The sequence below is a fragment of the Capnocytophaga sp. oral taxon 335 str. F0486 genome (assembly GCF_000277665.1).
Classification (GTDB): domain Bacteria; phylum Bacteroidota; class Bacteroidia; order Flavobacteriales; family Flavobacteriaceae; genus Capnocytophaga; species Capnocytophaga ochracea.
In genome coordinates this window covers 1-115343 of sequence record NZ_AKFR01000031.1, presented here as the reverse complement: position 1 = coordinate 115343, position 115343 = coordinate 1, and the positions used below count along the sequence as shown (strand labels likewise).

Annotated in this window: 101 protein-coding genes, 1 tRNA gene and 1 pseudogene (1 of these 103 running past the window's edge); 43 read left to right on the top strand and 60 right to left on the bottom strand. The window is 40.0% G+C overall.

The window, feature by feature from the left end; translation table 11 throughout:
• The 3 genes in view from HMPREF1320_RS06735 to HMPREF1320_RS06725 are tightly spaced (at most 37 nt apart) and all read right to left on the bottom strand, a layout consistent with a single transcriptional unit that may run on beyond the window.
• Positions 1-943: the 5' portion of a DUF4960 domain-containing protein gene (locus tag HMPREF1320_RS06735; RefSeq protein WP_034554318.1), read on the bottom strand. Its footprint begins 437 nt before the window's first position; only the first 943 of its 1380 coding nucleotides appear in the window; it begins with the start codon at positions 941-943; its stop codon lies beyond the left edge, outside the window.
• Complete coding sequence (locus tag HMPREF1320_RS06730) at positions 930-2600, bottom strand: RagB/SusD family nutrient uptake outer membrane protein (RefSeq protein ID WP_009417939.1); 1671 nt, start codon at positions 2598-2600, stop codon at positions 930-932. Before HMPREF1320_RS06730 ends, HMPREF1320_RS06735 begins: the two co-directional genes overlap by 14 nt.
• Before the next feature lie 37 nt (positions 2601-2637).
• Positions 2638-5781: a SusC/RagA family TonB-linked outer membrane protein gene (locus tag HMPREF1320_RS06725; RefSeq protein WP_009418067.1), complete on the bottom strand. Its 3144-nt coding sequence runs from the start codon at positions 5779-5781 to the stop codon at positions 2638-2640.
• A 381-nt stretch (positions 5782-6162) separates the two neighbouring features.
• Here HMPREF1320_RS06725 and HMPREF1320_RS11550 point away from each other — a divergent pair, with 381 nt between their 5' ends.
• From HMPREF1320_RS11550 to HMPREF1320_RS06710, 3 genes are all read left to right on the top strand, one after another.
• Positions 6163-6429: a dihydrolipoyllysine-residue succinyltransferase gene (locus HMPREF1320_RS11550; protein ID WP_232207534.1), complete on the top strand. Its 267-nt coding sequence runs from the start codon at positions 6163-6165 to the stop codon at positions 6427-6429.
• A 427-nt stretch (positions 6430-6856) separates the two neighbouring features.
• A complete protein-coding gene (locus tag HMPREF1320_RS06715; RefSeq protein ID WP_009418023.1) occupies positions 6857-7945 on the top strand; it encodes a bifunctional 3-deoxy-7-phosphoheptulonate synthase/chorismate mutase type II in 1089 nt (362 codons plus the stop codon).
• 229 nt (positions 7946-8174) lie between these two features.
• Positions 8175-9533 (top strand): suppressor of fused domain protein, encoded by a 1359-nt coding sequence (locus tag HMPREF1320_RS06710; RefSeq protein ID WP_009418099.1) that lies wholly within the window; start codon positions 8175-8177, stop codon positions 9531-9533.
• A gap of 35 nt (positions 9534-9568) precedes the next feature.
• Here HMPREF1320_RS06710 and HMPREF1320_RS06705 read toward each other — a convergent pair whose 3' ends face one another.
• The 5 genes from HMPREF1320_RS06705 to HMPREF1320_RS06685 are packed head-to-tail and all read right to left on the bottom strand — an operon-like array spanning position 9569 to position 12535.
• Positions 9569-10120 (bottom strand): RNA polymerase sigma factor, encoded by a 552-nt coding sequence (locus tag HMPREF1320_RS06705; RefSeq protein WP_002673201.1) that lies wholly within the window; start codon positions 10118-10120, stop codon positions 9569-9571.
• Complete coding sequence (locus HMPREF1320_RS06700) at positions 10120-10311, bottom strand: hypothetical protein (RefSeq protein ID WP_002673203.1); 192 nt, start codon at positions 10309-10311, stop codon at positions 10120-10122. Before HMPREF1320_RS06700 ends, HMPREF1320_RS06705 begins: the two co-directional genes overlap by 1 nt.
• 7 nt (positions 10312-10318) lie before the next feature.
• Complete coding sequence (gene bshB1, locus HMPREF1320_RS06695) at positions 10319-11035, bottom strand: bacillithiol biosynthesis deacetylase BshB1 (protein WP_009418036.1); 717 nt, start codon at positions 11033-11035, stop codon at positions 10319-10321.
• Positions 11036-11039: 4 nt separating this feature from the next.
• Positions 11040-11960, bottom strand: coding sequence for a VirK/YbjX family protein (locus tag HMPREF1320_RS06690; protein ID WP_009418118.1), 921 nt, complete (start codon positions 11958-11960; stop codon positions 11040-11042).
• A 20-nt stretch (positions 11961-11980) separates the two neighbouring features.
• Entirely contained in the window at positions 11981-12535 is a 555-nt protein-coding gene (locus HMPREF1320_RS06685) for a glutathione peroxidase (protein ID WP_009417956.1), read from the bottom strand.
• Positions 12536-12621: 86 nt separating this feature from the next.
• On the opposite strand from HMPREF1320_RS06685, the gene HMPREF1320_RS06680 reads away from it, so the two are divergent.
• The gene (locus tag HMPREF1320_RS06680; RefSeq protein ID WP_009418025.1) at positions 12622-13227 is read left to right on the top strand and encodes a DUF4254 domain-containing protein; all 606 of its coding nucleotides are present in this window, start codon (positions 12622-12624) and stop codon (positions 13225-13227) included.
• Between the two features lie 67 nt (positions 13228-13294).
• Here the strand turns inward: HMPREF1320_RS06680 and HMPREF1320_RS06675 are convergent, their stop codons facing one another.
• From HMPREF1320_RS06675 to HMPREF1320_RS06645, 7 genes are all read right to left on the bottom strand, one after another.
• On the bottom strand, positions 13295-14047 hold the full coding sequence (locus HMPREF1320_RS06675) for a succinate dehydrogenase/fumarate reductase iron-sulfur subunit (protein ID WP_002673219.1): 753 nt from the start codon (positions 14045-14047) through the stop codon (positions 13295-13297).
• Between the two features lie 6 nt (positions 14048-14053).
• Positions 14054-16081, bottom strand: a complete 2028-nt coding sequence (locus HMPREF1320_RS06670) for a fumarate reductase/succinate dehydrogenase flavoprotein subunit (protein WP_009418022.1) — start codon at positions 16079-16081, stop codon at positions 14054-14056.
• A 4-nt stretch (positions 16082-16085) separates the two neighbouring features.
• On the bottom strand, positions 16086-16760 hold the full coding sequence (locus HMPREF1320_RS06665) for a succinate dehydrogenase cytochrome b subunit (protein WP_034554313.1): 675 nt from the start codon (positions 16758-16760) through the stop codon (positions 16086-16088).
• A 195-nt stretch (positions 16761-16955) separates the two neighbouring features.
• Positions 16956-19691, bottom strand: a complete 2736-nt coding sequence (locus tag HMPREF1320_RS06660) for a heavy metal translocating P-type ATPase (protein ID WP_009418105.1) — start codon at positions 19689-19691, stop codon at positions 16956-16958.
• A 97-nt stretch (positions 19692-19788) separates the two neighbouring features.
• Positions 19789-20352 carry a helix-turn-helix domain-containing protein gene (locus HMPREF1320_RS06655; RefSeq protein ID WP_009418002.1) on the bottom strand — a complete coding sequence of 188 codons (564 nt, stop codon included), beginning with the start codon at positions 20350-20352 and terminating at the stop codon, positions 19789-19791.
• Between the two features lie 35 nt (positions 20353-20387).
• The gene (locus HMPREF1320_RS06650; protein ID WP_034554312.1) at positions 20388-21170 is read right to left on the bottom strand and encodes a porin family protein; all 783 of its coding nucleotides are present in this window, start codon (positions 21168-21170) and stop codon (positions 20388-20390) included.
• Entirely contained in the window at positions 21163-22236 is a 1074-nt protein-coding gene (locus HMPREF1320_RS06645; protein ID WP_009418139.1) for a PCMD domain-containing protein, read from the bottom strand. Before HMPREF1320_RS06645 ends, HMPREF1320_RS06650 begins: the two co-directional genes overlap by 8 nt.
• Before the next feature lie 671 nt (positions 22237-22907).
• Between HMPREF1320_RS06645 and HMPREF1320_RS06635 the strand changes: the two genes are divergently transcribed.
• From HMPREF1320_RS06635 to HMPREF1320_RS06600, 8 genes are all read left to right on the top strand, one after another.
• On the top strand, positions 22908-23405 hold the full coding sequence (locus tag HMPREF1320_RS06635) for a Fur family transcriptional regulator (protein WP_009417991.1): 498 nt from the start codon (positions 22908-22910) through the stop codon (positions 23403-23405).
• Positions 23406-23416: 11 nt separating this feature from the next.
• Positions 23417-24688, top strand: coding sequence for an adenylosuccinate synthase (locus tag HMPREF1320_RS06630; protein ID WP_009418074.1), 1272 nt, complete (start codon positions 23417-23419; stop codon positions 24686-24688).
• 32 nt (positions 24689-24720) lie between these two features.
• Positions 24721-24945 (top strand): hypothetical protein, encoded by a 225-nt coding sequence (locus HMPREF1320_RS06625; protein WP_009418061.1) that lies wholly within the window; start codon positions 24721-24723, stop codon positions 24943-24945.
• Positions 24946-24959: 14 nt separating this feature from the next.
• Positions 24960-25886, top strand: coding sequence for a Dyp-type peroxidase (locus HMPREF1320_RS06620; protein ID WP_009418119.1), 927 nt, complete (start codon positions 24960-24962; stop codon positions 25884-25886).
• Positions 25887-25889: 3 nt separating this feature from the next.
• The gene (locus HMPREF1320_RS06615) at positions 25890-27968 is read left to right on the top strand and encodes an outer membrane beta-barrel protein (RefSeq protein ID WP_009417934.1); all 2079 of its coding nucleotides are present in this window, start codon (positions 25890-25892) and stop codon (positions 27966-27968) included.
• Between the two features lie 15 nt (positions 27969-27983).
• Positions 27984-31166 (top strand): UvrD-helicase domain-containing protein, encoded by a 3183-nt coding sequence (locus HMPREF1320_RS06610; protein ID WP_009418009.1) that lies wholly within the window; start codon positions 27984-27986, stop codon positions 31164-31166.
• Positions 31167-31346: 180 nt separating this feature from the next.
• On the top strand, positions 31347-32393 hold the full coding sequence (locus HMPREF1320_RS06605; protein WP_009417915.1) for a WD40/YVTN/BNR-like repeat-containing protein: 1047 nt from the start codon (positions 31347-31349) through the stop codon (positions 32391-32393).
• The gene (locus tag HMPREF1320_RS06600; protein ID WP_034554306.1) at positions 32390-33058 is read left to right on the top strand and encodes a hypothetical protein; all 669 of its coding nucleotides are present in this window, start codon (positions 32390-32392) and stop codon (positions 33056-33058) included. The genes HMPREF1320_RS06605 and HMPREF1320_RS06600 overlap by 4 nt, the downstream gene beginning before the upstream one ends.
• 6 nt (positions 33059-33064) lie before the next feature.
• Here HMPREF1320_RS06600 and HMPREF1320_RS06595 read toward each other — a convergent pair whose 3' ends face one another.
• Both HMPREF1320_RS06595 and HMPREF1320_RS06590 read right to left on the bottom strand, forming a co-directional pair.
• Positions 33065-34150, bottom strand: a complete 1086-nt coding sequence (locus HMPREF1320_RS06595) for an ATP-binding protein (protein WP_009418080.1) — start codon at positions 34148-34150, stop codon at positions 33065-33067.
• 114 nt (positions 34151-34264) lie between these two features.
• Positions 34265-35689, bottom strand: coding sequence for a Gfo/Idh/MocA family protein (locus HMPREF1320_RS06590; RefSeq protein WP_009418137.1), 1425 nt, complete (start codon positions 35687-35689; stop codon positions 34265-34267).
• A gap of 350 nt (positions 35690-36039) precedes the next feature.
• On the opposite strand from HMPREF1320_RS06590, the pseudogene HMPREF1320_RS06585 reads away from it, so the two are divergent.
• Positions 36040-38292 (top strand): annotated as a pseudogene (locus HMPREF1320_RS06585) (helix-turn-helix domain-containing protein); the annotation flags it as partial.
• Between the two features lie 47 nt (positions 38293-38339).
• On the opposite strand, the gene HMPREF1320_RS06580 reads toward HMPREF1320_RS06585, so the two are convergent.
• The 12 genes from HMPREF1320_RS06580 to HMPREF1320_RS06525 form a co-directional block, all read right to left on the bottom strand.
• Positions 38340-38846, bottom strand: a complete 507-nt coding sequence (locus tag HMPREF1320_RS06580; RefSeq protein WP_009410900.1) for an outer membrane beta-barrel protein — start codon at positions 38844-38846, stop codon at positions 38340-38342.
• Positions 38847-38964: 118 nt separating this feature from the next.
• Positions 38965-39444, bottom strand: coding sequence for an ExbD/TolR family protein (locus HMPREF1320_RS06575; protein WP_002673265.1), 480 nt, complete (start codon positions 39442-39444; stop codon positions 38965-38967).
• 12 nt (positions 39445-39456) lie between these two features.
• Positions 39457-40071, bottom strand: a complete 615-nt coding sequence (locus HMPREF1320_RS06570) for an ExbD/TolR family protein (RefSeq protein WP_002673266.1) — start codon at positions 40069-40071, stop codon at positions 39457-39459.
• 6 nt (positions 40072-40077) lie between these two features.
• Positions 40078-40509, bottom strand: coding sequence for a hypothetical protein (locus HMPREF1320_RS06565; protein ID WP_009418031.1), 432 nt, complete (start codon positions 40507-40509; stop codon positions 40078-40080).
• Between the two features lie 28 nt (positions 40510-40537).
• A complete protein-coding gene (locus HMPREF1320_RS06560; protein WP_009418843.1) occupies positions 40538-41269 on the bottom strand; it encodes a MotA/TolQ/ExbB proton channel family protein in 732 nt (243 codons plus the stop codon).
• A 73-nt stretch (positions 41270-41342) separates the two neighbouring features.
• Positions 41343-41430: transfer RNA gene (locus tag HMPREF1320_RS06555), tRNA-Ser, on the bottom strand.
• Positions 41431-41499: 69 nt separating this feature from the next.
• Positions 41500-42528, bottom strand: a complete 1029-nt coding sequence (locus HMPREF1320_RS06550; protein ID WP_009417928.1) for an asparaginase — start codon at positions 42526-42528, stop codon at positions 41500-41502.
• Complete coding sequence (locus HMPREF1320_RS06545) at positions 42515-43648, bottom strand: 1-acyl-sn-glycerol-3-phosphate acyltransferase (RefSeq protein WP_009417912.1); 1134 nt, start codon at positions 43646-43648, stop codon at positions 42515-42517. The genes HMPREF1320_RS06550 and HMPREF1320_RS06545 overlap by 14 nt, the downstream gene beginning before the upstream one ends.
• Before the next feature lie 72 nt (positions 43649-43720).
• The gene (locus HMPREF1320_RS06540) at positions 43721-44482 is read right to left on the bottom strand and encodes a TatD family hydrolase (protein WP_009417962.1); all 762 of its coding nucleotides are present in this window, start codon (positions 44480-44482) and stop codon (positions 43721-43723) included.
• 289 nt (positions 44483-44771) lie between these two features.
• On the bottom strand, positions 44772-45992 hold the full coding sequence (locus tag HMPREF1320_RS06535) for a DUF6051 family protein (RefSeq protein ID WP_009417907.1): 1221 nt from the start codon (positions 45990-45992) through the stop codon (positions 44772-44774).
• 67 nt (positions 45993-46059) lie between these two features.
• Positions 46060-47568: a RagB/SusD family nutrient uptake outer membrane protein gene (locus HMPREF1320_RS06530; protein ID WP_009418104.1), complete on the bottom strand. Its 1509-nt coding sequence runs from the start codon at positions 47566-47568 to the stop codon at positions 46060-46062.
• A 9-nt stretch (positions 47569-47577) separates the two neighbouring features.
• Positions 47578-50634, bottom strand: coding sequence for a SusC/RagA family TonB-linked outer membrane protein (locus HMPREF1320_RS06525; RefSeq protein WP_009418077.1), 3057 nt, complete (start codon positions 50632-50634; stop codon positions 47578-47580).
• A gap of 407 nt (positions 50635-51041) precedes the next feature.
• Between HMPREF1320_RS06525 and HMPREF1320_RS06520 the strand changes: the two genes are divergently transcribed.
• Together HMPREF1320_RS06520 and metK are read left to right on the top strand one after the other, a co-directional pair.
• Entirely contained in the window at positions 51042-51656 is a 615-nt protein-coding gene (locus HMPREF1320_RS06520; RefSeq protein ID WP_009417930.1) for a hypothetical protein, read from the top strand.
• A 277-nt stretch (positions 51657-51933) separates the two neighbouring features.
• Positions 51934-53187, top strand: a complete 1254-nt coding sequence (gene metK, locus HMPREF1320_RS06515; RefSeq protein WP_009418001.1) for a methionine adenosyltransferase — start codon at positions 51934-51936, stop codon at positions 53185-53187.
• Positions 53188-53347: 160 nt separating this feature from the next.
• On the opposite strand, the gene HMPREF1320_RS06510 is transcribed toward metK, so the two are convergent.
• Positions 53348-54604 carry a hypothetical protein gene (locus HMPREF1320_RS06510; RefSeq protein ID WP_009418071.1) on the bottom strand — a complete coding sequence of 419 codons (1257 nt, stop codon included), beginning with the start codon at positions 54602-54604 and terminating at the stop codon, positions 53348-53350.
• Between the two features lie 48 nt (positions 54605-54652).
• Positions 54653-55792 (bottom strand): TlpA family protein disulfide reductase, encoded by a 1140-nt coding sequence (locus HMPREF1320_RS06505; protein ID WP_009418107.1) that lies wholly within the window; start codon positions 55790-55792, stop codon positions 54653-54655.
• A 365-nt stretch (positions 55793-56157) separates the two neighbouring features.
• Between HMPREF1320_RS06505 and HMPREF1320_RS11545 the strand changes: the two genes are divergently transcribed.
• The 11 genes from HMPREF1320_RS11545 (at position 56158) to HMPREF1320_RS06465 (ending at position 64483) form a co-directional block, all read left to right on the top strand.
• Positions 56158-56304 carry a hypothetical protein gene (locus HMPREF1320_RS11545; RefSeq protein WP_198006264.1) on the top strand — a complete coding sequence of 49 codons (147 nt, stop codon included), beginning with the start codon at positions 56158-56160 and terminating at the stop codon, positions 56302-56304.
• Positions 56301-56447, top strand: a complete 147-nt coding sequence (locus tag HMPREF1320_RS11540) for a hypothetical protein (RefSeq protein WP_198006263.1) — start codon at positions 56301-56303, stop codon at positions 56445-56447. The genes HMPREF1320_RS11545 and HMPREF1320_RS11540 overlap by 4 nt, the downstream gene beginning before the upstream one ends.
• Positions 56448-56632: 185 nt before the next feature.
• Positions 56633-57733, top strand: coding sequence for a glutamine-hydrolyzing carbamoyl-phosphate synthase small subunit (gene carA / locus HMPREF1320_RS06500; RefSeq protein ID WP_009417999.1), 1101 nt, complete (start codon positions 56633-56635; stop codon positions 57731-57733).
• Between the two features lie 116 nt (positions 57734-57849).
• The gene (locus tag HMPREF1320_RS06495; RefSeq protein ID WP_009418058.1) at positions 57850-58320 is read left to right on the top strand and encodes a DinB family protein; all 471 of its coding nucleotides are present in this window, start codon (positions 57850-57852) and stop codon (positions 58318-58320) included.
• A 121-nt stretch (positions 58321-58441) separates the two neighbouring features.
• Entirely contained in the window at positions 58442-59734 is a 1293-nt protein-coding gene (gene eno, locus HMPREF1320_RS06490) for a phosphopyruvate hydratase (RefSeq protein ID WP_009417947.1), read from the top strand.
• A 75-nt stretch (positions 59735-59809) separates the two neighbouring features.
• Positions 59810-60568 carry a carboxypeptidase-like regulatory domain-containing protein gene (locus HMPREF1320_RS06485; protein WP_009418141.1) on the top strand — a complete coding sequence of 253 codons (759 nt, stop codon included), beginning with the start codon at positions 59810-59812 and terminating at the stop codon, positions 60566-60568.
• Positions 60569-60672: 104 nt separating this feature from the next.
• Positions 60673-60831, top strand: coding sequence for a 50S ribosomal protein L34 (rpmH, locus tag HMPREF1320_RS11215; protein ID WP_002669412.1), 159 nt, complete (start codon positions 60673-60675; stop codon positions 60829-60831).
• A gap of 83 nt (positions 60832-60914) precedes the next feature.
• On the top strand, positions 60915-61676 hold the full coding sequence (locus tag HMPREF1320_RS06480) for an MBL fold metallo-hydrolase (RefSeq protein ID WP_009418142.1): 762 nt from the start codon (positions 60915-60917) through the stop codon (positions 61674-61676).
• Between the two features lie 72 nt (positions 61677-61748).
• Entirely contained in the window at positions 61749-62243 is a 495-nt protein-coding gene (locus HMPREF1320_RS06475) for a lipocalin family protein (RefSeq protein ID WP_002673313.1), read from the top strand.
• Between the two features lie 23 nt (positions 62244-62266).
• Complete coding sequence (locus HMPREF1320_RS06470) at positions 62267-62959, top strand: OmpA family protein (protein WP_009410919.1); 693 nt, start codon at positions 62267-62269, stop codon at positions 62957-62959.
• 273 nt (positions 62960-63232) lie between these two features.
• Positions 63233-64483: an aspartate kinase gene (locus tag HMPREF1320_RS06465; protein WP_009418127.1), complete on the top strand. Its 1251-nt coding sequence runs from the start codon at positions 63233-63235 to the stop codon at positions 64481-64483.
• A gap of 109 nt (positions 64484-64592) precedes the next feature.
• Here the strand turns inward: HMPREF1320_RS06465 and hisS are convergent, their stop codons facing one another.
• The 9 genes from hisS to HMPREF1320_RS06415 form a co-directional block, all read right to left on the bottom strand.
• Positions 64593-65969 (bottom strand): histidine--tRNA ligase, encoded by a 1377-nt coding sequence (gene hisS, locus HMPREF1320_RS06460; protein WP_009418054.1) that lies wholly within the window; start codon positions 65967-65969, stop codon positions 64593-64595.
• Positions 65941-66753: a nucleoside triphosphate pyrophosphohydrolase gene (gene mazG, locus HMPREF1320_RS06455; RefSeq protein ID WP_009417981.1), complete on the bottom strand. Its 813-nt coding sequence runs from the start codon at positions 66751-66753 to the stop codon at positions 65941-65943. The genes hisS and mazG overlap by 29 nt, the downstream gene beginning before the upstream one ends.
• Positions 66750-67958, bottom strand: coding sequence for an ROK family transcriptional regulator (locus HMPREF1320_RS06450; RefSeq protein ID WP_009417925.1), 1209 nt, complete (start codon positions 67956-67958; stop codon positions 66750-66752). The genes mazG and HMPREF1320_RS06450 overlap by 4 nt, the downstream gene beginning before the upstream one ends.
• Before the next feature lie 117 nt (positions 67959-68075).
• Positions 68076-68228 (bottom strand): hypothetical protein, encoded by a 153-nt coding sequence (locus HMPREF1320_RS11535; protein WP_009417927.1) that lies wholly within the window; start codon positions 68226-68228, stop codon positions 68076-68078.
• A 48-nt stretch (positions 68229-68276) separates the two neighbouring features.
• Entirely contained in the window at positions 68277-68912 is a 636-nt protein-coding gene (locus HMPREF1320_RS06440; protein ID WP_009417982.1) for a peptidase E, read from the bottom strand.
• A 135-nt stretch (positions 68913-69047) separates the two neighbouring features.
• On the bottom strand, positions 69048-69863 hold the full coding sequence (locus HMPREF1320_RS06435; RefSeq protein WP_009417936.1) for a DNA alkylation repair protein: 816 nt from the start codon (positions 69861-69863) through the stop codon (positions 69048-69050).
• 161 nt (positions 69864-70024) lie between these two features.
• A complete protein-coding gene (locus HMPREF1320_RS06430; protein WP_009418116.1) occupies positions 70025-71422 on the bottom strand; it encodes an efflux transporter outer membrane subunit in 1398 nt (465 codons plus the stop codon).
• 116 nt (positions 71423-71538) lie between these two features.
• Positions 71539-72639 carry an efflux RND transporter periplasmic adaptor subunit gene (locus HMPREF1320_RS06425; protein ID WP_009418072.1) on the bottom strand — a complete coding sequence of 367 codons (1101 nt, stop codon included), beginning with the start codon at positions 72637-72639 and terminating at the stop codon, positions 71539-71541.
• A gap of 242 nt (positions 72640-72881) precedes the next feature.
• On the bottom strand, positions 72882-73214 hold the full coding sequence (locus tag HMPREF1320_RS06415) for a hypothetical protein (protein WP_009418016.1): 333 nt from the start codon (positions 73212-73214) through the stop codon (positions 72882-72884).
• Positions 73215-73639: 425 nt separating this feature from the next.
• Between HMPREF1320_RS06415 and HMPREF1320_RS06410 the strand changes: the two genes are divergently transcribed.
• Entirely contained in the window at positions 73640-75034 is a 1395-nt protein-coding gene (locus HMPREF1320_RS06410) for a DUF5723 family protein (protein WP_034554298.1), read from the top strand.
• Positions 75035-75124: 90 nt separating this feature from the next.
• Here HMPREF1320_RS06410 and HMPREF1320_RS06405 read toward each other — a convergent pair whose 3' ends face one another.
• The 6 genes from HMPREF1320_RS06405 to HMPREF1320_RS06380 all read right to left on the bottom strand — a co-directional run bounded on the left by HMPREF1320_RS06405 (position 75125) and on the right by HMPREF1320_RS06380 (position 83271).
• Positions 75125-78112 (bottom strand): VIT domain-containing protein, encoded by a 2988-nt coding sequence (locus HMPREF1320_RS06405; protein WP_034554296.1) that lies wholly within the window; start codon positions 78110-78112, stop codon positions 75125-75127.
• A gap of 63 nt (positions 78113-78175) precedes the next feature.
• On the bottom strand, positions 78176-78556 hold the full coding sequence (locus HMPREF1320_RS06400) for a type II toxin-antitoxin system HicB family antitoxin (protein WP_009410105.1): 381 nt from the start codon (positions 78554-78556) through the stop codon (positions 78176-78178).
• Between the two features lie 14 nt (positions 78557-78570).
• Positions 78571-78750, bottom strand: coding sequence for a type II toxin-antitoxin system HicA family toxin (locus HMPREF1320_RS06395; RefSeq protein ID WP_009410104.1), 180 nt, complete (start codon positions 78748-78750; stop codon positions 78571-78573).
• A gap of 117 nt (positions 78751-78867) precedes the next feature.
• On the bottom strand, positions 78868-81150 hold the full coding sequence (locus HMPREF1320_RS06390) for a GH92 family glycosyl hydrolase (RefSeq protein WP_009418053.1): 2283 nt from the start codon (positions 81148-81150) through the stop codon (positions 78868-78870).
• Positions 81151-81664: 514 nt separating this feature from the next.
• Positions 81665-82531: a lysophospholipid acyltransferase family protein gene (locus HMPREF1320_RS06385; RefSeq protein WP_009417961.1), complete on the bottom strand. Its 867-nt coding sequence runs from the start codon at positions 82529-82531 to the stop codon at positions 81665-81667.
• A 296-nt stretch (positions 82532-82827) separates the two neighbouring features.
• Positions 82828-83271 carry a lipocalin family protein gene (locus HMPREF1320_RS06380; RefSeq protein WP_009413403.1) on the bottom strand — a complete coding sequence of 148 codons (444 nt, stop codon included), beginning with the start codon at positions 83269-83271 and terminating at the stop codon, positions 82828-82830.
• A 206-nt stretch (positions 83272-83477) separates the two neighbouring features.
• Between HMPREF1320_RS06380 and HMPREF1320_RS06375 the strand changes: the two genes are divergently transcribed.
• A complete protein-coding gene (locus HMPREF1320_RS06375) occupies positions 83478-84278 on the top strand; it encodes a DUF4476 domain-containing protein (protein WP_009417940.1) in 801 nt (266 codons plus the stop codon).
• Positions 84279-84385: 107 nt separating this feature from the next.
• Positions 84386-84706 carry a thioredoxin gene (trxA, locus tag HMPREF1320_RS06370; RefSeq protein ID WP_009418004.1) on the top strand — a complete coding sequence of 107 codons (321 nt, stop codon included), beginning with the start codon at positions 84386-84388 and terminating at the stop codon, positions 84704-84706.
• 83 nt (positions 84707-84789) lie between these two features.
• Here the strand turns inward: trxA and HMPREF1320_RS06365 are convergent, their stop codons facing one another.
• Entirely contained in the window at positions 84790-85176 is a 387-nt protein-coding gene (locus tag HMPREF1320_RS06365; protein WP_009418029.1) for an HIT family protein, read from the bottom strand.
• Positions 85177-85202: 26 nt separating this feature from the next.
• Positions 85203-85676 (bottom strand): transcription elongation factor GreA, encoded by a 474-nt coding sequence (gene greA / locus HMPREF1320_RS06360; RefSeq protein WP_002673366.1) that lies wholly within the window; start codon positions 85674-85676, stop codon positions 85203-85205.
• Positions 85677-86038: 362 nt separating this feature from the next.
• Between greA and HMPREF1320_RS06355 the strand changes: the two genes are divergently transcribed.
• Together HMPREF1320_RS06355 and HMPREF1320_RS06350 are read left to right on the top strand one after the other, a co-directional pair.
• Positions 86039-87361: a lytic transglycosylase domain-containing protein gene (locus HMPREF1320_RS06355; protein WP_009417954.1), complete on the top strand. Its 1323-nt coding sequence runs from the start codon at positions 86039-86041 to the stop codon at positions 87359-87361.
• Positions 87362-87389: 28 nt separating this feature from the next.
• On the top strand, positions 87390-88256 hold the full coding sequence (locus HMPREF1320_RS06350; RefSeq protein WP_034554291.1) for a geranylgeranylglycerol-phosphate geranylgeranyltransferase: 867 nt from the start codon (positions 87390-87392) through the stop codon (positions 88254-88256).
• A 177-nt stretch (positions 88257-88433) separates the two neighbouring features.
• Here the strand turns inward: HMPREF1320_RS06350 and HMPREF1320_RS06345 are convergent, their stop codons facing one another.
• A complete protein-coding gene (locus HMPREF1320_RS06345) occupies positions 88434-90869 on the bottom strand; it encodes a tetratricopeptide repeat protein (RefSeq protein WP_009418110.1) in 2436 nt (811 codons plus the stop codon).
• A gap of 76 nt (positions 90870-90945) precedes the next feature.
• Positions 90946-91737 carry a DUF3108 domain-containing protein gene (locus HMPREF1320_RS06340; RefSeq protein WP_002673370.1) on the bottom strand — a complete coding sequence of 264 codons (792 nt, stop codon included), beginning with the start codon at positions 91735-91737 and terminating at the stop codon, positions 90946-90948.
• 293 nt (positions 91738-92030) lie between these two features.
• Here HMPREF1320_RS06340 and pbpC point away from each other — a divergent pair, with 293 nt between their 5' ends.
• The 12 genes from pbpC to HMPREF1320_RS06275 all read left to right on the top strand — a co-directional run bounded on the left by pbpC (position 92031) and on the right by HMPREF1320_RS06275 (position 103355).
• Positions 92031-94409 carry a penicillin-binding protein 1C gene (gene pbpC / locus HMPREF1320_RS06335; RefSeq protein WP_009418055.1) on the top strand — a complete coding sequence of 793 codons (2379 nt, stop codon included), beginning with the start codon at positions 92031-92033 and terminating at the stop codon, positions 94407-94409.
• Positions 94410-95091: 682 nt separating this feature from the next.
• Complete coding sequence (locus tag HMPREF1320_RS06325) at positions 95092-95676, top strand: Crp/Fnr family transcriptional regulator (RefSeq protein ID WP_002673382.1); 585 nt, start codon at positions 95092-95094, stop codon at positions 95674-95676.
• A 66-nt stretch (positions 95677-95742) separates the two neighbouring features.
• Positions 95743-96438: a hypothetical protein gene (locus HMPREF1320_RS06320; protein WP_009417968.1), complete on the top strand. Its 696-nt coding sequence runs from the start codon at positions 95743-95745 to the stop codon at positions 96436-96438.
• A 207-nt stretch (positions 96439-96645) separates the two neighbouring features.
• On the top strand, positions 96646-97230 hold the full coding sequence (gene ruvA, locus HMPREF1320_RS06315; protein WP_009418087.1) for a Holliday junction branch migration protein RuvA: 585 nt from the start codon (positions 96646-96648) through the stop codon (positions 97228-97230).
• Between the two features lie 17 nt (positions 97231-97247).
• Positions 97248-97514 (top strand): hypothetical protein, encoded by a 267-nt coding sequence (locus tag HMPREF1320_RS06310; RefSeq protein ID WP_009410085.1) that lies wholly within the window; start codon positions 97248-97250, stop codon positions 97512-97514.
• Positions 97511-97951 (top strand): PIN domain-containing protein, encoded by a 441-nt coding sequence (locus HMPREF1320_RS06305; protein ID WP_009417973.1) that lies wholly within the window; start codon positions 97511-97513, stop codon positions 97949-97951. The genes HMPREF1320_RS06310 and HMPREF1320_RS06305 overlap by 4 nt, the downstream gene beginning before the upstream one ends.
• Positions 97952-98032: 81 nt before the next feature.
• Positions 98033-98524, top strand: a complete 492-nt coding sequence (locus HMPREF1320_RS06300; protein ID WP_009419020.1) for an LptE family protein — start codon at positions 98033-98035, stop codon at positions 98522-98524.
• Positions 98525-98551: 27 nt separating this feature from the next.
• A complete protein-coding gene (locus HMPREF1320_RS06295; protein ID WP_002673420.1) occupies positions 98552-99388 on the top strand; it encodes a hypothetical protein in 837 nt (278 codons plus the stop codon).
• 11 nt (positions 99389-99399) lie between these two features.
• On the top strand, positions 99400-99777 hold the full coding sequence (gene secG / locus HMPREF1320_RS06290; RefSeq protein ID WP_009417952.1) for a preprotein translocase subunit SecG: 378 nt from the start codon (positions 99400-99402) through the stop codon (positions 99775-99777).
• 203 nt (positions 99778-99980) lie between these two features.
• Positions 99981-100259, top strand: a complete 279-nt coding sequence (gene groES / locus HMPREF1320_RS06285; RefSeq protein WP_009418065.1) for a co-chaperone GroES — start codon at positions 99981-99983, stop codon at positions 100257-100259.
• Between the two features lie 24 nt (positions 100260-100283).
• Positions 100284-101918, top strand: coding sequence for a chaperonin GroEL (gene groL / locus HMPREF1320_RS06280; RefSeq protein ID WP_009418123.1), 1635 nt, complete (start codon positions 100284-100286; stop codon positions 101916-101918).
• A gap of 267 nt (positions 101919-102185) precedes the next feature.
• Entirely contained in the window at positions 102186-103355 is a 1170-nt protein-coding gene (locus HMPREF1320_RS06275; protein ID WP_009417959.1) for an OmpA family protein, read from the top strand.
• Between the two features lie 724 nt (positions 103356-104079).
• Here the strand turns inward: HMPREF1320_RS06275 and HMPREF1320_RS06270 are convergent.
• The 10 genes from HMPREF1320_RS06270 to HMPREF1320_RS11670 all read right to left on the bottom strand — a co-directional run bounded on the left by HMPREF1320_RS06270 (position 104080) and on the right by HMPREF1320_RS11670 (position 115265).
• On the bottom strand, positions 104080-107238 hold the full coding sequence (locus HMPREF1320_RS06270) for an efflux RND transporter permease subunit (RefSeq protein ID WP_009417997.1): 3159 nt from the start codon (positions 107236-107238) through the stop codon (positions 104080-104082).
• A 21-nt stretch (positions 107239-107259) separates the two neighbouring features.
• Entirely contained in the window at positions 107260-108009 is a 750-nt protein-coding gene (locus tag HMPREF1320_RS06265) for an SDR family oxidoreductase (protein WP_009418125.1), read from the bottom strand.
• Between the two features lie 181 nt (positions 108010-108190).
• Positions 108191-108625 carry a DUF4268 domain-containing protein gene (locus tag HMPREF1320_RS06260; RefSeq protein WP_009417960.1) on the bottom strand — a complete coding sequence of 145 codons (435 nt, stop codon included), beginning with the start codon at positions 108623-108625 and terminating at the stop codon, positions 108191-108193.
• A gap of 4 nt (positions 108626-108629) precedes the next feature.
• The gene (locus HMPREF1320_RS06255; protein WP_009418059.1) at positions 108630-109376 is read right to left on the bottom strand and encodes a hypothetical protein; all 747 of its coding nucleotides are present in this window, start codon (positions 109374-109376) and stop codon (positions 108630-108632) included.
• A 13-nt stretch (positions 109377-109389) separates the two neighbouring features.
• A complete protein-coding gene (locus tag HMPREF1320_RS06250) occupies positions 109390-111225 on the bottom strand; it encodes a GNAT family N-acyltransferase (protein ID WP_009418144.1) in 1836 nt (611 codons plus the stop codon).
• Positions 111226-111239: 14 nt separating this feature from the next.
• Positions 111240-112544 (bottom strand): cation:proton antiporter, encoded by a 1305-nt coding sequence (locus tag HMPREF1320_RS06245; RefSeq protein ID WP_009417926.1) that lies wholly within the window; start codon positions 112542-112544, stop codon positions 111240-111242.
• 55 nt (positions 112545-112599) lie between these two features.
• Positions 112600-113313 (bottom strand): DUF4294 domain-containing protein, encoded by a 714-nt coding sequence (locus HMPREF1320_RS06240; protein WP_009417905.1) that lies wholly within the window; start codon positions 113311-113313, stop codon positions 112600-112602.
• Between the two features lie 95 nt (positions 113314-113408).
• A complete protein-coding gene (gene ribH, locus HMPREF1320_RS06235; protein WP_009417964.1) occupies positions 113409-113894 on the bottom strand; it encodes a 6,7-dimethyl-8-ribityllumazine synthase in 486 nt (161 codons plus the stop codon).
• A 3-nt stretch (positions 113895-113897) separates the two neighbouring features.
• Complete coding sequence (locus HMPREF1320_RS06230; protein ID WP_009418131.1) at positions 113898-114686, bottom strand: tetratricopeptide repeat protein; 789 nt, start codon at positions 114684-114686, stop codon at positions 113898-113900.
• A 423-nt stretch (positions 114687-115109) separates the two neighbouring features.
• Positions 115110-115265 (bottom strand): hypothetical protein, encoded by a 156-nt coding sequence (locus tag HMPREF1320_RS11670; RefSeq protein WP_002673486.1) that lies wholly within the window; start codon positions 115263-115265, stop codon positions 115110-115112.
• Between the last annotated feature and the right edge of the window lie 78 nt (positions 115266-115343).

Here is a 115343-nt window from a genome sequence, read left to right as displayed (position 1 = left end):
TATTGTTTACTACCTTGCCGTCTAAGGCGATACCTAAATCGACTACGTATTGTACTGCCCAAGAAGACAATAAGAACGAGCCACCAGCAGCGTAGAATTGTTTCATCTTGTTCACAACGGCATCTGCTTTGGCTTCAGCAGGCAACTCTTTGTTGTTATCCCAATGCCACCAAATCACTTTATAGTCGTTGAGATTAACTTTACCGTCCTTGATGTCACTAAACGAAATGTACTTAGCTGTATCGTAGTTTTCGGCAAGCCAAGTATAAGCGGCTTTCTCATCTTCATTGGCGATAGCAGAAGCACTGTTAGCTGTACCTACAAAGGCAATAGGCGCAAAGTTAGTAGGGATAATCTCTACGCTATACACAAAGCTCTCTCCACGGTAACTCATAGTGTAAGTAACGCTTTGGGTAAAGTTTTGGGTAACTCCCGAAGCAGGGCTCACAGTAGCATTAGGTGTTGTGCTGAAGGTGGGAGTAAGCGCAGTAAGGCTTTCACCCTTAGGGTATTTCACACTTATCTTACCCGTACTGTGGTCAATCGTAGCTTTGTATTTGCCAATAGCAAAGTTCTCTAACTGTGGATATTGAGCGGTAACAGTGTAATCCCAATAGAGGTTACCATTAAAAATGCGGTATTTGGCACCTTTGCTCAAATCGACATTCGTTCCTGCAGTAGGCACTGAGGTAGCTCCCTCGGGCAATGAGAGGGAAGTGGTCATTTTGGTAAGATCGGTATTCCAAGGAGCATACACCGTGATAGTTTGTTTCTCCTCGTCTATAATCCCATCGATACCATCGGCTTGAAAGGCATTAATTTTTGCCTCTTTGTCGTTAATAAGTTCGCCTTCATGCTTTTCGTCACAGCTGAGTAAGCCGAGCAAAGCTACTACACTGAGGGCGAGTTTGTGTACTATTGTTTTCATATTAGAATCCTGCATTTTGTTTGTAAATACCTTTTACATACCCTATTTGGTTTTGTGGAATAGGGATATACTCATTTTTATTTTTAGTGAAATAAGCACTGCTGAATATCGCTGGACGACGTGTTTTCTCTTTAGTGAAATAGTCGTTGAGTACTTGGTCGGCGATACCCCAGCGCACAAGGTCGAAGAAACGAGAGCCTTCCATAGCAAACTCTAAACGGCGTTCCCAACGGAGTGCTTTGCGAGCAAATTCTTGATTCCAAGTACAGTTTACACCATTTTGATATACAGCTATATCAGTATTGGTAGCGTAAGGAATCATAGAAGTACTTTGTTTAGCGCGTTGGCGCACTTGGTTAATAAGTGACAAGGCTTCGTTGCTACGATTGAGTTCGATAAGAGCTTCGGCACGCATTAGGAGTACATCGGCGTAACGGATAAGAATACGATTCTTAGAGTTACCGCGGAAAGGGTTGATATTGCGGAAACAAGAGCAAGAAGGGTCTACGTTCTCTTTGAGTGAAGCATAGAAGCCATACACGTTGCTATTGCGGTTCCAGTCGTTCTTGTAAATCAATTCGGCATTGTACTTATAAGGCAAACCAGGTAAGGCAACGGTGTGGAACAAACGAGGGTCGGCTTTATCACTAGTAGCGTTGTAATCGTTGTTGTTGAAGTTATCGAAATCGGGCAAGCCATTCACTGTTTTGAAGGCATTTACCAAATTCTGACTTGGTTTATGGAAATCACAGCAACCTAACTTTTGTGGAGCAGAGAGCTGGTCACCCCAGTTGAGGCGTCCGTACTGAGTACCATCGTCCACTGAGTATTGTACCGCAAACATAGATTCTTTACCATTTTCATAGCCACCGGGGAGGAAGTTAAACGCAAAGTCATCTTCCAAACCATAAGAAGAACCTAATGCAAAACTTGTATAAGTAAGTACCTCTTGCAAATCTTGACTATTGATACTTGTTACACTATTGTTTTCTGATTGGCGATACGCTTTGTACAAATAGGCTTTAGCTAAATAAGCTGCTGCTGCATATTTATCAGCTCTACCTTTTTGAGGTTGGGTATTAGGCAATAAGTCGTAAGCTTTTTTGAAATCGGCTACTATTTTTTGCCATTGTTCATCATTAGGCAAAGTGTTAGGGGTGGTTTCGTAAGCACTATCAGGTGTATTCTCATCTACAAAAGGAATATGCCCAAAGATAGTTTTCAACACGAAATAGAAATGACCTCGTAAGAAATACATTTCGCCCATACGCGATTGACGATTTGCTACTTCAGCATCGGAAGCCTGTTGCAAGGCTTTCAGAGCAGTATTGGTACGCGAAATAGCCATATAACACATAAACCAAAAGCGGTCAGCTTCACCAAAAGTAGGGTCGATATTCTGAGCGATTTCATAGAAATGGAAATGCTGGATATCGCTCACGTCTTGACCTCCTTTATAAGCGTCATCGGCACGTACGTTACCGTAAATCCAAAGACTAAAAGGTACATCGTAGTGGTCGTTACCCAAAGACGAATAAGCGGTAGTTACCAACTCATCGGCTTTAGAGATAGCTTCTTTCTCGGTCATAATCCCTTGTGGATTATCGTCTAAGAAGTTGCAACCTGTAAGTAGAGTTGCAAATATTGTGGTGGTATATATTATCTTTTTCATTTTATTATTATTTATCAGACGTCAGACTATTGATAATTTAAAAGCTAGCATTCAATCCCATAGTGAATGTTATTGGGATAGGATAACCATAATTAGGGTTTTCAGGGTCTTTACCTGTAAACGATTTGCTCTTGATAGTAAAGAGATTCTGACCGCTTACATACAAGCGCAACTTGCTGAGCTTAATTTTTTCGGATACTTCTTTAGGTAAAGTATAGCCTAACTGTACGTTACGAAGTTTTAGGTAAGAGCCATTCTCTACATAGTAAGTAGACATACGCCCTTCGTTATTATCATCGGTATAAGCTACACTTGGAATATCGGAATCAGGATTGGTAACGGGGTCGAAAGCATCGAGCAAACGGCGACCTTTATTGGAGTAGGTATCCACCACACTCCAAAAGTCAGTATGCTTTTTCACATCGTTGATAATATCGACATTCTGTACGCCTTGCAAGAAGAGGGTAAAATCGAAGTTTTTGTACTCTAAGTTGAGATTGAGACCGTAGATAAAATCAGGGTAAGGAGTCCCAATCCAAGTGCGGTCGTCTTCGTTTACTACTCCATCGTTATTCAAATCGCGGTAGCGGATACGACCAATACCTTTACCGTTTTGTATAGGGTGCTGATCGAGTTCTTCTTGGGTTTTGAAGATACCATCAGCTACATAACCGTAATAAGATTGATAAGGACGACCTAAGATATTATCCCATTTACCATTTCCGCCGTAAGCATTGACTACAGATTCTGGTAATTCAGTAACTTTATTTTTATTGGTTGAAACGTTGGCATTGATATCGTATTTGAGTCCGCCTTTGGTCTCGTTACGATAACCTACTGATACTTCCCAACCTTTGTTTTCCATACCAGCACCATTTACCCATTGGGTAGCACCTTCACCCTTGATACCTGCATAAGGAGGTTCTACCAAGATGTCTTTGGTCTTTTTGATATAGTATTCTACTGAACCGTAGAGATTGTTATTAAAGAAACCGAAGTCTAACCCGAAGTTGGTTTGTGTGGTGGTTTCCCATTTGAGATCTTTGTTACCGAGACGACTGCGACGGAAACCAGAAGCTAACTGACCAGAGCCTTTTCCTTCGATATCGTAAGAGGTATTCCAAATACCTGTTCCAGACCAAATATAGTCGCCTGTTACCCCATAATAAGGATCGTAAATATCGTAAATAGAGTAGTTGCCGATTTCTTGGTTACCGTTTTGCCCCCAACCGAAGCGCAATTTGATTTCAGAAACGGTATTGCGAATATTCTCCATAAAGGCTTCTTGAGAAAGACGCCAACCCAAGTTGAAAGCAGGGAAAGTACCCCAGCGGTTCTCTTTGGCAAAGCGAGAAGAACCATCGTGACGAAGGGTAGCTGAAGCGAGGTATTTGTTATCATAAGCATAGTTGATTTTTCCGAAGAAAGAAAGCAACTTATAACCGGTAGCTCCACCACCTCCTGTAATACCTCCTGTAGCGAGATTAGGCCACATATATTCAGGAGTTTCTAAGGCAAGAGTAGTACCTTTTACAGAGAAGTTTATATCATCTTGTGAGAACATTTCCATACCTGCTAAGGTTTCAAAGCGGCTCTTGCCAAGCTCGAAGTCGTAGGTAGCTGTATTTGCCCAGTTCCATTTCGTCCAGTGAGATTGTTCGAGTTGAGAGAAGGTTTTTTCTTTGCCTTCTTCCATAAAACCAGAAATATACGAATGGTTGAGTGTACGTTTATAGAAATTACCGTAATCTACCCCAAAATTAGAACGGATATTGAGCTTATCAATAGGTTTAATGTTTACAAAAGCATTCCCGAACATACGCCAGTAGTTATAACGATTATTCTTATTGTCGTTTACTAAGCGAGCAGGGTTCTGACGGTCGGGCAAACCATTTACAGGACCTCCCCAATGCTTACCATCTTGAGTGCGTACCGGAATGAAAGGTACGGCTATCATTGCTGCTTCGGTAATTTGGTAAGGTTGCTCTACCTCGCTGGTACGGTTTACAGTGAAGTTTTCACCTATGGTTACTACATCGCCAAAGAGTTTGTAATCGGTATTGATACGCGCAGAGAGGCGAGAGAAATCGGTATTCTTTACCAAACCATCGTTGTTATAATAGCCTAACGAAAGGAAGTAGTTACCTTTATCAGTACCATTGGTAACCGAAAGGTTATAAGATTCAGTTACCCCCATACGAGTGATTTCCTTGAACCAATCGGTATTAGAAGGGAGCATAGGGCTTCCTGTTTTATCAAAATACTGACGTGGATAGTACAAATTATTAAGGGTGCTGTGACCATTGGCATCGGTAGTATAATCGTAGTGAATACCTAAAGCGTTTTGGTTAGGGTCGTTGCCACGGTTTACGGCTGCTTTCCAAAGCACTTGTGCATACTCGTTAGCATTGAGCATCTTCATACGAGAGTGAAACATCGAAACGGTAGTATAATGGTCGAAATCTACCTTTAACACTCCGTTTCTACCTTTTTTGGTAGTAATAACGATGACTCCATTGGCAGCACGTGACCCATAAATACTTGCTGCCGAAGCGTCACGCAACACTTGTATACTCTCGATATCGTTAGAGTTCAGCTCGTGCATACCGCCCTGAGTAGGTACTCCATCGATGATATAAAGAGGGTCGTTGTTATTAAGTGTACCGATACCGCGAATGCGAATGGTAGCTTTACCAGCAGGACCACCGTTATCGGTTACTTGCATACCTGCTACACGACCTTGGAGGGCTTTCATAGGGTTGTTTTCGGCAGTAGACATCATCTCGTTTACCTTTACTACTGATACTGCACCGGTAAGGTCGGTTTTACGTTCGGTACGATACCCTACAGAAACGGTAACTCCTTCGAGAGTAGTTACCTCTTCTTCTAAACTTACGTTTATTTCCTTGCGTCCTTTCACGGCTACGGTTTGAGATTTGTAGCCTATATAAGAAAAGACCAAACTATCGGTGGCTGCAACGGGTTGAAGGGTATAATTCCCGTCGAAATCAGTAGAAGCACCTACTGTTTTGTGCTTTACCACCACACTTACACCCATCATAGGGCTGTTGTCGGATTTTGCTTTCACCACCCCTTTTACTTGTTGGGCGAAAAGAGCACCCGAACAATTGCAGAGCAAAAGCGATAGTAAAATGCGCTTGTTTATTTTTCTACTCATCATATTGGTATTTGTTTTTTAACAATTGGTTTAATTTTCTTCGCATTGATGAAAATGCGATGTTTTTTCGGAGGCAAAGGTAAGGCAAAAGAAAGCATAGCACTATCAAAAATCGGTCAAACACTATCAAAATTGTGGCTAATTTTTGATAATGAAGAAAAATATATAAAATTTAATTGCTTAACTATTAAACATTTAAATATTTTTGATAGCAGATGAATGAAAAGTGATAGGAGGAAATTTCTATTATTTTCGTTTGTGTATTTAAAAATTATAGTAATCTTAAAGAAAATAATTAATGAATAAAGGGAACCTATCCTCCTTATCACCTCTCGCTAAGGAGAAACTACAACGACGGTAATACGAACAAAGGGTGGTTTTATAGTGGCTCTACAGTGGGTCTACAGTGGCTCTACAGTGGGTCTACAGTGGCTCTACAGTGGCTCTACAGTGGGTCTACAGTGGCTCTACAGTGGCTCTACAGTGGCTTTACAGTGGCTCTACAGTGGCTCTACAACGAATAAAAGACGAACGATGAACGAAGGAATAACGAACCTAAGGCAAAGGAAAGTTGAAGCTAAGGTAGAGATAAAAAGAAGGTTATTAGTGAATTTCAACTTTGCCAAAGGTGCGAGCCGCACGGGCAGGTAGAAAAAAGGTAAGTGAGAAGCCCCCGAACCCCCGAAGGGGGACAAGCCTTAAAGAGAAAATGGTGAAGGCTATCAGTCTGAAAAACAAAACTTATTTGAAGATAGAAAAAAGCTGAATAAAGCCTAAGAAAAACAAAAGAGGGTGCGAGCCGCACGGGCGGGTAGAAAAATTAGCAAATTAGTGAATTTGGGAATTAGTAAATGAGAGTGCGGGTGGAACTGGCAAATTAAGAGTGAACGAAGGTAAGAAAAAACTAAGGCAAAGGCAAGAGATTATAAAGATTATTGTTAAAGATTTGAAAATGGGTATGTTTTACTTTTTCGCTGATTTATCAGTTGATAATGTAGAGTTTTTTGGTTTTTCATTACTTATTCTTTAGTTTTTTGTATCTTTGCCCTTTGACAACTAAAAGAATAAGACCCATAGAATGGAAATAACCAAAGAAAATAGACAGTGGCTTGATGACTTACAACTTAACCACCCCGTAGTAATTGCTGGACCTTGCAGTGCTGAGACTGAAGAACAAGTGCTGAAAATAGCACATAGCCTAAAAGATACTGATGTATCTTTCTTCCGTGCAGGTATTTGGAAACCTCGTACCCGCCCTGGTATGTTTGAAGGTGTAGGAGCGTTAGGTCTCAAATGGCTACAACGGGTAAAAGAAGAAACGGGACTCAAAACGGCTACCGAAGTAGCCAATAAAGACCACGTGAAGCTTGCTTTGGAGCACGATATTGATATGTTGTGGATAGGAGCGCGCTCTACTGTGAGTCCCTTTATTATTCAAGAAATAGCCGATGAGTTAGAAGGCACTGATAAGATTATCTTGGTAAAAAATCCTGTAAACCCCGATCTTCCGTTATGGATAGGAGCTTTGGAACGATTACAACGCGCAGGCATCAGAAACTTGGGGGTGATACATCGCGGGTTTTCTACTTACGAAAAGACCAAATACCGCAATATTCCTGAATGGCAATTGGTAATTGAACTGCAAAACAAGTTCCCTGACTTGCCACTTATTTGCGACCCTTCGCATATCACCGGCAAACGCGATATGATTTTTGATGTATCGCAAACGGCTCTCGACTTAAACTTCGACGGCTTGATGATTGAAACGCACTGTACCCCTGATGCTGCGTGGAGTGATGCAGCACAACAGATTACCCCTGAACGCCTCATACAAATAATGAGAGATTTGCGCATTCGCGAGGCTTCGGTATCTGAGGAAGACTATGTGAGTAAGTTAAGTAATTTGCGTTCGCGCATTGATATACTGGACAACAAATTATTGGATTTACTCAAAAGACGTATGGAGGTAGCCGATGAGATAGGAATGCTGAAAAAAGCGAATAATGTAGCGATTTTGCAAAACCAACGTTGGCACGAAATTCTTGGCAAAATGATATCAGAAGGCGAACAACGCAACCTAAGTGAGGATTTAGTGATTCAGGTATTTAAGGCTATTCACCAAGAATCTATCAACCGCCAGGAGAGAGTGGTAAAGAGTGAAAAGTGATTGATAGACTTTTCTGACCTTTCTTACCGAAAAAAAGACAGTAAGCCAAAATAGCTCAAAACCGATGTAACTCCAGTGTCCATACGTCTTTTGTTTAATTAAAATATGACATAAAGATATGCCATATTTTTAATATTTAGAAAGAGAAACAAAAAAATATAAAATGATATTTGTTTTTTAATAGAAAAGTCGTACATTTGTTGCGAAAAACTAATTGTATAAAATGACTATGGAAAAAACTGTCAAACGTTTTTTAGATGTAATACTTGAACAAGCAACTCCTCTTATTGCAAGTCTCAACAAAGGTGTTTCGGATACCCAAATAGCGGTATTTGAGGGGGAAATGGGTATTACTTTGCCTTCTGAGGTGAGAAAGCTATACCAGACTTTCAACGGACAAAAAGAAGGCGAAAACGATGTATTCTTCCTTAACGGTTTGCGCTTTATCCCTTTAGAAGAAATCAAACGCACCCAAGAACACTGGCTTGAGCAATTGGAGAGTATGCCTAATTGGCAGTCACTCCGCTTTGATGAAGAAGAGGCTATTGATATGTGCTGGGATAAGGTAATAAAAAACCAATTTTATAATCCTAAATGGATTCCATTCCTCTCCAATGGGGCGCGCTTTATGTTCATAGACCTCGACCCCGATGAAGAAGGTGTAATAGGTCAGATAGGAGAAATAGATTTGGTGTTGGATTCTATAGAAGACTCTTTTATGGATTTGCACCACGACTCTATGGAAGATTGGCTCGAATTCCTTACTGATGATATTGAAAAGGGAATTGTGTACTACGACAACGAGATGCACTCGCTCATTGAAGCCGTTTCTTATGACGAAGAAAACGATTTGCCTAATATCTTCGCTCCTACCCCCGATTATGTATCGGAAGGAGGCTCTAACGTTTATAACTATTCCGAAAAAGACAGAAGCGATTTTGTATTGCCTGACCGCACTTGTGTGTATATGGACGAAATTTGCGACCATTTTGAAAAATATATCGGCAAAATAGACAGCGTATTCCACGAAATCGTCTCAGAATATGTGCATATAGATGTACATTGGATTAAACCTACCCCCGAAACGCCTTACAATGTACTCTTTACTACCGGTATGAGCGATTACCCTATGTACTTACCCGAAGGCTTAGATGACCCGAACGACTACAGCCACGCTGAGCTAATGGTGTACCTCCCCGCCGATTGGCCTATCAGCGATGAGGCTTTTAAAGACGACGATAACTATTGGCCTGTGTACTTCCTGAAGATGATAGCGCGTTTCCCTCACCAATACAAAACGTGGATGGCTGAAGGACACACTATTCCCAACGGTCCTGATGCTGAACCTATTGCCAATACCGATTTCGGTTGTATCCTGCTGATGCCCCCTTACTTATCGGCACCACAGGAGTTTTTAAAGTTACATACCAAAGACGGTACAATTATCAATTTCTATTGTATTTTGCCTATTTATCCAGAAGAAATGGATTTAAAATTAGAAGAAGGGGTTGACGAGCTTCTCAGTCTTTTTGATGAATACCAAATCTCCGAAGTCATAGATATCCACCGCAAGAACGTAGCTTTATAAAACAAGCATAAAAAAACAGATGAAACATAAAGGTCTCATCTGTTTTTCTTTAATATCTCTGCCAGCATTTTCTTAGCTCTTAGCAGGGTAATCTTCACACTGCTCATCGGCGATTGCATCTCTTCGGCAATCTCTTTATAGCTTTTCTCGTGCAGATAGCGCAGTTGTATTGCCGTTCGGTAAGGTTCTTTTAGTTGTTTTATACTCTTTAACAAGTAGTCGAACTGCTGTTCCATAATGAGGCTATCCTCTATGATGGGGGTCTCATCTATCAGCGTTTTAGATTGCTTTTCCTCTCGATCTAAGTGCAATAGCGACTCATTTTGCTTTCTCAGGTTATCTATGTGAATATTTTTAGAAATAGCAATTAACCAAGTGCGGAAAGAGTATCGCTCGTCGTAAGTATGGAGCTTGTCGAATGCTTTAGCAAATGTTTGTATGCTAATATCCTCTGCTTCAACTTCATCATTCACACGCTTGAGCTGAAAGTTGTATACGTCAGTCCAAAACTCGTCTAACAACCAACTAAAAGCTCGTTGTTTACCTGCTTTTGCAGCGACTATATTTTCAGCAAGTGCTTCTGCCATTATTTATTTCTGCACTCTTGCTCGTCGGGTAAGCGACCGCAGAAACTGCAAGGTTCCCCTTCAGGGTTTAAATGTGGATTTTGGCTCGCACAAGTACCAGCAAATTTACCGCCTTTTTTACCCCAAATCTTAATTGCCATACCTGCTACACATAGCAGTAATATACCAATAGTTAATAATATTAATTTCATTTTTCAGTTATTTAAGATTAAAAAGAGATTCCACGGCGGGAACTCTCTCGCACGTAAAACCTTCCGCAAAATCTGTACCAATTAGCCTACCCAAATCGCGTGCTCTGTAAGTAACGCTATCTAAAAAGTTCTTGTCAGAAATTGGAGTAGTGGGCTCATTGCTATTGCTGTCATAAAACTGAGAGCTGTAAGCCAACACAGCATTCACTTTGGCTTCCATAAATCCTGTAATATCTACCACAAAATCAGGAACTATGTTCTTCCACTGAATATAGTGATACACTACTTTAGGACGCCAAGCCGTTTGTGCTACACCGTCGAGAGTAGTTTCGATGCGTCGCAAACCGCTGAGAAAACAAGCATCGCTCACGAGTTTGCTACCTTTGCCGTGGTCGATATGGCGGTCGTCTACAGCATTGCAAAGCACTATCTTGGGCTGATATTGACGTATTTTTTTAATAATCTCCATTTGGTGAGCTTCGTTATTTATGAAAAAACCATCACGGAACTTCAAATTCTCGCGTATGGTTACCCCTAATAGCTCTTTAGCTTTGGTTGCCTCTTGGTGGCGTATTTCAGCACTGCCACGTGTGCCCAATTCCCCTTGAGTCAGGTCGATAATGCCCACACTTCTGCCTAAGCTAATCTCTTTGGCAATAGTGCCTGCAGCCCCTAATTCTACATCATCGGGGTGTGCCCCAAAAGCTAATATATCTAATTTCATCTTGTTATTTGTTAATTGTCTCTTTTATTTCTGTTGCAATTTTGTCTAACATCTCATACCTATAGCGATAGAGCGACCGCTTGCTCGATTTGATTTCTTCCATTGGTTTGCGGTGCATTTCAATAGGGAGCTTGAACCACCCATCTTTATCGGGAATACCATCGGCTTCTTTCCACAATGTGTCATAACTAAAACTGAGTTTATGTAACCATTCTATATGAATAAAGTGTTTTTTGTTATGTGCCTGTATCTTACTGCCTACCCCATACAAAGCGGTACAGCCTAATTGCCTGCTAAGTTCCTGAATGATAAATATCATCAGGGCTTTAGGACGAAGAGCATACATCTGTTTTTGTAGTTCTTTGATAGCATTCTCAGTTTCGGCACTTTTGTTACCTTGCACACAGCCTATACGACATACCCATCCCTCATTTTCTTTATCAATCACAAAGGAAGCTTCACAGATAGCCTCCTGATAACTATCACAATGCAACGAGATCACTAATTCCCCCTCTTTGCGGAAACGTTCATTGTATCCGAGGTATATTTGTCCCTTTTCGCCGTTGTATTTCATTGTGAACTCTGCCAATTTGATAGGTTTTTCTTCTTGGATAACACGCGTCAAAAAAGGCTGTTGCTTGATAAAAGCATAACAACTCAGCAAGGCTTTAGTTCGTTCTTTCTTGCCCCATTTGGTAGACATATACACCCTAAAAGGCTTAAAATAAATACGAGGACGGTGTGAAAGCACCCATTTATACTCTTCTGATTGTATCAAACTGAACCATTTTTTAGCAAATGGGATGTTTAACAAAGTGTGGAAGAGTATCTTGTTCTTTTGTTTTTTGATGTATTTAGGATTTTCGTTGGCAAAACTATGTTCTGTCAAAGCTAAAGCATCGTGTAGTAGTTCTCTTGTCGTCATTAATTCTCGATTCTATATGATTATTTTTCAATCCATTGTTTCACTTCATCGCTAGATGGTAAAGTTTTAGGGTCGATTACCTTTTCTAATCTGCCGTCTCGCCCGATGAGGTATTTTTGAAAATTCCATTTTACTTTAGAATCTTCTACACCGTTTTTTGCTTTCTGGGTAAGAAACTGATATAGAGGGTGCATATTCTTTCCTTTTACCGATATTTTGCTCATCATCGGGAATGTTACTCCATAGTTGATACTGCAAAATGAAGCAATTTGTTCATTACTACCTGGTTCTTGTCCTAAGAAATTATTAGCGGGGAATCCTATAATGATAAAATCTCTGTCCTTATACTGCTGATAAAGCGCTTCGAGTTCTTTGTATTGAGGGGTGAGACCGCATTTTGAGGCAGTGTTTACAATCATTACTTTCTTGCCTTTGAGGTCGGCAAGGGCAAAGGGTTTGCCGTTGATATCTTCTACAGTAAACTGATAAATAGTTTGATTATCAGCGTTGTTTTGTGCTTGTAGATTTTCCATAGTGAGGGTGAATAAAGTGATAATAAAAATGAAGTGTTTCATAGAAAAATTGAAATTTGTGGCAAAGTTACGCAAAAGGTTTGATTTATTAAAGAAAAACTTTATATTTGCCCAAAAAATTAATGACTATGTTTTCAGAAAAAGCCTTTAAAATATTTGAAGAAAGTATCGCGCAATACCACATTGCGGACGATGTATATCAGTCTTTTGTAAACCCTTATCCATCAACCGACTTGCTTAATCACTTGCTCTATCGCAAAAATTGGATTGACACCGTGCAATGGCATTATGAGGATATTATTCGCGACCCACATATCGACCCAGTGGCTGCCCTTGACCTCAAGCGCAAAATCGACGCTTCTAACCAAGATCGCACCGATATGGTAGAGTATATAGATAGTTATTTTTTAGACTTGTATAAGGAGGTGAAACCGCTTCCTGAGGCTACTATCAACACCGAGAGCCCTGCGTGGGCAGTGGATAGGCTTTCAATTTTAGCACTGAAAATTTACCATATGGAGGAAGAAGTAAACCGCCCCGATGCCACCCCTGAGCATCGCACTAAATGCCAAGAAAAACTCAATGTACTGCTCGAACAGAAAAAAGACCTTTCAACGGCTCTCAACCAACTTTTAGACGATATCGCTGCCGGTCGCAAGTATATGAAAGTCTATAAACAAATGAAGATGTACAATGATGAGGAGTTAAACCCTGTACTTAGAGGAAGTAAATAAGAGATAATAAAAACTGCCCCAAACAATTTGAGGCAGTTTTTTATTTGCTAATTTTCAAATTTGCTAATTAACGAATACTTGCTTTGAGGTATTCTCTATTGAGGCGTGCAATATTTTCAAGTGAAATACCTTTAGGGCATTCTACTTCGCAGGCACCAGTGTTGGTACAGTTACCAAAACCTTCGTGTTCCATTTGGTTTACCATATTGAGTACGCGCTCAGTAGCCTCTACACGACCTTGAGGAAGGAGGGCAAATTGCGATACTTTGGCAGCTACAAACAGCATAGCTGAAGAGTTTTTACAAGTAGCTACACAAGCTCCACAACCTATACAAGCCGCAGCATCCATAGAGCGGTCGGCATCGCGTTTAGGGATAGGAATAGCGTTGGCATCTTGGGTATTACCAGAAGTGTTTACAGAGATATATCCCCCTGCTTGTTGAATGCGTTCAAAAGCGGTTCTATCTACCATCAAGTCTTTGATAACTGGGAAGGCAGTAGCGCGCCAAGGTTCAATAGTAATGGTGTCACCATCTTTGAACATACGCATATGCAACTGACAAGTAGTTACCCCACGGTCAGGTCCGTGAGCTTCCCCATTGATGAAGAGAGAGCACATACCACAAATACCTTCACGGCAATCGTGGTCGAATGCTACAGGTTCTTCTCCTTTTTCAATGAGTTGTTCGTTGAGTACATCCAACATTTCCAAAAAAGACATATGGTCTGAAATGTTGGTTACTTTATAATCTACCATACGACCTTTCTCTTGCGAGTTTTTTTGTCGCCACACTTTGAGTGTTAGGTTCATCGTTGCCATATCTTTCTATTTATAACTACGTTGTTTCAATTCAATATCTTTAAATACAAGAGGTTCTTTATGCATTACCTCTTCACTAGGGTTGTAGGTATTCACTACTTCTTTAGGATTACCAGTGTATTGCCAAGCGGCTACATAAGCATAGTTTTTGTCGTCGCGGAGGGCTTCCCCATCAGGAGTTTGATACTCTTCGCGGAAGTGACCACCACAAGACTCATTACGTTCTAAAGCATCTTTAGCAAATAACTCACCAAGTTCAAGGAAGTCGGCTACACGACCTGCTTTTTCAAGCTCTACGTTCATACCCGTGAGTTCACCAGGTACTTTTACGTTTTTCCAGAAATCTTCGCGTATTTCGCGTATTTCTTTGATAGCTTCTTTCAAGCCTTCAGCATTACGCGCCATACCTACTTTATCCCACATCACTTTACCAAGTTTTTTGTGGAAGTAATCTACAGAGTGGGTACCCTTATTGTTGATGAAGTAAGCCAAACGTTCTTTTACGATGCGTTCTGCTTCGTCAAACTCAGGGGTATCAGTAGGGATTTTACCGGTACGGATATCAGCGGATAAGTAATCGCCAATAGTGTAAGGTAATACAAAGTAACCATCAGCTAAACCTTGCATCAAGGCAGAAGCTCCTAAGCGGTTTGCCCCGTGGTCGGAGAAGTTTGCCTCACCGATAGCATAACAACCAGGGATAGTGGTCATCAAGTTGTAATCTACCCAAATACCACCCATAGTGTAGTGAGTAGCAGGATAAATCATCATTGGTGTTTTATAAGGGTTTTCGGCTACAATCTTTTCGTACATTTGGAAAAGGTTGCCGTATTTAGCTTCTACGATTTTTTCACCGCGTTTTGTAACTTCTTCTTTAGTAGGTTCTACACCGTGGATTTTACATTGTTCTTTCCCGTAACGTTCGATAGCAGAAGAGAAATCCAAATAAACAGCTTCACCTGTTTCGTTTACTCCATAGCCTGCATCGCAACGCTCTTTAGCAGCACGTGAAGCCACGTCACGAGGCACGAGGTTACCGAAAGCAGGATAACGGCGTTCCAAGTAGTAATCGCGGTCTTCTTCAGGGATTTCAGTAGGTTTTTTGCGTTTTTCGCGTATCGCTACTGCATCTTCCATTTTCTTAGGCACCCAAATACGTCCGTCGTTACGCAAAGATTCAGACATCAAAGTCAATTTAGACTGATAGTCGCCTGAACGAGGGATACAAGTAGGGTGGATTTGAGTGAAACAAGGGTTAGCAAAGTAAGCACCTTTTTTGTGGATTTTCCAAGCTGCGGTAGCGTTAGAGCCCATCGCATTGGTTGAAAGGAAGTATACGTTACCATAACCACCAGAGGCGATAACTACAGCGTGAGCAGAGTGGCGTTCAATTTCACCAGTAACAAGGTTACGAGCGATGATACCACGAGCTTTGCCGTCTACGATTACCACATCGAGCATTTCGTGGCGGTTGTACATATCTATTTTACCACGAGCAATTTGGCGGTTCATTGCGGCATAGCAACCGAGCAAAAGCTGTTGTCCTGTTTGACCTTTGGCATAGAAAGTACGAGAAACCAATACCCCACCGAAAGAGCGGTTATCAAGTAGCCCACCATAATCACGAGCGAAAGGTACGCCTTGCGCCACACATTGGTCGATGATATTGCCAGATACTTCAGCAAGGCGATATACGTTAGCCTCACGAGCGCGGTAGTCGCCCCCTTTTACAGTATCGTAGAACAAGCGATAGTTAGAGTCGCCATCGCCCATATAGTTTTTAGCGGCATTGATACCCCCCTGAGCAGCGATAGAGTGCGCGCGTCGAGGAGAATCTTGGTAAGCGAATGCTTTTACGTTGTAGCCTAATTCAGCGAGGGTAGCTGCAGCCGAACCTCCTGCCAAGCCAGTACCTACCACAATCACATCGATATTACGCTTGTTAGCAGGGTTTACGAGGTTGATATGGTCTTTATATTTCGTCCATTTGTCCGCTATAGGACCTTCAGGAATTTTAGAATCTAATGTACTCATAAGATTAAGCTGTTAAAAATTTAATGTAATGGAAGAGGGCGATGAAGATAAAGCCTCCACAGATAATGTAAGAATACCAATTGCCAACGCAGCTGATAAACTTTTTGCGTTCATCGTCTTTCCAGCCCATAGATTGGAAAGATGATTGAAAGCCGTGTAGCAAGTGCAAAGCCAAAGCAATAAAGGCTAACACATAAATACCCACACGTACAGGGTTGTGGAATTTCTCTACTAATTCTTCGTAGTAGCGGTCGGGGTTTGGAGGTAATTGCTCGATGTACTTGTAGTTCATTTCGCCTACCCAAAAATCATAGAGGTGCAACCCTAAGAAGAGAAGAATCACCACTCCTGTGATAATCATATTACGAGACATCCAAGTGGAGTTAGCCCCCCCATTATAGCTGTAATATGCCTCACTACCACGAGCTTTTTTGTTTTGGATTTCCAAGACAAATCCCATAATGAAGTGGAACAACACCCCAGCGAGCAATACAGGTTGCATAGCAAACTGAATAAGAGGATTGGTGCCCATAAAATGAGATAGCTCGTTGAAAGTACTCTCGCTAATCACAGAGGTGAAGTTTACCGCAAAGTGAATGATTAGAAAGAGAATGAGAAAGAGTGCCGAAAGAGCCATCGTCACCTTTCTTGCAACAGATGTTTTAAATAATCCTGCCATTCGTTTTATAGTTTTATATATGTATATATTACGTTAAACAATTTCGCTACAAAAGTACGGCATTTTTATCAGTTGTACAATAAAAAATGTACAAAAACCTTAATTTATATTCGGTTTAAAGAAGGAAATAAGAGTTAGTAGCTGAAATTGATTTATTAAGAGGAGATTAACATTCTGTATCACTTTTTTTATTCTTTATAATTTCGTTCTTCTCAATCTTAAAGCATTACTTATAACACTTACAGAGCTAAAGCTCATTGCTAAGGCACCCAACATAGGAGAAAGCAAGATACCAAAGATAGGGTATAGCACCCCTGCTGCAACGGGAATACCTACGCTGTTATACACTAACGCAAAGAAAAGGTTTTCGCGTATGTTTTTCACCACCGCTTTGCTGAGTTTTTTGGCTTTTACAATTCCACTCAAATCGCCTTTTACCAAAGTGATTTTAGCACTTTCTATCGCAATATCAGTTCCGTTACCCATTGCGATACCCACATTGGCTTGTGCCAAAGCAGGAGCATCGTTGATACCATCGCCTGCCATTGCTACGATTTTGCCTTCCGCTTGCAAACGCACTACTTCCTCTTGCTTGTTTTGAGGAAGCATTCCCGCTTTATACTGAGTGACACCTATTTCTTTGGCTACAGCTTCAGCTGTAAGCGGATTATCACCGGTGAGCATCACGATTTCTACCCCTAAGTCTTGCAACTCTTGTATCGCTTCAGCAGTAGAAGCTTTTACTTTATCGGTTATGGCGACTGCCCCTATCACTTGTTTTCCTACGACTACGAGCGAAACGGTCTTTCCTTGCGCTTGTTCCGCTTTTACAGCAGTGCTTACTTCTTCGGGCAAAGCAATATCGAGTTCTTTTATCAGACGTTCGTTGCCAAAGAAATAATCTTTTCCTTCAAAAGTAGCTTTTACTCCTCTGCCCGCTATGGCTTCAAAGTGGGTGAAAGGTAAGGAAGTAATACCTTGTGCTTGAGCATATGTATTGGTAGCTTTGGCAAGCGGATGTTCGCTTTGCTTGTTAAGACTGTAAAGCGTTTGTAGCAAGTCTTTTTCGGTAGTATCGCCAAAAGTAAGCACACGACTCACACTGGGTTTACCTTCGGTGAGGGTACCCGTTTTATCTACAACCAAAGTATTGACGTGGTTCATCACTTCTAAGGCTTCGGCATTGCGTATCAAGATACCGTTTTGAGCCCCTTTGCCTACGCCTACCATTACTGACATAGGGGTGGCTAAACCGAGTGCACAAGGACAAGCGATAATCAATACTGCTACGGCATTGAGTAGGGCGTATACGTAAGCATTTTCACCTCCAAAAACTGACCATATCACAAAGGTAAGCACTGAAATACCTATCACAATAGGTACAAAGTAAGAGGCTATCTTGTCGGCTAAATTTTGAATAGGAGCGCGACTACTGCTGGCTTGTTGTACCAACTGTACGATTTGAGAAAGCAGAGTATCGCTACCTACCTTTTCGGCTTGCATCACAAAGGACTGCATACCGTTGAGCGTACCTGCCGATACCTTATTGCCCACTTCTTTTTCCGCAGGAATAGGTTCGCCCGTAATCATACTCTCGTCTATGCTCGCACTACCTTCGGTAATTACACCATCAACAGGGATTTTCTCCCCAGGTTTTACCCGAAGCAAATCGCCTTTTTTCACTTCTTCTACAGAGACGGTTACTTCTTTGCCGTGAATAATTTTAGTAGCTTCATTAGGCGCTAAGTTCAATAGTTTTTTGATAGCGCTTTGGGTACGACTGTGGGCATCGGCTTCGAGCACTTGTCCTAAGAGTACCAAAGTGAGAATGACGGTAGCAGCTTCGAAATACAAGTGTACTGAGCCGTGTTCTTTGAATTGTTCAGGGAACATATCAGGAACTAACAGTCCTACTACACTGAAAAGCCAGGCTACGCCAGCACCTATCCCTATGAGGGTAAACATATTGAAGCGCAAGGTCTTGATACTGCGCCAAGCCCTTTCGAAGAATATCCAGCAGAAATAGAAAACTACTGGTAAAGAAAGCGCAAACTGCACCCAGTTCCAAGCACTTACGGGCATTAGCTCATACAGCGGATTGTTGTGCCACATTCCGCTCATTGCGATGATAAAGATAGGGAGAGTAAAGGCTACAGCACCCCAAAAATGACGACGTAACTTTTTGCGTTTTTGGTCTTCTGCACTTTCACCTTCAGGAGCCTCTGTACTTACTTGCTCTACTAAATCCATACCACATACGGGACAATCACCGGGGTGATCGTAGGTTTTATCACCCTCGCAGTGCATAGGACAATAGAAAACACCATTGCCTTTAACTTTTTTGGGAGACTCTTGGTGGTGATGATGTTGTTGAGCTCCTCCTACTTGCTCTACTAAATCCATACCACATATAGGACAATCACCAGGGTGATCGTAGGTTTTATCGCCCTCGCAGTGCATAGGACAATAGAAAACACCATTTCCTTTAACTTTTTTTGGGGTTTCTTCGTGGTGATGATGTTGTTGTTGAGCTCCTCCTACTTGCTCTACCAAGTGCATACCACATACGGGACAATCACCAGGGTGGTCGTAAGTTTTATCGCCCTCGCAGTGCATAGGACAATAGAAAATATGCCCCCTAACCCCCGAAGGGGGAAAATCTATAACAGAGTCTTTAGTTTTTTTGGAAGACTCTTCGTGGTGATGGTGCTCTGATACGCTTTGAGAAAGAGTATTTTGGTGAATGCTATAATGAGTACCTTCTAAGGCTTTTTCAAGAGCTTCAAAAGGGATTTCTCTATCGGTTTCGACAATAGCTTTTTTAGTAGCGAAATCTACGGTAACAGCTGTTACGCCTGCTACTTCAGAGAGTTTTTTTTGTACGGTATTGGCGCAACCTGTGCACCCCATACCTTCTATATTGTATTCCATAAATTGTAAATGTTAAAAAGTTATTTGTTTTACACTGCAAAGATACAGCAAAACATCTACTTGGATATTACACAATTTTGTATTTAATTTGTAAGATTTAAACCTCATCTAAAGACTTACGTTTGTTATCTTTTATCTGCTTGAAAAAGCTAGGGGTGAGTCCTGTAACTTTTTTAAACTGATTGCTTAAGTGCGCTACACTTGAATAGTTGAGTTGATAAGCTATTTCACTAAGCGTCAGTTCGTCATATACTAAGAGTTCTTTTACTCTCTCAATCTTCTGAGCAATAAAGAATTTTTCAATTGTTCTGCCTTCTACCTCAGAAAACAAACGCGATAAAGCCCCGTAATCTCGACCTAATTCACTGCTGAGTATTTCAGAAAGGTTAAACGATAGTTTGTTGTCTTGCTGATGTACCAAATTGATAATGATAGATTTTATTTTTTCAATAACAACACTTTTCTTATCGTTCATCACCTCAAATCCTAAGGGTAAGAGAGCTTGTTTGATAGCTTGTATCTCATCAGACGAAAGTTCCTGTGTAAAAGTAATTTCACCCAAATTGATGCTTTGTGGTGTTAAGCCTAATGCTTTTAACTGTTCATCGAGTACTATTATACAACGATGGCAGACCATATTTTTTACAAATAACTTTGTCATATATTTCCTTTAAGGATTAAGATATTATAAAGTGCTTAAAAGTGGTACCCAAAACCTATATTCATATAGATAGGATACATATCAAAAGTAATTGTTTTAAAGTCCTTTTTAAAGATATTATTTATTCCACAGGTGAGTTCAGCATTGATATTGAAATGCTTGAACGCTTGCCAAGAGCCTCCTATCAGTGTGCCCCAATGCCAATGACGGAGATGACTGCTAAAATCATAAGAGGCTATCTGTCCGTTAGTGAAACTCACTTTCTCACCAATAGGACTACCTTCTCGTAAATAACCTTCGGTTACATAGCCTGAGAAATTGCCGTCCATACGGTAAGAAACGAATGTACCTAAGCGCAATTTCCAACGATTGGCAAGGCGATAGTTCAGTGATATGGGCAGGGTAACAAATGAACTTTTGTAGGTAGTATGTACATCACCCGTCCAATAACCCGCCACGTGGTTACCTTGTTCTATAATCTCCATTCCGTAGTTCTTTACATTCGCATCGGTTTCCATACCCTTTTCTTCCAATCGTAAGCTAGCTGAAATACCCCATTTAGGAGTAAGCCATTTGGTTACAGTCCCTTCGAATGAACCATTAAACCTTGGGCTATATCCCTTTATCTTCCGTATTTCATTAGGGAGTGGTATTGGGCTTGCACCTCCTATATTTACGCCAGCTTTTAGCTCGTATTCCCAACCTTTAGCTTCTGATTGTACAAGCGTTTCAGTACGTTCGTTTTGCGCGTATGAAAAATAGCTCAATAGCATTAAGCATACAATAACGATATTCTTTTTCATAACTTCATTATTCATAAGACAATTGCATTTCATCTACATAAAGAGTACTACCTACGGCTGCTGTAAAATCAGCGCCTTTTTCACTGGAACTAAGTACTATAGCGAGACTATACTTTCCTTCTTTTAGTTTTTTAGTATCGATAGAGCGACCTTTTATTGTTTTAAAAGAAATAGAGAACTGTACCCAATTATCGGTTTCTCTCTTGTCGGTTAGTTGTGCCATTAACACTATATTATTGTGTGTTTTGATGTTAGTGCCATCTAAATGAGGCACTTGAGAAGTTACCTCGTAGAGCACTGCATAAATATCACATTTGTCTTTTTGGTTAGGTATTACATTGCCGTTTTTATCGGTAAGTTTTTCACCTGCTTTGTATTTGTAGTAACCTGAAAGATTAGTAGGTTTTCTTTTGAAAGGAATCCCGAAATGTGTAGATTTTGCAGGGGTGAACAAATCTATTTCAAAACTTCCTGTGAAGAGATTACCAGCTGCGATAGGAGCACCAAAAGTTTTTCCTAAAACCCCTGTGCTTTGCGTTACGAGTTTCACGCATTTCCCTCTGTATCCACTCTCACTCTGACTTGTGGGGAACTCATCGGGTTTAGCACTACTGTTGGTAAATTTAAACCCTGCATTTCCGCTACTCCAAGCGATTTCCTGTCCGCTTACTGAGGTATCGTAAAAAGTGTAGTAGCCATCAGTAACACGAGCGTTTTCGAAGTGATAGTGAGCGATAATTTCATTAGTAAGACAACTCACTTTATAAGTTTTCTGCCAATTACCGTCCTCAGAGGTTACCACATAAGTTTGAGGGGTAGAAAAATTGCGTGCTGTACCACTGGTAGGACTGATAGTTGCCCCTTGTGTAAGAGTGAAGCGAGGGGCGAGGTTTTTTACTTTATCTAAATCGGTTACGTAGAGTTTTACCTCAGTGTTTTGGATTATGGGCTCACGAATGAGCAGATTGCCGTCGACCTCACAGGTTAGGATATCGGCTTCGGCATTTGGGGCTTCGCTTTTGATACAGCTTTGCAATGTGAATAGCGAGGCTATGGTAATGATGATGTTTTGAAGTTTCATATATGCTGTTCAATGAATTTAGACTGCAAAGGTAGGAAATATTTTTTTAATACCAATAATGCCAATAATACCAGAAATTAGGAAATGAGAGAATTAGAAAATTAGAAAATTAGAAAATGAGTAGTGATAGAAATTGTTTTTTGACAGGTAAGACTTGTCGGACAAATCGGATAGGTTAGAGAGAACGAAAAGAAACGGAGGAGTTCGGAAGAGGGTCGGGAGAGATTTTGATGAAAGAAGGCTATAAGCAGGGTGGGGTTAGCTTATAGAGAGCTTATAGGAAGCTTATACGAATCTTGGACGATTGGTATAGGAAGGGTATATAAGTGGTTGATTTATAGTATTATATAACAAGGCAAAAAATGGTAAAAAGAGGGTTTCGAGGCGAAAGAAAAGGAATCCTCACCCCAATCACATACTCTCCTATTCGGAGACTTCTCCCAAGGAGAGGGGGAATGTGGAGACGAGAAAGGGAAGAAATGATGAGTGAACAAATGACGAATGACGAAGGTAATGTGATAAAAATATCTTCAAAAGGGAAATTGAAACAAGGCAAAGAGGGCAAATATAGCCACGCTGAAATATGTTTGCTTTGAAAAATAATGGTGGTGTTTTGTTTTCTGAAAAATAAATAGTACTTTTGCCCTTTATTGAAAAAACATATTTAATATATGAAAAATATAGCTGAGAAAGATAAAAAAAACACCTCCGAAGAGAACTTGGAGATTGTAAAAAAGGTGCTTACCAAATATTTGGAAGACAATGGACACCGTAAGACCCCTGAGCGCTATGCGATTGTGAAGGAGATTTACGAATACAACGACCATTTTGACATAGAGACCCTCTATGAAAATATGAAAGAGAAAAAGTATCGGGTGAGTAGAGCGACCCTCTACAACACGATTGAGCTCTTGCTGGAATGTGGTTTGGTGCGCAAACATCAGTTTGGACAAAACCAAGCGTATTACGAGAAATCGTATTTTGACCGTCAGCACGACCACGTAATCCTCACCGATACGGGTGAGATTGTGGAGTTTTGTGACCCTCGTATTCAAGCAATACAGAAAACCATAGAAGAGGTTTTTAACATTAATATTAGCAATCACTCTCTTTATTTTTACGGTACACGCAAAGCAGATGCCCCAAAAGAAAAGAGAGCAACCAAATAAAAGAAACAAAAATGGCAGTAGATTTATTATTAGGTCTTCAGTGGGGAGACGAAGGAAAAGGGAAAATAGTAGATGTCCTTACGCAGAACTACGACATTATCGCACGCTTTCAAGGAGGCCCTAACGCAGGACATACTCTTGAATTTAACGGTATTAAACACGTATTACACACTATTCCGTCGGGAATCTTCCACAAAGGTGCTGTAAATATTATCGGTAATGGGGTGGTGATAGACCCTATCATTTTCAAAAAAGAAATAGAGGCGCTCGCTCCTTACGAGGTAAATTTGAAACAGAATTTGCTCGTCTCGCGCAAAGCACACCTTATCTTGCCTACCCACCGCCTCTTAGATGCTGCTTCGGAAGCTTCCAAAGGTAAAGCTAAAATAGGTTCTACTCTTAAAGGTATAGGACCTACTTATATGGATAAGACAGGTCGTAACGGCTTGCGCGTGGGCGATATAGAGCTCAGTGACTTTAACGAGCGTTACCGTAACCTCACCGATAAACACGAAGAAATGCTCGCTAACTACAAGGTGGATATTCAGTATAACCTACAAGAGTTGGAAGCCGAGTTTTTTGAAGCGATAAAAGTGCTGAAAGAGTTTCAGCTTATCGACAGTGAAGAATACCTATACCAAGCCCTCAAAAAGGGTAAAAAAATACTTGCCGAAGGAGCACAAGGTTCTATGTTGGACATTGATTTTGGTACCTATCCGTTTGTAACCTCTTCGAACACAACGGCTGCCGGAGCTTGTACAGGCTTAGGTGTAGCTCCTCGCAGTATTGGTGAGGTAATAGGTATCTTTAAGGCTTATACAACCCGTGTGGGCAGTGGGCCTTTCCCTACCGAACTATTCGACGAAGTGGGCGAAACAATGACCCAAGTAGGTCGCGAATTTGGAGCCACTACCGGTAGGCGTCGCCGTTGTGGTTGGCTTGATTTGGTAGCCCTTAAATACGCTGTACAGGTAAACGGAGTTACCGAACTTACAATGATGAAAGCCGATGTGCTCAGCGGTTTTGAGACTTTAAAAGTATGTACGTCATATCTTTATAAAGGAAAAGAAATCAAGCACTTGCCTTACAATATAGAAGAACAGAACGTAACGCCCATATATACGGAACTCAAAGGCTGGCAACAAGACCTTACCAAACTCACCAATTACCAGCAACTACCCAAAGAACTTTTGGATTATATCAGTTTCTTAGAGAAAGAACTCGAAGTGCCCATCAAAGTAGTATCGGTGGGACCTGATAGAACTCAAACGATTATTCGGTAGAACATTAGATGATTTAGGAAGTTATAAAATGAATGAACTATGAACATCATAGTACACAACCTTTACATACCGAAGAGCAATTATTAGTAGAAGAATGGTGCAAGGAAAAACAGATTTCTTTTGACAGAAGAAAAACTTATTTCACAAAAGGGCAATTAGCTTCCACAGAAAGAGGTATTGAGCAAGCTAATAACGGATTGTTGAGACCTTATACTGAAGTTAAGAAAAGAGCACGTGAAATATCCCTAAAAAATTAAAAATACTTAATATAATGAATTATCAGAATGTAACAGACTTGCCTAATAACAATACCATATTTTTGGTATGGGCATTTAAAAAAGATATAGACAAGACATTGCTTAATAATACTTTTGCAAAAGTATGTGGTTTGGTAGGAAACCTCAACAACTCGGTAGCCGACCGCTTTCCTGAAGGTCGTGCCAGTGTAACCATAGGCATTAGCCATAGGGCGTGGCTTACTTTAGGGTTACCTAAACCGCTCCCCAAAGAACTCAAAGATTTTGAGCCCATCAGAGGTAGTAAACACACTGCTGTAGCCACCGAAGGAGACTTACACTTTCATATCCGCGCTCATAACCCCAGCTTGGCTTACGATATGGCAGCTGCCATTAGTGAGGTAATGCAACCCATCGCCAATGGTATTGTAAACGTACAAGGTTTTAGATATTGGGACGGACGCGCTATCATCGGTTTTGTAGACGGTACCGAAAACCCGCGTGGCGCAGAACGCGAACAGTTTGCCGTAGTGGGTGATGAAGACCCCGATTACCAAGGAGGAAGCTACCTATTCGTACAAAAATACGTACACGATATGAACACTTGGCGTGCGCTCCCCGTTAGCGAACAAGAAAAAGTAATAGGGCGTAGCAAAGAAATGGACATAGAAATGGACGAGGAAACCAAGCCATCGAACGCGCACTCGGCACTTGCCAATGTAGGCGATGATTTGAAAGTAGTGAGAGACAATATGCCTTTCCACGACCCCGTAAGTCACCAAATGGGCACTTACTTCATCTGCTATGCCAATACGTTCAGTACGGTAGAAAAGATGCTCACTAATATGTTTATAGGCAATCCCGCTGGCAATTACGACCGCCTATTAGATTTCAGCACTGCCGAAACAGGAACACTTTTCTTTGTACCATCTTTGGATATGTTAGACGAGTTTGCAGGATAAAATATGAAACACCTTTTAACCACCTTACTATTAGTTTATTTTATGACCACTACAGCGCAAGAAGTAGTGCCTGAAACACCTTTGGATACGATTGTGCTCAATGAGGTAATTGTAAAAGCACAGCGCAAAACACAATATACCGATAAGGCGAGCTTTACCTTTGAGAAGAAAGCTGTGGAACAAGCACGCTATGCCAAAGACCTCTTGCGCAGTTTGCCTAACCTGCACCTCAATCCTGTAACCAACCAGATTGCCACTCTTAAAAGGGGTACGCTCTTGGTATTAGTGAACGGTATAGAGGCAACTGACTTGCAAATACGCGGTATCGCCCCTCAAAACGTGGCACGCATAGACTATTACGATATTCCGCCTGCGCGCTGGAGCAATAGGGCTGACACAGTGGTGGACATCATCACACGTTCGGCTGAAGAGGGGTATTCGGTAGGGGTGGATGCGCTTTCGGCACTTACTACGGGCTTTGTAGATGCTTCGGCTTATAGCAACTACACCAAAGGCAAGCATACGTTGGGAGTGGAATACAAATTGGAGTTTCGGAATTACAACGATAGATACTATGAAAAACACTCCGATTACGAACTATCGGGTGTGCGTTATGCAAACGACCAACTGTCAAAATCGGGGTTTAGCTATAATGCACACAACGCTTCGGTGCGTTATAGCACAGTAGTACCACAAAACTATAGTTTCCAAGCTAAAGCCGGAATGGAACTTTTGAATCGCTCTGCACATAGCAATGGCATAAATCTATTTACACAAGGTACAACGGTTATCCATCACACATTATCAGGTAAAAGTCACGACCACTGGTTGCGCCCCAAAGTAGACCTATACTTCTCTAAAAAATTAGGCAAACGTGATGAATTGAGCGTGAACGTCGTGGGGAGTTATTACAACACTACCAAAGAGAACCTCTCAAAAGAATGGGAGACCGCAACCCAGCAGAATGTGTACGACGATGATATGGATTTGAAAGTAAAACAACGCGGTTGGGTAGGTGAAGTAGCACATACTCATCAGTTTACTATAGGCAAACTCAATTCGGGCTACCGCATTAGCAGTACTTTTATCGACAACGATTTACGTAACTTGGCAGGTACTTCGGCTTACGATGTTACCTATACCAATCAGTATTTGTACACCGAGTTTGTAGGTAAAAAGGCTAATTTTATGTACAGAGCCAGTGCTGGGCTCACCCACACCCACAACCGTAGTGCCGAAAATACTTTTACCGAATGGGTGTTTACGCCAAAAGTAGTGTTGGGTTATGAATTAGCTAATAACCAGAGTTTGCGCCTCACAAGTTACTATGTACCCCGCAGTCCGCGTAGTGCAGAACTCAGTAGCAATATAGCACAACAAGCGCCGAACATCTTGGAGACAGGAAATCCTTACCTAAAATCACAACATATATTTTGGACTGGACTCTCTTATACTTTCAACAATGAGTACACCGATTTTAGCCTTCAACCCTTCTACAAAAACACCCAACGAGTAATTACTGATATTTATATCAAAGACCCCGTACGCAATGGAATACTCAGCACTTATGAAAACAGTAAATATCACGAGGAGTTTGGTTTTTCATTAGATGGTACTTTTAAACCATTAAGGAATGATTTATTTGTATTTTCAGCTAATATAGCCCCTACACGTGAGACTTTGGTTACTGATGTTGGACTACGCGCTCGCAATGATTATATCGACAACAACCTATCACTTACTTTTACCTATAAAGATTTGAGGGTAGATTACAGTTTCAACTTCCCTATTTATTACATAGACGGCAACACTATGAGCACTTATGAAAATAACAATGATATTTTTATAGAATACCAGTTAGGTAGTTGGACACTTAAAGGTGGTGTGTTTTGGTTAGGAATGCCTTCGGAATACAAGATGAAGAGTAGTTACGAAGGTTTGGTAAACCAGCATAGTTATACCTACATAGAGAACAACCGCAATATGTTTGTATTAGGGGTTAGTTACGATTTCTCCAAAGGAAAGAACAATTCGGTAGACAAGAAGCTCAACAACGATACCGCTCCTGCAGCGCAATTTTAAGGTAAGAGGTAAAAAATGAATACACCTTCAGCAAATTATACTATATACAACGCTTCGGCAGGGTCTGGAAAGACCTACAGTCTGGTGAAAGCTTATCTGAGAATTATTCTCGGCAGTAAGCAACCCGATTTGTTTAAGCAGTTACTAGCTATTACCTTTACCAATAAGGCGGTTTTTGAAATGAAGAACCGCATCATAGAGTTATTGGGGGTATTCAGTGAGGACAAAATGCTCACTAAACCTCACGCTATGTTTACTGAATTAGCAAAGGAATTGAATCTCCCCGACGAAGAACTGAGAACGCGTTCGGCTAAGGCTTTGGAGCATATACTGCACAACTACGCGGCTTTTAATATCAGTACTATCGATGGGTTTAACCACCAACTGATACGCCACTTCTCACAGGATTTGCACCTCAATCCTTTCTTTGAAGTACAGTTGGACAGCAAGGCTTTACTAGAGCGCGCAGTTGATAATTTGATGAATAAGGCAGGAAACGACCCCGAGCTTACCCAATTGCTCATCGATTTTGCCAATGAAAAGATAGATGACGACAAGAGTTGGGATACTACTAAAGAATTATTAGGCGTAGCTGAAATGCTCACCAATGAGAACCATTACGAGCAATTACAATCACTGAAAGACAAGGAAATACCCGATTTTCTAATCCTTAAAAATACCTTACTCAAACAACGCAACAATGCCCTGAAAAGCATTAAAACTTCTGCCCAAGACTTTATGCAACTGATGTGTGAGCACGGTTTGGATAAAGGCGCTTTTAATGGAGGACATTTATACAAATTCTTCGATAACCTCACTGCCGACAACTCTAAGGAGCCTTCGTGGGGCAGTGGTTGGCAAAACAATCTATTAGAAGGCGAACCTCTTTATTCTGGTTCAGCAGGTAAGAAATACGATACTGCTCTGATAGACAGTTTGCAAGAGATGATTGCCAACTTGTTTTTGGCAATCAAAAAAGCTTTTGGTGCCCTTGCCTTTGCGAACAACGCGCTGAGATATGTTGTGCCTTTGGCTTTGCTCAACCGCATACAAAAAGAAATAGAAAACATTAAAGAAGAAGAAAACATCTTGCCTATATGGGAGTTTAACGGAGTGATTTCCTCAGAGCTCAGCAACCAGCCTGCACCTTTTATCTACGAACGTATAGGTGAGAAATTCCGCCACTATTTTATCGATGAGTTTCAAGACACCTCAGTACTGCAATGGCAGAACTTTATACCGCTTATCCTCAATGCAGTGCAAAGTGAGGTGAACAATAAGTGCGGGTCGGTATTACTTGTAGGCGATGCCAAACAATCGATTTATCGTTGGCGAGGAGGCAAGGCTGAACAGTTTATGAGTCTGTATAACAATGAAGTAAACCCTTTCCGTATCAAAGGAGAAGTGAAAGACCTTGATAAAAACTTCCGCAGTTTAGAAGCTATTATCGATTTTAACAACCATTTTTTTAAGTTTGCTTCAGACCTTTTCCAAAGTGATACATACAAAAAACTTTATGAGAACTCCATACAGGATTATCCAAAAAACAAAAGAGACCAATCCTTACCCGAAGGCTATTTCAATCTTTCGTTTATAGCAGTGGGAGAAGAAGAAGTGACTACAGAAGAAAACAACAGCAATGTTGTAGCACTTTCACCGCGCGAACGGAGTTATTGTGAAGCGATTTTAGAAAAAATAGAGCACGCTAACCGAGCAGGGGCTACCGATAAGGATATTACTATATTGGTGCGCACTAACCGCGAAGGGGCTGCCGTAGCCTCTTTCCTTTCAGAACGGCAAAGAAATGTAATCTCTCCCGATTCACTATTGCTGAAAAACGTCGCTTCGGTACAGTTTCTCGTCACCCTATTACGTTTGCTCTACCATCCTGATAGCAAGGAAATCAAACTGCAATTACTCTTTGATTATCTGCGTTTTAAAGAAATTAAAGACCCTCACCTATTCCTCAGCAAATATGTAGAGGAACCTGTAAATACTTTCCTTGCCGATTTTCAGTTCTCTATAGAGCTGTTCAACCAATATTCTCTATACGAAGGGGTAGCTTTGGCGGTGAATTGTTTTGACCTCGCTCGCCCTTCCGATGCTTATCTCACTCACTTTATGGACATTGTATTCGATTTTAAGAATGCGCGCAAAGGAGGCTTGTCCGATTTTTTAGAGTTCTGGGACGACCAGCAAGAAAAACTCAGCATCAGTTCACCCGAAGGTTTGAATGCCATTACTGTAATGACGGTACACAAGAGCAAAGGGCTTTCTGCTCCCGTGATTATCTACGCCTTTGCCGATAGCAAACTCATCGACACCCACACCGAAAAACTTTGGTTTCCCGTAGATCACGAGCAGTTTAAGGGCTTTGACTATCTGCTAGTGAACAGCAATAAAAGTTTAGTGAACTACGACCCCAAAGCCGAGCAACTGATGACACAATTGCACGAACAAAACCTCCTCGACCAGCTAAATGTGCTATACGTAGCGATGACGCGCCCCGAATCATTTCTTTATGTAATCACCTCACTCTCCAAAAGCAGTGCCGAGACTTATGGCACACTCTTTAAAGAGTTTTTAGAAGAAAACGGACAGTGGAATAGCGATGTAGTGGAATATACCTTTGGAAGTGCTGTATTTCCTAAGAAGAAAGAGAAAGAAGCTACAGAAGAATCACCTATTCCTTTTCAAAAAGGTTGGCAGTATCCGAACTACAAGATTGCGACAGGAACTTCCCTGCTATGGGACACTCACCAACAAGAAGCCTTGGAGCGTGGCAACCTCATTCACGAGTTATTCTCGAAAATCACTTATACCACCGACCTCGACACTGTGCTCAACGATGCACTACAAGAGGGCACTATTACTACCGAACAATACGAGCTATTGCAACCCCAAATGGCGCGATTGCTTAGCGACAGCACTTTAGCACCTTTCTTTAGCAAGGACTACGAATATTTTACCGAACGTGAATTTATAGATGCTAATGGCTACTATTTCCGTCCCGACCGACTTGCCTACAACCCCACCACTCGCGAAGTCTATATCATAGATTACAAAACCGGACAACCCAACGACCAATACCGCACCCAACTACAGCATTACCAACAAAACCTAACAGCCATAGGCTGGCAAGTAAAAGGAAAATATTTAGTGTATTTGGACTTAGGAGAAGTGATAAAGATTCTCTAATCCTCTCTAAAATACGTCTTAGAATTGTTCAAAAAAGTTTTAGTAATGATTGTCTTTTTAGTTTCACGGTGCAAAGGTAAGACGCTACTCTGACAAATAGCGTCAGTGATGAAAAAAATACATCCTTTCTTTGTTATTCCAAGCAAAAACATTATCTTTGCCTTTGTTTCTCACTGAGATATGAAACATATTGCTATTATTTTTATATTGCTTTGTCTTGGGGCTTGTAAGCACTCCAATCCTTATAAGGACACTACTATCGAATTGGTAGAAGTAAAGTCTTTCCCATTGGAGAAGATAAGCGTGCGTGCAATGGTGCTCTTAGAGAAAAACGTGGCTTTTGCAGGCTCCGATGCTACCTTTGGTTTTATCAACACTCAAAACCAAACCATTGCGACTTCTAACTTGAAGAATCGCGGGGTCATTTCGGATTTCCGCGCAGTGGGGGCAACGACTCAGAACTTTTTTATGCTCTCTATTGGCAACCCTGCATTGCTTTACAAAGCGGAACAAAGTGGTATGGAGGAAGTGTATCGCGAGGAACACCCCGATGTATTCTACGATGTATTGCGCTTTACGGACGACCAATTTGGCATCGCTATAGGCGACCCTATCGACCATCGTCTATCGGTAGTAACGACTCTCAACGGCGGACAGCAATGGACGAAACTCACGTGGTCGCAATCGCCAAAACTCGAAGAGGGTGAAAGTGTATTCGCTGCTAGCAACTCGGCTTTGGCGCACTATGGCAACAAGCTATGGGTGGTGACAGGTGGTAGCAAAAGCAGGGTGTTATTCTCGGACAACAAGGGTTATAAATGGCAAGAACTCGCTACCCTACCTATCGCCCAAGGTTCGGCTACTCAAGGGGCTTTCACCATAGCTTTCTACAACGACCAGCAGGGCATTGTTCTCGGTGGGGATTACGAACAACCTACAGAGTGCAAAGGCTCTGGCGCACTAACTTTCGATGGGGGTAAAACTTGGCAGCCTATCGTGACCGACAAGGCTATTGGCTATGCAAGTTGTGTGCAATACATTCCTAATAGTGAAGGAAATGCTTTGGTGGCAACTTCGCCTAATGGTCTTTTCTTCTCTAACGACCAAGGTAGAAGTTGGCAACAACTTTCAGATAAAGTCTATCACGCGCTACTCTTTGTAGATGAGCAAACTATGGTTGCTTCGGGCAATGAGAAAATCACCCTTTTTAGAGTTGTAAAGAAATGATGATAAGTGAGGTAACGGCTTTGCGCAAAGCAGGTGACTTGGACGAGGCGTTGCGCATCGCTCTTGAGGAATTTAAGGAAAACGATAGCAGTATCAACAAATATTCGTTGGGCTGGGTGTATTACGATTTTTGCAAGAGGGCAGTAGCCGAAAACGACTTAGACACTTTTCTGCAATATGTGCAAGCACTCAAAGACCTGCGTTTTAGCATTGAAGAAGTGCTCATCACCGACCAACTGCTTTGGCAATACGTGAAGTTCTTCGCACAGTTGCGCAAAACAGGAAAAATAGAACTTATTGATGTGCTGTACGAGAATTTGAAAGGTATGTATTTCACGATGCCTTCAAAAGCGTTTTCTGCCCTAGCAGAGCAGTTGCACAAAGCTTATAAAGATCGTGAGGAATATTTGGAAGTAATTACTGACGTGATGCCGTTTCTGCGCGCTGAGGATTTTGCACCTAAGTCATACCAAGGTATACTTATAATGCCTTTGGCAGAGCAAATCTATATCGCTTATAGCAAACGTATATTAGAAAGTGGCGATAAAGAGATTATCGCCACCTTTATACCTATCTTGCATCAGTGGATTCAAGCGCATCCTGAATACAATTCGCTTATTTATTACTATGTGGAAATGTGCAATTTTGCCAATTTGCCAATGTGATAATTATCAATTGTTCATTGCTGAACATTGGTTGTAGAGTTCACGCCAAGAAGCTCCGCGTTTCTTCATTACATTTTCAAGGTATTCCTTCCACACCATTTTATCTTTATCTTCATCTTTTACTACAGCTCCTTGCAATCCTGATGCTAAATCTTCATCGGTAACAGTGCCGTTGCCAAAACTGCCTGCTAATGCCATACTATTGGTGATAAGCGAAATAGCTTCTGCAGTAGAAATAACTCCGCTAGGAGATTTGAGTTTTTGTTTTTCGTCTAAAGTAGCTCCTTTGCGCAATTCGCGGAAAATTGTTACAATCTTCTCTATAGCTTCATTGCTTGGCAAGGCGGCTTTCAGTTTGTAGTTGTTAGAAATCTCAGCTACACGTTTGGTTACAATAGACACTTCGGTTTCTAAAGTAGCAGGGGCAGGTAGCACGATGATGTTGAAACGTCTTTTGAGTGCTGACGACATCTCGTTTACACCACGGTCGCGGGTATTGGCAGTGGCAATAATGGAGAAACCGCGCTGAGCAGGCAATTCTTCACTGAGTTCAGGAATGGCAATATTCTTCTCCGATAGGATAGAAATCAGTGCGTCTTGTACTTCGGAAGCGCAACGCGAAATCTCCTCAAAACGAGCGACAGTTCCTGTTTCCATCGCGCGATAAATAGGTGATTTAAGTAGAGCTTCGTGCGATGGCCCGTTAGCCAAGAGCATTGCGTAGTTCCACGAATAGCGAATGTGTTCTTCACTAGTGCCCGCTGTACCTTGAATCACTTTACACGAATCGCCACAAATAGCTGCTGTAAGATTTTCGGAAAGCCACGATTTGGCGGTTCCTGGCTCGCCTATAAGCAGTAGAGAGCGGTCGGTAAGGAGTGTAGCAATAGCGATTTCCACCAAGCGGTTATGACCGATGTACTTAGGGGTAATCTCTACCCCGCTGGCAGTACCTCCAGTTACAAATTTCAGCACAGCTTTAGGCGACAATTGCCAGCCTATGGGCTTTTCTTGTTTTTTATCCTCTTCTTTTAAAGCCTCTAATTCTTTTGCATATAGTTGTTCAGCAGGAAGACGTAATACGTTTGACATAAGCTCTATAATCCTCCCTCGCCCCCTCCCAAGGAAGAGAGAATGCAATATAAATAGTTAGAAAAATATATTATCCTACCCCCTCCCCTTGGGGGAGGGAAAGGGGTGGGGATTCTAATTAGCAAACGCGTGTTTGTAACCTTTTTGTTTATTCCAAGCTCCGCGAGTAAAATCGGGTATTTCTACAGGAGCACTACCGTTTTCTAATGATAGTTTAGAAAGAGGTGCTAAGCAACACCATTCAGCAAGGTCATACACGTCCATATCCAAAGGCAAACCATTGCGCAAACAGTAGATGAGGCGATAGTCCATAATGAAATCCATACCACCGTGACCGCCCACTTCTTTTGCTTTAGTTTCCAATTCTCTAAGAATACGTGGTTTGTATTTTTCCATCATTGCTTTTTTAGCCTCTTCGGGCATAAAGCTGTGTGCCGAAAGATTTTCGTGGTTAGGGACTTCGTCTTTTGCTATACTTTCTGGCTGAATAAGATAACCTTCTATTGGATATTTATTCGCGAATCCATTTGTTCCTGTAAGCTGATACATACGTGAATATGGACGTGGTGTTACCACATCGTGTTGTATTTGTATGGTTTTTCCTTTTTCTGTCTTAATCATTGTAACAGTAAGGTCACCGTTTTGGAAGTTAGGATCTTCTTTGCCCATTACGCGTTTGTACACTTCTTTACCTCTAAAAGCGTGCGTATCAAATGAAACTAAATAGTTCATCTTGTCTCCTCGGTGAATATTAAGCGCTTGGCATACAGGACCTATACCGTGCGTAGGGTATATATCTCCGCGATTTTTAGCATTGTAGTCTAAACGCCAGTTATTCCAATACTCAGTCCAAAAGTCGTCTAAGTTATGAATATAAGAGCCTTCACCGTGAATCACTTCTCCCAAGAGTCCTTGTTGTGCCATATTAAGAGTAGTAATTTCAAAGTAGTCATACACGCAGTTCTCAAGCATCATACAGTGTAAGCGTTTCTTCTCACTCATATTAATCAATGCCCAAATCTGTTCCATATCAAGAGCTGCGGGCACTTCTATCGCCACGTGTTTACCGTGTTCCATAGCATAAAGCGCCATAGGTACGTGATGTTTCCAGTCAGTTACAATGTACACGAGATCTACATCTTTGCGCTCACATAGCGCTTTCCAAGCATTTTCATCACCTGTGTACTGGGCTACACGCTTATGCCCTGCTTTTTCAATTACTTGTTGCGCTTTTTCTACCATTTCAGGACGTATATCGCAGATAGCTGTAACTTTCGCTCCGGGCACGTGCATATAACGTTCTACCGCACTATGTCCGCGCATTCCAAGACCGATGATTCCTATACGCACCGTATCCATTTTAGGTGTAGTAAGGTTTAGTACATCTGTTTGCCCAGCTGGACGAGGGGGGGTAGTTACTTTAATTTGATAAGAACTTCTACTCTTATTCTCATTAGAAGTAGCTTGATTGCAGTTACAAGCCACAAAGCCAAGACATACAGCAATGCCTATGGCTACTTGATAGATTTTTTTAATCATAGCTGTGAATATTTTTAAAGGTTGATTATTAATGTGACAAAAGTAGCAAAAAAAATTAATAGTAACAAAAGAAAAGAAAAAAGATTTATTTATCCGCTCCTGTACAATTACTTTTCAGTACCTTTTTTACAAAAAAACGTTCACTCTTAACCATTCACTTTCAACTATTTATATACCCTTTCTATACCAATCGTCCAAGATTCGTATAAGCTTCCTATAAGCTTTCTATAAGCTAAACCTACCCTCCTTCCTACCAAAATTTAGCTGTGTAGTTCACATCTAATTTGTTAATTTGCTAATTAAAATAAGTTTCGTATCTTTGCGTTTTAAATGATAACAACCAAACAAATGGTATGGAAGAGTACATACTTACACTTGTAAATCAAACAAATAGAAATATTTTTCTCACAGGGAAAGCAGGAACAGGTAAAACTACTCTGCTACACAAAATCATCAATACTTGTTATAAAAATACGGTGGTAGTTGCCCCTACGGGTATTGCTGCTCTCAATGCTGGCGGGGTAACTATTCATTCGATGTTCCAACTCCCTTTTGCTTCTTTCTTACCAACACTCAGCAATCCCCCTATTGTGAATGAATTCTTGCGCTTCGAAAATCGATTTTCTTTGCGCAAACACTTCCAAATGCACAAAAATAAACAGCAGGTTATCCGCAATATGGAATTGTTAATTGTAGATGAAGTGAGTATGCTCCGTGCTGATGTGCTCGATGCTATGGACTATATGTTGCAGTTTATCCGAAAAGACAAACGACCCTTCGGAGGCGTACAAGTGCTCTTCATCGGCGATTTGTTACAGTTGCCCCCCGTAGTAAAACAAGAGGAATGGGAAGTGCTCAAACATTATTATAAAGGAATGTTTTTCTTTCAGTCCGAAGTCATAACTCAAAATCCTTTGCTATATGTAGAACTCGAAACCATTTACCGACAAACCGATAAGCTGTTTATCTCCATTTTAAATCACTTACGTGAAAACCAACTTACCTCTGAGGATATCAAACAGTTAGAAAGGTATGTACAGCCAGATTTCCCTAAAAAACACCTAAAAGATTATATCACCCTTACCACTCACAACGCCAAAGCCGATGCAATGAACCAACGCGAAATGAGTAAACTCTCCTCTCCCCTATTCTCTTACGAGGCTGATATTGTTGATGATTTTCCCGAATACCTCTACCCTATCGAAAAAGTCATTCAGCTAAAAGAAGGCGCAAGAGTAATGTTCATCAAAAATGACATTTCAGGAGAACACCTGTTTTTCAACGGAAAGATGGGTACAGTGGTCTCTCTTTCCGAAGGTGAAATTAACGTGAAATTAGACGGTGGAAGGGTCATAAACGTCGAACGCTACGAATGGGAAAACGTACGATATAAACTGAATGAAACAACCAAAGATATAGAAGAAGAGCGCCTGGGCTCGTTTACCCAATACCCATTGCGTTTGGCGTGGGCAATTACCATACACAAAAGTCAAGGGCTCACTTTCGAGAAAGCCATCTTAGATTTGGCAAGCGTATTTGCCTCAGGTCAAGCCTATGTAGCATTTTCGCGCCTGCGCTCTTTAGACGGCTTGGTCTTACTATCCTCAGTAAGTGCTAATGGTATCAACAACAATGGTGAAGTGATAGGTTATGCCGAGAACAAAGCCTCCGAAAAAGAAGTACAAACCGCTTGTTATACAGGAAAAACCGAATTTTTGCAGGAGAATATTCTAAACACTTTCCAATGGAATACTCTTTTAGAAGAATGGGTGCTACACCGCAATAGTTATTCAGGTGAAATTGGCAATAAAAACCTATATAAAGATTGGGCATCACAGCAGTTAGTAAGAGTGCAAGAACTCGTTACCGTCTCCGAGAAATTCATCAAGCAACTCAAAACACTTTTCAATAATGCAACCGATGTTCAGCATATTTTCGAACGCGTAGCCAAAGGTATCACTTATTTTACACCGCTCTTAGAACAATTGTGGTATGAAGTGCTATTAGTAGAAGGAAAGATAGCCAATCAGAAAAAAGTTAAACAATTTTTCACCGAACTAAAAGAGTTAGACAATAGTCTTTCCGAAACGCTAAAGAAACTCTTCCGCTTAGAGCAAATGGTGCAATTAGCACAATCCGACCAACCCTTTGATAAAGAAAAGATACATTCAGCCAAATTAGAAACTTTGTACACTGAACTCACCGGAAAAATTAATAATATTTTAAAGAACGAAAAACTCTTTATAGGCGAATATCCTCTCTCCAAAGATGATAAACCCAAGAAGGAAAAACGCTCTACTTATGATATTACACTTCAGCTTTGGAAAGAAGGTAAAACAGTAGCCGAAATAGCCAAAGAGCGTACGCTATCACAGGCTACTATCTATTCTCACATAGCCAAATGCATAGAGCAAGATAAAATTGCTATTACTGAGGTACTTCCTGAGGAAACTATCAATGAACTGAATACAATTTTTAAAGAAAACGAAAACGAAGAACTTACTACCCTGAGAAGTCTTTATGAAAAGACAGAAGAAAGATACAGTTGGGACGAACTGCGTTTATTCAGAGCCTACTTACTAAAAGAGGCTAAAAAATCATAATAAAAAAGAGACTTCCTCAGAAGTCCCTTTTTTCATTTTTTAAGTTATTAAAATCTATAAGTAACACCTGCTTTAAAACCTCCTGTTGCAAAAGAGTTGTGTTCTACAAACAACTCAGCATTCACACCGAAGTTTTCTGTAAAGAAGTAACGCCCCCCTGTTTGAAGACGCACTGCAAATCCTGAATCATAATAAGGATCCCAATTGTCATATTTATAATCATTATTCCAATTGTAATATCCCAAACTTAAACCACCGTACAAATCTACGTTTGAAGGAAGTCTTCTTATGAGTTTATTGAAGTGGTAATTACTCGTGGCTAAAACACCTATATTATTGTATTTTACGCTATTGTAGTTTCTACCACGGTAAAATAACTCACCTCCTACAGTTATTTGGTCATTAATCCCAACGTCCACTGAACCATATATCATAGCTCCTGGACCTGAAACACCAAGACCTCCATTAATTTGTACATCACCAGCCCCAAACGACTGTGCTGAAGCTACTCCTGCACTGAGGAGTAATCCAAAAAGTAAAACGATTTTTCTCATAAATAATTACTATTAACTTGTTTTAATAATGCAAAGGTAATATTTTTATTGATAATAACAAAAAAAGACTACCCTAATTTTTAAGGTAGTCTTTTTAACACAGAAATATGTTTCTTATTTATTTTTGATTCAAAGGAGAACCTTCACGAGCAATATAAGTCAATTTCAAGGCATTAACATCTTGCAATTTCTCACGAATATCACTCACTAATCCCATATTGGTATCAGCATCTACTTTCAAAGCGGTCATAAATACATCTTTTAGTGCATCGCGTAAACCTTCTCTATAATTCAATATATAGTGGCTTACCTCCGAAACATCAATGAATTTATCGTTCACTTGAATTTTAGCGTTTACACCAAACTTAGCCTGATACTTAGGAAGTGGTTTCCCTGCATAAATGTACACAACTGGGTCTTTCTTGTCCAATTTTTGTACCTGGTCTGCCACTGGCAACTTATTTTGTACCATCAAATCACTATCTTTAGATTCTGTTACTGTCATAAAGAAGAACAAAAGCATAAAGATGATATCTGGCAAAGAAGCCGTAGAAACAGCGGGCGTTTCGCCACTTTTCTTTTTTGTAAATTTTGACATATCCTTCTAATTTTAGTGTTTCTTAGGTGCTGTTTCAAGCAATTTTCTTGGGAATAGCTCCTGTAATTTCACGATTTTAGGTTCTAACGCATCTTTCCTGTCTTTAGGAGTACGAGCTGCGTTAAATTCTTCCTCTATCTGAACGTAAGGTACTTCGTTAGGGAACAAACGTCTACGTTCACGCTCACGTAACTCATTATATGCCTTAATCAATTCATTTTGTACAGCTATATAAGTGTGATATGAAGTTTCACGGTCATTGCGCAAAGAAATAACTGCTTTATCTGGGTTGTCTGATGATAGAGGGTCTCTTTTACCTTTACAGTAAGTACAAGAACCATCTCCATTGTTATCCAAGAAATTAAGCGCTGTTTCTTTTACGTCTTTAAGTTCCTTAACTTCGTTGTTTATTAACAACTGGTTGTACTTGTTCACTACCACTACCAATACGTTTTTCTCTTTTACTGGTGGAGGTGGTGGCGTATTTTCTTGTGGTTTAGGAGGTAACTTTACAGTAATCCCTGAGTTGCTCTCAATAGTTGTTGTTACCAAAAAGAATATCAACAACAAGAAAGCAATATCAGCCATTGAACCTGCATTTACCTCGGGTGCGGAACGTTTTGCCATAATTTCTTATTTCATTAGTGCTTTTTTTACATTGGAAGCTATAAGAGCTACTACGGCTACCGCTACCAATATGTACAAAGCGATTAAACCTGTGCTTACCCATCTTCTTACAGATTCGCTGGCTTTCTTCACTTCGTCACTGGCATTAGCTTCTACAGCTCCTGATGAGAAGATATAAGCTAAAAGAAGAACTACCACAAATCCTCCCGTATAGATAAGCGTTTTCTTAAGTGCTTTTGGTGAAGCTAAAATGTTTTGTGCCGCTGATACGATTACTGCCAACAAAGCAATACCTAAAAGAACATAAGTCAGCACAAACAAAGCTTGCATAGTACCGTTGTTGGGATCCTCAGCGTTTGTAAAGAAAGACAAAACAATCCATAGAACTACCCCAATTACGCCCAAAGCAAGAGCTCCATATTTTGCTATTTTATACATACTTAAAGTTGTTTAATGGGTGAATAAATTATTTCATTTTTCTTGCTACTAAAAGGTCTATCAATGAGATAGAAGCATCTTCCATATCATTTACGATAGCGTCGATTTTAGCAATGATGTAGTTGTAGAATACTTGTAGTATCATTGCTACAATCAAACCAAACACTGTAGTAAGCAAGGCAACCTTGATATCACCAGCAATCAATGATGCGTCCAAACCACCAGCTGAACTAATCTTATCGAAAGCCTCAATCATACCAATTACCGTACCCATAAACCCTAACATCGGTGCAATAGCAATAAAGAGCGAAATCCAAGATACGTTCTTTTCTAATTGTCCCATCTGTACACCTCCGTAAGATACTACTGATTTTTCAACCATATCAATACCTTCTGATGAACGGTCAAGACCTTGATAGAAAATAGATGCAACAGGGCCTTTTGTATTACGGCACACTTCTTTAGCTGCCTCAATACCTTTGCTATCCAATGCCTCTTCAATATCGGCGATTAGCTTTTTAGAATTGGTAGTCGCCATATTGAGGTAAATAATTCTCTCAATAGCTACTGCCAAACCAATAATCAAGCAGAGCAAGATAGGAGCCATATACATAGGACCCCCTTCAATAAAACGCTCTTTAAATACTTGGTGGAAGCCTTTGCTTTGTTGCATCGTTTCAGTTGCTTCCTGAGCGCTAACCATAGCCACGTTTAAAATTAACATTGCTACTAGAAGTAGCTTAGATGACATTTTTTTCATTTGTTTAATCTTTTTAAATTGTTAGTTGATAATTTAATGTTTAATAATTATTCTGTTTTTTTTTAGAAAGAAGCAGAGAGGAAGGGATTCGAACCCTCGATACGCTTGTGGCGTATATACACTTTCCAGGCGTACTCCTTCGACCACTCGGACACCTCTCTCTATGCTGTTTCTGAATGCCAAAGTAACAAATTATTTTTCTATCCCACAAGTTTTTTCTTAATTTTTTGCTAAATTTCTCCAGCTATATTTTCTTCAAACTTGATTTTGAATAGTTTATGAGAAATATTTTTTTTAAGCAAAAGCATCAATTTTGTGATTGCCGACTCGGTTGTGAGGTCTTTTCCGTCTATCACTCCCATCTTTTTGAGGGCTTCACTCGCTTCATATTTGCCCATCATCACACTACCTCCAGAACACTGGGTAACATTCACTATATGTATTCCTTTATGAATAGCACTCTGCAAACTCTCTACAAACCACGCATCGGTAGGAGCATTACCTGAACCGTAGGTTTCTAACACTACCCCTTTCAGATTTGGGATATTGAAAATACCATTCAGTATAGGTGCAGTAATGCCTGGGAACATCTTGATAATCGCTACATTAGTTTCAAAATCTTTCCACACTTCTAAGTGTTGCTTTTGCTTGCGGGGTAAAAGGTTCTCTTTCATTACCTTTAAATGTACACCACTTTCTACTAACAGAGGGTAGTTCAGCGAGGCAAAAGCTTGAAAGTGCTCGGCGTTTATTTTGGTAGTACGGTTGCCTCGGTAGAGCTTGTACTCAAAATAGAGCCCCACTTCTTGTATCACTGGCTCACCATTTTCTTTTAGGGCTGCCAGCTGTATAGAGGTAATGAGGTTCTCTTTGGCATCGGTACGCAAATCGCCTATCGGCAGTTGTGAACCGGTAAATATTACAGGTTTAGTAAGCCCTTGTAGCATAAAGCTTAAAGCCGAAGCCGAGTAGCTCATCGTATCACTGCCGTGCAACACTACAAAACCATCGTAGTGATTATACTCTCTTTCAATCACCTCAGCAATTTCAATCCAATGCTGGGGGTTCATATCCGAGGAGTCTATCACTTTCTCAAACGAGTGCACCGAGATTTCACAATCTAAGTGCGAGAGCTCAGGAATACGCTTGTAAAGATTATCAAACTCGAAAGCGCGCAAGGCTCCTGTTTGGTAGTCCTTTATCATCCCGATAGTCCCCCCCGTATAGATGAGGAGCACTTTTGAATTATTGGTTTCCATCGAATTTGTTCTTTACAGGATTAGCGTACATCTCTAAAAACTTCTTTTGTGAAAGGTCTTCAGAATTGCTTCGGTTGTTCATTCGGCGTTCAAAACGTCGAAAATCTTTTTCATTGTAGTATTCCTTATATATAGAGGTGTCGTTCAGCAAATCATAAGCAATATAATTCGCAGGAAACAACTTGTACTGTTGATGAATAGCTTTGTCCAAACATTCAGCTAAGGCTTGCAATTGCTTGTTAAGATGCTGATGTGTAGCTTCTATAGTGTCTATCTGGTCGTACAGCGGTTGTCCTACCGAAATATGCACACGTCCTTTTTGTCCCAACAAGCCTTGAATGATGTTCTCAAAATCCTCTTTTTTAGATTTCACGTATTCTACCCCGTTATGTTGGGCAATAAGTGCGGGCAACTTCAACACATCAGTGGGGTCAAACTCATAGGAAATCGACATTGGTACTAAATTAAGTGTTTTGAGGTACTGCAAAGGTGATATATCTTCGGGAGCATTAAGGGTGAGCATCTTCAAAACCCCTTGTTGGGTACGGTCGTCGCCGTTCTTAGTACGCCCTTCTCGTTGCGCAATCCACACATTGCGATGCTCTTCTGTAATGCAGTGGTAAATATATTCCGATACCAATTTAGAATGCTCCAAAGCCTCTCGTGGGGGCAAACTCCTATATATAATGATATTTCTGTTGAGCATCGCCAATATCTTCAAATACTTTTTCCTGAGCAAATTGTCACCCATAGCCGAAGCCGTCATCGAAAGGTGATTGTCGTATAGGGCAACGTTTAATAAGGAAGTATCTAAAACAATATCGCGGTGATTGGAAACAAATACATAAGCTTTGCGGGGGTCTAAACCGTCAAACCCATCACAGGTAAATTCCGAAATACTTTTCTCAATCGCCTTAGTAACCACTTGATACATTATATCCTCCTGAAAATCTGATACCTTTTGGCAAGCAAGCAGTCGTCGCTCTCGCTCCTCAGGAGTTTCATTAGGAAATGCATAAGCCATCATCGCTCTAATCAAAGGATTATCTTTAATTTGCGACAAGGCACGTGCTACTTCGTTGTCGTTAAACGGACGTATGGACTTGAAATAATCGGTCATTTCAGATACTCTATATTCTCTTGTTTTGGATAACGAAAGGCAAAGTAACGAAATATATTTGATAATACCTAATTAAATCTTAAATATATTTGTAGCATTTTCGTCAGTAAGGCGTATAATCTCGCTTTCGGGCAAAGCATATATATCCGATAATTTCTCTACAACTTTCACTATATAAGCACTTTCGTTGCGTTTCCCGCGGTAAGGTACTGGTGCCAAATAAGGTGAATCGGTTTCTAAAACGATATGCTGTAAATCTATATTTTTTAAAAACTGGTCTATCTTTCCGTTCTTAAAAGTTACCACTCCGCCAATACCTAAATGTAAGCCGTAGGCAATAGCGCGCTGAGCTTGCGCTTCTGTACCCGTAAAGCAGTGAAAAATGCCAAAAAGGTCGTCACTTTTTTCAGTTTCTAAAACCTCAAACACTTCGTCGAAAGCCTCTCGACAGTGAATAACAATAGGCAACTGATGCTTTTTAGCCAACTGTATTTGCCACTGGAAAGCCTCTTGTTGCTCTTTGAGAAAAGTTTTATCCCAATAAAGGTCGATGCCTATCTCGCCAATAGCACAAAAGAAATGCGATTGCATCAAATTCTCAACGTGCACAAGTTCCTCCTGATAGTTTTCTTTCACGCTACAAGGGTGCAGACCGTTCATTAGGAAAACGTAGTCAGGATAATCGTTTTTCAGCTGAAACATTCGCTGGGTATAGCTCGCATCAATAGCTGGGATAAAACAACGGGTTACGCCAGCTGCTTTAGCTCGTGCGATCATCTCAGTACGGTCAGCGTCAAATTCTTCTGAATATAAGTGTGTATGTGTATCTATCATCAGTTGTCAGTCGTTAGTGTTTAGTAGTTATTTACAATTATATAGGTTAAGTACATCACAAGTGCAACTCCTAATAGCCAATATTTCTATAACCTTTCTTCGCCTTATCTTCGGTATAGATTCGTCATTTGTTCGTCTTTCCTTCGTCTTTTGTTCGTTCTTTGTTCGTCTTTTGTTCGTCCTAGCTCCCAATAGCCTTCAATTTTCAACCTTATTCCCTTCTTCTAAAAACTTTTTCACACTTCATTTCTCATTTGCTAATTCTCAAATTTGCTAATTTCCTTACCTTTTATCTTTTACCTAAATAAAACGCCACTGCCGATGTTACAAACCTCTCAAAAGCCTCGGTTACTTGGGGAGCATTCTTGGTAGTGAGGGCAAACGGACTCATATGGGTATACGGATAAGGAAAATCTTCTATTTGTACCTCTATATTGATATTTCTGTAACCTCCTTTAAGGGTGTTGAGTGCCTCAATAGGAGGTGTTACCTCGTCCTTCTCCAATACTAAAGCTTTGATTTGCTTCTCCAACTGCAAAAAGCGCTGTTCACGTTCTTTCTGGTAATAGTTGTAGCGCAACATCGTTTTGAACCAACCTTCACCAAAATGAAGGTCACTATCTTGATAATGTCTTAGGCGGTCATCGTTCTTGAAATTGGTGCTGAGCAGTTCGGCAAAGGTTTTCTGCATTGTTATCGCTGCACGTCCGTCCATTATGTATTTAGAGATGGGGAACATACGGTCGATAGTCATACCTCCGCAGAAACAAAAGAGCTTGGAATTAGTAAAATAGCCTTTGGGATTTGCCATCATCAATATTACAGAAAGGAAAGAGCCTATGGAATACCCAAAGAGGTCTACCGTAGCCGTAGGTGCAATGGTAGGGAGCAAGCCCGCTTTCAGGTCAGTGATGAGCTGTACTATATCGTTATATGTTTGCAACCCCGACCAAAAGAGACGTTGAGGAAAGGCATCTAAACGCGTAGAAGTCGCCGCATTCACATAAGAGGTTTCCGAATTATCCGGAAACTCATTCATACGCTTTTGTGCAATAATGTACATTTCTTGGCGAGAGCTCCATCGCTCAGGGGCACGACTCATATGGAAGGCTATTGGAAAGAGCATTACTGCCTTACCTGTTTGTGCTGCCAATCCATAAGCCCACGGTAAGTATTTATCCCATTTCTTTTCGTTAAGTCCGTGAAATACGATAATCACCCCGTCAGCTTTTGGAGTTCCCAAAGATTGTATTATATGATACTGGAAATGAATATTACAATCCACATCATAGTCAGCCCAATGGAGGTCGTCTTGCGCATCATTAAGCTGAGAAGGAAACGATAAATTATGCTCTTGACAAAACAAATGCGGACTTCCTGGCAAGTAATACTTAGCCCCTTCGGAGAAGAAGCTATTATGCAAAATACGAATACCCAGCTCGGGTAATTCGGTATCGCGCTGGGTATCGAAAACTGTTTTTAGTTTTTTGTATAATTCGTAATATTCCATATTTTTATAAATTAGAAAATTAGCAAATTAGCAAATTTTCACATTTACTAATTTACTAATTATAGGATTACCAATTAGGATTTTGTTTCCAATTGCCTTGTTCGTAGTCTATATCATCTACTGGTATAGGCCATACTATTTTGTAATAGTAATTACTTCCTACCTGAATATTGAGTTCACTATAATCAGAGGCAGGAGTATTCCTAATAGCCGTTACATCCTGAGGGGTACCTCTTTTTACAGGCAATCCCCAGCGATTAAGGTCATACAGGCGGAAATCTTCAAAAGCTAACTCTCTATTGCGCTCGTTTTGTATGTCGGCAAAAAGGTTGCTTCCTGAGGTAGTAATAGCACTGAGCCCTCTTGCAGCACGTAATAGGTTTAAGTACTTTTTAGCATTAGTTTCATCATTGTTTTTATAGGCAGCTTCGGCTGCTATAAGGTAAGTCTCAGCTATGCGGAAAAGCTTAGCCTTATGCCCATAATAAAAATTATAACTATCAATAGGTTCTAATTCTCTATTTCGAGGGTACTTGTTTACAGCATAAAGAGAGCTAAACCCTACGGTTACTTCTTTCAAGAAAACATCTTTTCGCCAGTCGTCAGTGGTAAATAAATCTATAAAATCCTGAGTAGGCAACACATTAGGATTTGCGTCTATCTGTCCTGGGAAAAAGAAACTTTCACTTTCACCTAAATAGAGCTCATTGGTATTATCAGAAGTTTCATAAACTCCTGCATTGACAGCTGCGTATAACTGGATAATACTTTCGGCATTATCATCTTCTGTCCATATTTTTTTGAAAACATCGGCAGAGGTAGCCAGTGGATAGCGATTAGTATTGATAAGTGCTACTGCTACTTGGTAGGCTTGTGCCCAGTCATTTTTATAGAGCAAGACTCTTGCTTTGAGAGCTCTGGCAGCATCGAGGGTGAAAGTATCAGCTCCTGCTGCTCCTGTTTGGTTTGCTAATAAGGTTTCAGCTTTCTGAATATCACTGAGTATAAAATCATAGGTTTCAGCTACACTACTGCGCGGAGGAAAGTTCTTGAGCGTAGGAGCTGTAAGCAGAGGTAAACCTAAATCGGTAGTTGTTGTACTACTGTTATAAGGCTTGCAGAAGTGCGTAACCAAATAGGTAAAGCAATAGGCTCGCCCTAAGTAGAGAGCTCCTGTAAGTTCTTGTATTTCTGATTGCTCAGGTATATTAGGGAAGCCCTTAATACCTGTGTTTATATCTTGAATAATAAGGAAGCGTTCTTTCCATATAGAGGCAGTAGCGTGCTCCGAAGAAGCAAACGTAGACCACCGATGCATATCGGGTAACTTTTCCATTGCTCCCGCAGCTGCGTTGAGATAATCGGCTTGGAGGTCTGAGGCATACATCTGTTGCCCCTGATTGTAATCCCGCAAAGCGTTATACATCCCGTTTACCCACATCTCGGCATCACGCTTATTCTTAAAACTGGTATTCTCACTGGCGTAATTATAAGGGTCTAAGTCCAAACGAGCACAACCCGTAGGCAACGACACCAAAAAAGAACATAAAAGTGCTATATATATTATTTTTTTCATTTTCCCTTTTTAGAATTTAAGTTCTACACCTATAGTAAATTGACGAGCAGGCGGATAACCTCCTCTTGATAACGTATTAGAAAACTCAGGGTCGGCTCCTGAATATTTGGTAATGGTGAAAATATTACGAGCCGATGCATATAGGCGCACTCCTGAAAAGAATCTCATTTGGTCTATTACCTCCTGAGGAAGCGCATAACTTAAACTTATACTCTTCAAGCGCATATAAGAGGCATTTTCGAGTAAGCGGGTATCTTTGCGCATATAATAAGCACTGCTGAGTTTAGGCAACTCTGTATCATCACCTTCTTGTTTCCAATAGTTAAACAATTCTCTATTAAAATTCTTACCTCCAAAAGTGCTTTGGTTTAAAGTATAGTATCGGTCTTCATTGATAAGCCATTTGCCCAAAGCATAAGAAAATGCCAAATCGAGTGATACATTCTTATAAGTAGCACTTAGCCCAAAACCACCATTGATAGGTGCAAACATTTTCTTGCCTGTAGTTTGTATTAGGTCTTCACTGAATTGGGTCGTAACTTTGGAGTCGTCTTTTTGTTGTATCATAGGGTTATCTTCGTTTCGTTGATACCATTCGGCATCTCCGTCTTTATTGATACCCTTAAATATTGGTAATGCCCATTGTAATGGTTCATTTAGCCTATATCCATTATTAAAAAGTCTATTCACAAAATTATCTTTGCTCAAGAATAGCGAGGTTACTTTCTGTTCATTGTAATTCATATTGAAATAAGGACGTATACTTAAATCATTGTTCTTACTTCTATACGCAATCGTTGAAATAGTAAGGTCAAAACCTCTATTTTGCATATCACCTATATTATCCGGAATAGAAGTAAAGCCCGACGCTGAGTTTATATAACGTTGTGCAAGAGTTTTATGGGTATTACGCTCATACACTTCAAAATTGATAGTAGTACCTTTGGCGATACCGATATGCAAGCCGAGTGTTGTTTTCTGTTGTTCTTCCCACATAATATCGGGATTACCGAGCATCGCAATAAAATAACCTGGGGTTTGCTTATATAATTTTGAAGCATCTACCAAGGTTCTATTGCGATAATCACCAATAGAAGAGTTGCCCGAAATACCGGTGCTAAAACGCAAATCTAAGCTGGTAAGCCAATTTATCTTTTGCAAAAACTTCTCTTCTTTGAGTTTCCACATTCCTCCTATCGCCCAGAAATTGGCATAGCGATTATTTGAGCCAAAGGCTGATGAACCATCACGGCGTGCTGATAGGTCTATAAAATAACGGTATTTATAAGAGTATTCCAAACGGGCAAAATAGGAATTAAATCCTGATTCAGATTGGCTATCTCCTACATTATATTCTTTAGTTCCGTGACTGAGCATTGATAAAGCATCAGAAGGTTGCCCCTTAGACGATGCGTTGAACGAGCGCCACAGCGTTTCGATAGATTCTTGCCCCAATAGGAAGTCAAAATCGTGTAAGTTCTTTATATTCCATTTGTATTGCAATAGGTTAGTATAAGTACGCTGTATGTATTTATTGAGATAGCGAAAGGTTTGTGCTACCGTTTTGCTACTATCATTACTATAACGATAATCTATATAAGAAGGTAGAGGCCCTTTGCTTTCAGTTTCATTTACATTATACTGTATCCCTACTTGACTTTTAAATGTTAAGTTCTTGATAGGTTCTATTAATAAATACCCTATAGGCAATATATCCTCAGTATAATCAATAGAAGGGTATTTTTCAGCCATATAATCAGGATGAAAAAAGCCATTTTGACGATTAATAAAAGAAGGAATGTAATTCTTTCTCTTCCCATCGCTCTCTTTGGGAGAATAAATAGGGAGCGACAATATATCGGTTTCACTACCAGCATTCGATACTCCTTCGGCAGTGGTAGTTCCTAAGGAGATTGAAAGCCCTGCTTTAAGCCAATCGGTTATTTGAGTGTCTAAATTAGTATTGAGATTATAGCGTTTGTAGTCCGAACGCGCCTTGATACCCTGTTGGTCTAAGTAGCCCAACGAAATGTAATAAGAAGTAGTATTACTTCCTCCCGAAATAGACATATCGGTGCGTGAGATAGGAGCGAAATCGCGAAAGAAAACTTTATCCCAACGTGTATTATAAGGATTTGCTGCCAAGATACTATCGGCGATAGCTCTTGCCGTAGTTTGGGTGTAGCCCGAACGCCTACCGAAGGCTACAATAGCATTGGGGTCTTTTTTTACCCAAAAGTCCATATACTCTTGTGGGCTCGCCATATTATCAAAAAATTTGCGAGTTACATTGGTGCGCATTGAGAAGCCCAACTGATGATTAATAGTAATATGAGTGCGCTCATTGCGTTTACCTCTTTTGGTAGTAATTAAAATCACCCCATTGGCAGCACGAGCTCCATAGATAGAAGTAGAAGCAGCATCTTTGAGTACTGTTACGCTCTCTATATCGGTAGGGTTATACATCGTCATTATATCGCCACTTACAGGGGCACCATCTATTATATACAAAGGTTCTGAGACTATCGTCTTATCAAAAACTGACATAAACGTGTTGAGTCCGTGAATGAGTACCGAAGAGCTTGCTCCTGGTCTTCCGGACTCGGTAGTTACCACCATACCTGCTACTTTACCTTGTAGTGCATCGGTGATATTAGCATTAGGGGTTTCGGCAAAATCTTTTCCTTTTACAGTAGCTACCGAAGCCACTGTGCGACTGGCTATTTTCTTGCCTCCATAGCCAGTTACCACTGTACCCTCTAATTGTTGAATATCGTCTTGAAGGACGATATCTATTTGGGTTACACCTGCCGTTACTTTCTTTTCGACGGATTTCATTCCCAAGAATGAATATTTGAGTACATCGCCTACTTGGGCATTGAGAGTATAGTTGCCATCAAAGTCAGTAGAAGTACCGTGTTGGGTGCCTTTTATAAAGACAAAAGCGCCCATCATAGGTTCACCCTTCGTGTCTTTCACCGAGCCCTTAATCGTTACATTTTGCGCTAAGGAAGGTAATACCCAAAGGAAAATACCTACAAAAACTAATAAATTTTTCAAATTCATAAATCGCTTTATTTTTCAGTGCAAAGTTTTCTAAAAAAAAATGAAAAAAACAAACAAAAGAAAAAAGAGATTCTTCATTTAGAATATTTTTCTAAAAATAGAACTCAAAACAGAAAATAAATATGTTTTATAGCCTCTTTATTGACAAAATGGCGTTTTTAGAACTTTGAGAGTTTATATACTGAAAATGTGATGAATATATTTTTTATGAGCGTTTTTTTGGGGCAAAAAATTTTTATATGGAGCTTATAGGAAGCTTATAGGAAGCTTGAACGAATCTTGGAAGATAGATATAGGAATGTTACCGAAAGCCTTTGTACACCTTGGCTGAGCACTATAAGGTAGTTACACTTATGTTCTGTTATTGGTTTTTCTAAAAAAGTATTATCTTATAGAAAAATACGCCATTGCTTATTGATAAGGTAAGATTTGGCTATTTGCAATTATTTATTATCTTTGCCGAAAAATATAAACATATGAATATGAAGCGCTTTTTATCAGCTATCACACTCCTTGTTATGAGCCACTTAGCTTGGTCACAAAGTCCTAACATTTTAGACCCTGATTACCAAAACAGCCGTCCTAGCCCTTGGACTTATGGGGGAAATATAGGCATTGGCTACTCCACTTATGGATTGGGAATTGATGTATCGCCACGCTTAGGGTACAAAATCACTGAGGATTTGGAGCTTGCTGCTGTGGTGAATGGTTCTTTTCAAAACTCGGAATACTACCGCAGTTTGTTAGTGGGCGTAGGTCCTGCTTTAACCTATTACATAGGTAGGGTGGCGTATGTGAGTAGTTCTTATCAGCATTATTTTATCTCTCAGAAGCATAAAAGCACCAATTACAAATACAATACTGAGGAAGACGCCTTGTATGTGGGAGCTGGTTATATGCAAAATGTGGGGGGTAATGTGTATATACAGATAGGTGTGAGCTACAATGTGCTCTACAAGAAGGACAAAAGTGTTTTCAGCAGTGGTTTTATACCGAGTGTTGGGATAGTGATAGGACTTTAGTGTGAGCCACACAGTGAAGTGCGAGCCACACAGGCAATTAGCACGACAAATAGGTGTGAGCGAGTGAACAGTAGAGAAATTTATTTATTTATAATTGTTCATTTATAATTATTTTATACCTTTGCACCGAAAAACATAACAAGAGGACAAATTTGTACTGATTGCAACCTCTTGGGGTACTCCCCGAAAAATGCTAAAACAGTAATCTTTACTTGCTTTTCACGTCGGTTCCCCATTCTTCTTTACAATTGCGTCCTCTACTAAATCATAATTACCAATGGGATATTTATTCACCTCTGAGTCCGTTTCTGAAGGACACCCCGACAAAATCGCAGACCAAATAAGCGATGCTCTAATCGACAACTTTCTTGCTTTCGACCCTCATTCGAAGGTGGCGTGCGAGACTTTAGTTACTACCGGTCAGGTAATATTGGCTGGGGAAGTAAAATCGAACACCTACATAGATGTACAACAAATTGCGCGCAACGTGATTGAGAAAATTGGCTATACTAAAAGCGACTATATGTTTGAAGCCAAATCGTGTGGTGTGCTTTCAGCAATTCACGAACAATCGCCCGATATCAATCAGGGGGTAGACCGCGGTAACCCCGAAGAACAAGGGGCTGGCGACCAAGGAATGATGTTTGGTTATGCGGTAAACGAAACCGAAAACTATATGCCTCTTGCCTTAGACCTCTCGCACGCTTTGCTGAGAGAATTAGCCGATTTACGTCGTGAAAACAAAGAGATTACCTATTTGCGCCCCGATGCGAAAAGCCAAGTAACCCTTGAATACAGCGATGACAACAAACCGGTGCGCGTGAACACGATTGTGATTTCTACCCAACACGACGAGTTCGACACGGAAAAGAAGATGCTTCAAAAGATAAAAGAAGACATTGTGAACATTCTCATACCGCGTGTGATTAAAAAGTATCCTCAATATGCACCATTCTTTGACGACAAGATTATTTACCACATCAACCCTACGGGTATCTTCGTGATAGGAGGTCCTCACGGCGATACAGGCTTGACTGGTCGTAAAATTATCGTAGATACGTATGGCGGTAAAGGAGCTCACGGCGGAGGTGCTTTCTCCGGCAAAGACCCGAGCAAGGTAGACCGCAGTGCAGCTTATGCTATGCGACACATCGCTAAGAACTTAGTAGCCGCAGGAGTAGCCGATGAGATATTGGTGCAAGTGAGTTACGCCATAGGGGTAGCCGAACCTACGGGCGTGTACGTAAATACTTATGGTACAGCTAAGGTAAACCTCACCGATGGTGAAATAGCGAAGAAGATACAAGAAATCTTCCCTTTGCGTCCGTATGATATAGAACAACGCCTGAAACTACGCAATCCTATCTATAGCGAAACAGCATCTTACGGACATATGGGACGTACACCTAAGGTGGTAACCAAAGTGTTCTCGTCACCTTATCACAAGACAAAAACGATAGAAGTAGAGCTTTTTACTTGGGAAAAGTTAGACTTTGTAGAGAAAGTAAAAAACACTTTTTTTAATGATTAATGATTAGTGGTTAATGTCAATATTAATATAAAGAAGGCTGTCTGATATAAAACAGACAGCCTTCTTTTATTTTTTAGGAGGTGATATACAATGCAAATTAAATAATTGGAAGGGAGAATATATGATAGAAAAACGACTTTTCACTATCCAATATTCTCTCTTAAAGCTCTATTTGGTATTGCAATACAAAAGTACCTAAGCGAGTACTTACCTTTTTATCAGTAGCATCGAAGATAGGGCGGTTCTCATAGCCTAAGGAGAGTTTGCTTTTTTGTCCGTTAAAATAAGTATTCACGCCTACTGAATAAATATTCACGTTGCTGTTGAGGGCTTTATAGTTAGCAAATCGCCAGCCTGCATTGGGTTGTATACGGATATTACAATTTTCCCATTTAGGAAGCAGATAGCCTAATTGCAAGAATAAGGTACTACCTGTACCTATGGCGGGAGTAGCATTACCAGCCCCATTAAGAGAGGTTCCTCCTGCAAAAATGCTATTAGCACCCACACTTCTCACATAATCACTACCAAAATGAGTGCTGTTAAAGCCCAAATAAGCAGTAATAGCGTCGTTGCGTTCAGAAATAGGAGTATCTATAAAAAAGTCGATTCCTAAATTGAAGTAATCGCGATAGGAAGTATTAGTTCCATCAGTGATTTCTCTTATTTTAGCTTGATATTCATAGCCAATACCGAGATTCATTATGTGTTTAGTTCCTAAATAAGTGCCATTACCTCCGCTAGTAGGCAATTTGTTGCTCTCATCGTCCCAAAACTCATATTTTAGGTAAGAGGAAGTAAGCACTTTGGGTTGCCCTTTGCTATAATTAAAAGCTGTACGAACATTATCAGAGGGGGCAGGTGAATTTTGCAAAGACACAAAATAATCAATCTTTCCTAACTGACCTTTGGCGTAAACACCTATCCTACGCCCCATATCATCGAAATGATTAAGGGTGTTAAGATAATAAACGGAAGGGTCGAGAGTGAGCATAGAGCCGTTAGAGAAAGCGTTGGAAAAGCGCCCAGCTCCTGCAAAGGTGGTCTTGGCTACCCCAATGCTCAATTTTTCGCTAAAAGTATACTGACCGAGCACGTCAAGCAGACGGAAATCGGAGCTTTGGAGGGTACTTTGGTTGAGATTGTTATTTCCCATTAGGATATAGAACAACCATTTCTTTTCTACTTGGGCGAAGAAGCCTAAGCGATAACGCCTTACAGAAAGGTCGAATACCTTATCGGCAGGTTCACCTTGTACGGTAGTACCAGGGTTTGTTTCGGTAAGGCGAGCCCAAAACTGTCCACGCACAATACCTTGAATAAAAGTGTCGCCTTCTTCATCGAAATTATGACGAAGCAACTGAGCTGAGGCAGGAATTGCCATCAATAAAGCTACTAAAAATAGAATTCTTTTCATTTTATGGTATAATATTGGTTTAAAAAATATATTCTTAACGCAAAGTTTTTATTTAGCTTTAGGATTGGTAAGAGCCATTAAACTCACATCTATCAATTCCTTCAAGTTTTTATCGGAAGGCATTGGTGCATTGCTGTTGATGATATTACCCTGCGCATCGATAAGCATATAGCGAGGGATACTTCGCAAGTCGTATAAAAACTTATAAGTATCTTTCACTTCTGGGGTGGTATACAGATGAATACCACTTAGTTTATCATTCTTTACCATCTCTTTCCACGCTTCTTTATCACGGTCTACTGAAATACTGAGAAAGACAATAGGCTTACCTTTATAGGATTGCTGTAAGGCTTCTAAGGCGGGCAACTCTTTACGGCAATCAGGGCAATAAGTAGCCCATATATCTACAAATAGCAATTTGCCTTTGAGGGGTAAACTCTCATATTTCACTTCTTTATCGTTTAGGTCGGTAAGACCTTTAAAAAGAGGGAAAGGTTGTCCTGCTTTAAGTCGGTTTACTGTAGCAATGCGTCCTGAAAGAGCGTTTAACAGTTCGTTATCTTTTACTGCCTTTTGCACTAAGGCTATAATCTGTTCATTGGTAGTCTCAGCCGAGGTAGCCGATACACCTTCGATGAGCAAAGGGGTGAGGTCTTCTTTAATATTTTGTGATTTGAGCGTATTGAAATCGGCTAAAATCTTACCCCACGGGTCGTTGAACTCATATTGCACTTGATAGCGATAGATTTTCAGTTGGAAGCAATTATGCACTAAGGTTTTATAAGCATTATACGCATCGAAATCGGTAGCGTTATCTAAATCTACATCTTTAAAAGATTCTTCCAAGGCTTTGATAGCAGGAGCTTCTTCTTCGGTATATTTGCGATGATTCAGTAAATAAACAGAAGTAAGAGACAAGAGTTCGTATTGGTTCTCTTTCTCTTCTTTAACTATAAAATCAGAAGGTAATCCTTTAGCGTTAGCTAACACCTCAGCGCATTGTTTACTTATCGCTTGTAGGTTCTGCTGAAAAGCAACGGGGTTCTGCCCTAAAAGTTCATTTTGCTTTTCGGGAGTCTGCAAACCTATAGCTTCCTTTTGTTGCTGATACGCTTTTATAGCTTCTTCAGGATTGGTACAAGCACTCAATCCTAACACAATGAGAAATGCAATAAATAGTTGTTTCATAGCTTTAGAATTTAAAATAATGACAAAGGTATAATATTTTTTTGGAAATAGAAACTTTTTTTATGAATATTTAAATAATGGTTAATGATTAATGAAGGGGTTAAAAGGTAAAAGGTAAAGGGTAGTACAAGGGTAGGTACTATTAGCAAATTTGAAAATTAGTAAATGAGAAATGAAGTGTGAAAAGTTTTTAGAAGAAGAGAATAAGGTTGCAAATTGAAGATTATTGGAAGCTAGGAGGAACAAAAAACGGTGCGAGCCGCACGGGCAAATGAACAAAGAACGAACAAAATATCCTCTCCCCAACCCTCTCCCAAGGAGAGGGAGTGTTGTAACGGAAAAGTGAGACGAACAAATGACGAACAATGAACGAACAAAAGACGAACAATGAGTGGTCTTTCAGTGGCTCTACAGTAGCTCTACAGTGGCTCTACAGTGGCTCTACAGTGGCTCTACAGTGGCTCTACAGTGGGTCTACAGTGGCTCTACAGTGGGTCTACAACGAACAATGAACGAACAAAAAACGGTGCGAGTCGCACGGGCAAATGAACAAAGAACGAACAAAGAACGAACAAAGAACGAACAAAAGACGAACAAAAGACGAACGATGAACGAACAAAAGACGAACAATGAACGAACAATGAACGAACAATAAAAACGAAGAATGAACGAACGATGAATGGAGATAAGGTGAAGATAAGATGGAGATAAGATGAATATTGATTGTATTTTAGGGTAATATTGAAATAATTTTAATAGGTTTAGGCTAAAAAATATCATTGATTATTTATATTTCAAAAATATTTTGTACCTTTGCACTCGATTTAAGGAAATAGCACAATGAAGTATCAACAAAAGAAAAAAGCGGTATTGCTCCTTGCTGATGGCACTGCCTTTTATGGTAAAAGCGTTGGCTATGAAGGTACTGCTTTTGGCGAAGTGTGTTTCAATACGGGTATGACAGGCTATCAGGAAATATTTACTGACCCTTCGTACTTTGGTCAGATTATGGTGATGACCAATGCTCATATTGGCAATTACGGTATCTGTGAAGACGACAACGAATCGAATGGTATGAAAATTGCAGGGCTGGTATGTAGAAATTTTAGTTATGATGCCTCCCGTGCTGTTGCCGAGGAAACCTTGAAAGACTTTTTAGACCGTAACCACTTGGTAGCCATTTGTGAAGTAGATACTCGCGCTTTGGTGAGTTATATTCGTGATAATGGCTCGATGAACGCTGTTATTTCCACAGAAACTGATGATTTAGCACTGCTCAAAGCTCGCTTAAATGAGATTCCTAATATGAAAGGTTTAGAATTGGCATCGAAAGTGTCGGTTACTGAACCTTATTTTTTTGGCAATCCAGAAGCGAAGTACAAAGTAGCAGCGCTCGATTTCGGCATCAAGAAAAATATCTTGCGCAACTTGGCAGCCCGTGATATGTACATCAAAGTATTTCCGTACAACACGCCTTTGGCTGAGCTTAAAGCGTGGAACCCCAATGGCTATTTCTTGTCTAATGGTCCTGGCGACCCCGAACCACTCACCGAGGTGATTGCCCAAGTAAAGCAGATGATAGCAGAAGATTTGCCTATCTTTGGCATTTGCTTAGGACATCAGATTATTGCACTGGCAAACGGCATTAGCACTTACAAAATGCACAACGGTCACCGTGGTATTAATCACCCTGTGAAGAATTTGCTTACAGGTAAGGACGAGATTACCTCTCAGAATCACGGTTTTGCTGTGAATAGGGCAGAAGCAGAAGCTAACCCTAATATGGAAATCACGCATACCCATCTAAACGACAATACTGTGATGGGTTTACGAGTGAAAGGCAAGAAGTGTTTCAGTGTGCAGTATCACCCTGAAGCCGCTCCTGGTCCTAATGATGCGACCTATTTGTTCGACCAATTTGTGAAGCAATTGGAGAATTAGAAAATGTGAAAATTAGAAAATTACCCCCGAACCCCCGAAGGGGGACAAGCCGTGAAAAGGATAAGAAGAGTACAAAATATAGGCTAAAAACTAAGGACTAAACACTAACAATTAATATGAAAGAATTACTTACACCCGAAGCACTACTCACTAACCTAAAAGATGTACGTGCCCTCACCCGCAAGGTGATTGAGGCTTTTCCCGAGAAAGACCTCTTTGAGTTCAGTATTGCCAACTTGCGTCCGTTTTCAGGAATGGTAGAAGAGTTTTTGAGAGTTATGGACTATCTTTTTAAAGAGAGATTTCAGGAGCAACACACGCTTTTCTTAAAAGGAGCCTTTCCTACTACCAAAGCAGAAGTATTGGCTTTGTGGGATAGAGCTACTGAAATTCTCGACCGTGAATGGCAAAAAGTAGGTGATTATACCCAACCATTCACTATTTATCAAATGACTTTCAGCTTTGCCCAATGGATATTATACTTCATTGAAAACGAGAGTCACCATCGCGGACAAGGGTATACTTACCTCCGCGCTTTGGGTATCGAACCGCCTTTCTTTTGGGGAAGAGAAAGCTTTGGTAATTAGCAAATGAGAAAATTAGTAAATTAGCAAATTGTCTTATGTAGCTTTTGCATTACAAAATTTGCTAATTATCACATTGACTAATTTTCTAATTAAATTCGTAAATAATTAAATAACAAAATATATGAGTATTATTGTAAGCGTGCACGCACGTCAGATTTTGGATTCAAGAGGAAATCCAACCGTAGAAGTAGATGTAATGACCGAGAATGGTTTCCTTGGTAGAGCTGCTGTTCCATCAGGAGCATCGACAGGTGAATACGAAGCCGTTGAATTGCGCGACGGTGGTAAAAGTTATATGGGTAAAGGCGTACTCAAAGCCGTTGCTAATGTAAACGATATCATCGCAGAAGAAATCGTAGGTATGGACGTTTTCGAACAGAACCTTATCGACAAAACAATGATTGAGCTCGACGGTACTCCTAACAAATCTAAATTAGGAGCTAACGCTATTCTTGGAGTATCATTGGCAGTAGCAAGAGCCGCTGCTGAAGAACTCGGTTTGCCTTTGTACCGTTATGTAGGTGGGGTAAGTGCTCACACTTTGCCTGTACCAATGATGAACATCATCAACGCTGGGGCACACTCCGATGCGCCTATTGCTTTCCAAGAGTTTATGATTATGCCTGTGAACGCTAAGAACTTTTCACAAGCTATCCAAATGGGTTCAGAAGTGTTCCACAACCTTAAAAAGGTATTGCACAAAAAAGGATTGAGCACTGCCGTAGGTGATGAAGGAGGTTTTGCTCCTAACTTTAAAGACATCGAAGACGCTCTCGATTCTATTAAAGAAGCTGTAAAAGAAGCAGGCTACAAATGGGGTGAAGATATCAAAATCGCCTTAGACTGTGCTTCTTCTGAGTTCTACAAAAATGGCAAATACGATTATACTATCTTTGAAGGTGCTAAAGGTAAAGTACGTACTTCAGCTGAACAAGCTGACTACTTGGCAGAATTGGTAGCTAAATACCCTATCATCTCTATCGAAGACGGTATGGATCAAAACGACTGGGACGGATGGAAACTCCTTACTGACAGATTGGGCAAAAAAGTACAATTGGTAGGTGACGATTTGTTCGTTACTAACGTATCTATCCTTGAAAGAGGTATTGCCAAAGGTATTGCCAACTCTATTCTCATCAAAGTAAACCAAATCGGTACTTTGTCTGAAACTATCGCAGCCGTAGATATGGCAAACCGCGCTGGTTATACTGCCGTAATGTCTCACCGTTCAGGAGAAACAGAAGACAACACTATTGCCGACTTGGCAGTAGCTTTGAACACCGGACAAATCAAAACAGGTTCGGCTTCACGTTCTGACCGTATGGCGAAGTACAACCAATTGCTCCGCATCGAAGAATCTTTGGGTTCAGTAGCTTACTATCCTAAAGAAAAAGCCTTCAATGTAAAGAACTAATGTTTTAATATGATTAGGAGGGTGTTCGAGGGCACTCCTCGAACACCCATTTTTTTACCCTTAAAAGAAGTAAGTATGATGAAGAAGATATTATGGTTTTGTATGTTTTTATGTGTGACGACACTTGTAGCTCAGGAAACAGTGTTGCACGGACATATTTACAGTGTGCAAAACAATAAACCAATGCCTAATGTACACATCTTGAACCTCAATAAAGTAAGAGGTACTACTACCAATGACAAAGGTGATTTTAGTATCAGAGTAAGTGCTAACGACACGCTATACATTTCTTTTTTAGGGTATAAATCTACCAAGATACGCATAACAAACGATATGATAAAATATCAAGGGTTGAAAATAGGAATGACAGAGCTTGCTTATACTTTACAAGAAGTGGTTGTAACCCCTTATAAACTCACAGGTTATTTGGATATTGACGCTAAAAATGCACCTATCAATGACAATACGCGTTATAGCATTTCGGGGTTAGATATAGGTTATGAAAGTAGAGCTAGTGCAAGTGCTGTGGGTAGAGTGCTAAGTGCTGTAATGAACCCTGCCGACTTGCTGAGTCGCTCGTTTAGTGCCAAAGGGAAAGAAATGCGCAAACTGAGAGAGATGCGCAAAGACAACGAATTGAGCGATGCTCTTTCCACCCGTTACGACCGCGAAACCCTATTAGAACTTTTGCAAGTAGACCGTAGTGAGTTAGAAGATATCATTCGCTCTTGCAACTATTCTAACGATTTTATAATGACGGCAAACGACCTGCAAGTGCTTGAAGCCATCAGTCAGTGTTACGAAGAATATAGGGTTTTACACAAGAAAAAATAAAAAATATTTTGTCATTCCAAAAAATTGACGTACTTTTGCCCCGCTATTGATAAAATAGAGAGATAAAGTATTATTTTTAATAAGATTTTAAAGATTAACAAGCAATGAAAAGAACATTTCAACCTTCAAAGAGAAAAAGAAGAAATAAACACGGATTCAGAGAACGTATGGCAACTGCCAATGGTAGAAAAGTATTAGCACGCCGTCGCGCTAAAGGACGCAAAAAACTTACTGTATCCTCTGAGCCAAGACATAAAAAATAACAATTTTAATTGTTTAAAGATTAGTGGTTAATGATTAATGACTTGTGAAATTAATCATTAACCATTAATCATTTATCATTATTATGAAAATTACTTTCCTCGGCACAGGTACCTCACAAGGAATTCCCGTAATAGCAAGCAACCACCCTGTGGGGAAAAGTACCAACCCAAAAGATAAACGGTTGCGCACTTCGGCACTTATCAGTTGGGAAGATACCAATATTGCAATAGATTGCAGTCCTGATTTTAGACAGCAAATGCTCACCAACGATGTACAGCATTTGGAGGCTATACTGTTCACTCACGAGCACGCCGATCATACCGCCGGAATGGACGACATACGCCCTTTTGTACGCTTGCAAGGCGATATGCCCATCTACGGACTAAAAAGAGTAATCAATGAGCTGAGAGTGCGTTTTGGTTATATCTTTGCCACTGAAAACCGATATGAAGGAGCTCCCTCGGTAATACCTCACGAGGTAGACGAAGTGCCTTTTACTTTGTATGGTAAAACAGTTGAACCTATACACATAATGCACGGTAATTTGCCCATCGTAGGCTATCGGATAGAAGACTTGGGTTATATTACCGATGCCAAATATATAGACAAGAGCGAAAGAGAAAAACTACGAGATTTAGATGTTTTAGTATTGAATTGCCTAAGAGATGATGCGCACCCTACACACCTCAATTTAGCAGAAGCTTTGGAAATTATAGGAGATGTACAACCTAAGCGCACCTATCTCACGCACGTGAGCCAAACCTTTGGTTTTCACGATGAGATACAAAAAAGATTGCCTAAAAACGTATTTTTGGCATATGATAACTTAGTAATAGAATGTTAATATTTAGTTAATTATTAGGTGGGCGAGAAAAAAAAGTTTATTTTTGCCCTCGTAATCAAAAAACAATTAAAGATGAAAAAAATTGCACTTTTACTTGTAATGGCAGTATTGGTAATGGCTTGTAAGAGTTCTTCAGGCTCAATGACTGCAAAACCCAAAGAAACAAATATAGCTAATAAAGCTATTAAAGGTGAATGGACATTGCAATCCATCACATATAGTGAAAAAGGTAAATATGAAGTTACCTTGTTAAACGATACTTCCAAAGAATGCTTTGAAGGCAGTACTTGGAAATTCGTTCCGAATAACAACCGCGGACACTATACTATCAACGCGAGTGGTTGTTCAACAGGACAAAGAAACTTCATTTTTATTGTACAAGAGGTAGATAAATCAACAGGATACTATGATTTTCTGTTGAAACCTACTAATGAAAAATATGTTTCAGAAACTAAGCAAGGTATTCGTTTGCATTTGGCAAGTATTTCTGACAACTCAATGGTGTGGGAACAAACCGTGAGAGTAGATGGCAAACCTTTTGTTATCTCAATGAATTTTGTAAAATAATTAAAGATTAATACAAACAGAAGATGAAAAAAATCGTAGTTTTAGCCTTATCGGCAGCTGTATTGCTTACCGGTTGCGAGGCATACAACAACTCTAACAAAGCACAACGCGGAGCTGTAATTGGTGCTGCCGGTGGAGCTTTATTAGGAGCTATTTTAGGGAACAACGTAGGTAACGGACAAAACAGCGAACTCGGTGCTGTACTCGGTACAGTAGTAGGAGGTGCTGCAGGAGCTGTTATCGGTAACCAAATGGATAAACAAGCTAAAAAAATAGAAGAAGAAATCCCAGGTGCCGATGTTAAACGTGTAGACGATGGTATCGTGGTTACTTTCGACGAAAATAACGGAGGTGTATACTTTGATACTAATAAGTATAACATCAACAACAAATCAAGACAAACACTTGATAAACTATCTGCTATTCTTAAAGAATATCCTGATACTAATGTGATAGTAGCCGGCCACACTGATAATGTAGGTAAAGATGAGTACAACTTAGGTCTTTCACAACGCCGTGCACAAGCCGTTACTAACTATTTTAAAAGTAAAGGTTTAGCGGGTAGCCGTTTTACTACCAAATGGTATGGTGAAAGAAACCCTGTTGCAAGTAACGAAACTGCTGATGGACGAGCTAAAAACCGCCGTGTGAATGTAGTAATTGTTCCTAATGAAAAGATGAAAGCAGACGCTAAAAAACAGGCTGGAAACAAATAAAAATAGTTTGATACTTGGACTATACAAATGAGTGTTGAGAAGTACTTCTCAACACTCATTATTTTTTATTAAATATCTAAAACGAGAGATAAAAAAGAACGTTAGAAATATAACAATATCACTTCTAAATGACATTTTTTAATCTTCACTTTTCTCTTTTCACTAAAATACACTACCTTTGCACTGTTAATCTTGGTATTTTGGGTATTTAGGTTTATTACTTACCTCTTACCATACTCTGCTGTCGCAGACTTTACCTCATATCTAAAAAAAATGCAGATATTTAAATTTGGAGGCGCCTCAGTAAAAGATGCTGCAGGTGTACGCAATGTCGCTAAAATATTAGAAACGGTAGGCTATGCTAATACGCTCATCGTCATTTCAGCAATGGGAAAAACCACTAATGCTTTAGAAGTAGTGGTAAATAGCTATTTTAAGGAACAAGAAAAACTTTCGGAAAGCGTTCAGCTGATAAAAGACTTTCATTACCACATCATTCGCGAACTATTTACCGATGAAAATCACCCTGTGTATTGGAAAGTAGATGGCTTGTTTGCAGAGCTCACTTCGTTTTTAGAACGCAACAAATCGCCGAAACACAGTTTTGTATATGACCAAGTGATTGGCTTTGGTGAACTCATTTCTACTACTATTATCAGTCAATATCTGAATGACAATGGTATTAAAAACACGTGGATAGATGTCCGTAATCTCGTAAAAACAGATAGTAATTACCGTGATGCCTCTATCGACTGGGAAGAAACACAAAGTAACATTCGCACGCATATTAACAAATCATTACTGAACATCACACAAGGTTTCTTAGGAAGCGATGCAAATTTTTTCACTACTACCTTAGGGCGTGAAGGTTCAGACTATACAGCGGCTATTTTTGCCTATTGTTTAAACGCTGAAAGTGTAACGATATGGAAGGACGTTCCTGGTGTTCTCAATGCCGACCCTCGATATTTTCAGCATACAGAGCTCTTGCATAAAATCCCTTATAAGGAAGCTATAGAACTCGCTTTTTATGGCGCTTCAGTAATACACCCAAAAACCCTACAACCACTCCAACAAAAGGAAATTCCTCTTTATGTACGTTCGTTTTTGAATCCTACTGCTGAAGGAAGCGCTGTGTGTAATGTAGCTGAATTATCTCCAAAGGCACCTTGCTTTATCCTCAAGAAAGAACAAATACTGCTTTCTCTCTCTTCTCTTGACTTTTCATTTATAATGGAAGAGGGTATTAGCTATATATTCAAGAATTTGCATAAGACTAAGATGAAAGTAAGTGTGATACAGAACTCGGCGATTAGTTTTTCAGTATGTGTAGACAACAAATTCGATACCTTAACTGAACTTTTAGAAAAGTTGGAAGAACGCTTTAAGGTATCGGTAACTGAGAACGTAACACTTTATACCATTCGCCACGCTACGGAAGAGGCTATTAAAGAAGTGGAAATGAACAAAGAAGTGCTACTTAAACAAGTGGCTTCAGATACGGTTCAGATAATAGTGAAGTAAATCTATCTTCTTATTATCCGTTATTGTTTAAGCAACAATCAAGCAAAGCATACAATAAAAAAGGGACTGATAATATATCAGTCCCTTTATATATATTCTATGATTCATATTATTGAAATAATGCTTCATTTATCTCATTAAAATTATATTCTTTTTGAGTGCCATTAAGCATATCTTTCAATACAAAAGTATTTTTGGAGAGCTCGCTTTCCCCAATCATCACTACAAACGGAATGCTTCGTTTATTAGCATATTCCATTTGCTTTTTAATCTTAGCTGCATCGGGGTAGAGTTCTGCTCTTTTTCCGAGTTTACGCAACTCTTTCAATAGTTTCATACTCTGTAAAGCTTCGTTATTGCCAAAATTTATACAAAGCACTTCTATGCTATTGCTCAGTGATTCAGGAAAAAGATTCAATTCTTCCATCACCAATCCTATGCGGTCTAAACCAAACGAGATACCTATACCACTTATCCCCTTCAATCCAAAGATGCTCGTAAGGTCGTCATAACGTCCACCTCCACCAATAGAACCCATTTGCACTCCCGCTGGAGCAACAACCTCAAAGATAGCTCCTGTGTAATAATTCAGTCCACGTGCGAGAGTGACATCGAGGTCTAAAATAGCTGTTTGTAAGGTAAGTCGCTCTATTTGTTGTGCTATAAACTCCACCTCTTCAATACCTTTCAACCCCGTTTCAGAAGTTTTTAGTATCTCTTTGAGAGCAGTGAGCTTTTCAGCAAGAGCTCCTTTAAGTGCAAAGATAGGTTGTAACTTGCTAATAGCTTCGTGGCTGATACCTCTTTCTATCATTTCTTTGATAACACCCTCTTCGCCTATTTTATCGAGCTTATCGAGAGCTACGGTAAAGTCGATGAGTTTATCACTCTCCCCTATCACTTCGGCAAAACCGCTGAGAATTTTGCGGTTGTTAATCTTAATAGTCACCCCTTTAAGATTGAGCGCTGTGAACACGGTGTCGTAGAGCTGTACAAACTCCACTTCCTGCCACAAGCTGGTACTGCCTACCACATCGGCATCGCATTGGTAAAACTCTCTGAAACGTCCTTTTTGCGGACGGTCGGCACGCCAAACAGGCTGAATTTGATAACGTTTAAAGGGGAAAGTCAGTTCATTTTGGTGTTGTACTACATAGCGTGCAAAAGGAACTGTAAGGTCATAACGGAGTGCTTTTTCTGATATTTGGGGAGTGAGCTTCTGAGTATTCTTAGTTTCCCAATCGTCTTGTTTAACTCCTTGTGTAAAATCACCTGAATTGAGTATCTTGAAGATAAGACGGTCGCCTTCTTCGCCATATTTACCCATCAATGTATCGTAATTTTCAAAGCTGGGCGTTTCGATAGGCTGAAATCCAAAAGCGTTAAAAGTATTTTTAATAGTGTTAATAATAAAGTTGCGTTTGGCCACATCGGCTGGTGAAAAGTCACGAGTGCCTTTAGGTATGCTTGGTTTTTGTATTGCCATTGTTTTTTATTGTTTTACTATTTTCTTTAGCTTCTTGCCAATAAGTTTCCATTTCTTGTAAGGTCATATCTTTGAGTGATTTTCCCTTCTCATTGGCTCGTTGTTCCAAGTATTGAAACCGAGTTATAAACTTACGATTAGTGCGCTCTAAGGCATCTTCAGGATTTACTTTCAAAAATCGGGCATAGTTAATAAGACTAAAAAGAACATCGCCAAACTCACTCTCAATATTTGTCTGTTTTTGCGCTTTTACTTCGGCGTGTAGCTCATCTATTTCTTCTTTTATCTTCGCAAAAACATCGTCTATATTATCCCAATCGAAGCCTACACCTGCCACTTTGTCTTGTATACGAGTAGCTTTTACTAATGCAGGCAAACTTTTAGGCACACCTCCCAGTACGCTCTTGTTACCTTCTTTGAGTTTTATTTTTTCCCAATTGCGCTTTACATCGTCTTCGTTGTCTACTTTCACATCTCCATAGATATGCGGATGCCGTTCAATGAGTTTTTCACACACACCATTTGCCACATCAGCAATATTAAAATCACCCGTTTCACTACCTATTTTGGCATAGAAAACGATATGAAGTAACAAATCACCGAGTTCCTTCTTCACTTCTTGCAGATTGCCACTGAGGATAGCATCGCCCAATTCATAAGTTTCCTCAATAGTGAGATGGCGCAACGATTGTATTGTTTGTTTCTTATCCCACGGACATTTCGCACGCAGGTCGTCCATTATATCGAGGAGTCTCCCAAAAGCCTGAAGTTGTTGCTCTCTCATATCAATCCTATAAATTTACTACGGGCGAGGAGACTTGCACCTAATAGACCCGCCTTATCTCCTAATTTTGATACTTTTATCGAAGAGTCTTTATTCACTAAATTCAAAGAATACTTCTTGATAGCACTGCGCAAAGGCAATATCAAATAGTCGCCTGCATTGGCAAGAGTACCACCAATAATCACCAATTCAGGATTAAATAGGTTAATGAGGCCCGCCACGTGTTTACCCAACGTATTCCCCACCTCTTCAATAAGTTCTATAGCTAATATATCTTCCTGCAAAGCTACATCTATGATATCGTTGAGTGTAATTTCGTCTTCATTTTCCTTCTGTTGAGTAAGTAAAGACGATTGACCGTTATGAAGTTTTTCCAAGAATTTACGATAAAGAGCAGAGCCCGAAGCCTCTGTTTCTAAGCAACCTTTCTTACCACAGTGGCATAATATCTCGTTTTCAAAGGCAGTAATATGCCCAAACTCACCTGAAAAGCCCGATTTCCCATAATATAGCTGCCCATTAACGATGATTCCTAAGCCTAATCCCCAACCTACATTCACGTAGATGATATTTTTTTCAGCCTGTACGCGCCCTTTAATATATTCACCATAAGCCATCGCACGCGAATCGTTATCAATAGAGACATCTATACCCAATTTTTCTTCAAACATTTCAGTAAGCGGACGTTCATCGAAATAAAAGAAACTATAACTATGTCCCGTTTGAGGGTTCACACGCCCTGAAATATTAATGCCAATACTCAGTATTTTGTCCTTAGGCACCACTGTATGGCTCATAAAATCTTCAATTATTTCACATAAACGTTCAAAACGCTCGTGAGGTTGCGCTTCCTCAAAAGAGATATCCATCTGTTCATCTATCAAATCGCCCTTAAAGTTGATAAGCCCTATATGAACGCGTTTTTGAGAGATATCTACACCTATAAAATATCCCGAACTTTGGTTCAATCCATAGATATTAGGACGTCTACCTCCTGGGGTTTCCATCTTCCCAAAGTCCATCACTATACCATCTTCTATCAGTTCGCCCACCATTTTAGTAACAGTAGGCACACTGAAGTTCAGTTCTTTACCAAGGTCGGCAAGTGTATCATCTCCGTTATTGATGTAATAACAGATAATATCCTTTTTCAATGAGGCGCTTCTGATGCCTTGTTTAATTTCTTCTAAAAATTTTAGTCCCATAGCTTTTTAATCTTAATCATTATTGTAAAGGTGAGGCAAAATTACTAAAAATATTTTAATAAAAATGCAATAATAAAAAAATAATTGATGTTTGTAATTAGTATTTAATGCTTTTCTCTACGGAATAATAGTAACGATTTTACCCTCACGGTGCACCACAATCTTTTGATTATTCTTACGCTTTTGGACAATCATTTGCTCATAAGCAACGTCTAAACCTTTTAAAAGTTTGTCTCGAAATAACTTTCTTTCTGTATTTCTATCTCCCATAGCTGTTTTTCATTTGATTATAGGTAGCATAAAGATACATAATCAAGACTATTTCTTAGTTGCTCGAGGTTTTTCAAGCATTTTTATTTCATCACCTAAAACCGTAATTACTTGATTGTTAGAAATAGGTCGCAAATCTATTTTCTGTGAATATTCGTTTACTATTTTTTGAGTAACTTTCTTATATGGAAAGTTCAAATAATGAGGTAAAAAGTAAAAATCTACCAAATGTAATCCTGAATAATCAGTTAATTCTGGAGCTTTTTTAGTTTCATCCATATCACTAACGAACTCAATATTAGGAGAAGCAATGATAGAACCTGCCGAAGTACCTATGTACAACTTTCCGTTATTAATTTGTTCCATAAGTAGTTTGTCAGCTCCTTTCTTTTTTAGTTCCTGCATTAGGTAGAATGTATTCCCTCCAGAAATGAAAATATAATCATTTCGTTCTAATGCTGTGGCTATTTCTTCAGTAGTAGCGGTAGAAACTTCTAATTCTTCTATGATAAGACCTAATTTTTCAAAGGCTTTTCTATCGTCATCGACATAAAAACGCACTTTTTCTACCAAACTTGCTGTTGGAATAAATGCTAGTTTCTTTCCTTTTACGGGTTCACCTGCAAAATCTTCAAACAATTTTGCTACTGAACTGAACGATGAGGTTAAAAATAATCTTTTCATTTATGATAATAATTGCTGTTATTGAACAAATAGGATAAGGGAGGCACAGCTGCAAGCTCGCACCAGAGAGAGGGTAACAATTCCTCTATATGAGGGTGTGTTACTATAATGAGTGTTTTCATTTTCCTAATCTTATTAGAGAATACTTCTCAGTGCCTTTTTTACAATATATTTAGTTTCTTTGGTAGGACTTTCACTTTCCCAACGCTCACATAGTGCTGTTACGAAATCAGGGCGGGTTTTGCTGGTATCGTTCAGCCAATTTCCTACACTATCTTGCACGTACTTTGCCTTATCAGACTTCAATTTATCTAATATAGGCAAATATAATTCTGGCTTTTCTTTCAAAGCCTCTATATGAGCACACCAAACACCCCGCGGACGCAAGGCTTCTGTACTAAACCTTCGTATATTCTCATCTTCACTTTCTGCCCAATGGGAAAGAAAAGCAATTGAAAAGTCTAAATGCTCGCTCATTTCGGGACGTAACGCCATCCAAATCACCTCACGAACGCCAAAATGACTATCGGCTACCAAGGGTTTTAATTTATATAACTTGTCTTCCAAAGGGGTATCAGTATGCAATGCTACCAAATAACAAGCATAACAGCGCACAGAATCGGATAAATGAGTGCTGAGTTGCTCAAACAAAGGTTCATAGAAGTTAGTATTTGCATATTTTTTGTATAGCAATGCTCCTATGAGCTTAATAGTATTCATCGTAGAGGGTTTCTTTTGCTGATTGATTTGGCAAAGCAACTCTTCAATGACATTTTTATCAATCCCCAAAGTAGGAAAAACAGACTTTACAAGCTGTGAATGGTCTACAGCTAACCATTCAGTAAGGTTTACCGTTTCTATACTCCCTGTATTTAACAGTGAAAGTACTTCGGAAGGGATATCAACAGCCTTTTGAGCTCCTTTTCTGTTTTTGATAATTTCTATGTTCATTGTATAACTAAGTTATAGTATAGTTATATAGGCACAAGCTATAAGAAATGAGATAACAAGAGTTTTCTGAGCTTTCTGACGGTTCAGATTTTTAGAGCAATGGCAATTTATAAATCGCTTTTTTAACTTTAACAAAGTGTGCAAAACCTATGCTCTTTTTCCTACCTCCAACCGCCTCCAAGGGCTTTATACAAAGTAATGCCATACTGCATACGGGTAAACTGTGCGTTGGCTACACTAAGCTCGGCATTGAGACGGTTTACTTCGGCAGTGATAACTTCTAAATAATTCACCATACCGCTATCGAACAGTTGTTTGGAATAGTCGGTGGCTTCTTGATAGGCTTTCATTTCTTGGGTTTTGAGCTGAATGAACTCGTCTTGCGAACTGAATTGACGCATTGCATCGGATACTTCTTTGCCCGCTGAAAGAATTGCTTTTTTGAAATTCAGCAAAGCGGTTTCTTGAGCAGCTTTCTGCACTTCGTATTGGGTGCGAATTTGTCGGCGATTGAGAATAGGTTGTGCCAATCCTGCTATAAAATTAGCAAACATTGATTTGGCAGAAAACCAAGTATCGAGTTCGGTACTACTGATACCTCCACGAGCGGAAAGAGTAAGCGTAGGATAGAAATTGGAACGCGCTACATTTGTAAGTTCAAAGGCGTTGCGCAAGTTCAGTTCGGCACGTGCCACATCAGGACGATTTTCGAGCAGACTTACCGCATACCCTTGATGAAACTGTGTGGGGAATTGTTGTTCAGCAAGCGTGCTTCGCTCTATCGTATGAGGCTCTTCCCCCAAGAGTACACAGATGGTGTTCTCCAATGCCCAAACGCTATTGTTGATGGTAATAAGCTGCGCCTGTGCATTGTATACGAGTGCTTCGATTTGTTTGGTTGCTACTTCGGTAGTAGAACCTGCTTTTTTGAGTTGTTTGGTAGTTTCTAAACTTTTGGTGCGAAACTCAATAGTTTGTTCGAGTACTTTTTTCTGTTCGTCCAGCATCAACAGTTGGTAATAAGCCGTTGCTAAGGTAGCGACCACTTCGGACTGTACTGCTTTTTGGGCTTCCAAAGTTGCTAAATAAGAGGCATAAGAAGCACGTTTTTGAGCGGATAGCTTGCCCCAAATGTCGGCTTCCCACGAAGCATTACCTGTGATATCGAATAGATTGTTGTAAGTACGGTCGGGAGCACCACCTCCAGCATTTAATGATGAGGTGCTACGAGTATAGTTAGCTCCCACCGAGAGGGTAGGAATAAAAGCTGCCTTACTTTGTTTGAGGTAGGCTTGTGCTGAAACTACATTTTGCATCGCTACACGCACATCGAGGTTATTGGAAAGTGCCTTGCTGATGTGTTGTTGCAAGAGCGGGTCGGTGAAGATGTTGCGCCACGAAAGGGTAGCATCGCTTTGGGCATCGGTAGCAGGGCTTTCAGTACGGAAGAGTTTTTCGTCTATGGCTTGTGGACGCTCGTAAGTTTTGCGTCCCGCACAAGCGGTAAGGGTAAGAGCTATGGTTACTATAGCCAGTGATTTATAAATGATTCTGTTCATACAGTAATGTTCAATTAACAATTAATATTTAACATAGACTTTGCCAAAGGTCGTAACACGACAAGCACTAAAATTTTAGCAAGGTTTACGATGCAAAGGCGACTTTTCAGTCTTCATTAAAATATCGGTTGTATTTTCTTGACAAGGCTATCCATTGAGATAGGTTGAGGTTTGATAACCGTACCCGTACGCACTTTGTTGAGTCCTTGCGCGAGAATGACATCACCTTTTTTAAGTCCGCTTTCTACCACAGCATAGTTATCGGCACGGCTTTTAAGGGTGATGATAGCTTGTTTGAGGGTGTCGTTCTCTACTTTGTACACAAATACCTTTCCTTGTTGCTCAAAAGTAGCAACTTCGGGGATTACAAGTGAGTTACTAAAATGTTGTGGTATCTTGATAGTTCCACTGTTGCCATTGGTAAGCAACTTGTTAGGGTTAGGGAAGGTAGCGCGAAATTGTATGCTACCGGTAGTAGGGTCTATTTGTCCGGTTACGGCTTGTATTTTGCCTTTCTCGGCATATTCTTGTCCGTTAGCTAACACCAAAGAAGCCTCAGGTAAGTTTTTGAGTTTCTCGGCAGTGGTTTTGCCTTGGGTATTGTCTAAGAAGTCGAGGTATTCTTTTTCGTTCATTGAAAAATAGGCATACACCTCTTTCACGTCGGATACGGTAGTGAGCACAGTGTTATTGGCAGTTACCAAAGCACCTTCGCGGTAGTTAATTGCACCTACCACGCCGTTTACAGGTGCTTTTACTATGGCAAAACCAATGTTGCTGGCTACCTCGTTATAAGTAGCTTGGGCGCGTTGTAAGTTGGCTTTGGCTGTGGCGAGCTGGATAGGGCTCACAATGTTTTTCTGTACCAAAGGTACGAGTTTATCTACCTCTACCTTAGCGACCTCTACGGCTGCTTTGGCTGAAGCAGCTGACTGGTTAAGGGTTTGAGTTTCTAACTTGAAGAGCGGTTGCCCTTGGGTAACCACCTGACCTTCGTCTACCAATACTTTGGTAATATAGCCTGATATTTTAGCTTGTACGGCGCTGTTCACTACGCCTTCGATATTCACAGGGTAAGAAAGGTTAGACACGGTATTTTGTTCTCCTACGATAATTACAGGGTAAGGCACAGCACCTTGTGGTCGCTGTTGCTGTTGGTTTCCATTATTACAAGCTACCATTGCGATAGCGGTTGCTACTAAAAAGATTTTATTCATAATGTTTGTTATTTTAGATGTTAGAGGTTTTAGTTATCAAACAGGTCGGATAGGTCTGAGAGATAATTTTATTAAAAATAATACACTAAAAAGGAAGCGTTTGCAAAAAACACTTCCTTGTTTTTGTGGCGTTATGAGGTCTGCTTTTACAGTGCAAAAGTACACTAAAAAATTTTACAGACAAGTGTCGTGAGGCGTTAATCTTTTGTTAAAGTTAGCTTTTAATGATTGATAGTTAGTGATTAATGGTCAATATGGTTTATCTGGTCGTATTCCACATTTGTTACACCTTTAAGATTAGAAAAATAGGCTTTTGCCTGACGAATATCTTTATCTTGGGGTACTTTGATAGCTATTCCTTTGATAACTCTGTATTCATAAAGCATCTCTGCACCATATTTTTGCACTTCTTTTTTCAAATGAGCCAATGTTTTTTGATTTTGATAGCTAATAATAAGATTATGCGTAATATTTTTAAGCATTTCTTCTTCTGAAGAGGAAGATTGTGCTACTTTTTGTGTGGTGCGACAGGAGAGCGCAAGAAGGCTCAATCCTACGAGAATTATCTTTTTCATAAGAAATAACAATTTTAAAATCTTCTACAAAATAAAGGTTACATTTTATATATCATAACTTTCGTAAACTTTCGTTAATAAGTTATGTTTAAGTAACTAATATCTTTGATAATCAGTGCTTAGATATAGGAAGCTTATAGGAAGCTTATACGAATCTTGGAAGATTGGTATAGAAAAGACGAATGTATGCTCTACTAAAAGCATAGGTGAAACGAAACTAAAACGAAACTTAGGTAGTGAACTATGCAAAGCAGACAAGACTGTATATGGTTTTTAAAGAGGTGGCTCAGCGGTAAATGGCAGGATAGAAAGCGCAAAGATAACGATTATAAATTAATTCTACAAATAATTTTGACCTTCTTTATTTGTTATTTGATAAAATATTGTACTTTTGCCGCGCAATTTAAACAAGTGTTTTTTATAGAATGAAAAAAGTAATTTTATCAGCATTGTTTCTAACAACAATGGCAGTGGAAGCTCAGCAATCGTATGCAGGGCTTCGAGAGAGTAATTATTCGGGTATTTTTCCTGTAACTTCTAATCCTGCGAATATGATTAGTAGTAAGCGTTCTTGGGACGCTAATATTGCTACAGTGAACTTTGGTTTTGGCAACAACGCTATCAAACTCACGCCTAATATCACTGATAGCTTTAACGAGTACACACGCGTTGATACTCAGAATGCTATTTTTGGTTATAACAATATCAAAGCGAAGATAAACGTTGATGTGTTAGGACCTTCGGCTTTTGTGAAGATAAACGACCAGCATACAGTAGGGATTTTCTCTCGTGTGCGCCTTCTGGGCAATGTACGTAACATAGATGCAAAAATGTTACAATCATTTGTTAGTGATTTAGATAAATTGGAACTCAAAACCCCTTACCAAGTGAACCTTAACGACCAAGAGATAGTGGTAAATGCTTTTTCGGAAGTAGGTTTCTCGTGGTCAGGTGAAGTATATTTTGACGGTACTAACACGGTGAAAGTAGGAGCAAGTGCTAAATTGGTACAAGGCTCTGGTAATGTTTACGTAGGTTTTAAAGACTTTGAAGGTTCGGCTACACTAACGCCTGACACTGATAAGGACAAAGTAAACTTGAATATCCAATCGGCTAACGGTACTTTGGAAGTGCTTAACGGTGGAATGGACTTGGTTGATTTCGACAATGTAAAGGTAAACAAGTTGTATTTTAGTTCAGAAGCTACTACTTTGGCTTTCGATTTAGGAGCTACGTATGAGTTTCGCAAGGACGGTTGTCCTCGTTGCCACAACAATCCTCACGATTTGCGTGTAGGGATTTCGCTAATGGATCTCGGGCGTTTACAATACACTGCCAATAAGAACTCTTACCGCTACAAAATGCCTGCAACACAAAGTACGACTTTAAGCATAGATGACCTATCAGAAGAGAATTTGAAGAATCACTTTGATGGAACAAAGGCTACAGGCTCTAAATTGAGGTCATCACTACCTTCTACTTTTAACCTCAGCGCCGATTATCGCGTAGTTGATGCGTTCTACTTGAACTTATCAGGACAAGTGAATATAGCTTCAACAAAGGACAAAGAGCTTTACAACGCTACTTATGCCAATGAAATTTCACTCACTCCTCACTACGATACTAATAGTTTTGGGGCTTATTTGCCTATTTCATACAACCAAGTATCAAAAGCTAATGTGGGAATTGCCTTGCGCTTAGGCCCATTAGTATTAGGGTCAAGCACTATTTTAGGCAATGTGCTTACCCGCTCAGCTAAAGAGTTTAACTTCTTCTTTGGGCTTCGTTTCGGTCACCAATCTTACCCCGTAGACCTTTAATTATTAATTTAATTTTACAACTTCATAATGGAAAAGGCTGTTCAGCATTTACTGAACAGCCTTTTATCTTTAATTATTAAGCATTAACTATTAAAATTCAAAACTTCCTACTTCAATCACCTCCTTGGCATTACTGAGTCGTACAGTGGTTTCTTGCTGTTTTTGCTGAGGCGTACCATAGTGAGTATAGAAAGTAATACGCAAGTTCACAGGCATCAGTTGCTTTTGTGAGCGAGTGCCAAAGTAATCCACTTGCACTTTGTACTTGCCTTTTTCAGCTTTCTTGAGCATAAATTCTTCAGGTCCGTAGCCTTGAGTAACATCACGTGAGATTTTACCTCCAAGGTAAGTAAGAGTGTTTTGGTAGTAACACTTCTCGTCTTTGGGGTCGGTTACCCATAAGTCCATATCGCAGCTATCAGTATCCCAACTGAGCACTACTCGCACATCTACGGGTTCTTTTTTGAGCAAACGCTTGTCGATATAACTCACGTCTATACCCTTGTGGCGTGCGACAAGGCTATTGATATCGTTCATTGTTACGATTTGTACATCGCCAAAACGACTACTCCACTCGCTTGTAACTACTTTATAAAGGTTTTTTACGGCTTCGTTATAGGTACCATCGTCGGCAAGTGCTAAGCCCAAATCACGAAAAGACTGTGGTTCTTCTTCACGCAGAGTTACCACCTTACGGAATACCCATACCGCTTCTTTCTTAGCATTGTAGTTGCTGAGCTTGTAGCCTAACATACGCAACAACTGAGGGTCGTCTAAACCGAGCTCTGCCAAATTGGAAACCACCAAGATAGCTTGCTCACGATTACCTTTCTTAAAGAAATAGTCGGCTACATCTACATAAAAGGAAGGTGTGTTACCGTATTCTTTTTTGAGTTTGTAATAGGTTTCTACCGCTTTTGCTTCCTCAGTGTACTCCATTACCTTTAAATAAGGGGTATCGGGGTTATAGGCGTTGAGCTCTATTTTTGAGGTAGGTACAGGAACAGGACTTGCTGGTTTGCGTGATAAAGAAACATCTTTTTTAGCAGTAGCGTTACCACTAGGAGAATCAGCAACTCTACTATTTATAGCTCCCGCCATAGCTGCTTTTCTTTGTGGAGAATAACCTACTACAACTACTTCATTTAATTCTGCACTTTCGTCAGCTTCTATAGCAGCAACCTCCTCACTTCTAACTTCTTGTGCTACCCCAGAAGCCACCCCTCTTATTCTTACAGGAGTATCATTAGAGTTATTAACATTTTTCTTAGGTTCAGTGCCTTTCACAGGATATTCGGTATGCCACCATTTACTTTGCTTTTCCGATTGCTCTACGACTCTATCCAAAATACGCTTAGCAGTATCCTCTTTTTGCTTTTGCTCATTTGCTAAGCGTTTGGAGTACTCCTGCTGTAATTCGGTAGGTGGCATAATGCGGTAACGTACATAATCTTCTACGGTTTCTAATACTATCAGCGAATTACCTTCGGTTACAATGCCGTACTCACGCCCTACCGCATCTATTTGTTTTTGTTCAACACCTTCTCGTTGCAGTTGTGCAATTTGCTTCTCTGCCCATATACGGCGCAAAAGGTTGAACTCACTTTCAGAAGCATCGGGGTTTGCTACAAATTTTATTTCTTTTTGCACCATTACCTTTTTAGGGTAACCAAAACTAAGTACTAAGGTTGCTTCCTCGCTTTGCAATTCACCTGCAAGGGTGAAATTACCTTTGCTAATAGTAGCTCCTTTCTGCGGGAAGATTTTGGCTACTTTACCGCTTTTCACTTCTATATTCAGCAGTTGGAAAGGTACAGTGCGTGCTACTTTTATTGCTTGCTCGGTAGTGAGGGTGGTCAAATCTATAAAGTTACCACCCGTAGCATTGGCGAGGTATTGCATTTTTGGTGTATTGGCAACCGCCGAAGCATTCACCACTGTTATAGGGGTTTTGGCTTGTTTTACCACTTCGTTTACAGAAAATTCTTTACTGCCAAAGTTAAAAATACCGTCGCTAAAAAGTAATATTTCATCTGTTTTGAGGTTGAAATCAATAGCATTACCATCGGTAGCACCATCGTATTGCAAACTTTCTAAATGCGATTTGAGTGCTTGCCAATTACCGTTTTTCACCTCAAAAGTAAGCGGTTTAGCAGAACGAATATTAAAAGTACTAAGCACTACCTTAGTGTCTTTAAGTTCCTTAAAATAAGCATCTAAGAAAGCAAACTCTTTTGCTCTATCGCGTTGGATTGCTGAGTGCGATGCGTCCCATAAGAGTCCTATTTCCTTAGGAGTAGGGCTACTTTTAGCTTTGGTATCGCTCAAAGCTATATTGCCATAAAAATAGCTTTTACTGCCTTGGGTAGCGCTAATGGTTTGTGGTTTCTCAATTTTCGGGAAAGTAAGTGCAATGTTCTGGTTGAGCGTGAAGTTTTGCTTGCTTACCTCACTGATATAGCTATTGCGCGCTTGTTTGAAGTCTAATTGCAGACTGTTCTGAATATCTGCCTTTACAAAACGTGATACTACCTCAGTGCGCACCTTGAAGTTTTTAAGGGTTACGTTAGCCGTGATAGGCAAGAAGTAGTAATCTTGTCCGCCTCGTTCGTGTAGTTCTTGTTCAAAGGCAATGAGTACACGGCGAGTACCTTTGGCAGGCATAGGATACACGCGGGCTTTGAAGTTATTGCCCTCTGTTTTTTCTAACAAACCAGGGTCTACACCCCTGCGCACAATATCCTCAAAGGCTTTGCGCCCTAAGGCTTTGTCTACCACCACACCTTCACGCAGTTTGCCATTGATATCTAAGGCAAAGCGCGACACCTGCTGTCCGTCGGCAAGCGGGAACTGAAACTCGCCTTCCATTACGCGGGTGTTGGGGTTGTAGAAGGTCATTTCCATAGTAGTAACAGCCGTTTGTCCTACCACTAATATATCTACTGAAAGGTCTTGCAATACCATCGGGTTGGCATTGCGCTCATTCACTACCTTCACCTCTGGCACCACCGATTTCTGTGCGGTTAGCAGTAAGGGAAGTAGTAAAGCTGTTGCTGATAAAAAATGCTTGATTCTCATTACTAAACAATGGTTTTGATGAAACTACTGTCTGTAAATCAAAGAGCGTACCAAATTTGCTAATTATAATTGTACACTAAGCAATTCTTCCCCTAATTTATGTAAGCCCTCTTGTATTTTTTGACGTTGGGCAGTACGAGGCTTCTTGAGTCCTACAGCGTACTGATGTATCAGTTTCTGATTGATACCTGTAATGCGTTCAAAAGCAGGATTACTTATTACTCCTTTAAAGTATTGCAACAAACTTTCAGTGTCGTATTTATAAGTAAGCTGATAATCAGTATAAGGAAAATTACCGAGCTCTTTTTGTAAAGCAATCGCTTCCAAAACACCTTCCTTGACTTCTTGTACGGTTTCACCTCCTGCACTTAAGCCTTCTATGTTTTCAGCGTAAGCCCAATAAAAATCGTTGCTGCGCTCTATAATAATAGTAATGTTTTTCATATTATATAATATTTTTAGGATAGTCTCATTTCTTTTTTTACTTTTTTCTCTAGTCCTTTGCCCACTTCTTTACTACCGTGGTAAGGGACAGGATAGGTTTTATCACCTTTTTGATAGATATAATGACTGCCAGAAACTCTTATCAATATCCAATCATTTTCAGTAATAAGTCGGTGCAATTCACTTGATTTCATAATATAGTTCATTGGTGCTTAATATTGCAAAGGTATATATTTATATACTTGTGCGCAAATATTTTAATAAATATTTTGCGACATCAGCTTTGCATACGAAATTAACACATTTATTCATTACCTGAAAAACGTCAAAGTCCCATTCTCTCTAAATGCACCAAACGGCACTTCAAAACCTTCTATTTTCTTACCATTGAGCTGTACGTACTCTACTAAGTTGTTATCCGAATTGCGAGCCACACTCTTTATTAAAAACTTCTTGCCCTCAGGCAGTTGCAAGCTCACTGTTTTAAACAGTGGATTACCGAGTATGTAGTTATCACTGGCAGGGGTAACAGGGTAAAAGCCTAAGGCTGAAAATACATACCAAGCCGAGGTCTGTCCGTTATCCTCATCACCGCAATAACCGTCGGGCGTAGGGGTATAGAGTTTCTCCATCACTTCCCGTAGTTTAGCTTGTGCTTTTTGGGGTTTACCAGCGTAGTTATATAGGTAGATAAGGTGCTGTATGGGCTGATTGCCGTGCGCGTAGTTCCCCATATTTATGAGTTGCATCTCGCGTATTTCGTGTATGGTAAAACCGTAGTACGAATCGTCAAACAGCGGTGGCATCTCAAACACTTCATCTATCTTCTTTTCAAAAGCCTCTTTGCCTCCCATTAGCTGTATAAGTCCTTCAATATCCTGAAATACCGACCACGTGTAGTGCAAACTGTTCCCTTCGGTAAACGCATCGCCCCATTTCAGCGGATTAAATGGCGACTGGAACTTACCGTCCTTATTCTTGCCTCGCATCCACTTAGTTTCGGGATCAAACACATTCTTGTAGCGTTTCGATTGTTCGTAATACTGTTTAACAACTTCCGCCTTACCCATCTTTTCTGCCATACGAGCAATGCAATAATCGGCGTAAGCATACTCCAATGTGCGGGCTACATTCTCGTTAATCTTCACATCATAAGGCACATACCCCAAACTATTGTAGTAATTCACCCCCTCACGTCCTACCGATTTCACTGGTCTGCCATCGTTTTGGGTAGCGTTCTTCAGCATCGCTTCTAAAAGAATTTCAGCGTCAGCCTCGTCTATATTCCCTTTCAGATAAGCATCAGCAATGATAGAAGCCGAGTTCGACCCTATCATACAATCCCTATGACCCGGACTTGCCCATTCGGGTAACCAGCCCGATTCTTTATAAGCGTTCACCAATCCCTTCATCATCTGTTGATTCATCTCAGGATACAACAGGTTGAAAAGCGGAAATACTGCCCGGAAAGTGTCCCAAAAACCGTTGTCAGTAAACATATACCCCTTTTCCACCTTGCCGTTATACGGACTGTAATGCACCATTTCACCTTCTTTGTTGTATTCGTAGAAGGTGCGTGGGAAGAGCAGTGTACGGTACAAACAGGAGTAGAAAGTGCGCAAATGGTCTATATTCTCATCTTCCACTTGTATTTTGCCTAGTTCACTCTCCCAAAGGGTAAGTGCTTTTTGTTTCGTCTGTTCAAAAGTGTCATTACCCAGTTCCGTTTGCAAGTTCAATAGGGCTTGCTTAGGCGAAATAAACGACGAAGCTACTCTTACGGTTACTTGTTCACCTTTTTTCGTGCGGAAACCTATCACTGCCCCTGTGTGTTTGCCCTTGCTTTCAGCATTTTTTGTCAGCTTAAAGCCGTCGCTCCACGTCTGTACACTCTCAAAATCCTTGTCGAAAGTAAGCACAAAGTAATTGTGAAAATTCTCAGGTACTCCCCCACTGTTGTTGCGGGCATAGCCTATAATTTTGCGTTCTTTGGGCAACACTTGCACCATCGAGCCTTTAAAATAAGCATCTAAAACCAAATAAGCCTTATCGCTCTCAGGGAAAGTAATGCGGAACTGTGCTGCTCTACTGGTAGGCGTAATTTCCACCGATGTATCATAATCGGCTAAATACACTTTGTAGTAGTGAGGCTGAGCCGTTTCTGCCTTATGAGAGAACCACGAAGCGCGTTCTTCTTCTTTAATTTTCAAGTCACCCACTACCGGCATCAGTGCAAAAGCCCCATAGTCATTAATCCACGGACTCGGTTGGTGGGTTTGCTTAAAGCCCACAAGCTTATCAGCGTGATATTGATATGCCCAGCCGTCGCCCATTTTGCCCGTTTGGGGTGTCCAGAAGTGCATACCCCAAGGCACCGCAATAGCAGGGTAAGTATTTCCATTCGATAAACTAAACTTCGAGTCCGTACCCATCAGTGGGTTTACATACTCAGTGTAAGAGGTTTCGGGCACTGCCGAAGTAGTATCCTGTTTAGTTTCTTCTTTTGAAGTGTTTGCCTGCTTGTTACAAGCCATCATCAAACACAAAAACACAAAGTATAATATCTTTTTCATCTTAATAATTACAATTTTCATTCAATTAGATATTATTTTATAATATGAGTCAAGGATTAAAAATTAATAAGATATGGTCTATAAAGAGTTATGATAACCGTCATATATCCCCTCTTTACCTTCACTTTTCCCGTCACCACACTCCCCTTTTCCTTCATACTTCCCCCTAGTGCCTACGGCCTAAGGCCTATCACCTCTTCCTCTTTCTTTCGCCTCGAAACCCCGTTTTTAATATTTTTAATGCTGTTGTATTATAGTATGAATCAACCACTTATACACCCTTCCTATACCAATCGTCCAAGATTCGTATAAGCTTCCTATAAGCTCTCTATAAGCTAACCCCACCCTTCTTACAGCCTTTTTTCACCAAAATCCCTCTCTTCCTTCTTCCGAACTTCTTCGATATCTTCCGGATATTCCTAACACTCCCAACTCATCGCTTTTTCATCTCAAACTTTGCCAAAGTTAATAGCCCGTGCGGCTCGCACCTCATTTCCTCATTTGCTAATTTCCTCATTTTCTCATTTTCCAACTCTTATTGCATTCTCTTAAACCTATTATGCGTCCACAGGTAAAACTCTGGTTTGTCGTAAATCTGCCTGTTGATACGTTCAAAAAACATATCCGTAATCTGAAAATCCACGTATTCAGTAGGATTTTCCGCCAATACTTCAAAGGTAGTTTGGTAATAACCGCGCTTTACTTTTTCTATTTTAGCAAATACAATCACCGTATTGAGTGCCTTTCCCAAGCGTTCCGCCCCTGTAAATACAGGCACATTAAGCCCTAAAAACGGACGCCGATAATTCTTATTATTATTAGGAATCTGGTCAGAAGCAAAACCATAGCAATACACCCCGTGCGCATCTTTGTGTTTTTTCATTTCTCTATGCGCCGTATAGCGAGGCAAAAGGTAACTGTGGTGTTTCATTCGTATTTTTTGTAACAATCTGTCAAAATACTTATTGCTCAGCGGAGTATAAAGCGCATACGACTTGTGTTCAAGAAAATAAGCCAAAGACAACAACCACTCATAACTCGCATAATGACTGCACATAATGAGGATATTACGCTCCTCTCCTTCATACTTTTCGAGCACTTCAAGATTAGGATACACCATACGCTTCTTCATCTCTTTTTCACTCATTCCGTATGATTTCACCATTTCTAATAAAGTATCACAAAAGTGATGGTAAAATTTGCGTTCTATCGTTCTAAGTTCCGCTTCTGTTTTAAAAGGAAAAGCCGTATGGAGGTTCTTGCGTACCACTTTCACCCTGTATTTCAATAGAGTATAAAGTATAAAATAAAAGAAATCCGATACTCCGTAAAGAAGCCAAAAAGGCAATCGCGAAATCCCCCAAACAATAGGATAAGCAATAATATAAATTAATAAATTCATTCTGTCCCTAATTTTGTGGCAAAGTTAATAATTTAATATTATCCAAAAAAGTAAATCTGTGATTTTTGTATTTTCTCAAGGAAGGAAGTTCGTAGCAAACTTTACCAAAGTTTTAAATTGCTTGTCGTGCTACAACTTGCCTGTCGTGCTACGGACCTTTGGCAAATCTAATTATCCTAATAATAAGTTCTTTTCAGTACGTGTAGGGGCTAATGGCAATTAGCCCTTACATTATTACCAATTAAAAAGCGCAACACCCCTTGAGGTATTGCGCTTTTTTAGTTTATAAAGAAAATTTACTTTCTTTTATAGATATAAACAGTAGTTTCTGTAACACTACTACTTTTGTTGAAATCTTCAAAAGTAAGAGTAAGTTTGTTGTTGGTTATAGAAAAAGTAGCTTCATCAGCTTCTCCTATTCTATCTCCTTTTTCTGTTAAAACAATCTGTTTTCCAGTAATAGTGTAAGTACCCTCCTCCTGACTTTCTTTACATTGATTGTTTGTAGGATTGATGTCATAAGAAACTAAAGAATATTTGTTGTCAGCAGTGAAAGTGTAAGTATTTTTCTTCTCACATTCATCAAGAACTTTCTCAACACCATTTTCTGTTTCACTTTCAATAATCCAACTTCCTACTAAGCTATTGTTTGTTTGATTATTTGTTTTATCGTCCGATTTTCCACACGATGTTACAAAAATTGCTACGGCTACTAAAGCCATTTTAAAAAGTTTTTTCATTTGCTATATTGTTTTATTAATTAAACAGCGCAAAAGTACGAATTTACATCTCTTCTTCTGTTAAATTATCGTTAAATTTTACTTAACATTCCTATTTTAGCAATTACAAATTAGACACTTTTTTACCTTTTACCTTTTACCTTTTACCTAAAAAACGTCTTTGGCACGAAATTCGCTATACATAGTTCATAAAATACTATACACTTATGAAAAAGTTATTATTACTTTGCTTAGGGGTTTTAACCTCAGTAAGCTGGGCTCAAGAAGTAGGCTCAGCAGGTCGTTTGTTGCAAAACGAATACCACCCAAACAAACAAGCGCGCGCTGTCATTGGACGTGGTGGTATCTCAGTAAATATCGATTGGGAATACGACTATAACGGCGGTTATGCCGAAGTCTTTATTCGCATTCCTGAACGCGACCGCTTTACAGTGAGTATAGGCGACCAAGAAATCACTAGTACTACTGGTATGTACCGCTTCTTCGACGTAACAGCTAACCCTCAACCACTCAGTATCTGGCAAGGACGTACACTCATTTATCGAGTAACTATCAATCCCCGTAACAACACCCGTATGATAATGGACTTCTTTTCACGCGAAGGACTCTATTTGTTAGACGAAATTAGCTTGAACAACAATCAGCCCTCCTATCACGGTCGTCAATGGAATGATGTGTGGAATCGCTCATACGGTGGAGGCTATGGAGGTGCTCCTATGATGCGTCAAGGTGATTTTAATAACTTCTTTAAGATGTACAAGGACGAAACTTTCGATAAAGATAAGCTGGCTTTCTTCCGTGCCCAAAAGAATATCGTATCGTTTACCACTGAGCAAATAGGTGAACTGATGGAAGAACTTTCTTTTGACGATAATAAATTCATCATCGCACAAGAAGCCTATCCTAATGTAGTCGACCCTCAAAACTATTACCAGTTGCAAGCCAAATTCACTTTCCCATCTGGTAAAAAGAAACTATCAGAGTTCCTACAATCAGTGCGCAGATAACAAACGTTATAGTAGTATAACAAAAAACTATCACCGTGAGGTTTTGTATTTTTAATAAAGTTTGTATCTTTGCCTCAAATTTAATTACAATATAAAAACATTTTAGTATGGCATTAGAAATAACAGATGGAAATTTTGAAGACTTGGTGCTTAAAAGTACCCAGCCTGTATTAGTAGACTTTTGGGCAGTGTGGTGCGGTCCTTGCCGTATGCTCGCTCCCGTTATAGAAGAAATATCTAAAGAATACGAAGGTAGAGTAGTAGTAGGCAAAGTAGATGTGGATAACAACCAAGAATTTGCTGCTAAATATGGCATTCGCAATATCCCTACCGTATTGGTATTTCAAAATGGAGAGGTAGTAGGTCGCCAAGTGGGAGTAGCTCCTAAAAAGACTTACACCGATGCATTAGACGGATTATTGTCTTAATTGCTTGTCGTGTTAGAACAAAAAAGGCTATCAACAACTTATTGTAATTGTTGATAGCCCTTTTTGTATTGTCTTCTTTAAGGCTAAAACGCTTCTCTTACTTTCTGCACAAGCGCTTTAAACTCTTCATCAGTAAGTTTTACTTTGTGTTGGAAAGTCATTTCCTTCATCTCGCTGATAGGAATGAGGTGCACGTGTACGTGAGGCACTTCAAGACCTACAACTGCTACGCCTATACGCTCGCAAGGCACTACCTTTTCAAGAGCTTTGGCTACACGTTTTGAGAAAGCCATCAAGCGCAGATAATGGTCGTCATCCATATCAAAAATATAGCTGATTTCTTGTTTAGGCACACAGAGGGTATGCCCTTTGGCATTAGGGTTAATATCGAAAAAAGCGATAAACTCATCGTCTTCTGCTACTTTGTAGCAAGGAATTTCCCCATTGATAATTTTTGTAAAAATACTCATAATTTTAATTGTTAATTCTCAATTGTTTATCTACTTATTTCTAAAATCTCCAATTTAAGAGTGCCATTAGGTACCTTAATCTCAGCTATTTCACCTACTGATTTGCCCAAGAGTCCTTTGCCAATAGGCGAACTTACCGATATTTTCCCTGCTTTTAGGTCGGCTTCACTTTCTGCTACAAGGGTATAAGTAATCTCCATCTTGTTAGCCAGATTTTTCAACTTTACGGTAGAGAGCACAAGCACTTTGCTCACATCAAGTTGTGATTCATCGATAATGCGAGCATTAGCTACCAATTCTTCGAGTTTGGCAATCTTCATTTCCAATAAACCTTGTGCTTCTTTAGCAGCGTCGTACTCAGCGTTTTCTGAAAGGTCTCCTTTGTCACGTGCCTCAGCAATAGCTTGAGAAGCACGAGGGCGCTCCACATCTTTCAGCTGATTGAGCTCATCACGAAGCTTTTTCAGCCCTTCAGCAGTGTAATATGATACTTTCTTCATAATATCCTTTTAATGTTGTTATGTTTATATAAAAATAAAAAATCCTCAAATAGTCTCTCTGAGGATTTCTGCGGGCAAAGGTAATACTTTTTTTTAAACTGACAAACTTTTTATAACAAAGTAGTACGCTTTTCTTCTTTTGATATCAAATATAAAATCACCAATATCAATTAACATAGGTTTTGTATAAGCTACCTCTTATCTAAAAAATACCCCTACCCTAAAACAACAAATCTTGGCACACTTTTGGTATCAATTCAGTGAGGATTTTGAAAAAAATAACTATATATTTGTTGCATTTCAATATTTTTAATAACTTTGTCCCCTTGCTAAATCTAAGTTAAAAAACACTCAACAATAATATGACACTTAAAAAATATACATTGGGAACTCTTTTTTGTTTTTTAATCGGTAGTTTATCCGTTGAAGCGCAGAGCTCGTTCTCCAAAGATACCATCAATCAAACTATTGCTAACAACAAACGCGAAGCTCTTCGCAAACTAAACGACAACCCTAAAGCAAGAAAATACGATGAAAAATGGCTAAAAGAACTCTCTAATTCTGATTTATTCGAGCAAATGAGTGAAGATATTGCTGCTACCCCCACCGATGTAACCTACGACGAACTTCCTACTGAAGTCCTCAAAAAACGATTAGAGAAACTTAACCAGAAAACTCCTTTCAATGTAGAGTATAATCCTATCTTGGAACAGGTAATCAAGTCGTTTCTCAAAAATCGCCGTTCTTCTTTAGAGCGCCTAATGACTCTTAGTGATTATTATTTCCCGATGTTTGAACAAGAGATGAGTAATCAAAAGATTCCTTTGGAGATGAAGTATTTAGCCATTATCGAGTCGGCTCTAAACCCTAAGGCTCGTTCGCGTGCAGGGGCTACAGGCTTATGGCAGTTTATGTACAGTACAGGTAAAGGTTATGGCTTAGAAGTAAATAACTATGTTGATGAGCGTAGCGACCCCATTCGCTCTACCAAAGCAGCTGCAAAATATCTAAATGAACTCTATAAAATATTTGGTGACTGGGATTTAACACTCGCCGCTTACAATTCAGGACCAGGTAATGTAACCAAAGCCATTCGCCGTTCCAATGGCAAGACTAACTATTGGAATTTGCGCCCTTATCTTCCCAGAGAAACCGCTGGATATGTACCGGCTTTCTTGGCAACTCTCTATATTTTTGAATATGCCAAAGAACACGGCTTCAAACCTCAAAAGCGCGCTAATCACGTTTTTGAAACCGATACTGTCCGCGTAAAGCAAGCTATATCTTTTAAAGACATTTCCGATATTACAGGTATGGACGTAAAAGATATTCAGTTTTTTAACCCTTCCTATCAATTAGATGTTGTCCCTTATGTTGAAGGTCGTAACTACGCCGTGCGCTTACCTATTTCCGAGATAGGTAAGTTTGTAGCCAACGAAGAGGCTATCTATGCTTACCTTAATGAAGAGAAAGCAAACCGTGAGCAACCTCTCCCTCAAGTAGTAAAAGGCGACCAATATGCAGGAGGCAGATCTTCTAAGAAAACAGTCTACACGGTAAAGAAAGGAGATAATTTAGGAAAGATTGCTACACGGCACGGAGTAACAGTTTCTAATCTCAAACGTTGGAATCGTATCAAGGGCAGTAATATTCGTGTAGGACAACGGCTCTCTATCTACAAGTAACGGCTAACAAGCACAAAACATACGCATAATGAGGAGAACTACCTTATTAAAGCTCATCGGAATTTTTTCGGCTGTACGAGGTTATAATATAATGATAGTATGCCTCGCCCAATATTTAGCTGCTATCTTTGTGCTTTCGCATAAACCTTGGCGTGAGGTAATTTTTGACGATTCTTTACTGATGCTCGTCATTGCAGGAGCCTTGGCTATCGCAGGGGGCTATATTATCAATGGTTTTTACGACAAAGAAAAAGACCTTATCAATAAACCTACCAAAACAATGATAGACCATCTAGTAAGTCAAAATACTAAACTCACTCTTTACTTTTTGCTCAACTTCCTTTCAGTAATTGTAGCCAGTTATGTATCATTCAGAGCAGTGATTTTCTTCTCAGGATATATCTTCACAATGTGGCTCTATTCCCACCGTATCAAGAAGTTACTGTTTTTTGGCAACCTCACTTCGGCAGTACTGGCTATTATTCCCTTTTTTGCTATCTTTGTGTATTACCGCAACTTCGAGGCGATAATTTTCGTACACGCCCTACTCATCTTTCTGCTTATCCTTATCAAGGAGTTTATTAAAGATTTACAAAATATCAAAGGAGATTTAGCTCATAACTACGCTACTATACCCGTAGTATATGGAGAGTCCTTCTCCAAAAAGCTCATTACCCTAAGCGTCGTGTTGTGTGCCTTACCTATTTACGTATTGCTCAATTACTTTCCCATAGGGAATTTAACCTATTTCCTATGGTTTATGCTTATATATTTATATATTTTTGTATGTCTTCTTTGGCGAAGTAAAGACCAAAAGCATTATGCTTTGCTCCATAATATGCTTAAATTGATATTAGTAGCAGGCATATTCAGCGTAGCTCTTACTGTAAAATAATCTCAGCTCAATGTAACGATTTATTAATATTCAAACACTTTTGCGGTTACACTACTTTACCAAAGTAATCCCTTTGGATAGTTACTTCTCTCTTACATCAAACTCTCGCTAAAATAACAAAAAGAGCTGTCTTAATAAGACAGCTCTTTCCGCATTTATTATTTGAAAAAGGAGAGTTTACTTTTTAGCGGTAACTACTTTCAGCATATCGCAAGCTTTCTTCTCACCGTTATCACAAGCTTGTTCAAACCAATCGGCAGCTCTACTATCCGATTGTTCTATGCCTTCACCGTGATAATAGCAGTGTCCTAAACGGAATTGCGCAGGAGCATAATCCTTACGTGCAGATAATTTGTAGTAATTAGCGGCTTTCTCATACGAACGGTCTATACCATTCCCATTGTAGTAACAGTTAGCTAAGTTGTATTGTCCTTGAGCGTAATCACGTTGTGCCGACTTTTGGAAGTTAGCCAATGCCTGACCAAAATTTTGCTTCTCAAAATAATAAGAACCTAACTCATTAAGTGCTTCCACATTGTTCTGTTCAGCTGCTTTAGCAAGCCAATGTATCCCTTTGGTTTCATTGAGGTGTTTCATAGGTGTTTTCGGAGCGTTTTGTGCTACGGCAGGTCGTGTACTTGCTCTCACAGCATATTGCTGTTTAGCAGAAGAAATGCTCTTGCCTCCTCTTTGTCTGCGAAGTAACTCAGCACGTGCTTCGGCTTCAGGACTATTAGGCTCTATATTGTGTGATGAGGTAACAGCAACAGTAGGCGTAGCGGTAGCTGCTGGCTTTTTAGGTGTTGGTTTAGGAGCTGGAGTTGCCGGTTGTGGCTTCACATCGGGTACCATTGTCATATAGTATTTCCCTAAGCTGAATTGAGTAGAAGCATCTCCTTTCTTAGCCACTCTCTCTGCCCAATAAACTGCTTTCTCATCGTTCTTATCTGGATTCTTTACTTCAAAATAATACTCCATCAAACGTTTTTGTGCAGTGGTATTATCTTGTTGTTTGGCTAATTTTTCATAGAGAGGAAAGGCTTTATCATTTTGTTTACTTGTCCCTTTAGCATAGAAATAACCATCAGCTACTGCCAATATCACTTCCGGACTCTCTTTTGGGTCATTCTTTTCAACTATTTTATTAAGCCAATCAAAAGCGTATTTATTAGAAAGCCCAGCAGCTTTTACTGCCCACTTGCTGGCTTCTCTCATCGATTTCTTCACTCCTTTACCTTCGGCATAGCATTGTGAAAGATTGTATAACACATCGGCATACGCTTCTTCTTGTCCTTGATAGAAGTAATCTAACATTTCCTTTTGTGGAGTAGGTGTTTGTTTAGAAGCCTTAGTATAATATTCAAAGGCTCGTTCGAACGATTGATTGGTATATTTCCCATTGAAGTATAAATCACCTAATTTCTTAAGCGCTAAAAGATGATTAGCCGCAGCTGCTTTCTCGAGGTAGTCAAAGCCCTTTTTCACGTCTAACTGTCCCTCTTGCAAAAGCATATTTCCTAAGTTGTATTGCGCTGTTACATCACCTGCTTCAGCAGCTTTTTGGAAGAACTCTAAGGCTTGTGCGTTTGAGGGGTGTGCTCCTATTCCCACTGCATAACATACACCTAAATTATTTTGTGCTTTAGGAGTAGGATTGGTATTTACTGATTTGAGTATCCAACTGAAAGCATCTTTCGGGGAAGCATTGGTGCCTATACCATTGTAAAAGCAAAGTGCCAACTGTGCTTGTGCTGCTGCATTGCCTTTGTTAGCGGCTTGGGTATAGTAATTAATCGCTTTCTTGTAGTATTTCCCTATAAGCGGACTGTTGCCATAGAAGTAAAAGTTTCCTAATTGGTACATTGCTTCAGCATCGCCTCCTTTGGCTGCTTTTTCAAGCATTTCAATAGCTTTAGCTTCCGATTTTTCTACGCCTTTACCTTCTAAGTAAGCATCGGCAAGCATTCTTTGCGCTTCGGTATTACCTTTGTTAGCCACTTGGGTTAAACGCTTTATAGCTTCTGGGTTTGATGCATTGACTTCATATGTCCAAGAAGCTAATAGCAATTCCGCTTCGGAGTTGCCGTTCTTTGAGGCTTGTTCTGCCCAATACTTAGCCTTATTCACATCTTTAGTAACACCTTCTCCTGAGTGGTACGCCTTAGCAAGGTCTAACTGCACTTCAGAGTTCTCTTTCTCAGCGTGCTTCTCTATAAGTCTATAATACTTCTCTTTCGATTGCTCTACGCCTTTGCCATCGCGGTAACATAGTGCCAACTCACGTTGTGCTTCGGGGTTCCCCGCATCGGCTACTTTGGTGAGCCATTCTACTCCTTTTTGTGGTGATTTTGGTACACCTTTACCGTTAAAATAGCATTGTGCCAACTGGTATTGTGCATTCAAATCACCTGTCTCGGCTACTTTTTCAAGCCATACTACGGCTTCCTGATAAGAGCGCCTTACGCCCTTTCCTTTAAAATAAGCATCAGCTAATTCAGTTTGTGCTTGTACATCTCCCTTCTCGGCAAGTTTGATGAGTTTTTTTACATTCGCATCTTGCCCATACGATAATGTTGCAAGAAAAATAGAGACTGCTAAAAACAAGTTTTTCATAGTATATTTGTTTATTTTTGATTACTTACGCTTTGAGGCGACAAATATACGTAAAAAAAATAAACTAACTACACATTTATTTCTTTTTTTTCAAATTTGTGTCATTTTTAAGATTATTAAAACCATCGAGCTCGGCTACCAAAGAACCTACACGCAACGAGGCTTTTAGCTTCACAGGCACTTTATTCTTGTCGTCAGTAATCCACATCGTGATGCTTTCTTCTTCCTTAAACACGCGCCCATCTTGTACTAATGGACAGAACTTTAAGGTATTAACCGTACCAAAATGTGTCTTTACTTTTTCGCGACCTAATAGTTTTAGTTTGAACTTGTATACCTCGTCATCATCAAAAATCATATCCATAGATATCTGCCCCCCTACTTTCATATTTTCGATATTAGGGTGATGACGAAGTGCATAGAACGCTGATATTACATCTTGTAAACCTGGCTGAAAGTTTATTTCGGTAATATTGCCGTTTTCTACATTATTTATTTTTACCTTATTGCTGGTATGATTAAAATACATTTTGAGGTATTTAGTGTATCCTCCTTCGTAAATATTTCTTATAAAAAGTCGTGGTTTACCATCTGTTATGCCAAAATAACTCTCATAAGTATCATCTACTTTGAAAAATATACGTGCCAAACCAGTAGTGGCACCTTTACCCACTGCGTGAAACACCTTTTCGCCGTTATACATCTCTTCATTAACTGCCATTGTAGCAATGCTGGCGTTAAATACACCATATTTTACTTTAAAACGCAACCATTCTCCTCCTTTGAAAGGTAGTTCAGCAGTTTGAGCCCCTACTATGGGGCTTACTAATAACGAGAAAAAGATAATAACAATACTTAAATGTTTCATATATTAACGTGTTAATCTGTCAATAAGACAATAAATTAATGTGCCAAAGAGCAATTAACGTGCCACTTTTCAACAGCCTTGTGACTTCCATCTCATTTTTTTATGTTACATTTGCCCGATTTTTTAGAAGTTATTCGTGTTATGATAGCGTTAATCAATAGTATTTCAATATATAACACTAATTATAAATCCCTTCGTGGATTGTCCCCTTTCGAGGGTTTGGGGGCTTCCGCGTAATCCGTGAGAGACTTTAAAAACTCTTTATCAAAGTCTCTTAGGCTTTTACAAAATCCGTGACGCAAAAACAATTGAAAAATAAAATTTTACATATCCTTTTCTTAACAAAGCAAAAACTCCGCCACCACCCTATCAAAACAGCGATAGCAGTGCTATGCTTTGTGTGGTATGCTTTCTGCCTGCCTCGTCAGCTCTTCCCACAACCTTATGCCACGGTGTTGGAAAGCAACGAGGGTAAATTACTTGGGGCTAAGATTGCGGACGACGGACAATGGCGCTTCCCCGAAGTAGACAGTGTGCCCTACCGCTTTAAAATGTCGGTATTGCAGTTCGAAGATGCTCATTTTTATTACCATTGGGGGGTAAATCCCATATCGGTAGCCAAGGCTCTCTATCGCAATGTGAGTAGTGGTAAAGTAAAGCGCGGGGGCAGTACGCTCACCCAGCAGGTGATACGCATCGCTCGTGAGCACCAACAGCGCACTTATTTTGAGAAACTCATCGAAATGATATGGGCTACCCGTTTGGAATTCCGTTATTCTAAGGAGAGTATTCTCAAACTCTACGCCTCTCACGCGCCCTTTGGTGGCAACGTTGTGGGACTCGATATGGCAGCCTGGCGTTACTTTGGTGTCGCTCCTCATCAGCTCTCGTGGGCACAATCGGCTACATTGGCAGTCCTCCCTAATGCACCCAGCCTTATCTTTCCTGGTAAAAACCAAGAACGTCTCTTGCAGAAACGCAATGCGTTGCTTTACAAACTCCTCCTTAAAAATATCATCGATAAAGAAACATACGATTTGGCACTTTTAGAACCTCTTCCTGCTGAACCTCACCCCATTCCGCAACTCGCGCCTCACCTACTTATTTTTGCTTCCAAAACCCAAGAAGGTGAGCGCATTAGCTCTACGGTGTCGCTAAACTTGCAAGAGAAAGTAAACAGCCTTGTAGCAGGTTATTACACCCACTACTCGCAATCCGAGATCTATAATATGGCAGCTTTGGTAGTAGAAGTGAAAACACGAAAAGTGCTCGCCTACGTAGGCAATACCCCTACCGATACCGACCATCAAAAAGATGTGGATATCGTGCACGCACCTCGCAGTACGGGCAGTGTGCTCAAACCTTTTCTCTATGCAGCAATGTTGCACGAGGGAGAACTCTTGCCCACCCAGTTAGTACCCGATGTTCCTACTCAAATAGGAGGCTATTCACCTCAGAATTTTAGCAATAGTTTTGAAGGTGCTGTCTCTGCCGATATGGCTTTAGCCAAATCGCTAAACATTCCGTTTGTATGGCTCTTAAAGCAGTTTACTACCTATCGTTTCTACGATGTCTTACAACACTTGCAACTGAAAAACATCAACCGCCACCCCGACCATTATGGTCTTTCCATTATACTCGGAGGTGCCGAGAGTAATCTGTGGGATTTAGCTCAGGCGTATACCAATCTGGCTTCGGAAACGGAAGTCTTTGCGCGTACTCAGCACTATCGTACTAAGGAATTTCAGCACTTGCGTTATACCGATACTGCCCCCTTAGATTTCGGAAAAAACACTCGCGAACTACCTACACTCAGGGCGGGAGCGCTCTACAAGATGTTCAGTGCAATGAAGGAAGTGAACCGCCCTACCGATGATATAGCGTGGCGCTACTACGAGTCGTCGCGCAAGATAGCGTGGAAAACGGGTACCAGCTTTGGCAATAAAGATGCGTGGGCGATTGGTGCTACGCCTCAATATGTGGTGGCGGTGTGGGTAGGCAATGCCACAGGTGAAGGACGTCCCACCCTCACAGGGGCTAGCTATGCCGCTCCGGTGATGTTCAGTATCTTCAACGCCCTCCCTCCTACTTCGTGGTTTTCAGAACCCTTAGACGACCTGCGCGAGGTTTCCGTCTGTGCCAATTCTGGTTTCCTTGCCAAACCCGAATGCCCTAAGCAAAAGGTGCTCAGCAATCTCGCTCCTAAGGAAGTGGGGCAATGCCCTTATCATAAGCTCGTACACCTCGACCGTGACGAGCAGTACCAAGTAAACACCTCTTGCGAATCTCCACAAAACATTGTAAACAAAGCGTGGTTCGTGTTACCTCCCGTAATGGAATGGTATTACAAACAGCAACATATTCACTACAAGCCACTCCCCCCCCTACGTCCCGATTGCACACAAGGCAATCTGCAAAGGGGCTTGGATTTCGTTTACCCCAAACACCAAAGCGTACTCTACACCACTAAAACTTTTGGAGGCGAGCAACAACCCTTTACAGCGAAGGCTGCCAATCGCGAAGGCAAGGTTTTTTGGTATTTAGACGATGCTTTTCTCGGCACTACTGAAACCTTTCACGAGATGAATATTTTTGCCTCCAAAGGCAATCACATCCTGCGTATCATCAACGAAAAAGGCGAAGAAAGAGCCATTACCATAATATGCCGATAACCCAATTTACTAATTTTCTAATTTGCTAATTTATCAATTTACCAATTTATATCCGTCTTTCCTTAATTGCCCGTTCTCCTACAACCTTTGGCAAAGTTAAATACATTTAACCTTTCCGTCCCTAATTCCCCCTTTGAAGATAACCAGCAACAGATTTTCATCACATTCCCTTCGTCATTCATCTCTCGTTCACTCATCATTACTTTCTCCTTTTCCGTCACTACACTCCCCCTCTCCTTCGGAGAGGGACGGGGTGAGGATTCTCTTTCTTTCGCCTCGAAACCCCGTTTTTAACATTTTTAGCGTTGTTGTATTATATTATGAATCAACTTTTTACATACCCTTTCTATACCAATCGTCCAAGATTCGTATAAGCTTCCTATAAGCTCTCTATAAGCTAACCCCACCCTCCTTACACCCTTTTTTCACCAAAAAACCTCTCAACTCTCTTCCGAACTTCTCCGTTTCCTTCCGAATCTTCCTAACAGTCTCAATACATAGCTTTTTCATCTCAAACTTTGCCAAAGTTTGAAACTTTGGCAAAGTTAATCTTCTTTAGTTCAAGCTTGTAACTCGCACCCCATTTTCTAATTCTCTCATTTGCTAATTTGCTAATTTTCTCCTACTTTTGTCGCTCCTAATAGTTAATTTAATATCAGTATTAAAGTAATAAGCCTTGTCAATGTACGATTCTTTAAAAAACCATTTTCAGCAAGCCCTTCCTTTTACCGACGAAGAACTTAGCGCGGTAGACAGCTTTTTTGAAGAGCGCATCTTTGCTAAAAAAGCAATGCTTTTAGAAGCCCCTCAGCCTTGTAAACATCTCTTTTTTATTGTCAAAGGCTGTGTGCGTCACTTTCATACCAAAGACGACGGCACCGAAAAGACCTGTGATATTTCGCTTGAAAATCAATGGACGACCGCCTTTATGAGTTTTAATAACGGTACCCCTTCCAATCTGTCGTTGCAAGCCTTAGACGAGACCACCGTTTATAGTATCAGTAAAGAACAGCTCTTTGCCCTTTATGCCCTGCATCACAACTTTGAGACTTTCGGCAGGCTGATGGCGGAACAAATCTTACAGCGCGCCACCGATACCGCTATGTACCTTGCTGCCGATAAACCCGAAGAGCGCTTTCAGCATCTGTTGCACTCACGCCCTGAACTCTTTCAGCGAGTACCGCAGAAGTACATTGCCAATCTACTGGGTATCAGTCCCGAAAGTTTAAGCCGATTGCAAAAACGTATGCACACTAAAAAATCTTAACTTAAGTCAACGAGTGAGGAGCTCATTGCGCCGTACCTTTGCCCCAAATTTAAAAAAGAACGCGTAATGAAAACACTCAACGATTATCAAATCGCCTTAGACGATGTAATGGAATTCATCGACAACGACCTTTTACAAGCCAAACTTCCTGAAGTAGAAGCTGATTACAAGGCAAACCCTTCCTTACTGAACAAAGTGCGCTTAGGGATTATTTATCACGAAGTAGCCTTAAATTTAGGCTTTTTTAGCAAGCAGTACAAAGGCTATGCGCAAAAGAGTCTCACGATTTTATCAGAATGCGAAGCCAACTCCGAAACACCTGAGGCGTTACAGCCTTTTATCCTTTCTTACGAGGCTTCGGCAATGGCTTTGGTAGCTGGCGAAACTTTCAAGCTCTCACTTATCGGCAAAAGTTTTAAGCTCTTTGAAACGGCTATTAAAAAGTATGGAGCGGTACACTATCTTCCTGAATTTATGCGCGGTAGCGTAGCCGAGAACCTACCTTGGTTTTATTTCAGTAAGCGCGCTTTAGCCAAAATCGACTTTGAAAATATTATCCACAAGGAGGCTCAAAATCCAGAGTATGCTTCGTGGAAGATAATGAGTTTTGTGTATTGGGCGTGGGCAAAGCAACACCCTCAGCGCAAATACCGCCCGCAAGCCCTTGCCTATCTACAAAAAGCCATAGAGCTTGACCCTCATTATTTAGCAGGACGCAAACGCTCGGAAGAACTTCTTTCTCAATTCACAATTGACAATTAAGAATGAAGAATCACACACTTTGCCAAAGTTAATTGCCCGTCGTGCTACGACTGCCTATGCGACTCGCACCTTTGGCAAAGCTAATCTCCTCTATTTCAGTCTTGTAATTCGCACCCCATTTGCTAATTTTCTAATTCTCTCATTTTCTAACTTGCTAATTCTCTAATTATTTGTACTTTTGCATTACTCAATCGACAATTTGAACTAATGATTACACAATTACAAGGAAAACTCGTAGAAAAGAACCCTACTCACGTAGTAATCGACTGCCACGGGGTGGGCTATTTCGTAAATATCAGTCTGAATAGTTATTCAGCGCTACCCGAAGGCGAAGCCATTAAGCTATACACTTATCTGCAAATAAAAGAAGATGCCCATACACTCTATGGTTTCCTCACCAAAGCCGAACGCGAAGTGTTTGTATTGCTTCTTTCGGTATCGGGAGTAGGTGCTAGCACTGCTCGTACGATGCTCTCAGCACTTACCGCTGCACAAGTACGCAATGCTATCATCAATGGCGATGTAGCTACTATTCAAGCGGTAAAAGGCATAGGTGCTAAAACAGCCCAACGTGTAGTACTCGACCTCAAAGACAAGATGCTCAAGCTTCAAGACTTTGAAGAGGTGCCGATGAACGCCGTAAGCACCCACAAAGAAGAAGCGCTTGCCGCCTTAGAAGTATTGGGCTTTATGCGCAAACAAGCCGAAAAGGTAGTCGATATCATTATCAAATCGAGTAGCGAAGAGCTTTCAGTAGAAGAAATTATCAAGCAAGCCCTCAAACGCTTGTAAATTTAACAGTAAAAACTATGAATACAACCATTCTCAAAGTAGACAATAGCAGTGAAATGGCTTTAGCTTTTTTGGAATATGTAAAGTCTTTGCCATTTGTAAAAGTAGAAGTGCCTAAGAGCAAGAAAGAAACATCAGCTTCCTCTATGGAAATATTAGAAGAAGATGAAGACGGTATTCCTATTGCACATCGCGATTTTATAATGGAACTATCACAAGATGTAAAAAAAGGTTTTGCCAAACGATATTTCAAGACTATGAAGAAAAAATATGCTGAAAAATGATAGTAATAACTGATAGCAATATATTTTTTAGCGCACTTATTTCTCCTGATGGAGTCGTGGCAAAAATTCTTAACGAAAAGAAAAAGATACAATTCTTAGTGCCGGAATATTTATTAGATGAAGTAGAAGAACACTTGCCTCGACTCTCAAAGTTTTTGAATAAAACAAAGAAAGAGGTTAAAAAGGAGTTGGCTAATCTTTTAGAAGGGGTAAAAATCCTTTCAATGAAAAATATTTCAAAAGTGAATGACAGAAAAGCTCAGGAGATAGTAGCTGATATAGATATTGACGATGCTCCTTTTATAGCCTTTCATTTGCAATATAAACACAAAATATGGTCGGGTGATAAGCAACTCAGAAAAGGACTTACTGCAAAAGGGTATGGACATTTTTTTGTAACACTCGAGGAACTCAAACAAAGAATTTACAAAAAGTAACACTTTTTACCGCAATTTCGTCATTCGTAATTTGTCATTCGTAATTATTTTCGTATCTTTGCCCGCTAATTGATTGGTAAAATGAAATATATCTTATATATACTCCTGGCTTTCACTGCTATAAGTTGTGGTATCTACAACTTTACAGGAGGAAGTACAGGCGATGCAAAGACTTTTCAAGTAAACTTCTTTCGCAACGATGCTCCCTTGGTAGAACCTGGCCTCGACCGCGATTTTACCATCGCCCTACAAGATTTGATTAACAACCAAACCAACCTCAGCCTTACCGACCGCAATGGCGACCTTGTGTACGAAGGCGAAATCGTAGAGTTTAACATTACCCCTATGACGGCTACCGCAGGACAAACCGCTGCCCAAAACCGTGTAACCATAGGCGTAAATGTGCGCTTTACTAATCATAAAGAAGATAAAAAAGACTTTGAAAAACGCTTTTCTTTTTACTATGATTATCCTGCTGCTACACAATTTAACTCAGTAAAAGGCGAAGCTATCCCACAGATATTCGAGCGTATCACCCAAGATATTTTCAACGCCTCATTGGCTGATTGGTAACAATCAGGTAAAGATAAAAAGGTAAGATTGACAGTAAAACAATTCATAGAGATTATTAGGCATCCCTACACTATTAACGATGATCAAGTATATGAACTCGACGAGATAGTGAAGGAATATCCTTATTTCCAAGCGGCAAGGGTGTTACAACTCAAAATATTGCATTCCGAAGAAAACTACAAGTACAACAAAGCCTTAAAACTCGCTGCGGTACACGTAACCGACCGCTCAGTATTGTTTGACTTTATTAATTCTAAAAGTATTATCCCTGATTTCTCAGCCCTACGTCGTGATTTTGAACGTATTCGCAAAGCGAGAGAACGCAAAGAAGCCGAAGAAACTGAGAATACACCTCCTAAGGTAAGTTACATCGACCACGAACCGCGCTTGTATCGCCCTAATGTACCCGAATCTATTTTCGAAGAACCTATTTTCCCCGAAGATTTGGTAAATCACCAAGAGTTAGCCGATGCTTTTGAACCAAAAACAGAGGAAAAACCTAAAACTGATACTGACAATATCTCTCAATGGTTAGAAAACATCTCTGATGACCATACCGAAGTATCTTATAAAGACGACAAGGTAGCCGAGAAGTTCAAACTCATTGATAAGTTTTTGGAGAACAATCCTAAGATTGAAGCCTCTAAAGACTATGTATCCAACGTAAATTTAGCCGATGATGTAAACTCAGACCCTAAACAATTAATGACCGAAACATTGGCACAAGTATATGTAAATCAGCGCAAATTTAAGCAAGCTATACAAGCGTATGAAATATTAATTTTGAAAAATCCAGAAAAAAGTGCTTACTTTGCAGCCCAAATAGAAAATATCAAAAAACTACAACAAAATAATTTATTTTAATTTATAGAGAAATGACTACATTCAACATCTTTTTAGTGCTTATCGTGGTAGTATGTTTGCTACTCGCTTTAGTAATTATGGTACAAAACCCTAAAGGAGGCGGACTCTCTTCTACTTTCGGTGGCAATACTCAAGTAGTAGGTGGCGTGAAAAAAACAGGCGACTTCCTCGAACGCAGTACTTGGACGTTTGCTACTGCTTTAGGAGTGCTTATTCTTATCGCCAACACCTTACTACAAGGCAATACCGGTGTAAATGCCGATTCTAAACTGCTCGATGGCAATACCCCTGCTACCCCTATAGAAAACCCTCTTAACCAACAAGCACCTGCCAACAATGCTACCCAAATGCCTGCTACTCCTGCCACATCTTCTAATACAGGTAACTAAACTGACAAAAAGTCAGTTTTTACAGATTGGCATACTTTCTGAAATATCCTCTTCGATTTTTTATAAAAGGAATTAAAATACTTGAATGAAAAGGTTAGATAACATCCCCACATCCCCCCTTTCGAAGGGGGCGCGGGCGATGTAATTCCCTAACACCTAATTCCTTTTTTCTAAACAAAAAAATAACTAAAAACTAAACAATAATGGCAAAATTGAATATTAAACCTTTAGCTGATAGAGTAGTGATTGAGCCCGCAGTGGCCGAAACTACTACCGCATCAGGTATTATCATCCCTGATACTGCAAAAGAAAAACCTCAAAAAGGTACGGTTGTAGCCGTTGGAGCAGGTACTAAAGATAACCCTGTAACCCTAAAAATAGGCGATACAGTACTCTATGGCAAATATGCCGGTACTGAACTAAAATTAGAAGGTAAAGACTACCTTATTATGCGTGAAAACGACGTATTAGCAGTTATCTAAACATAAAAACTAAAAACTAAAGAAATGGCAAAAGATATTAAATTTGATATAGACGCTCGCGAAGGTTTAAAACGTGGCGTTGATGCATTAGCAAATGCAGTAAAAGTAACATTAGGACCTCGTGGTCGTAATGTGATTATTAGCAAATCATTTGGTTCACCACAAGTAACCAAAGACGGGGTTACCGTTGCTAAAGAAATAGAACTAGAAGACGCTCTCGAAAATATGGGCGCTCAAATGGTAAAAGAAGTAGCTTCTAAAACCAATGACCTCGCAGGCGACGGTACTACTACCGCTACTGTATTAGCACAAGCTATCGTAAAAGAAGGTCTTAAAAACGTAGCTTCTGGCGCTAACCCAATGGATTTAAAACGCGGTATCGACAAAGCCGTAGCAAAAATCGTAGAACATTTGGCTAAACAAGCTAAAGAAGTAGGCTCTTCTTCTGAAAAAATCAAACAAGTAGCCTCTATCTCTGCTAACAACGACGATACTATTGGCGAACTTATCGCTCAAGCATTCGAGAAAGTAGGTAAAGAAGGGGTTATCACCGTAGAAGAAGCAAAAGGTACAGATACTTACGTAGACGTAGTAGAAGGTATGCAGTTCGACCGCGGTTACCTTTCTCCTTACTTCGTAACCGATTCTGAAAAGATGGTTGCAGAACTCGACCACCCTTATATCTTGTTGTACGACAAGAAAATCTCTACTATGAAGGACTTGCTTCCTGTATTAGAGCCTGTAGCTCAATCTGGCAAACCTCTTTTGATTATCGCTGAAGATATTGATGGTGAAGCATTAGCTACCTTAGTGGTAAACAAATTGCGCGGTACCCTTCGCATCGCTGCTGTAAAAGCTCCTGGTTTTGGTGACCGTCGTAAAGCAATGCTCGAAGACATCGCTATCCTAACTGGTGGTACTGTAATTGCCGAAGAAAGAGGCTTTACTCTTGAAAACGCTACTATCGATATGCTTGGTACTGCCGAAAGAGTAAGTATCGACAAAGATAACACCACTATTGTAAATGGTGCTGGAAAATCTGATAATATCAAAGCGCGTGTAGCACAAATCAAAGCACAAATCGAAAACACCTCTTCTGATTATGACCGTGAAAAACTACAAGAGCGTTTAGCTAAACTCTCTGGTGGGGTAGCAGTGCTTTACATAGGTGCTGCTTCGGAAGTGGAAATGAAAGAGAAAAAAGACCGTGTAGATGATGCCCTTCACGCTACTCGTGCAGCTGTTGAAGAAGGTATCGTAGCAGGAGGTGGTATAGCGCTTATTCGTGCTAAAAATGTTTTAGGAAAACTAAAACCTCTCAATGCCGACGAAGAAACAGGTATTAAAATTATCCTCAAAGCATTGGAAGCTCCTTTGCGCACTATCGTAGAAAACGCGGGTGTTGAAGGTTCTGTAATCGTAGCTCGTGTACTCGAGGCTTCAAGAGATGCTTACGGATACAATGCCAAAACAGGTACTTATACCGATATGTTTAAAGCAGGTATCATCGACCCTAAAAAGGTAACCCGTGTAGCTCTTGAAAATGCTGCCTCAGTAGCTGGTATGATTCTCACTACCGAATGTGCTTTGGTAGACATCAAAGACGATAAAGCAGCTGCAATGCCTCCAATGGGTGGTGGAATGCCAGGAATGATGTAATTGTAAATTCATAGCATTATTATCATATTTTATTAACACGAAAATCAGGGAGAGTTTACAATGGAACTCTCCCTGATTTTTTATACCCAAAAACTATATTAACTCTCTGAAATGTGAAAGAAATGCAAACAGTTTGTAAATGAAACGTTAAAAAACAGGGTGAAAATGCGAAAAGCATATATTTTATTACTAAAAATGATTGTACAAATAAAAAAAGTCGTATATTTGCCCCGAATTTTAAAACACAAGTAATAAACATTTTTTTATATGAAAAAAACCTTATTAAGTATTGCAACTGTCGTTGCAGTGATAACAAGTGCTAACGCACAAGATATGCTAAGTAAGAGCAAATTTTTTGACAATTGGCAAGTAGGTGTTAAAGGTGGTGGATTCTCTTGGACTACCCGTGAAGCTTTTATCAAAAACACCCGTGCCACTTTTGGAGCTGAGATTGGTAAACAAATCTCTCCAGCGTTCCGTTTAGGCGTTGAAGGTATGGCGTATGTACGTCCAGTAGATTTTGACAACAACTCTAACTACTTAAACTTTGTAGACCAAACTAACGTAAGTTTAGTAGGTACTGTAAACTTAAGCAACCTTATTGCTGGTTACAAAGGAACTCCTCGTTTCTTCGAAGTAGAAGGTTTTGCTGGTTTAGGTTGGTTACATACTTATATACAAGGTGCTGACAACAGAAAAGCTCCTAATGTATTAAATGGTATGACTGCTGAGTTTGGTTCTAACTTGTTGTTCAACTTAGGTCAAAGTAAAGCTTGGGGTATTAAAATTAGCCCAGCTCTTGTTTACACTGTTGATGGTGTAGCTAATCCAGCTGAATCAAACTCTCAAAATGAGTTGAACCTCAAAAACTCTTGGACTCAAGTAACTGCTGGTGTGGTTTACCGTTTCAAAGGAAGCAATGGTGCTCACCACTTCACTACAGCTACTCAAAATCCTGACAATAGCGCAGAATTAGGTAGACTTCGTGATGAGTTGAACAGCAAAAACAAAGAATTGTCTGACTGCCAAAGACAAGTTAATAAATTGCAAGATGACTTAGAAGCAGCTCGCAACAAGAAACCAGAAGTAGTAGAAAAAGTAGTTACTAAAAACAAGAAAACTTTAGAATCAGTAGTTACTTTCCGTGTAGCTAAAACTACTATTGATGCATCTCAGTTGCCTAACGTAGAGCGTATCGCTTCTTACCTTAACAAATATAGAAATGCTAAAGTTAGTATCAAAGGTTATGCTTCACCAGAAGGAAACTTAGAAAAGAACAAACAATTAGCTACCGCTCGTGCTGAAGCTGTTAAAAATCTTTTAGTTAAACGTTACAAAATCTCAGCTGATAGAATCCAAGCTGAAGGTAATGGTATCGGTGATATGTTCAGTGAACCAGATTGGAACCGTGTAAGTATCGCTAATATCGTAGAGTAATCAAATACCCTACAAAATAAGAACTTACAAATAAAAATTAAGGAAAAAGGCTATCCTAATTAGGATAGCCTTTTTTATTTTCTATTACGTGAGTTCAAGTCAAATTAAAAGAAGCGAGACCTCTGCTGAAAAAATGTTAATAACTTTTAAAACCCAGCAAATTTTTTAAAGTTTAGAAAGTAGAATACTCGACAGTCTTTTTTAGTATGAAAAACGTTAAAGTATTATTTATCAGTAAAATAATAGAAAAACTTTTCTTGTCTTTTAATTGAAGTTTAACCGAAGGTAGAGCGAAGCTAAGGCGAACCTAAGACGAATCTAAGACGAAGAAAAGGTGTTAGAATATTGGATATCAATAGGTAAAAAGCCCTTATAACTTTATTGAAGAAAAAGTGTTAAAATAGCGTTTTTAACAGATAAAAAGCAATGTTACTACTTTCTTTTTACGGTGAGCTCGGTATAATAAAACATCAAATAATTAAAAAAATCCCACAGATTGCACAGATTTCACAAATCTACGAGGTATGTAAGGCGGTTTTAGTAGCTAAAGAAATGTGATTTATACGTACTGCGACACAAAATGGATATCAACTTTACCAAAGTTTAAAACTTTGGCAAAGTATTGGACACAAAAACGACCCAAAAATAATGTGCTAGCAATAGAAAATAAAAAAGCTGTCTACTTTTTAGTAGACAGCTTTTTTTATCGTAGCACCACAGGCTTTTAATATTCGCCAGTAGGCTCTACAAATATCTCTTCTTTTTCTTTATGACCACTTATACTTTCTTGTATCGCTTGGAAGAATACAAAGAATACCGGAATCACAACAAGTCCGAAAAAAGTACCAATAAGCTGACCTATAGCGGCTCCCGTAGCTACTGAACGGTTTCCCGTTGCACCTACACCTGAGGCAAATACCAAAGGCATCAAACCAACGATGAAGGCAAAGGAAGTCATCAAAATCGGACGCAAACGTGCCATTGCGGCATTGATGGCTGCCTTAGATAGGCTTTCCCCCATACGACGGCGTTGCACAGCAAATTCTACAATCAAAATCGCGTTTTTAGCTAAGAGTCCCATCAGCATAATAAGGGAAATTTGGAAATAGATATTATTTTCTAATCCAAAAAGCCACTGTCCTAAATAAGCTCCAAAGATACCAAAAGGCAATGAGAAGAGCACTGATAATGGCAATAGGTAACTCTCATACTGTGCCGAGAGAATAAAATAGGTAAACACCAAACTGAGCAAGAAGATGAGAATGGTTTGTGAACCGGCATTCTGCTCTTCACGCGTTAAGCCCGTATAGTCGATTCCATAATTATTATTGAGGGTTTGGGCAGCCACCTCTTGTACTGCTTTCAGAGCATCACCTGTACTATAGGTAGGGTTGTTCTGAGCTGAAATAGACACCGAAGTAAAGAGGTTATAACGGCTGAGCAATTGCGGACCGAAAGTACGTGTAAGAGTTACAAACTCGGTAATAGGTGCCATCGTTCCACTACCTGTTTTCACGAATAAGCTATTAAGGCTATTGAGGTCTTTACGCGCTTCGGGCAACGATTGTACCATTACACGGTATTGCTTTCCGTAAAGGGTAAAGTCAGTTGCATAGAAGCCCCCTATATAATTCTGTAAGGTCGATAGAATAGTGCTCACTGTAATACCCGACTGCATAGCGCGTTCTACATTAATATCCATTTGGTATTGTGGATAGTTCACATTGAAAGAGGTTTGGGCAAACTGTATCTCGGGACGTTGCATCAGGGCACCCAAGAACTCCTGTGCATTCTTGTTCACCTCACTGATATCACTTCCGGATTTATCCAAGAGAACAAACGATACCCCACCTCCTACACCAAAACCAGGCACGGAAGGAGGCTGGAAGAAAATTACATTGGCATCTTTGATATTGGCTACAGCACGAAAGGCATTGTTGATAATCGATTTAATGTCTTGACCGGGGAGTTTAGAGCGTTCCTCGAAAGGTTTCAGCTTGAAGAAACCCATACCATTATTACTACCTTCGCCCGAAATCATACCGCGACCAGTAACAAAGGTAACATTTTCGACACCTGGGATATTGGAAACACTTTCGTTTACCTCACGCATTATATTGGCTACGCGTTCCATAGATGCCCCAGGAATCATTGATACATCCATCATCACGAACCCTTGGTCTTCACTGGGCACAAACCCCGATTTCATACTTTTATTGGCAAAATAGATACCACCTCCAGCCATAAGTAAGAGCACTAAAGTTACCCATTTATGACGAAGGAAGAAGGTAAAGGTTTGACCATATTTACGTGTAGCGGCATTGAAAGCTATATTAAATTTGTGGAAGAACTTGCCAAACCACGACTTTTCTTCATATTCTTTATTGCCGTGAGGTTTGAGGAAGAGCGAACAAAGCACCGGACTGAGGGTAAGTGCATTGATAGCTGAAATCACGATGGCTACAATCAGAGTTACCCCAAACTGTTTGTAGAAGACGCCCGTAGTACCACCCATAAAGGTTACCGGTACGAACACTGCTGCCATCACAAGGGTGATAGAGATTATCGCCCCTGTAATCTCGTTCATAGCTGAAATGGTAGCGGGTTTAGCTTTCTCGTGAGTTTGTTCCATCTTGGCGTGCACCGCCTCGACAACCACAATAGCATCGTCCACGACTATACCGATAGCTAACACCAAGGCGAAGAGGGTAAGCATATTGACAGAATAGCCAAAGAGATTCAAGAAGAAGAAAGTACCCACGATAGACACTGGCACCGCAATAGCAGGAATGAGTGTAGAACGGAAGTCTTGCAAGAAGATATACACCACCAAGAACACCAATAAGAAAGCCTCTAAAAGGGTAGACACCACCTTAGAAATGGCAGCACCTAAGAAAGTGTTGGCGTTGTAGTTGATAGTATAAGTAATCCCTTCGGGCAAAGAAGGCTTCAACTCGTCTAAGAGTTTTTCAATATTTTGGATAATCTCGTGAGCGTTAGAGCCTGGTGTTTGCGAGATACCCATTGCCACAGCAGGACGACCTTTGCTTTCAGAAAATCCTGTATATCCGAGCGCGTCGAGTTCTACCTTAGCCACATCTTTAAGACGGAGAATACGCCCTCCATCTAACGCTTTGAGCACTATATTTTCATATTCCGATACTTGGGTGTATTTTCCTTTGTACTTAATCACATATTCATAGCTACTTCCGCTGTTTTGCCCCAAAGTACCCGCAGCCGCTTCTCTACTCTGAGCTGAAATTGCAGCAGTTACCTCGGTAGGATTAAGCCCATAGGCTTGGAGTTTTTGCGGATTTAACCAAATGCGCATAGAATAGGTTTTACCTCCAAAAGCACTGGCATCCCCTACCCCACTGATACGTTTGATTGCAGGAATCACATTGATGCTCAAGTAATTTTGTAGAAATACATCGTCTAACTCTTTATTCTCAGAGAAGAAAGAGAGAAACATCAGGTTACCAGAACTCTGTTTGCGTACCGTTACCCCCGATTGGGTTACCTCAGATGGCAAAATAGAGTTGGCACGCGACACCGCATTTTGCACGTTTACCGCCGCGATATCACCATTGGTACCCTGTTTGAAATACACAGTAATATTTGCTGAACCACTATTAGAAGCCGATGAGGTAATATAATCCATATTTTCTACCCCATTGATTTGTTCTTCCAGCGGAATCACCACCGCTTTGAGCACTGTTTCGGCGTTGGCACCGGCATAGTTAGCCGATACCTGTACCGTTACAGGGGCGATATCAGGATATTGAGAGATAGGCAAAGAGATAATCCCCAATACCCCTAAAATCACTATTAAGATAGAGACTACCGTTGATAGTACGGGTCTGTTAATAAAGTTTTTTATCATAAGTTAGATGTTATACTTGAATTAAAATTCTTGTTTAGTAGGACGCAAAGTAATCTCATTGATAGCTACATCCTCTGGTTGTTCAATAGCATACGCAATAGCACGGGCAACTGAATCGGCAGGAATCTCATATTCCTTATAAAAAGCCTGAATACCTGCACTTGTTTCAGGGTCGGAACTACCATACTTAAGTTCACTTTCCACCGCACCTGGGTAAAGGGTAGTCACGCGGATGTTATCTTTAGCGGTTTCTATACGTAAACCTTCACTAATAGCTTTTACAGCAAACTTAGTACCACTGTACACCGTACCACGACCTGCCGCTACCTTCAAACCCGCTACTGAGGATAAGTTGATGATATGTCCACTATGTTGCTTCTGCATCGTTGGAAGTACTGCAGCAATACCGTAGAGTACCCCTTTGATATTGATATCAATCATTTTGTCCCATTCGTCTACTTTAAGCTTTTCGAGAGGAGCCTGTGCCATCAGTCCAGCATTGTTTACCAGCACATCTATACGACCGTAAGCTTTGAGCGTTTCTTGGGCAACACGTTCCAAGTCCTCACGTTTGGTAACATCACATACAATGGCAAGAGCCTTACCGCCTTGAGAGCCGATGCGTTTCACTAGCGATTCCAAGCGGTCTTTACGGCGCGCAACCGCTACGACTATAGCACCATACTGCGCCAAATAAAGAGCAGTAGCTTCACCGAGCCCGCTACTGGCTCCTGTAATAATCACAACTTTATCTTTGATGTTTTCTTTCATAATTACCAATTTATTAGATATTAAATACAGAAAAGGAAGTGCTTTTATAGTAAAAAACACTTCCTTTTTGAGGGTGTTACCTTATTCTATGCAAAGGTAAGACAAAAAAGTTACGTGAGAATGAGGTTCGATGTTAATCTTTTCTTAAAGTTTCAAAGGATTATACAGAGGTAAGTAGTGCTTATTTTTCTTCTTGTATTATGTCTTTGTACTCTGCCCAGAAGGTTTCAAACTGCAACATCGATTGATAGAGGAACTCCATCGCTGATTGCCAAGTAGCTTTGTTGTGAATGGTTACGTTTGGCAATTCTACATACACACAGCTGATTTCTTTACCGTTGTTCAAGAGAAAGTGCTCTTCGAAAACAACATTAGGGAGGTACTGTTCTTGCAGAATCGTTTTCAGCGACAACAATTTGTTGTAGTACAAACTACGTGTTGCCTCGTCAGGGTCTTCCACAGCGAGAAGCACCCGTGCTTTACAGGTGTCGAATGAAAACTTAAAGCTGAAATCCTTTATCTTGGTATTGTAAAGCGTCCATTTCCGAGGGAAGGATTTGCCAAAGGAAATCCAGAAGTCTTCGCGTAGTTTTTTTGCTTCAGCTTTGCTGTACAAGGGGTTAAAGTGTGAATTGGATATTTGCTAAAAATGTATGACCTCTATCATCTATTTTTTTAAACAAAGTAAATTTATAGAACGTGGAGCCGTCCTTTTCAAGCACTCCAAATTCATTATTTTTTAAATCATAAGCTACGAATGTATTCGGGGTAAGAGTCGGTTTGATTTTATAACGCAATTCATTAGTCTTCTTATCATACAATTCGTATGAAAAATCCACTTTTTTAGCATATAAAAATTCTATATAGGGGTCTTCTTCTATTATTTGAGTATTGCTTTTTGTTATGGTAGTAGGTTGTGCAGGAGTAAGGGTAGCCATTGCCGTTTGAGTAGTAACAGGTGCTTTGTATTCCGACTTAAAAGTTGCTAAAGCATTCCCTTCAAAAGCATTGCGCAAGGCTTCTTGATACGACTTCTTGAACTCCTTTTCACGACTTTTACCTATCTCGGAAGTAAAGACGGTTTTATTAGCACAATCGGTGAGGATAAATTGCACCTTAGAGGTCATCATATTCGATTGGTTTTTCACGTCGGCTCTCAAAGCATCGCAGGGATTTTGGAGCAGTTCAGCAGGGACTTCGCTCTCCATATATGCTTTAAGACCTTGTTTTTCCAGTAAAAACTTCGTAAGTGCATTCAACTGGTACTGATTATCCTCCTTTTGAAAAGTATAACGGTTAGGCACAATCACAGTTTGTGCAACAAGAGTCAGTGGTAGTAATGCTACTAAAAATAATATCTTTTTCATTGGTTTCTAATATTTATTCATATTCATTATTCTTCATTCGAGCTTCGAGTTCGGCTTGAAACTCTTCTATCACGGGTTTCATAGTGCTTTCAGGGAGGTCGGAGATGCGAATGTACATCAATCCATCTACAGAGTTGTTGAAAAGTGGGTCGACGTTGAAGGCAATGACTTTGGCGTTTTGCTTAATGTACTTTTTAATGAGCACCGGCAAACGCAAGTTTCCTGGTTCGAGTTCGTCGATGAGTTTGTCGAACTTATTGAGGTCGGCTTTGGTTTCGTCGAAAATAAAATCTTTATCCTCGTCTTTGAGTTTTACTTTGAACTCTTTTTTAGGACGTACATACTGTGCAATATAAGGGTCATAGAAGTTCGACTTCATAAACTCTATCATCAGCGATTTAGAAAAGTCAGAGAACTGGTTGCTAATACTCACACTACCCAACAAATATGAGTGTTCCGGATAACGCAAAGTGGTATGAGCAATCCCTTTCCACAGCAAAAACAGTGGCATAGGTTTCTGCTGATATTCTGAAATGATAAAGGCACGCCCCATCTCGATGGTTTTACTCATCATATCGTATAATTCGGGCTCAAAACGGAACAAATCGTGGGTATAAAAGCCTTCGATACCGTATTTAGGAAATATTTCAGCCCCTAAGCCCATACGGTAAGCTCCTACTATCTTCTTAGCTCCGTTATCCCAAAGGAAAAGATGATGATAATAGAGGTCAAACTTATCTAAGTCAGACGAAGCGTTAGTCCCCTCCCCTACTTCGCGGAAGGTAATTTCACGTAAGCGTCCTATTTCCTTCATTATATTAGGAATCTCTTGATAAGGTGCTAAGAATACCTCGTAGTTGTTGTTTTTGAGCAGTCGGTAATCTTTTTTAGTGATGTTATCAACTTCCTTCTCTATGAGGTCTTGTTTGATAGGCGCTTCTATCTGTTGAGGATTGCTACCGCTCTTGCTTGATTTCAACACGTTAGTGAGTGGTAAAAACTTCTTATCTTGCTCTAAAGCATTGGCTAATATATAAGTTTTCTTACGTAAAAATTCGGTAAAATCTTCCAAATCGGTATGCTCATCTTGCATAGCTACCGAAATAGGCTTACCTATGCGTATATAAATAGTGCGTTCTTTCTGTGTAAGCAGTTCTGAGGGCAATTTAGCCGTGCGTAACGTATCACTGATGCTTGCCAAGAAGTAAAACAACTTACTGTTTTTGGCGTGAAAATAGATAGGTACAATAGGCACTTTCACTTTTTTAGCAAGTTTCATAGCCGCCTCTTCCCAAGGCTTATCTACCATCAGTTGCCCCTCTTTGGTTACCGATACCTCCCCCGCAGGGAAAAGACCTAAGGGTTTGCCCTCTTTGAGGTGTGCAATGGTATGCTTAAAACCCACCACGCTAGATTTCGCATCTTTGCGGTCTTCAAAAGGGTTTACCGGTAATACATAAGGCGCTAAGGGCTCAATACGTTGCAAGAGAAAATTCGCCATAATCTTGAAATCAGGACGTTTTTCTAAGAGTAATTTGAGGAGCAGAATGCCATCGACTCCCCCCAGTGGGTGGTTAGAAATGGTGATAAAAACCCCTTCTTTGGGGATATTCTTAAAATCCTCTTCGGGTATTTCGAACTTTATTTCAAACTCATCTAACAGTTTGTTTAGGAAGTCTAACCCTTCAAAGTGTTTGTTTCGGTTGTAAATAGCATTGAGCTTGGAGATACGGAGCAACTTCATCAGTGCCCATCCTCCAAAAGTACCCAAGAAGCCAAGTTTATCAATATTAATCGCTTTGGCTACTTCTTTGGCACTTACCAATCCTTTATCTTTTTGTTTTCTCATTCTTCTTTAAAGTCTTATGATTGTTTTCCTTTTTGCAGTTGCTTCATTCTTTTCAAGCGTGTCTTCTTTTCTTCGCCGTGCAAAACTTTGGTAGCTACTTTGGCTACGGTAAGACCTTGTACTAAAATGGAAAACAATACTACAATATAAGTAATTTGCAACAGTGTTTCTTTTAATCCTCCTTTATCAGCAGGGATAGAGAGTACTAAGGCAATGGATACTCCTCCACGAATACCCCCCCACACCATTGTGATGAGCGAGCCTCGCGAATAGGTAGTTACCTTGCGCAATATCGTTTTGGCGGGAATATAAAGCGCCAGTGCACGCCCCAAGAGGCATACAAGAATGGCTACGCCTCCTAAAAGGAACTGCTCAGTTAGATTGTCTATCAGTAGCATCTCAAATCCTATGAATAGGAACAAAATAGCATTCATAATCTCGTCTATGATTGCCCAAAACTTTTCAAGGTAATCTTTATTCTCTGCACTGCTGGCTTTCTTGCCTACATTGCCTACAAAGAGTCCTGCAATTACCATTGCCAGAGGCGAAGAAACGTGAGAAGCTTTAGTGATAAGAAAACCTCCCATTACCACTGCCAAAGTAACAAGTACACTCACGTGATAGTCATCGGCTTTTTTCATCATTTGAGAAGCTACCCAACCGAAGAGCACTCCGAGGAAAATACCTCCTCCTGCTTCTAAGAAAAAGAGCTTAGTAATAGCGAAGAACGAAGGCTCAAAAGTGCTATTAGTAGCCAATTTCAGTACTACGGCAAACATTACTACCGCTACCCCATCGTTAAAAAGTGATTCACCTGTAATCTTAGTTTCAATACGTTTAGGTACATTCGCTTGTTTGAGTATTCCCAATACCACAATAGGGTCGGTTGGCGAAATAAGCGTACCAAAAAGCAGACAATAAATGTAAGGAATATGGATATCTACCAAAGGAGCAATGTAGTACAGCAAGAGTGATATAAAGAAAGCCGAAAGTACTACACTGATAGTTGCATAAGTAAAAATGGAGATTTTGTAGTTTTTAAGGTCGTTGATATTGATGTGGAGAGCTCCTGCAAAGAGAAGGAAGTTCAACATTGCTCCCATCAGTATTTCAGTGAAGTCAAAGCCTTGTAAAAGCGATTCAAGACGGTGTGCAAGCCCTGTAAATACTTCACCTCCGAAAAGACGTACGCCTACCGATATCATCATAGCAATCACCATAATACCTATGGTCATAGGCAGTTTTACGTAGCGAACATTCACGTACGAAAACAAAGCTGCTAAGACGATAATTACTGAAAAAGCGTAGTATAACTCCATTAGTACTATTTTATTTTCGGCAAAGGTACAAATAATTTGCTAATTTGCAAATCTGCTAATTTGCTAATTGCTTCTGAAGTCTTTTCTGTCGTTGTTCTACAAGGTCTGAGAAGTTATATAGTAAAGCTGGGGTTTGGTATTCTAATTCTCCACTATTGATAGCCCGCAAGATAATTTCCTCTATCCAATAGTCCTCTTCTACATTCATAGGGTCATAGCCTTTTTTGAGAGAAAGGTCGTACAGCCACGCGGTTTTGTTATACCAATAAGCATTCCAACCATTGCGCAGGTCTTTTACCAATTCGTAAGCCGTTTTTCCAGTTTGGCGGTGAATGAGTTTAATGAGAATACGCCCTTGCGAGCGGGAAAGTTTTTTGAGTTCGTCGGTGAAGTGGTCTTCAATATAGCGTTGAGTGCGTTTTACGTACACCTTCTTTTGTCGTTTATTTTGCATAGTATCCATCGTACGTTCCATTGTATAGAGCCGGTCGGCAGCCATTTTGGCATACGGATACACGCGTTTCACCCTACTGCGGAGAAGCAAATAGCGCTTTTGAGCTTCTGCATCACCAAAGTAATGTTCTTTACCAAAAACACTTACCTCAGCAAGCCGAATAGTATCTCCTGAATAAAATTGTTGGTCAAAAATATAAATAGTATCACGCTTCTGCGAGAAAGAAGTAAAAGGTAAAAGGTAAAAGACAAAAACAGTGATAGCTGGGTAAGTGAATAAAAGGTAATGTTGTATAGGTGCAATGATGTATTTCATTCTGATTTTCTTTATTTATTTTTAAAATCTAACGACTTTAACAACATTTGCATTGCAAAAATTGTTCCAACCTTTTACGTTTCACTTTTCTCTTTTCACTTCCCTAACACCGCCATTTTTATTGCAGTAATAGCCGCCTCCACGCCTTTATTACCCAGCTTACCACCACTGCGGTCGAGCGACTGCTGGAAGGTATTATCAGTGAGAACGCAGAAGATAATAGGCACTTTACTTTGTTCCGCATTGAGCTGGGCAATACCTTGGGTAACACCCTGGCACACGAAATCGAAATGACGAGTCTCTCCTTGTATCACACAGCCTATTACAATAATAGCGTCTACCTCGTTAGTATCGAGCATCCGCTTGGCTGCGTGCACTAATTCAAAGCTCCCTGGTACTTCCCATAAAAGTATGTTGTCATCAATAGCACCACAATCTTTAAGGGTCTCAATAGCACCATTGCGCATTCCATAAGTTACTTGCTCATTCCACTGAGAAGTAATAATCCCAAAGCGAAGAGATTCCGCATTTGGGATTATTTTTTTATCGTATTGTGATAAGTTTTTGTTTTCTGTTGCCATTAATTATTGACTAATTTTCCCTATAAGGATATCGATAGTACGTGCTTCTTCTGAGGTAGGGTACTCGTCTTTGATGCGCTCGTAATATTTCAAGGCATCGTCTTTTTTACCTTGCAAAGAAGCTACTATCCCTGCTTTTTTCAGGTATAACGGAGTTACAAAGTCATTTTTGCTATGTTCAAAGGCTTTGATATAATATTTCAATGCCTCAGCGTTATTTTTCTGTTGAAGGTAAGCGTCTCCTATATTTCCATAAGCCAAGGCTCCGAAAATATCATCAGTAGAGTCGAACTCTTTAAGGTGATTTATTGCGTTGTTATAGTCACGCAAACGCATATAAGCCATACCCATACCGTACTCAGCGAGGTTAGCAGCTTTGGTACCACTGTAATTTTCGGCAATTTGCTTAAATCCATATTTTCCTTTTCCACCGTTGATAGCCACTTTAAAGAGGGAATCCTGCGCTCTAGCATCAGTAGCTTCCATCGCTTCATCAAAGAACTGTTGTGCAAAGAAAAGCTCATTAGCAGCATTCTTTTCCTTAGGGGCTTTCACAAACTGTTGGTAAAGCAAATAACCCAAGCCTATCACAGCTACGGCTATGAGAGTTCCAATAATAATCTTCTGATTGCGTTTTACCCAATCTTCGGTGCGAGTAGCGCCTGCATCGAGGGCATCAAACACCTCAGCAGTAGTACTTTCTTTGTGTAATTGAGCCTGTTGTGCTTCGTCTAAATGCTCGGTATCTTTTTGTCTATTAGGTCGGTTGTTGTTCTTTTTGTAAGTTGCCATATATAATTTTCATTAAAGTTCGGCAAAAGTACAACTTTTATTTTAATTAGAAAGCAAAACACAAAAAATTATTTACTTATTAGTCATTTTTCCCATTTTATCTATTAGTTAATATACGGCGAGTTTCCTCCACATCTCCTCCGTCATTCGTCCCTTGTCATTCCTCATTTCTTCCCTTTTCCATCGCTACACTTCCTCCTTTTCCGTCATCACATTCCCCTTTTACTGTCACCACATTTCCCTTTTACTGTCGCTACATTCTCCCTCTCCTTGGGAGAGGGACGGGGTGAGGATTCCCTTTCTTTCGCCTCGAAACCCCGTTTTTACCATTTTTAGCTCTGTTGTATTATACTATTATTCAATCACTTATATACCCTTTCTATACCAATCGTCCAAGATTCGTATAAGCTTCCTATAAGCTCTCTATAAGCTAACCCCACCCTCCTTACACCCTTTTTTCACCAAAAATCCTTCTAACTCACTTTTTATATTTTTCGTTTTTCTCCGATAACTCAGACCAGTCCAATTTGTCCGACAAGTCAGACTCGTCAAAAAACCTTTTTTATCACTACCACCCATTTGCTAATTTTCAAATTTGCTATTCTGCTAATTTTTCCCGCCCATCGTGCTACGACTGCCTGTGCGGCTCGCACCTTT

Bases quoted from the DNA above. Each gene is read 5' to 3' on its own strand.
- HMPREF1320_RS06480 (WP_009418142.1), top strand. From the start codon at position 60,915: ATGAAAATTACTTTCCTCGGCACAGGTACCTCACAAGGAATTCCCGTA.
- HMPREF1320_RS06380 (WP_009413403.1), bottom strand. From the start codon at position 83,271: ATGAAAAAACTTTTTAAAATGGCTTTAGTAGCCGTAGCAATTTTTGTA.
- HMPREF1320_RS06245 (WP_009417926.1), bottom strand. From the start codon at position 112,544: ATGGAGTTATACTACGCTTTTTCAGTAATTATCGTCTTAGCAGCTTTG.
- trxA (WP_009418004.1), top strand. From the start codon at position 84,386: ATGGCATTAGAAATAACAGATGGAAATTTTGAAGACTTGGTGCTTAAA.
- HMPREF1320_RS06230 (WP_009418131.1), bottom strand. From the start codon at position 114,686: ATGGCAACTTACAAAAAGAACAACAACCGACCTAATAGACAAAAAGAT.
- groES (WP_009418065.1), top strand. From the start codon at position 99,981: ATGGCAAAATTGAATATTAAACCTTTAGCTGATAGAGTAGTGATTGAG.
- HMPREF1320_RS06710 (WP_009418099.1), top strand. From the start codon at position 8,175: ATGGAAAAAACTGTCAAACGTTTTTTAGATGTAATACTTGAACAAGCA.
- HMPREF1320_RS06645 (WP_009418139.1), bottom strand. From the start codon at position 22,236: ATGAAACTTCAAAACATCATCATTACCATAGCCTCGCTATTCACATTG.
- HMPREF1320_RS06680 (WP_009418025.1), top strand. From the start codon at position 12,622: ATGTTTTCAGAAAAAGCCTTTAAAATATTTGAAGAAAGTATCGCGCAA.
- HMPREF1320_RS06350 (WP_034554291.1), top strand. From the start codon at position 87,390: ATGAGGAGAACTACCTTATTAAAGCTCATCGGAATTTTTTCGGCTGTA.
- HMPREF1320_RS06705 (WP_002673201.1), bottom strand. From the start codon at position 10,120: ATGGCAGAAGCACTTGCTGAAAATATAGTCGCTGCAAAAGCAGGTAAA.
- ribH (WP_009417964.1), bottom strand. From the start codon at position 113,894: ATGGCAACAGAAAACAAAAACTTATCACAATACGATAAAAAAATAATC.
- HMPREF1320_RS06535 (WP_009417907.1), bottom strand. From the start codon at position 45,992: ATGGAATATTACGAATTATACAAAAAACTAAAAACAGTTTTCGATACC.
- HMPREF1320_RS06475 (WP_002673313.1), top strand. From the start codon at position 61,749: ATGAAAAAAATTGCACTTTTACTTGTAATGGCAGTATTGGTAATGGCT.
- HMPREF1320_RS06300 (WP_009419020.1), top strand. From the start codon at position 98,033: ATGAAATATATCTTATATATACTCCTGGCTTTCACTGCTATAAGTTGT.
- HMPREF1320_RS06565 (WP_009418031.1), bottom strand. From the start codon at position 40,509: ATGTATAAAATAGCAAAATATGGAGCTCTTGCTTTGGGCGTAATTGGG.
- HMPREF1320_RS06495 (WP_009418058.1), top strand. From the start codon at position 57,850: ATGAAAGAATTACTTACACCCGAAGCACTACTCACTAACCTAAAAGAT.
- HMPREF1320_RS06685 (WP_009417956.1), bottom strand. From the start codon at position 12,535: ATGAAACACTTCATTTTTATTATCACTTTATTCACCCTCACTATGGAA.
- HMPREF1320_RS06560 (WP_009418843.1), bottom strand. From the start codon at position 41,269: ATGAAAAAAATGTCATCTAAGCTACTTCTAGTAGCAATGTTAATTTTA.
- ruvA (WP_009418087.1), top strand. From the start codon at position 96,646: ATGATTACACAATTACAAGGAAAACTCGTAGAAAAGAACCCTACTCAC.
- HMPREF1320_RS06575 (WP_002673265.1), bottom strand. From the start codon at position 39,444: ATGTCAAAATTTACAAAAAAGAAAAGTGGCGAAACGCCCGCTGTTTCT.
- HMPREF1320_RS06320 (WP_009417968.1), top strand. From the start codon at position 95,743: ATGAAAACACTCAACGATTATCAAATCGCCTTAGACGATGTAATGGAA.
- eno (WP_009417947.1), top strand. From the start codon at position 58,442: ATGAGTATTATTGTAAGCGTGCACGCACGTCAGATTTTGGATTCAAGA.
- HMPREF1320_RS11540 (WP_198006263.1), top strand. From the start codon at position 56,301: ATGAACGAACAAAAAACGGTGCGAGTCGCACGGGCAAATGAACAAAGA.
- mazG (WP_009417981.1), bottom strand. From the start codon at position 66,753: ATGAGAGAGCAACAACTTCAGGCTTTTGGGAGACTCCTCGATATAATG.
- HMPREF1320_RS06510 (WP_009418071.1), bottom strand. From the start codon at position 54,604: ATGAAAAGAATTCTATTTTTAGTAGCTTTATTGATGGCAATTCCTGCC.
- HMPREF1320_RS06345 (WP_009418110.1), bottom strand. From the start codon at position 90,869: ATGAAAAACTTGTTTTTAGCAGTCTCTATTTTTCTTGCAACATTATCG.
- HMPREF1320_RS06675 (WP_002673219.1), bottom strand. From the start codon at position 14,047: ATGGCAACGATGAACCTAACACTCAAAGTGTGGCGACAAAAAAACTCG.
- HMPREF1320_RS06450 (WP_009417925.1), bottom strand. From the start codon at position 67,958: ATGGGACTAAAATTTTTAGAAGAAATTAAACAAGGCATCAGAAGCGCC.
- HMPREF1320_RS06430 (WP_009418116.1), bottom strand. From the start codon at position 71,422: ATGAACAGAATCATTTATAAATCACTGGCTATAGTAACCATAGCTCTT.
- HMPREF1320_RS06385 (WP_009417961.1), bottom strand. From the start codon at position 82,531: ATGAATTTATTAATTTATATTATTGCTTATCCTATTGTTTGGGGGATT.
- HMPREF1320_RS11545 (WP_198006264.1), top strand. From the start codon at position 56,158: ATGAACGAACAAAAGACGAACAATGAGTGGTCTTTCAGTGGCTCTACA.
- HMPREF1320_RS06435 (WP_009417936.1), bottom strand. From the start codon at position 69,863: ATGAACATAGAAATTATCAAAAACAGAAAAGGAGCTCAAAAGGCTGTT.
- metK (WP_009418001.1), top strand. From the start codon at position 51,934: ATGGGATATTTATTCACCTCTGAGTCCGTTTCTGAAGGACACCCCGAC.
- HMPREF1320_RS06470 (WP_009410919.1), top strand. From the start codon at position 62,267: ATGAAAAAAATCGTAGTTTTAGCCTTATCGGCAGCTGTATTGCTTACC.
- HMPREF1320_RS06615 (WP_009417934.1), top strand. From the start codon at position 25,890: ATGAAACACCTTTTAACCACCTTACTATTAGTTTATTTTATGACCACT.
- HMPREF1320_RS06375 (WP_009417940.1), top strand. From the start codon at position 83,478: ATGAAAAAGTTATTATTACTTTGCTTAGGGGTTTTAACCTCAGTAAGC.
- hisS (WP_009418054.1), bottom strand. From the start codon at position 65,969: ATGGCAATACAAAAACCAAGCATACCTAAAGGCACTCGTGACTTTTCA.
- HMPREF1320_RS06730 (WP_009417939.1), bottom strand. From the start codon at position 2,600: ATGAAAAAGATAATATATACCACCACAATATTTGCAACTCTACTTACA.
- carA (WP_009417999.1), top strand. From the start codon at position 56,633: ATGAAGTATCAACAAAAGAAAAAAGCGGTATTGCTCCTTGCTGATGGC.
- HMPREF1320_RS11670 (WP_002673486.1), bottom strand. From the start codon at position 115,265: ATGGGTGGTAGTGATAAAAAAGGTTTTTTGACGAGTCTGACTTGTCGG.
- HMPREF1320_RS06630 (WP_009418074.1), top strand. From the start codon at position 23,417: ATGGCAGTAGATTTATTATTAGGTCTTCAGTGGGGAGACGAAGGAAAA.
- HMPREF1320_RS06265 (WP_009418125.1), bottom strand. From the start codon at position 108,009: ATGAAAGAAAACATCAAAGATAAAGTTGTGATTATTACAGGAGCCAGT.
- HMPREF1320_RS06545 (WP_009417912.1), bottom strand. From the start codon at position 43,648: ATGACCGATTATTTCAAGTCCATACGTCCGTTTAACGACAACGAAGTA.
- HMPREF1320_RS06590 (WP_009418137.1), bottom strand. From the start codon at position 35,689: ATGATTAAAAAAATCTATCAAGTAGCCATAGGCATTGCTGTATGTCTT.
- groL (WP_009418123.1), top strand. From the start codon at position 100,284: ATGGCAAAAGATATTAAATTTGATATAGACGCTCGCGAAGGTTTAAAA.
- HMPREF1320_RS06715 (WP_009418023.1), top strand. From the start codon at position 6,857: ATGGAAATAACCAAAGAAAATAGACAGTGGCTTGATGACTTACAACTT.
- HMPREF1320_RS06270 (WP_009417997.1), bottom strand. From the start codon at position 107,238: ATGATAAAAAACTTTATTAACAGACCCGTACTATCAACGGTAGTCTCT.
- HMPREF1320_RS06405 (WP_034554296.1), bottom strand. From the start codon at position 78,112: ATGAGAATCAAGCATTTTTTATCAGCAACAGCTTTACTACTTCCCTTA.
- HMPREF1320_RS06610 (WP_009418009.1), top strand. From the start codon at position 27,984: ATGAATACACCTTCAGCAAATTATACTATATACAACGCTTCGGCAGGG.
- HMPREF1320_RS06650 (WP_034554312.1), bottom strand. From the start codon at position 21,170: ATGAATAATGAAGTTATGAAAAAGAATATCGTTATTGTATGCTTAATG.
- HMPREF1320_RS06620 (WP_009418119.1), top strand. From the start codon at position 24,960: ATGAATTATCAGAATGTAACAGACTTGCCTAATAACAATACCATATTT.
- HMPREF1320_RS06655 (WP_009418002.1), bottom strand. From the start codon at position 20,352: ATGACAAAGTTATTTGTAAAAAATATGGTCTGCCATCGTTGTATAATA.
- bshB1 (WP_009418036.1), bottom strand. From the start codon at position 11,035: ATGAAATTAGATATATTAGCTTTTGGGGCACACCCCGATGATGTAGAA.
- HMPREF1320_RS06580 (WP_009410900.1), bottom strand. From the start codon at position 38,846: ATGAGAAAAATCGTTTTACTTTTTGGATTACTCCTCAGTGCAGGAGTA.
- HMPREF1320_RS06660 (WP_009418105.1), bottom strand. From the start codon at position 19,691: ATGGAATACAATATAGAAGGTATGGGGTGCACAGGTTGCGCCAATACC.
- HMPREF1320_RS06700 (WP_002673203.1), bottom strand. From the start codon at position 10,311: ATGAAATTAATATTATTAACTATTGGTATATTACTGCTATGTGTAGCA.
- HMPREF1320_RS06625 (WP_009418061.1), top strand. From the start codon at position 24,721: ATGAACTATGAACATCATAGTACACAACCTTTACATACCGAAGAGCAA.
- HMPREF1320_RS06550 (WP_009417928.1), bottom strand. From the start codon at position 42,528: ATGGAAACCAATAATTCAAAAGTGCTCCTCATCTATACGGGGGGGACT.
- HMPREF1320_RS06690 (WP_009418118.1), bottom strand. From the start codon at position 11,960: ATGACGACAAGAGAACTACTACACGATGCTTTAGCTTTGACAGAACAT.
- HMPREF1320_RS06410 (WP_034554298.1), top strand. From the start codon at position 73,640: ATGAAAAAAGTAATTTTATCAGCATTGTTTCTAACAACAATGGCAGTG.
- HMPREF1320_RS06255 (WP_009418059.1), bottom strand. From the start codon at position 109,376: ATGAAAAAGATATTATTTTTAGTAGCATTACTACCACTGACTCTTGTT.
- HMPREF1320_RS06240 (WP_009417905.1), bottom strand. From the start codon at position 113,313: ATGAAATACATCATTGCACCTATACAACATTACCTTTTATTCACTTAC.
- HMPREF1320_RS06505 (WP_009418107.1), bottom strand. From the start codon at position 55,792: ATGAAACAACTATTTATTGCATTTCTCATTGTGTTAGGATTGAGTGCT.
- HMPREF1320_RS06400 (WP_009410105.1), bottom strand. From the start codon at position 78,556: ATGAAAAACATTACTATTATTATAGAGCGCAGCAACGATTTTTATTGG.
- HMPREF1320_RS06275 (WP_009417959.1), top strand. From the start codon at position 102,186: ATGAAAAAAACCTTATTAAGTATTGCAACTGTCGTTGCAGTGATAACA.
- HMPREF1320_RS06415 (WP_009418016.1), bottom strand. From the start codon at position 73,214: ATGAAAAAGATAATTCTCGTAGGATTGAGCCTTCTTGCGCTCTCCTGT.
- HMPREF1320_RS06325 (WP_002673382.1), top strand. From the start codon at position 95,092: ATGTACGATTCTTTAAAAAACCATTTTCAGCAAGCCCTTCCTTTTACC.
- HMPREF1320_RS06390 (WP_009418053.1), bottom strand. From the start codon at position 81,150: ATGAAAATTGTAATTATTAAGATGAAAAAGATATTATACTTTGTGTTT.
- HMPREF1320_RS06540 (WP_009417962.1), bottom strand. From the start codon at position 44,482: ATGATAGATACACATACACACTTATATTCAGAAGAATTTGACGCTGAC.
- HMPREF1320_RS06365 (WP_009418029.1), bottom strand. From the start codon at position 85,176: ATGAGTATTTTTACAAAAATTATCAATGGGGAAATTCCTTGCTACAAA.
- rpmH (WP_002669412.1), top strand. From the start codon at position 60,673: ATGAAAAGAACATTTCAACCTTCAAAGAGAAAAAGAAGAAATAAACAC.
- HMPREF1320_RS06425 (WP_009418072.1), bottom strand. From the start codon at position 72,639: ATGAATAAAATCTTTTTAGTAGCAACCGCTATCGCAATGGTAGCTTGT.
- HMPREF1320_RS06725 (WP_009418067.1), bottom strand. From the start codon at position 5,781: ATGATGAGTAGAAAAATAAACAAGCGCATTTTACTATCGCTTTTGCTC.
- HMPREF1320_RS06670 (WP_009418022.1), bottom strand. From the start codon at position 16,081: ATGAGTACATTAGATTCTAAAATTCCTGAAGGTCCTATAGCGGACAAA.
- greA (WP_002673366.1), bottom strand. From the start codon at position 85,676: ATGAAGAAAGTATCATATTACACTGCTGAAGGGCTGAAAAAGCTTCGT.
- HMPREF1320_RS06595 (WP_009418080.1), bottom strand. From the start codon at position 34,150: ATGTCAAACGTATTACGTCTTCCTGCTGAACAACTATATGCAAAAGAA.
- HMPREF1320_RS06440 (WP_009417982.1), bottom strand. From the start codon at position 68,912: ATGAAAAGATTATTTTTAACCTCATCGTTCAGTTCAGTAGCAAAATTG.
- HMPREF1320_RS06465 (WP_009418127.1), top strand. From the start codon at position 63,233: ATGCAGATATTTAAATTTGGAGGCGCCTCAGTAAAAGATGCTGCAGGT.
- HMPREF1320_RS06485 (WP_009418141.1), top strand. From the start codon at position 59,810: ATGATGAAGAAGATATTATGGTTTTGTATGTTTTTATGTGTGACGACA.
- secG (WP_009417952.1), top strand. From the start codon at position 99,400: ATGACTACATTCAACATCTTTTTAGTGCTTATCGTGGTAGTATGTTTG.
- HMPREF1320_RS06250 (WP_009418144.1), bottom strand. From the start codon at position 111,225: ATGAGAAAACAAAAAGATAAAGGATTGGTAAGTGCCAAAGAAGTAGCC.
- HMPREF1320_RS06305 (WP_009417973.1), top strand. From the start codon at position 97,511: ATGATAGTAATAACTGATAGCAATATATTTTTTAGCGCACTTATTTCT.
- HMPREF1320_RS06600 (WP_034554306.1), top strand. From the start codon at position 32,390: ATGATGATAAGTGAGGTAACGGCTTTGCGCAAAGCAGGTGACTTGGAC.
- HMPREF1320_RS06605 (WP_009417915.1), top strand. From the start codon at position 31,347: ATGAAACATATTGCTATTATTTTTATATTGCTTTGTCTTGGGGCTTGT.
- HMPREF1320_RS06665 (WP_034554313.1), bottom strand. From the start codon at position 16,760: ATGGCAGGATTATTTAAAACATCTGTTGCAAGAAAGGTGACGATGGCT.
- HMPREF1320_RS06395 (WP_009410104.1), bottom strand. From the start codon at position 78,750: ATGAAATCAAGTGAATTGCACCGACTTATTACTGAAAATGATTGGATA.
- HMPREF1320_RS06635 (WP_009417991.1), top strand. From the start codon at position 22,908: ATGAAAAATATAGCTGAGAAAGATAAAAAAAACACCTCCGAAGAGAAC.
- HMPREF1320_RS11535 (WP_009417927.1), bottom strand. From the start codon at position 68,228: ATGGGAGATAGAAATACAGAAAGAAAGTTATTTCGAGACAAACTTTTA.
- HMPREF1320_RS06530 (WP_009418104.1), bottom strand. From the start codon at position 47,568: ATGAAAAAAATAATATATATAGCACTTTTATGTTCTTTTTTGGTGTCG.
- HMPREF1320_RS06570 (WP_002673266.1), bottom strand. From the start codon at position 40,071: ATGGCAAAACGTTCCGCACCCGAGGTAAATGCAGGTTCAATGGCTGAT.
- HMPREF1320_RS06355 (WP_009417954.1), top strand. From the start codon at position 86,039: ATGACACTTAAAAAATATACATTGGGAACTCTTTTTTGTTTTTTAATC.
- HMPREF1320_RS06340 (WP_002673370.1), bottom strand. From the start codon at position 91,737: ATGAAACATTTAAGTATTGTTATTATCTTTTTCTCGTTATTAGTAAGC.
- HMPREF1320_RS06310 (WP_009410085.1), top strand. From the start codon at position 97,248: ATGAATACAACCATTCTCAAAGTAGACAATAGCAGTGAAATGGCTTTA.
- HMPREF1320_RS06525 (WP_009418077.1), bottom strand. From the start codon at position 50,634: ATGAATTTGAAAAATTTATTAGTTTTTGTAGGTATTTTCCTTTGGGTA.